The sequence below is a fragment of the Achromobacter insolitus genome, assembly GCF_002209555.1.
GTDB lineage: Bacteria > Pseudomonadota > Gammaproteobacteria > Burkholderiales > Burkholderiaceae_B > Achromobacter > Achromobacter insolitus.
This window is the reverse complement of the sequence record NZ_NJIF01000002.1, coordinates 963,189-1,078,531: the sequence shown is the minus strand read 5'-3', so window position 1 is coordinate 1,078,531 and position 115,343 is coordinate 963,189. Positions and strand designations below refer to the sequence as shown.

Genomic DNA, 115,343 nt, shown 5'->3' with positions numbered 1-115,343 from the left:
CGCGGAATGCCTGGACCAGATCGCGCGCAACGCGGCGGTACTGGCCGAAGTCGATACCGAAGGCGTGTACCGCGCCGGCAACTCCGAACACGTGCATCAGCTGCGCGTGGGCGTACGCCGCCTGCGTTCGGCCTGGAAGCTGTTCGATGGCTGGATAGCGCCTATCCCCGATGGCCTGCTCCAAGGCGTGCGCACGCACTTCGCCGCTTTCGGCGCCAACCGCGACCAGGACGTGCTGAACGAAACAGTGGCGCCCGCGCTCATGCGCGCCGGCATGCCGGTCATTCCCATGGAAGCCCCACCGCCGGAGCAGGACGCGCGCAGCATCGCTGGTGGCAAGGCCTTCCAGGCCTGGATGCTGGACCTGCTGGAATGGAGCCTGGACGTGCCGCCGGCCCTGCCTGCCGCGGATGGCCAGGCCATCGCCAATGGCACGCCCAGCGACACCGCGCCCGAACCTGCCATCCGGTTGGAAGGCGGCGTGGCCGGCCCTAGCGTCAGGCCCACCATCATTCCCATGCTGGCGCCCGAACCCGATCCGCAGCGCCTGCACAAACAACTGGCGCGGCGCCTGCACCGCTGGCACAGCAAGGTCGCCGACCAAGGCACGCAGTTCGCAACGCTGGACATCCCTACGCGCCATGAATTGCGCAAACGTGGCAAGCGCCTGCGATACAGCCTGGCGTTCGCCGAATCGCTGCTGCCCGCGGGCAAGCTGCGCGGCTATCGCAAATTGTTGTCGCGAGTGCAGGACGTGCTGGGCGAAATCAACGATCTTGCAGTGGCCAAGGACTACTACGAGTCGTGTACCGCCACCCACCCGCAAGCCTGGTTCGCCTTGGGCTGGATCAGCGCCCGCCTGCAGGAACTGGCGGACGACGCGCAGCAGGCATTCGACGACCTGGCGGCAAGCAAACCTTTCTGGAAGTAAGGCAGGCTTGAATACAAAAGGGACGGCTGGCGCCGTCCCTTTGCTTTTGCTCCACCCGGCGCAAGCGCGCCGGACTCATGGACATCAATCCGCCAGCAAGGCCCCGGCGAATTCGTCAGCCACAAAGGGCTGCAGGTCTTCCAGGCTTTCGCCCACGCCGATCCAGTACACCGGAATCGGACGCACGCCCTGGCTGCCCGCGGCCACGGCAGCCAGCGTGCCCCCCTTGGCGGTGCCGTCCAGCTTGGTCACGACCAGGCCCGTCAGATTGATTGCGGCGTCAAAGGCGCGGATCTGCGCCAAGGCGTTCTGGCCGGTATTGCCGTCCACCACCAGCAGCACCTCGTGCGGCGCCGCGGCATCCGCCTTGCCGATGACGCGGCGGATCTTCTTGAGTTCTTCCATCAGGTGCAGTTGGGTGGGCAGGCGGCCGGCAGTGTCGACCATCACCACGCCCATGCCGCGCGCGCGGCCGGCATTGACGGCATCGAACGCTACGGCTGCGGGATCGCCGCCGTCCTGCGAGATCACCGTCACGTTGTTGCGGCTGCCCCATTCGATAAGCTGCTCGCGCGCCGCTGCGCGGAAAGTATCGCCCGCAGCCAACAGCACGCTGGCGCCCTGGCGCTGAAAGGTATGGGCCAGCTTGCCGATCGACGTGGTCTTGCCCGCGCCGTTGACGCCGGCGATCATGACGACCAGCGGCTGCGTGCGCTTCAAATCGAATGCGCGCTCCAGCGGACGCAGGTGGTCGGCCAGCAACTGGCGCAGCGCCGCCTTCACCTTGGCCGGGTCCTCGATGCGCTCTTTTTTCACGCGGGCGCGCAGCGCGGTCAAGAGCTTTTCGGTAGCCTCCAGGCCCGCATCGGCCATAATGAGCGCCGACTCGAGTTCCTCGAACAGGTTCTCGTCGACCTTCACGCCGACGAAAATACCGCCAATGCTCTGACCTGTGCGCGACAGCCCCTGTTTCAGGCGGGACAGCCACGATGCCTTCTTGGGCGCTTCCGCGGCGGCTTCGACAATGGGCGCGGGGGCAACCGCCGAAGGCGCTGCCGGCGCGGGATTCGGCGCCAAAGCCGGTGCCGGGGCAGTCGCCGGTGCAGGCACCGGCGCCACGGCGGCCGGCGCACTGGGCGCAGGAACTGCAATGGGAGCGGGCGGCGGTGGCGGCGCGAATGACGGCGCTGACGTTGCAGGCGCTGCGATTGCAGGCGCTGCCTGGGCTGAAGCGGGCGCGGCGGCAGGCGCCGCCGGCGGGGCGACAACCGGCGCGGCCGCGGGCGGGACCACGGCAGCAGGTTCTATGCTGGGTTCGCGGCGCGGTTCGGTGGCAACCGGCGCCGGCGGCGCGGGTATGGCCGGCGCGGCGGCGGGCTCGGCAGGCGCGGTTACGGCGTCTGCAGCCTCCGGCGGCGGCGCGGGCTGGGCCGGCGCGGCGGGCGGAGGGGATTTTTTCTTGAAGAAGCGGCTAAACATGGGTAACAAGTATATTCGTATCGTCGGGGGCCAATACAGACGCACCCCCATCGCCGTGCCCGACGTGGAGACGCTGCGCCCCACGCCCGACCGGGTGCGCGAAACGCTGTTCAACTGGCTCAATCACCTGTGGGGCGGCGACTTTGCCGACAAGCAGGTGCTGGATCTGTTCGCCGGCAGCGGCGCCCTGGGTTTCGAGGCGGCCTCGCGCGGCGTGGCGCATGTGCAGATGGTCGAGCGGGACAAGACCGCCGCGTCCGCGCTGCGGACACTGCGCGACAAGCTCAAAGCCGACATGATACGCATCCATGTGGGCGATGCCATGCAGGTCGCCGAACGGATGGATGCGTCGCGATTTGACCTCATCCTCCTGGATCCTCCCTTCGGCCAGGGGTGGCTACCGCGCCTGTGGCCAATTCTGCCGGGCATTCTGACCGAGCATGGGCTAGTCTACGTAGAGGCGGAAAGCCCCATTGAAGCCCCCGAAGGATTCACGATCTTGCGGCAGGACAAGGCAGGCGCGGTCCACTACCACCTGCTGGAATTTGCTGCATTGCGCAAATAGGTCAATAATCCGAGCTTCGGAGGATGGTGTACACCACTAATAACGGTACGGAGCTCGTATGATCACCGCTGTATATCCCGGCACTTTCGACCCGCTGACCAGAGGCCACGAGGATCTGGTCCGCCGTGCCGCCACGCTTTTCGACAAAGTCGTGGTCGGGATCGCCATTAGCCGCAACAAGAAGCCTTTCTTCAGCATCGACGAGCGCGTGGAAATTGCGCGCGAAGTGCTGGGGCACTATCCCAACGTGGAAGTGCAGAGTTTCGGCGGCCTGCTCAAGGACTTTGTGCGCGACCAGGGCGGCCGCGTGATCGTGCGCGGCCTGCGTGCCGTGTCCGACTTTGAATACGAATTCCAGATGGCCGGCATGAACCGCCATCTGCTGCCCGACGTCGAAACGCTGTTCATGACGCCCTCGGACCAATACCAGTTCATCTCCGGCACCATCGTGCGAGAAATCGCGCAGTTGGGCGGCGACGTGAGCAAGTTCGTGTTCCCCTCGGTGGAACGCTGGCTGCAGGAAAAGGCCAAGGAACGCCGCGAACAGTCCTGGCCGGGCTGACCCCGCCCCCAGGCGTTGCTCCACCCTCGAAGGGCGCGTAAAGCGCCCTTCTTGCGCTGCGCGGCCAAGGCGGGCCGCGGCAGTACAATGCGCCTAGCCCCATCCGCCCACACCGCTGCCCGCCATGGCCCTGACCATCACCGAAGAATGCATCAATTGCGACGTTTGCGAGCCCCAGTGCCCGAACGAAGCAATCTCCATGGGCGAGGATTATTACGTCATCGACCCCGACCGGTGCACGGAATGCGTGGGCCACCACGACGAGCCGCAATGCAAAGTCGTATGTCCCGTGGAATGCATCGAACTGCACCCCCAATGGAATGAAGGCCAGGAACAACTCATGGCAAAGTACCGCCGCCTGACCGGTGCAGCATGAGCGACGCCGCGCAGTCCAGCATCAACCTCCCTCCTTCCCGCCACCACGCCCGCCGCGACCTGTCCGCATCGGCCATCGCCGCCGGCCTGGTCGCCGTCCTGGTCAGCTTTGGCGGCACCGCCGTACTGATGGTGCAGGCCGGCCATACCGCAGGCCTGGATTCCGCTCACATCGGTTCCTGGATCGGCTCGCTCAGCCTCGCGTTCGGCCTGGGCGGAGCCTTGTACAGCCTGCGCACGGGCCTGCCCATCGTCATGGCCTGGTCCACGCCCGGAGCAGCCCTGCTGGTCACCGCGCTGGCCGGCGTTCCGTTCAACGAGGCCATCGGCGCCTTCGTCCTGGCGGCCGCGCTGACGCTGGCCTGCGGCCTGTTCGGCTGGATCGATCCCATCCTGCGCCGCATTCCCGGCGAAATCGCGGCAGCCATGTTGGCAGGGGTGCTGCTCAACTTCGGCATGGGCGTCTTCAGCAACATCAAACAACAGCCCGCGCTGGTACTGGCAATGTGCGCCGCCTATCTGCTCTGCCGGCGCTGGGCGCCGCGCTACGCCGTGCTGGTCGTCATGCTGGTGGCCATCGCAATCGCTTTCGGCCTGAACCTCATCCAGCTGGACCTGCTGGATTGGCGCCTGACCGAATTCGTCTGGACGACGCCGGCCTTCAGCGCGCAAGCCACGGTCAGCCTGGGCATTCCGTTGTTCGTCGTCGCCATGGCGTCGCAGAACCTGCCCGGCCTGGCCATCCTGCAGGCCGCGGGCTACCAGCCGCCCGCCTCGCGCCTGGTCGCTGCGACCGGCTTTCTGGGCCTCCTGGCCGCGCCATTCGGCGCACACAGCGTCACGATGGGCGCCATCAGCGCGGCCATCTGCACGGGTCCCGAAGCGCATGCGGACCCGTCCAAACGCTACATCGCCGCAGCCACCTACGGACTGGGCTATGTGGTTCTGAGCGTGGTGGCCGGCGCCGTGGCCGTTTTCTTCCAAGCCCTGCCCGCCGCCCTGCTGGCGGCGCTGGCCGGATTGGCCCTGCTGGGTACCATCATGGGCGGCATGGCCGCCGCCATGGCAAACCCGCAACGCCGCGAAGCCGCGCTCATCACGCTGCTGGCCACGGCATCGGGTTTCAGTTTCTGGGGTATCGGTTCGGCCTTCTGGGGCCTGATGGCGGGCCTGCTGGCCCACGCGGCATTCGAGTACAAGCGCTCGGGCGCCCAGGCCTGACCCAGCCCGGGGCGCCGGTTCTGGCCGGTTCAGGCCGGTTCAGGCCGGCCAGGCGGCCACGGGCGTATCCGGATGCACCTTCATGATCCGGCAGGGCACCTGGACGAAGTTCGAAATCCAGGCAGCGGCCAGTTCTCCTTCGTCGATTACGTCGACCACCTGCTCGCCCACCCTCATGCTGTAGCGCACGCTGTCGTCGTCTTCGATGACGTCCAGCGGGATGTCCATGCGCAGCATGCCCGGCGCCTTCAAGACCAGATAGCCCAGTCGCAGCTCGACCGACACGTCGGCCAATCGCGGGCACAGGGCGCGGTTCAGCCACTGGCCGGAATCATTGGCCACCAGCCATTGGCGATGGTAGCCCGCGGCCTCGGCTTGCGTCGTGGAGCCGCATTCGGCCACGGGTTGAAAGTTTCCGGCGTTCATTTACCCAGCAATCCCTTCAAGGCCTTGTCGACGGCGGCGCCGCCCTTGCCCTTGCCCGTCACGGCTTCGCGCAGCTTGTTTTCCAGGCTGCGCTGGAGGATGCCGCCGATGGCATCCTTCCAGAGCAAGGTGTAGGTAGGCTTGTCGAACGGACCCTTGACGTGCACGGGAATGGTCACGTCCTTCAGGTCGATCAGTTCCTTGCCTTCGGGGTCGGCGGCCGGATTGACGACGCGCGCGCGCGCCACCAGGTCCAGCTCGCTCTTGACGAAGTCAATGATGGCGGGATCCCCTTGCGTCACGCGCAGCAAAGGCGACACGACGTTCAGGCGCTTGACCGCGGCCACGCCCTTGGTGAAGGCCAGGTCCGCGTCCATTTCAGAGAATTCCGTCTGCTTGCTGGTATCGGACGCCACGGTTTCGTTCTGCGATTCCGGCTTGAAGGCGGCCTTCAGGTCGCGCAGCGTCTGCGTCAGATTGATGCCCTTGACCGCGCCGTCGCGCAGGCGCAATTGCATGGTGCCGCCCAAGCCGCTCTTCATGGCGTAGGCATTGGCGCCGGCCGTCTTCAGGTCCAGCGCCAGGCTGCCCGTGCCGCTCAGCACGTTCTGGCGCGCCACGTCCATCAGGAACGGTTCGATCGCGATACCGGCCAGCGACATCTTGGTGGCCAACTGATTGCCCTGCGCGGCATCCACCGACAGCGTGCCCGCCAGCTTGCCGCCGTAGAGTCCGGCCGTCAGGCTGGAAATGTCCAGCTTGCCTTTGTCCAGCTTGACCGCCGCGCCGACGTCGTCAGCCTTCAGGCCACGCACGACCAGCTTGCCGACCTTGATCGTGCCATTGACGCTGGGGCCGACCAGCGCCGACAGATCGATCGTATCGTCCGCAGGCTTGGCCGGAGCCGGGGCCGGTTGCGCCGGCTTCCCTTCTTCCTTCTTGGCATCGGCCGGTTGCTTGGCCGCAGGCTGCGCCGGCGTTGCGGCGGCAGGCGGCACCAGCTTGTCCAGATCCAGCGTATCCACCACCAACGCGAAATTCACCCGCGGCGAATCGCTCAGTTTGGTGATGTCCGCGCTCAGGTCGAACTTGCCGCCTTCCAGCACGGCGTTGATCTTGCTGGTGGCCTGATCCTTCAACAGGTCCGCCGTCACGCTGCCGATCACGGGGATCTGCAGGCTGCCCTTGGGCAGGCCCGGATCCGTGATGTTGACGTCGCCGCGCAAGCCCGACAGGCCGCCGCTACGCTGCAGGAGATTCAAGGACAGCGGCGAGGCGAAGTTCAGCTTGACGACCCGCTCGCCATTCTTGGAGGTGCTGTCCAGCTTGGCTTCCTTGATGTCCAGCTCGCCGGCGTTGCCGCTGATGCCGTTCAAGCCGAAGCTCGCATCCAGGCCGCTGATGCGCACGCGGCCCGTCAGGGCTTCTCCCGTGGCCGAGGCCGGGGAGATATTGAGCGCCGGAGCGTCCACGGCAAATTCGAAGGGGCCATCCTCCACGCCGCCCTTGGCGCGGATTGCCAGCTTTTCGATCTGCAATTGGCTCTTGTGCGGATCGATCGCCAGCTTGGGAATGGCCACGCTGGCGTCCACATTGGTGGCGCGCGCGGCGGGATCGGTAACGTCGCCCTGGAACACGACCTCCAGGCCAGCCACGTCCAGTGCCGATTTCTGGCCGTTGAAGGCCAGGTTGCCACGCATGGCCAGGCTCTTGGCCTCGGCGCCCGGCAGCTTGCCGTCCATGCGCAGGTCCAGCTTCTGCGCGGCGTAGCGCTTGGCGGACGGATCCAGGGTCAGCAGGGCCTGGCCGGTCAGGTTGGCATCCACGCGCGGATTGCCGCCCTCGACGCGCGCGGTCAGACGCACGTCGAACGGCTGGTTGAAGGTGACGCGGCCGGTATTGGCGTTGATCTTGGTGACCGCCACCGCCATGCCCGTGATGGCGTCCTGCAGTTGCACCTGGCCGTCCTTCAGGTCGAGGCCGGCGATGTCGATCTGCATGTTGTTGCGCGGCTGCGGCAAATTGCCGTTGGCCAGGGCCTGCACAGCGCTCTGGGCCGCGCCCGCCAGCGCTTCGGCGGGATTGGCCGGCGCCGCCGTGACCGGCGCCGTGCCGCCCACGAGATTGCTGAAATTGAAATGGCCCTGCTTGTCCCGCACCACCCGAGCCTTCAGTCCGCTGATGGCCACGTGGTCCACGACAAAACTGTTGGACAACAACGGCCACACCGCGACCGCCAGACGGGTGCTGTCGATGGAAGCGAAGATTTCCGGGCTGTCAGGCTCGGACAGCGATACGCCCTGCACCGACAAGCCGATGCGCGGGAAGAGCGACAGCTCGATCTCGCCGTCGATCGTCAACGTGCGTTGATAGCGTTGCTGGACAAGCTCTTCCAGCTTGTACTTGTACGCGTTGGGGTCGAATGTCAGCAAGAAGATGGCCAGGCCAACGACGGCCACGACAACCAACACTACCAGGCCTATCAAAATGCGCTTGAACCACGTTTTCATTGCTGCCCCGTCGGTACCTCGACTGGATATCCTTGAATGCCGTCCGCAGCGCCAGGCGCGCGGAAGGTGCTTTATCGGCGGAACCCGCCCGGCCTGTGTAGCCATGGCCTTTCAGGGCGTGCCCGCTCTTATGCCGAGCCTGGGGCTGCGGCGCAAAAAATGGGGATCTGCCAAGGAAAGCCTGATGAAGACGCCAGCTAGGCCAGCGTACAGATAGCGCTATCGTAACAAATCGGGCCGGCTTCGCGAGAATCGCCGCGCGAGCCGGGACAAAATCATCCATTTGGCCGCCGGCTCGCCTCCGGAAAACCGGTGCCGAAGCTGACAACTTTCTGTCTCGCGGATTGTAGGGCTAGAATGATTGATACATCAATCATTGATAGATCCAGCAATGTCCGCCCCCGCTCCCAGCACGCCGCATTCGCCCGGCCAGGTGCTTCCTTTCCGCCAAACACTGCTCGCCATGCTGGGCATGTGCTTCGTCATGATGATGGTCGCGATCGACCAGACCGTGGTCGGCACCGCCCTCCCGACCATTGTGGCCGAACTCAAAGGCTTCGAACTGTATGCATGGGTAGCGACGTCTTACCTGCTGACCTCCGTCATCACCGTTCCCATCTTCGGCCGGCTGGGCGATTACTACGGGCGCAAGCCCTTCGTGGTCGCGGCGATCGTGCTGTTCACCTTTGCCTCGGTGCTGTGCGGCGCGGCCGACAGCATGTTCACGCTGGTCCTGGCCCGGGCATTGCAAGGCATAGGCGGCGGCATGCTGGTGGGCACCGCCTTCGCGTCCATTCCCGACCTGTTTCCCGACCCCCACGTGCGGCTGCGCTGGCAGGTCATGCTCAGTTCCGCCTTCGGCATCGCCAACGCGGTGGGCCCCACCCTGGGCGGCGCGCTGACGGAACACTACGGCTGGCGTTCGGTGTTCTACGTCAACCTGCCCATCGGCATACTCGGCCTCTGGTTCGTCGGGCGCTACCTGCCGCACTTGCGCAACCATGCAACAGGCCGCGTGCGGCTGGATTGGCAAGGCGCCCTGCTTATCGCGCTGGCGCTGGGCAGCCTGCAGTTGCTGGTCGAGCTGCTGCCCAAGGAAGGGCTGAGCGGATCCCTGATGCTGCTGGGCGCGGGCAGCGTGATCGCGTTCGCGGTATTGATCTGGTGGGAACGGCGCTGTCCTCACCCGCTGCTGCCGCTGGACATGTTCCGCAATCGCGGCCTGGCGATGCTTTTCACGCTTGCCCTGCTGGTGGGCGTGACCATGTATTCGCTGCTGTTCTATGCCCCGCTGCTGCTGCAGGGCGGTTTCGGGCTGTCGCCCCAGGACGCGGGCCTGCTCATCACCCCCATGGTGGTCTTCATCACCGTGGGCAGCATCGTCAACGGCCGCATCATCACGCGCATCCGCAATCCCAACTGCATGCTGTACGCGGGCTTCATCCTGATGGCGTTTTCATGCCTGGGCATTGTTACCACCCATAGCTATACGTCACATGCCCTGATCGCCGTCTACATGCTCATGGCCGGCCTGGGCATGGGTTTCATCATGCCCAACCTGACCGTGTTTGCGCAGCAGACCGCGGGACGCAGCCACCTCGGCATCGCCACGGCGCTGCTGCAATCGCTGCGCATGATCGGCGGCATGCTGGGCACGGCTATCGTTGGCACCATGGTCAGCCACAGCTACTTCAGCGGCGTGGAATCCACACTGCGCGGCGCTTCCGCCCGCTGGCTGCCCGAGCTGAACGATCCTCAGATGCTGGTCAATCCCGAGGCCCAGACGCAGTTCCTGGCACAATTGGCGCATCAAGGCCAGGACGGCACGTCGTTGATCGAAATCGCGCGCGTCGCGCTCGTTGGCGCCATCCATGAAGGACAGCTCATCGCCCTGGCGGTCGCCGTGTTTGCGCTCTGGTGCGTGCGGCGCGTGCCGCCAGTCCAATTGATCCGTCCTTCCAAACCAGAGCCGGCCGGCGTCGGAGAATAGCTTTTGCCCAAACAACAACAAGGCTTGCAAGTCATTCAGCACATGGGACAGGCCTACCGTGGCATGCAAAGCGCCTTCAGCAGCACGGTCGGCCACGCTTTGCCCCGCTGGCGCATTCTGCTGGCCCTGCATGAATGCGGCCAGTGTTCACAAAAGCATCTGGCTGAACGGTGCCGGCTCGATCCCGCCTCGCTCACGCGCCAGCTACAAGCCATGCAGAAACTGGGCTGGATCGCGCGCGAAGTGGATCCGCAAGACAACCGCCTGACCAACGCCCGCCTCACGCCCGCCGGACAGGTGGTGGTGGACGAAGCCCTGCCAAGGCGCGCCGCATTCTTCGAAGAATCGCTCAAAGGACTGTCGGCGGCCGATATCGACACGTTGAACCGCGTGCTCAGCGTGCTGGAAGCGAACTTCCTGCGAGCGGCGGACAAGGCGCCTCAAGCCTGAGGCCGCGCAGTGCCTGCCGCGCCCCTCCCGGCGGGCACCTTCAGCGCTGGTCCGACTGCGCGGAAATGATCGCCATGAAGTCATCCGCCAGCCGATGCGTGGCGCCTTTGGCGCGCACCGCATACACCTGCGCCGTCGCCGTCAGGCCCTGGACCGGCAGGTACAGGATGTCGCTGCGGCTGTCATCCGCCACGGATTTTCCGACCAGCGCATACCCCAGGCCGGCCGCCACAAGGCCCAGCGCGGTGTGGATTTCCTTCGCCTCGTATCCCACGCGCACCTTTGCGCCCGCCTGCTCCAGCGCCTGCATGGTGGACCGGGCAAAGCTGCTTTCCGGATCTTTTGGATAGCTGATGAAGGCCATGCCGGCCAGATCACCGGGCGTGAGGCGCTTGCGCTTGGCCAGCGACCCCGAAAACGGCACCGCGGCGACCAGCGCATCGTCGAACAACGGAAAGTAATCCAGGTCGTCCTCTTCAATGCGTGGCCCCATCGCGCGCGACAGGCCCACATGGATAAGACCGCTACGCAAGGCCTCTGCCTGGTGCTCGCTGAGGATCTCTGTCAGGTCGATGCGCACCTTGGGGAGATCGGCCTTCATCTTGCGCACCGCATCGGGCAGCACCGAAAAAATGGTCGAGCGCGTGAAACCGATACTCAGCCAGCCGAAATGGCCGGCGGCCATGTCCTGCGCCTCGTCGAACAAGCGCGCTGCATCGGCCAGCAAGGCCTTGGCCTTGGGATAAATGAAGCGCCCCAGCGGCGTCAGCGTCATGGGCCGAGTGGAACGATCGAACACCTTGGCGCCCAGCATGGCTTCCAGTTGTCCCAGCTGCATGCTGACCGCCGTGGGGACCACGTGCAGACGCTGCGCCGCCACGTTGGCATTGCGGGTCTCGACTACTTCGCAAAAGAACTGCAAGGATTTCAAGTTCATGGAAATTGATCTTACGCTCAAAAACGCTTGATTGCTTTCCACTTTTCGTTAGCTGAACATGGAATCACAGGCACGTATCGCCGCGCCCACACCTGGAGCTTCCGTTGATTCCCGATTTGAACGAACCCGAATGGCTGCGTCTGGCCCGCGGTCTTTCCACCGCCGAGGTTTCCGATGCCCTCGATTACTACGAGCTGCCCGGCAGCGCGCTGGGCATCCGGCCTGTCGCCGGTCCGGCCCGCATTTTCGGCCTGGCCTACACCGTCCGCTTCGGGCCCATAGACCACGCCCAGCCCGGCACGGTCGGCGACTTCATCGACCGCCTGCAACCCGGCACGGTTGCCGTCCTGGACAACGGCGGCCGCATGGACTGCACCGTGTGGGGCGGCATCCTCAGCCGACTGGCCGCGCACAAGCACATTGCCGGCACCGTCGTGCATGGCGTATGCCGCGATACGGCCGAGGCCGACGAGGCCGGCTATCCGCTTTACGCCCGCGGCGCCTTCATGCGCACGGGCAAGGATCGCGTGCAGGTCCAGGCTTATGAAGAGGCCGTCACGCTGGGCGACGTGCGCGTCAGTCCGGGAGATCTGCTGATCGGCGACGCGGACGGCCTCGTAGTGGTGCCACGCGACCGCATGCAGCAAGTGCTGTCCAAAGCCCTGGAAACACGGGCGCTGGAAGGCCGGATATTGGAAGCAGCCCTGAACGGCATGCCGCTAGCCGAAGCGCGCAGGCAGTTCGGCTACCACACACTGCAACGCTCGCCGGACCGGCTGACGGCCCCGTCCTGACATCGACGCCAACAACAACACCATAATCCAAGGAGACAAAATGTCGATCAACCGCAAGCTGAGCGCAGGCATTCTCTGCGTGGCGACGGCCGCCGCCGCCGCGCCCGCCATGGCGCAAGACCCGTATCCCTGCCAACTCGTCAAGATCATCTCGCCCTATCCGCCGGGCGGCACCACCGACATCCTGGCGCGCCTGGTCGCGCCCGGCCTGGCCGATGAACTCGGCACCAACGTCATTGTCGAAAACAAGGGCGGCGCCAGCAGCAATATCGGAACCCAGTACGTCACCACCGCCGCGCCCGACGGCTGCACGCTGCTCCTGGGCAACAACACCGGCGTCGTCATCAACCGCAACCTGTACAAGCTGCGCAACGACCCCGTCAGCGCACTGGCGCCGGTCGCGGAAGTGGCGGCGGTTCCGTTGGTGCTCTATGTCAACGCCTCGGTGCCGGCCAAGACCGCCGACGAGCTTTTCACGCTGATCCGTAGCAAGCCGGGCGAGTTCAATTTCGCATCCGGCGGCAGCGGCAGTCCGCAGCACCTGATGGGCGAGATGCTGAAGCTCGACCTGAAACTTGAGATGACCCACATTCCCTACCGCGGCCAGGGCCCGGCGCTGGCCGACGTGATCGCGGGCCAGGTGCCCGTGGCCTTCGAAACCACTACCGCCATCGCGCCGCAGCTTGGTTCCGGCCGTATCCGCGCCCTGGCCACCACCGGCGAAGCCCGCTCCAAGAGCCTGCCCGACGTGCCGACCATGAAGGAACTCGGCCACGCCAATTTCGTGATCGAGAACTGGTATGGCATCTTCGCGCCCGCGCAGACGCCCGCTGCGCTGATCCAGCGCCTCAACCAAGGGATATTGAAGACCCTGCAAAGCCCGGCGCTGGCCAAGAACCTGGATGAAATGGGCTCCGACAACGTTGCCGGCACGCCCCAACAATTCGCCAGCTTCATCGCCCGCGAACTGCCTTACTGGGAATCGCTGGTCAAGCGCACCGGCGCAAAGGTGGACTGACATGACCGATTCGCTTGCCACCCTGCGCCAGCTGGGCGCGGCCACCATCTACGAAGCCCAGGGCGCCAAGGGCGCTCTGGATCACGGCATCAAGCCCATCGATCCCACGGTGCGTCTCGCCGGCCCTGCCCTTACGGTGGACTGCCGCCCCGCCGACAATCTCATGTTGCACTATGCGGTCCAGAAGGCGCGCCCCGGCGATGTGCTCGTGGTCGACGCCAAGGCCTTCATGGAAGCCGGCCCCTGGGGCGATGTGCTCACGCTGCAAGCCATGCAGGTCGGCATCGCCGGACTCGTGATCAACGGCTGCGTGCGCGACGCGAACTTGATCATCGAACTGGGTTTTCCCGTGTTTTGCCGAGGCCTGTCGATCAAGGGCACCGGCAAATTCCAGCCCGGTCGGATCAATGTGCCGATCACCATCGGCGACACGCTCATCCATCCCGGCGACTACATCGTGGGCGACCGCGACGGCATCGCCGTCATCCCCGCGGGCGAACTCGAGCAAACCTTGTCGCGCAGCCTTGCCCGCGAGGAAAAAGAAGCTGGGCAACGCAAGGCGATAGAGCAAGGCGTCTACGCCACCGAGCTGCTGGGATTGACGGACACGCTGCGCAGGCTGGGCCTGGAGTGAGCGTGAAGCCATAAGCCTCGCGGTATCGGCCCATAGCAAAAGCCGATTTTCGAAGGACGAGGATCGCCCAGAATACAGAACCCCTTCCGCAGCAGGCATGAAGAGAACGGCAATGGATTCTGTGTATCTGGTGGTCACCCTGGGCGCGGTCACGGCGGGCTTCGTCCAGGGCCTGTCGGGCTTCGCGTTCGGCCTGGTGGCGATGTCGTTCTGGGCCTGGGTGCTGGACCCGCGCATGGCAGCGACGCTTGCTGTCTTTGGCGCCCTGGTCGGACAGATACTCGCCGCCATTACCGTGCGGCGCGGATTCGACCTGCGGCGCCTGCTGCCTTTCGCCCTGGGTGGACTGCTGGGCATTCCGCTAGGCGTCGCGCTGCTGCCGCGGCTGGACATGGACTGGTTCAAGGCCATACTCGGCGCCCTGCTCGTGGTCTGGTGCCCCGCCATGCTGTGCGCGAAAAGCCTGCCACGCATATCCGTCGGCGGCCGGGCCGCCGACGCGGCCGTGGGCATGGCCGGCGGCGTACTGGGTGGAATCGGCGGATTCACGGGCACCTTGCCCACGCTCTGGTGCACCTTGCGTGGTTTTGAAAAGGACGCGCAGCGCGCCATCATCCAGAACTTCAATCTGTCCATGCTGTTGGCAACCATGGGCACATATCTGGCAAGCGGCATCGTCACACGCGCCATGCTGCCCCTCTTCGCCATCGTGGCCGCCGCCATGCTGGTTCCCACGCTGCTGGGCGCCAGGCTTTACATCGGCATCAGCGAAGCGCGCTTCCGGCAAATCGTGCTGGGGCTGCTGACGGCATCGGGACTGGCACTGCTCGCTTCGGCGCTACCGCGCCTGCTGGAACGCCTGGCATAGTTGCGCGCATGCCGCGAGCATGAGGGGAAGGGCCAGCTTCGATCGATGCAATGAAAAACACCCCAAGATTGGACCGGGATCCAATCTTGGGGTGTCTGCCGAAATACAGTGACGAGAGTCGTCAGACGTTGATCACACGTTTAAACGTTGATCGGTCGGCAAAGGCTTGTGAACACTAGGTTTCGCGGGGAAATCGAGCCACGGCCTTTGCGGGAATCGCTGGAAGTACCCCCAGTTGTACCCCCATAGGGGTATCGGGATGATAAATCAGTCTGGATGCCGGTGCCAACGCTGCACCTGCCGGATAAAACGGGTATGGCGCAGACCGCATTTTTGGCTGACGCATGGAGCGGTACGCGATGAGATGCAGGGGAACGGGCCGCTGTGGCCCAGACCCTGGAGAACTCTCATGGCAGACCATCACACCCGCCACAACCCACTGGGGCAAGACGCCCTGTTCGCCACGCCGGCATCGCTCATGCTCGATGCTCGCCTCACGCCGCTGGAGCGCAATGGCTGGCAGGTGCTGCGGATGCTGCGCTCTGCGGAGGGTATCAGCCCGCTGGCGAATCTGGGGCAGTTGCGCCGCTATCTCACCTCTACCCCGCTAGGCCAGCGGGCCGGGTACGAGACGGCCTGGCGTGTTCTCGTCGTGCTTCGACTGACGGGGTGGATCAGTCTGGTGGGCCAGCAACGCGATCCTCTCACCGGCCATGTGCTCAGCGAGCTGTATCAGGTTCACGAAAGCGCCCTGCACTTCCAACAGGCCTGCGACCTCGATGCCAGCCTGTCCGAGCTTCTGCAAGCCTCCATCGGCCACGAAAACAACCAGGTGGATCGGGTGGCCGTCCACATTCAGGCAACGCTGGTGCAGGCACCTGAAGCCGCCTCCATTGCGCCCCACGATCAGCGCCACGATGACGATGATTTGCCCCCTACGCCGCCGTCGCAGGCGAGCAAGGCAGCCGACCCACTGCCATTGTCTGGCAATTCCGCTGGCAGCACGCTTGTTCCGCAACAGACCGGACACGCTCGCCACATGACGGCTGAGCAGGGCAGTACGTATAAGACGTATATGTATAAAAAAGAACGTACGTACCGCGCGCGCGAAAGCGACGGCGATCCGGCATCGCCGTCGGTGAGCTTGCCGCTTTGCCTAAGCAATGCCCAGGCAGATCAGCAAAAGGACGTACGGGCCGCCTTGCGGCGGCTGCCGCCGCAGCATCGCCAGGAAGTACTCGACGAGTTGCAGGCACGCAGCCAGAGCGGCACCGTGCGCAATGTCGTGGCCTACTTCTTCGCCTTGGTGAAGCGCGTATTTGCGGGCGAGTTCCGCTTGTGGGCAGGTCGCAAGGTGATGTCTGCCACCCCACGGCCTGCCGAGAATCGGCCTACTGGTGCTCCACGCACCGAAGACCGCCCAAAACCGACTGCGCAACCGGCATCGCGTGAAACCGCCCTGGCGCACATCGCCAATATCCGCAAGATGCTGAACGCCTCGACGAACGCTGGGGACCTTGCAGCGCAGGCAATGCAGACCAGGGGATGGCAGCCGCACTCTGCGTAGCAAATGCTGCCGCAAAACGCGGGTCGTCACTGCACGCCGCAGTGACGACCCGCGCAACACCGCCAACAATGCGGGCGAAAGCCAGTTCCTATTGCGTGCGGCATACATGATGATGGCCGCCCTAAACTGACCGGGCAGCTGCCAAGACCGATGGGCTTCGTACATCGGCAACCCCAACAGCGCAGGTTCCTGCAAGCGCTGGCCCGACAGGGTAGAACCACCCCAGGTATGCCCAGGCTCCGACCGCATACCGGCCCTCCCCAGGGCAGAGCCTTCTTCGTCTGTCTTAACTCATCCCTACCGCGCCGCCTGGCGCACTGTCCTTTGCGGCAATTGCCCCTGTGCAACGCACAGGGCTCCCGCTGCATTTCTCATCTCACTCACTTCATAGGAGGACTCGTCCACATTCACATCACTCTCGTCTTGTAGTACCTCCGTCCGAGCTTCCAGCAGGGAGCAAGACGGACGCCTCATTCGAGGCTCTGGTGTCTCCTGAACACCATGCCCTTGCCCTCACGGGATCTCGCCTTGGCGAGCTGGCACCAACACTAACCACTGAATTTCAGGACAAAGCAACACGACGCTTTGCTTGGAGGCCGGACGATGGACGACTTGACCTACACCCTGCGACAGCTCTGCCAGCGCAACCGTGACGGCAGCTACACCACGCAGGCCGACCGGATTCGTTCGCTGTCGCTGGCCGCGCGGCAACTGCGCGATGCCGGTTTCCGGCAGATGAAGGCCTCGTCGCTCAAGGGCAAGCATGTCCAGGCGCTGCTGGAACGCTGGCAGGGAGAAGACTTGTCGTCCGGCACCATCAAGAATCGGCTCTCTCACCTGCGATGGTGGGCCGAGAAGATCGGCAAGGCCGGCATCTTGCCGGCGGACAACACGCAACTCGGCGTGGCCGAGCGCCGCTATGTGACCAACATCAGCAAGGCCCAAGAGCTGGGCACAGGTCTTGAACAGGTCACCGACGCGCACGTACGCATGAGCCTTCAGCTACAGGCCGCCTTCGGATTGCGTCGGGAGGAAGCGATCAAGTTCCAGCCCAGTTACGCGGATCGAGGCGACCACATCGCCCTCAAGGGATCGTGGACCAAGGGCGGTCGGGAGCGAACTGTGCCCATCACCACGACAGAGCAACGCGACGCGCTCCACGCAGCACACCGCCTGGCGGGCACAGGATCACTGATCCCGGCAAACAAGACCTACATCCGGCAACGGCACATCTACGATGGTCAGTGCAAGGCAGCGGGGTTGAGCAATATGCATGGACTACGTCATCAGTATGCTCAAAGTCGCTATGAAGCCTTGACGGGTTGGAAAGCTCCAGCGGCAGGCGGACCTCAACGCCAATCGCTGACAATGTCACAACGCTTGTGCGACACCGAAGCTCGCGAGCGAATCAGCAAGGAGCTTGGCCACAATCGTACCGGGATCGTATCGGTCTACTGTGGGCGCTAGTACTTCACATAAACAACCGGTATGCATAAGCATTTCCTGGCAGTGTTGGGACATTCGCAATGGTTCTTGCCAGCCGTTGTGAATACCGAATCGTGACCGGAACTGGGTCGTAAAGCGCATCGTTGTTCCAGTCCATCTTTGTCAGAGCAAGCGCTTCGAATGCAGTCAGTTCAATCGGCCCGATGCCCGCGTATCGCACGATATTGATTGGGCGCGGAATGCTTTTCCCACCCTGGTAATAATCGCCACGAGATGCTGCACGAGGTGCATTGCCAGCAACCCAAACTAGTGCTGACTTCCCCGAACGCTGCATCACTGCGCCTCGCGGCACAGGGTAACCATCAGGCTCACTTTTCCTCTGCGGCGTGGGATTACGGCTTTCTTGTAACCAAACGCCTCGCCATCCCGCGTTGCTGGCCACTTCGACACACTCAACCTCCTGAATAGCGGAGAGCGCATCCAACGCACCTTCCAGCTCCTCTGGCTTGAACGATGTGGTTTTATGGACGACCAGACGGCGTGGCAGCATGCCTCCGTTACGACTTTGATAAAGGGTCAGGCTCCGCGCAAGCACCGCGCGCATGTCACTTCGACTAAGAAAGGGATTTCGGCGCGCCTCATCAACGTTTTTGACCGGATCACGCGCCTCGAAGGCGACGAACTGCATACCTCCACCATCAGCATCAAAAACCTGCGAGCAGCAGGTCACGTAATGCGCTTTTTGCGGATCTCCCCTCAGTGCATAGGCTAACCCGATATATGCCGTATTCTCGGGTACGCCCTTCAATGGAGCTAACTTCCAAGGAATGCCGCCAGCCTTTACATAGAGTGCAATGGACAGACGCCACGCCAATGAAGCCTTATAACCAAATGTGAAAACGCGATCGTTGATGACTTGGGTGGGAATACCGTGCCCCGCACCTATTGCCTTGAGTGCATCGTGCGCATCAAAGCCAGGTGCACGAAATGCAATCTGCCAAGCATCCGGTAGATGTACCAGTACGACATCGAAGTGATCACGTACCAATGCCAGGCGTTGCATCGCCGTACGCAACGCGTGCAGTAAACGGACATCTGGCGGGCCTTCAGGCCCCAAAGACCCAACATCATCCGGCAGCTTGATATGCGCCTCTCCGGTTTTGGCAGCGACCAGAGGAACATTGAACGTATTTTCGAAGCCACGAAACGCAGGTACATACTGTTTTCGATCTGAAGGCGCGTGGCTGGATCGCAGCATATTGACCAATGTGCGAAGGTTGTTCCAGCCACCGACCGGGCCTACCGTCGCAATACGAAGTTCAGGTGTGTAAGTTGGAAAGATCGAACTACTGTAGGCACCATGCTGAACGATTCCCCGCAAAGGGTTCACATCTAGCGAAGTGTCTTCCGTATTGAAGGTCAGCAGCGGCTCTTCCAGCAGAGAGAAGGGCGGCAACTTCGACGCGCTATAGTCTGCACTCATCGCCCGCTCCGTTGAAAGTAGTCATGGTCGTGGCTTGGTCGGCTCCACGCAGTCACTGGCGATAGTCGAAACTCCGCATCCTGCCCTGGCCCTGAGTCCTCCCTGAGGCCAATGGCTTTGACGACACCATCGTGACTGCCCGGCAAGAGCCTCGCCCATCCCGCAATGAGTCGTGCCCATTCCTTGTTTCGTCGTCCTGCCCATCGTTCACGCTGCCAATCCATGATGGGATTTGCACGGCGCACGAAAGATGCGACGTTGTCATCGCCTTCGTCGTGACTCGTCCCATCACCAGCCTCCGTGCGAGGCAGTTCAACGTAAGTAAAAGGCTCGAATGCACACCACCAGCGATCCGCCACGCAATCCAGTCGAATTTGCACCCCTTCGCTGAAGGGATAGCCGTACCTCTCCACCGTTCCCGACAACGGTGTTGAATACGCTTGCCGGAGGTGTGACAACTTCTCTTTGCGCGCTGCCACCCGTTCCGGGCTATCCGTTGGCAGGCCGCTTGCCACGATGATCGCATGCCCTTTTCGTCTCAAGCGCGGCAACAAGGGCCTACCTCTGCTAATCGCCCAGGTCAAGGCGTCGTAGAGCAATCCCAGCGCCCAACTATCGGTATCGGGATGAAGGTCAATGGTTCCGGCGATCTTTCCGCCGACAGGTGCGAACGCCCTAAGCAATTCCGCGTCGGCACCAAAAGCGGCGATGTCACGACCAACACTGGCTACCACAGCCCTCGCTTTCGCATCACGAACCAGTTCCCGGGCACGAACCGTCGTGATTACGGTATCGATCTCAATACAACGCGCCTTTTTGGGCATAGAGAGGATCGGGATCGCCGAACACTGCAGCACTGGAAAGCTGCGCTGCTCCCGAGCAGGTAGTGGCAGCTCTGCCAGTATCTGGGTCGGTCTCGACTCCTGAACATGCTGCAACAAAACCGGCGGCAGGCTTATTCCGTCGATGATGTCTCCGGCCAATTCATCGAACGTGGGGGATTCGACAATCGCTGTTGTCACACCCGCCTGGGCAGCCTTCACAAGCAACTCACTGACAGCAGGCAGAACGGAGCTTGCCGAACGCGTTACCCAATAAATCCCGCCTGGAAAGGCATTCGGCTGCGTCAATACTTCGGTTAGTGCAGCCATGACCGATTCGTCGCGGCCGCTGTAGCCGACTACCACAAGCCCGAAACGTGCGCAGGCGGCGCCGAGAGCACGTCGCATCCGAACGTCCTGCTCCCTCAACTCGTCGGTCGTATTCTTCAATTCAACTGACTGGAAGTCGCCATGCAGCTTGGCTAGAAATGGCCAACTCGACTCCCGCAGGCAGCGTTCGGCACGCTCCGCATTGTCAATGGCGGCGGTCGTCATGTTTGCGCGCTCATTGGCTGACACCAACTGGTCAGTCAGAGTAGCGGCTGTCTCGACCAACTGGTCGAAATTGGTTGTAAATACGCATGGAATACGGCGGGTCGTCAAAAGAGCCGCAAGTACACGGTGGGCAAAGGACGGCGTACCCATCGTGACCGCCTTCTCTATGTAGATACGGCGATCTTCTGCTGTCGGATATATCGCTTCAAAGGCCCTCGCGTACTCAGTGGGATCATCAGGTGCTGGCAACTCCGAGCGCGTGCTGAAGAACAAGTCGATACGCTGTTGCCATAGCGGATCGTTGGCATCTACTTCACGGAGACTAATTCTGGACAGTTGGCAGAACAAGCGCTTCTTGAAGTCGAGGATCATTGAATAGCCGGTCGGAATACCGGCTGCGGCCGAAGCCCCGGCACCGAGGAACCAGGCAAACTGCTCAGGCCTCAAGCAAAAGGTGCTGGCAAACTGTGGTCCCGTCAGTGTCTTGATCATTCAAGTGTCCTTATTGACGCTACTTCTAGATTTTCATCAGCCTGCTGTAGCTGCTCGCAACATCGTTACGCCAAGTACCCGTCGTGCCGCGCAGCCATAGAATTAGTGCAGATTTATTCATTTCTTCGCTGCCAGCTTCAAGAAGTCATCCACAGCAGCGATTGCCTGTTCGACCTCTTGCTTGGGTATGTTGGGGGCGCTCGGGTGCGAGTAGGGGTTCATGACCACGTTCTTCAGCATTTCCAGGCGCGCGAGCGCTGCATCCCAATCCGCTTTAGGTACGGTTGCGGAACCAGGCCAGTGCTTCAGCTTGTCCAGAAGGTCCTGCGCCTGATGTGCCTTGGGGTCGGTGCAGTAGCGCATCTCGATCTTCTTCAGTTCACAGGCCGCACGAACACCCAGCTCGAATGCTTGACGGGCATAGTTGGCGGCGGCCTCCACATACGGCGTCTGAACCAGTTCCTTGGCCTTGTCCAGCAGGGCGCGTGCCGGTCTGTTCTGTGTGGGGCGAACGATGGGGATGGGGGCTGTTGCAGCGCCATCGCCTTCATACACTTCCACGCACTTCCAGTTGGCATCGGGCAGGTGCGAACGCGCAAGGTCGAACCAGTTGCGGTCGTGGGTGAGCAGCACGATCTGCCAATCGGCGAACTTCGTGTTGAGCACATCCAGCATCGGCAGACGGTTGGAATGGTCGAGGCCAATTAGCACATCGTCCAGCACCAGCAGCTTCAAGGCCGTGGCGTTGGCCGTAGGCGTGCAAGCCAACCGACCGGCGAGGTAGATAGCCAGACCAAGCGCAGAGAGGCGTGCTTCGTTCAAAAAGTGCTGAGGTATAGAAAGCGCATGGTTACGATAGCTCACGCTCAATGTGAGTGAGCGACCAGCAATTTCACGATCACGCTTGTAGTAGGCTGCGGTATACGTCACGCCGCCGAACGCAAACGGAGCAACGGCGACATCCGTGCCGATCAAGTCGCCAAGCAAAGCGCCAACCAGCGGATGCAGCTCGACCAAGGCTTGATTGAAACCACTGTTGAAATCAGCGCAAGCCTGATTCACCTTGGTCAACGCGGTCTTGGTACGTTTGGCTGGCTTTGCTTGTTCCACTGCCCTCCACAACTCGCCAATGGTTTGCGTTGTTCCGCCAGCCACCGTCACTGGAAAGTCGGCCAGCAATTTTTCCAAGGCGATGTCGAATAGATTGATTGCGCCATCGCCCTGCTTGTAGTTGGTATCAAGCAAGGCGCGATAGTCCAGTGCAGCCCTGCGCAGAGCAGCCTGCGTCACACGTATGTCGTTACCCCCGGCAACTGTGGTGGGGTGTCGCTCACGGGCCGGCGTTGCGCCGCCGATGGCGTGGCTACCGAACGGAGCGGCTCCGATTGTGCCTGAACCTGCCTGCATGAACCACTTTGCACTTGGCGCACCATCGTTGAACTCAACCTCAACCGCGCAGCTCGTTTCCGGTTCTCCTGAAAATACATTCTTGTAGACACGGAGGTTTCTGCTTCGCTTGAGCGAGAAGAAGTCGGAAAGCGCATGAAAGACCGACGACTTGCCCGCCCCGTTCTCGCCATACACCAGCAGGTTCTTACCATCCAGATCGAAGTGCGCAGGCGCTGGACCGGGGAAGGCACGAAAGTCAGTGAGCGTCAGGCGCTTGATGCGCAAGGGCGCAGGCGCGGCTGCCCGTGTGACGGGTGGTGGCGCAATGTCGGTGGCCTCTGCACTCATTCCTTGCCCTCGATGATGCGTACCACTTCCAAGGCTTGCAGGTCGAAGAGCATGGCGTAGATGGGGTGGTCGTTGGCAAAGATGCGTCCGACCAGCTCCGTGGCGGCGGTGACAAGCGCCTTGTCCTTGAGGTTTGCCAGTTTGCCGACGTCGGCTTTCTCGCAGGCATCGAACAGGCGAATATTCGCGGCGTGCAGTTCATCCGGGAAAAACAGCTCGAAGACGAGGCCGTTGATGATTTGCTCGAAATGTGCAGCATGCGCGTTTGCAAGCACGGCCCTTACCAAACTCACGACCACTTGCCGTTGGTTAACAGAGGCTTCGGGGATGACTACCGCTTCCTGATTGTTGTTGTGGACTTGAATAAATCCGTTTTGCAGATCGGTGCAGGTGGCGGTCAGGAACCACCATGTCACCGAACTATTGAGAATCCCAACGAGATACTCATCAGCCCCGGCGACGATGGATAGGGCATTGTTCGCATAGTAGCCACTATCGTCATAGGCGTAGGTCGGCTTATCCATGAACCGGCCAAGAATGACTTTTGGCTTTTCGAACTCCTGCCAGTAAGCGATATTGTCCTGAATCTCATGCCACTCATAGCTTCCTGCTTTGCGTCCTTTCCATTTACCATCGCGCTTGTCGTCCCAGCCGTCCGGTTTTGGCATAAGTTGTTTCTTAAATCCGGAAAGATGCTTTTTGATGGCTGGGTATTTGTCGATGGGAAACGGTCGCCGCGTGAAAATGAGCCATAAATCTGCTGATTCCGCCTTCCATCGCTTCACATCCCGCCCACGCAGGAACGGCCTGATGACCTCCGCCGATTTCGGGTCTTCGGCAATCAGCCGCGCTCGCGTGGAACCATCTATGACAAAGGCTTCATTCAGCCCTGTCTTGATGCCGTAATAAAACCGCCCATTCACATACTTGCCCAAGGGCGTGCCCGCTCTGCGAATGCGCGCCAGCAGGTCGCGCTTGCCGGGTGGTTCCAGTTGCCAGCCTTCTTTCTTGAGTTCGGTCTGCGGAATTGAAAAAGCCTCCGCCTGAAACACCGCCGGAAACTGCTCGACGGGATGTGTCTGCGCCCAGTTGAGGGCGCGCACGGTGTTTTCCGCATTTCTCAACGACACAGCCTGCTCGCGCCGCATGGCGATGACGATGGTCGGGTAGGCAATAGCGGTGAACACCGCTTCGTCGCCGAAATCAATGATGCTCTTCAATCGCGTGTGCGTGGCCATGAACAACCGCAGGTTCTCTCCATACTTGGCGCGATACCACTTGTTGGAAGTGATGAAGGACAGCATTCCCTGCGGCTTGAGCAGCTTGACCGAACGCTCGTAGAAATAGACGAACAAGTCCGCCGTGCCGGTGTAGCACTCGTATTTGTATTCATCCTTCAACAGCGGCTTGAGTTCCTTGATTTCCTCTTGCCGCACATAGGGCGGGTTGGCAATCACGATGTCGAACACGGCTTCGGAGTTGTCCTGCGCGCGCGGCAGGCCGAACATCCATTCCACATCGAAGAAGTCGGCAAAGCGGTTCTGGTCAAACGGATCCCAGCGAGCCATGCGCTCGGCATCGTTGGCGGTGACGAAACCATCGCGCTTGAGCAGAGTTACCAGTTCCTCATGCAGCTTCTGCACCTTTTCCTTGCGACGCTTCTTGGTGGCACGGGTACGCGAGGTGAAGTAGGCGGCGTTGGCATCACGCAGTTCGGCCTCCTTTTCCGCAATGGCGGGGTCATCCAGCAGCGAGCCTTGCGCGCCGTGACGCGGCACGCCGAACAGGGTGTTGGCAGCGACGATCTTGGTTTCCAGATTGGGCAGCGGGGTGATATTCCAGTTGGGCTTGCTGCGGTCTATGGGCTGGCTGACGATGAGGGCGATGAAAAAGCGCAGTTTGGCAATCTGTACCGCTATGGGCTGGATGTCCGAGCCGAAGATGCACTTCTCGATCAGATAGAGCTTGCGGGTGTAGTCGGCATAGGCCGGGTCGGCAAAGTCCTTCTTGTGCTTTTCCAGCGCGGCTTCGGCATCTTCGATTTCGGCATCGCGCTGCACGGGGTCGGGCGTTTTCTTCGCCAAGGCGAGGCGCTGTTGCAGCGGAGCCAGGTTCTGGTCGCGCCAGCGGCGGTTGTCGGGATCGAGTTTTTTCAAGGCCACGAAGAGCTTGGCCAAGACGCCCATGGGGAAGGCGCCGGAGCCGCAAGCCGGATCGAGCACTTTCAGTTGTTCGATGGCGAGCACCAGCGCGTCGGCCTCTGCTTCGCTGAAAGCGTGCTCCGTGTCGGCGTGCGAGAGCAACTGGCGCAAATCCTGTTCGCGCTGTTCCCCGTTGGGTGTATGACGGGTGAAGTAGGCAATAAGCGCCTCGTCCACCATGTAGTCCACCACTTCTCGCGGTGTGTAGAAGCTGCCGGACTGTTTTCGGGCGGTGCTGCGGGTATCCGGGTTGTAGCTGGCCAGCAGGTTCTCGAATACCTTGCCCAGCAGTTCGGGGTCAAGCGCTACTTCCTCGTCCAGCGGCGTGTTCTCGTCCACGGTGAATTTGTAGCTGTCGAGCAGGTCTATCAGGCCCTTGACCGGATAACGCTTGCCCTTGGTCTCGAACTCGGTGTTCAGCGTCGCATCATCCGTGCCGCCGAAAAAGAGTTTGTTCGGTACCTTGGCCTGGGCATCGGGGCGGCGTGAGAAACCGTCGATGCGCAGTACCGACCCGTTGCCCTCCTGCACCACCAATTTTTTAAGTTCCGGGCGGCGGGCCAGATCCTCATCCGTAAGTTGCTCGTCCAGGCACTCGAATAGGCCGCCGTTGAGGAAGGGCACGTGGGCGAAGTAGTCTTGCAGTACTGTTTCCGGGTGCTTGAAGGCGTCCTGGTGACGATAAACCAGCGAGATGAGGTAATCGGCCTTCATACCGCTACCGGTTTTGGCCCAGCGGCGGTCATTGCCCATCTCCTGATTCAGGGTGGCAAAGAACAGGTTTTGCAGAATGGCGTGGTAGTAATTGCTTTCATCCGGCGCGGCATCCGGCGCCTGCTTCAGCAGGCCGCACAATGCTTCCCGCTCGAACAGAGTATTGGGAACCAAGCCGCGCTCTTTGATGAACCAGACGAAGATTAGGCGCGTAAGCAGGCGGATGACACCAATGGCATTGCGATCCGGCCCGCCGCCCTTCGGAAATTCCACCTCCTTGGTGGCCCACATGTACCACCAAGCCAACTGCTGATAGAAATCCTTGTTGAGCTTCTGCGTGGAGAGCGTGTCGATCCAGGCGTCATACAGTTCGCGGAAGTTGCCGGGGCGGCGCTTGTCGCCCAGATTCACCAAGGCGAGGCTTGCCAGGATGTCTGTGTGCGCACGGTGAGGTGCGGTAAGGCGCACATCCTTGATGACGGTGATGCGGCTGTCGATGACGTCGCGACTGGCATCGCGCAGGTTCTGCCGCCGGTCGATAACCGCGAGAGAAAACAGCTCTTCCTGGCGGAACAGGAAGATGGCCGGCATGGGGAATCGCTTGTTCAACTCGCGTGCGATGGTTGCCAGTTGGCTGCGCGACCAACCCTCGCCTTGCAGGTCGATGGCAAGAAAGACGAAGGACTCGATCTGGCCTTGTGTCAGCTTGCCATCCGCGCCTATAGGTGCTTGCCCCAGAGCCAGTGAAGGAATCTCGTCGTTGGTGAGCTGGAACAGGAAAGCACAGGACTTCCAGCGATTGGCATGCACCTTGGCACGGTTGATGCTGCCAAGTTCGGGACGAAACTGTTCGATGCTGCCCAGCAGCGCTTCTGCGGTGTTACCCAGTTCTGCCGTTTTATCGCTGCTGTAGCCCAAGGTATGGAGCAGAGCGATGGCACCTGTTGCCAATGACTGGGTGGAGAAGCTTTGCAGCGCATCCTGAATGGATTGGCGAAGGGCGGAGTTGTCAGCCATTGTTAACGTCCTTGATCACCAGCCAAGTAATGAGATCGAAATCGTTGGATTTCTTGATTTGCTTCGCCGCATCGGCAAGCTTGCCACCACGCCCTGAAAAGAGATTTCCTGCGTTCTTGCGGCCAAACTGAGCGGCAATAGCAGCAATTGCTTTGTCGAGAAGGCCGCTGTACCTGCTCATGTCCTGGCCGTGTGCGGTCTCTTCATCGAATAGCTTGCACAGCTTGGCGTGCGGCTCGGTCTGGCCCTGGCAGACGGTGCGGAAAATTTCCAGAATCTGCTTGGGTGCGGTGAAGTTGTAGCGCACCTCGCCATCGTCGCGGATATAGACGAGGAAGTACGGTTGCAACGGGTTGACTGCCTCGTTTCCGGCGGCGTCAATGCGCTGCTTCAGGCAATAGATGATGCCGGGCTTGATGGCGCTGAACTCCGCATGCGGAGGCACTACGGCGTAAAGGCCGAATGGAGCTTCTTCCAGCTTCTCTCGGTTGGCTTCGATGTAGGTGGCCAATTCCATACGGAAGTCATCCAGCGTGAATTCCCCCAGCGCGACGGATTCGTTGAAGTCTTCCAGATCCAGCACTTCGTCCTTGAGCCGCAGCAATTGCTTGTCGCGGTAGCGCATGTCCTGCTTGATGAGGTCTTCCAGGTCTTCGGCTTGCAGGATGTTGTCTTCCGCCGTGGCGGCGATATCGACCAGCGCCATGCGCGCCTCGACACGGTTCTTGAGATTGATGTACTTGTTCAAGTCCGGCGTGGGCCAGAAGTTGACGAGTTGGATGGCGTTGTTGGGGCTACCGATGCGGTCGATACGACCAAAGCGCTGGATGATGCGCACCGGGTTCCAGTGGATGTCGTAGTTGATGAGATAGTCGCAGTCTTGCAGGTTCTGGCCTTCGGAAATGCAGTCGGTGGCGATGAGGAGGTCTATTTCGCCATCCTGCGGCATGGACTTCATCTTGCCCCGTTGTTTGGCGCGTGGAGCGAAGTTGGTGAGGATGTGGGTGAAGTCAGCCTGGCCGAAGGTGCTGCGGTTGGGGCGTGCGCCGCCAGACACCAGGGCGATGTGAACGCCCAGCGTGTTGCGTGACCAGTCTTCCAGTTCTTCGTACAAATAGGCAGCGGTATCGGCGAAGGCGCAGAATACGATGACCTTGCGGTTTTCCTCACCCAGCGTGTTGGTGCTGGGGTGACGCACCTTGTGTTCGATCAGGCGCTTGAGTTCGGCGAGCTTGGCATCGCGTGATGCATCGACGGCTTGGGCCGCATCGGCCAGCAGCGAAAGCTGTTGCTTGTCGGTGGCCAGATCGGCCAGCCAGGCGGCCACGTCCATATGCTCCATGCGGTACTTGAGCTTGGTGCCCGCCTGGAAGGCCTGGGCCAGTTCTTCGTCTTCTTCGGCTGGTTCCGCGAAAAAGTCAGGCTGGATGTCTTCCGCCGTCTCGGCTTGATGCTGCAGGAACTGCTTGAGCCGTTCTTCCAGATCTTCGATCTTGCTGACGGTGCGCTCCATAGTGATGGCAAAGGCGCGCACGGAGCTTTCCAGGCGCTTGAGGAAGTTCACCTTCATCATGCCGATCAGGAACTTCTCGCGGTTCTCCTGGCTGAAGTTCTTGACGCGATGGTCTTCGTACTGCGCCTTGAACGCTTCCAGCACGTACTTGGACGGCTTGAAGATGGAAAGCTGGTAGTTGTCGATTTCGTCGTTCAGCTTGTCATAGGAAAGGAAGCGGCCCTTGAGATCGATCTCGGAGAATACGGATTCCGGCTTCCTGCGCTTCGGAAATTGCCCGATCTGTGCCATAGAGGCTTTGTAATACTTCTGGAGGTGCTTGCGCGAACGGGCGATGGTGAGTTCGTCCAGCAGGGTGAAGAACCCGGCGGAGAGCCTTTCCATCAGATCACGGGCATCCCGCTCGCCAGAGCGCCTGGCCCACTCCATGAAGGTCTTTTGGGCGACGGTGAGCGTGTCCTTGATGCTGTTGATGCCGAAGCTCTGCGAAAAGGCGGTATCCCGCCCTTCGGTGACGAAGTAGATTTGGTTTCGCAGGTCTTTGAGGTCGTTGTTGACCGGGGTTGCGGACAGCAGCAACACCTTGGTCTTGACCCCAGTCTTGATGATGTCATCCATCAGCCGCTCATAGCGGCTCTTCTTGATGAGGTTGCCTTCTTCGTCGCGCTTGCCCTTGGTGTTGTTGCGGAAGTTGTGCGATTCGTCGATGACGATCAGGTCGTAGTTGCCCCAGTTGAGCGTTGCCAGGTCGATGCCATCTACGCGGCCGCTGTCACGTGACAGGTCGGTGTGCGAGAGCACGGTGTAGGCAAAGCGATCCTTGAGGAAGGGGTTGAGTTCGCTGTTGTTCTGGGCGAGATAGACCGTCCAGTTGTCGCGCAGCTTCTTGGGGCATAGCACCAGCACGCGGTGATTGCGCAGCTCGTAGTACTTGATGACCGCCAATGCCGAGTAGGTTTTACCCAGGCCCACACTGTCGGCCAGGATGCAGCCGTTGTGCTGGTTGATCTTGTGGATGGCGCCTTTGACGCCGTCCTTCTGGAAGTCGAACAAGGCCTTCCAGATGTCGGTGTCGATGATGGCGGTTTGGTCGAACAATGCGGCGTCGGCCTCCTGCCCGGACAGGAAGCGTTCGAAGACGTGATAGAGCGTCTTGAAGTAGACGAACTCCGGCGCGTGATCGAAGTAAAGCTGTTCCAGGTAGCGCAGGACATCGGCCTTGACGTCGGCAACCAGTTTTTCATCGCCCCAGATTTCATCGAACCATTGTTTGAGGTCTGCCCTGTCGCGGTCGCCATCGACAATGAGGTTCAGTTCGATGTTGGGCGTGTCGGACAAGCCGAGGCCGCGCCGGGTGAAGTTTGAGCTGCCCAATAGCGCATGTTCACGTCGGCCATCGTCAATGTGATAGAGCTTGCCGTGCAGGAGGTTGGCCTGGCGGACTGAGCGGATATCGACCTTGTCGCGCAACCATGCAGCGCAGCGACGAGCAACTTCCTTCTGTTGCAGGCGGTTGGCCAACTCCATGCCTTCGTCTTCGATCTTGAAAGCTTTCTTGTCGGTCTTGTCCGGGTCGAGCGAAGCGATGAAGCGGGGTTCGCCGAACAGGAAGTTCAGATGATCGATCTGGTCAAGCTGACTGGACAGCGCATCGTAGGCGTAGATGGTGAAGTAGGCAGACACCACGGAAAGTTGGCTGCCCGCGGCCATTTTCTCGGCCAGGAAGTCGGCGACCTTGCCGCGAGTATGGTTGTCGCGGATGCCATGACTGATGATGTTTCGTTGAGTACTCATTTCTCACCCAATTGATTGGTGCGAAGCCACTTCGCCCCTCGCCCCTTGCCAGTCGATTCGATCAACCCCTCTGATTTCATCGCCCGCAGCACTAGTCGAACCATGTCCCGGCTCACGCCCGGGCAGGCTTCTTCAATCTCGGAAATCGAGAACGGCAGGGTGCGCCCCAGAACTTCCGTCCGCACCCGGTCGCCTTTGCTACCACGTCCCCGTTCGATGGTGCCGACACGCTCCTCAAACTCACGGTAGGCCCGTAGCAAGGCACCCCAGAAGTAGTCGAGCCAGGGTTTGACGTCGTGCTGCCCCTGGTGCCAGCCCTGCGAGCTGGCTTCCAGCGTCTCGTAATAACTTTCCTTGGTTTCCTCGAAGATGCGTTCCAAACTGATGTAGCGTCCCACTTCGTAATCGAAGTGGTAGAGCAGCAGCAAGGTCAGCAAGCGGGACATGCGGCCGTTGCCATCCGGGAAAGGGTGGATGCACAAGAAGTCGAGCATCGCCAGCGGCACCAGTACAAGGGGGTCGGCCAGGTGCTGATCCAGCGCGGTGGCGAAGCGCCCGGCCAGATCGGTCATAGCCATGGGCGTGAGGTGCGCAGCGACCGGCTGGAAGCGTAGACGTGACGTGCCGTCCGGGTGGCGTTCGATGATGTCGTTATTGGTAGCCTTCCAGCGCCCGCCCGCCTGCGGCATATAGCGGTACAGCAGGGTGTGGAGTTGCAGCACTACGCCCTCGCTGAAGGGCATGTGCGCGGCCGATTCGTGGATCAGCGCCAGGGCATCACGGTAGCCGGCGATCTCCTGTTCGGAGCGGCTCTTTGGAGTTGCGTTGCGGATGACCAGGGACTTCAACCGCGAGGGTGCGACGACAACGCCTTCCAGCCGGTTGGACGATTCGGTGGACTCCACCACCGCGATCTGGCGTAGCCCTTTGAGGGCTTCGGGCGACTGCGCTGCGTAGAGCTGCTGCTTGCCCTGGTACTCGCCCAGTGTGCGCAACGTGGCGGCTTGGGTACCATCAAAGCGAAGCGCGGCGAGGTACTCGGGTGTGAGCGAGTGCATGGAAATGTAAGCCCGGGCTATCTAAATGGGGTAATCATAGCCGTTAAATGGGGTATTGTCTCGAAAAATGCCTCATTACCTGTGTTTGACTACCCCATTTCCTGAACGTTGGACCGGTCGCGAGGGGCTGGCATGGCTGCCCGAGGATGAAATGGGCGATATGAATCCAAAAAATGGGGGAATTAATGAACAACTGCCCCATTTATTTCATTGCTTACCCCATTGCCTGCGCCCAGCCTTCGGCAAAGAGAAATGGCAAGGGAACGGCACTCAAGGGACAACGGCCCTATCCAGAAAAGGAAAAGGCCACTCCTGTCCATTCGTTCTGCAACACCTGGCCAACTCTTCCCTATGCCGCGCAACTGTCTTCCGCAGCACTCAGATAGTCCGCCCAGTCCTGCAACAGCGTCCTTCTCTGATCCAGCAGCAACGCCTTGTTGTACGTCGCCCGCACCTTGTTGCTCTCCACGTGGGCAAGCTGCCGTTCAATTGCATCAGGCCGGTATCCGTTCTCATTGGCCCAGGTAGAAAAGGTCGTCCGCCAGCAATGCGGCGTCGTACCCCGCCCCAGGTTCATGTCGCGCATGGCGTAGGTGAGCCGATTGGGCGTAGTAAAGCCCTTGCCGCTCCGGTGCGGGAACAGATAGCGTCCACCACCCGTGATGCACTGCAAATCCTTCAGCACGGCAATGGCCTGCACAGACAACGGGCTGACATGGTCGCGCCGCGCTTTCATCTTCGCCGCGGGCCGACGCCACAGTGCATCCTCAAAATCGAACTCGTCCCACTCAGCATCCGCCGCTTCCCCTGGACGGCAGGCGGTCAGCGCAATCAGCCGCAGGCACAACGAGGTTTCCGGATAGCCCCGGTAGCCGCGCAACTCCTGATAGAACCTCTGGATTTGCTCTCGCGTCAGCGCCGCCTTGCTCTCGCTGAACGGCACGCGCAGCAGCCCACGAAGACTGGGAATAGGATTGGCCTCGACCAGACCTCGCACCACCGCGAATTCGAAGATGGCCGAAAGATCGCCCTTGACATGGATGGCCGCCCACGCGCCATGAGCTTTGCATTCCTCCAGCAGCGGGCGAATCTGCTTGACGCCAATGTCGCTCATCGGCATCCCATCGAACTTGGGCGACAGGTACTTCCTGATGCGGGATTCTTTCGTGCGGTAGGAACTGAGCGCAAAGACTGGCTTGATCTCGGCCAGGTACGCTTTCGCTACCTTGGCGAACGAGCTTTCACGGGCGCGCTTGCGTTCTTCCAGCGCTTCGAGGTTGCGCTGCTTGGCCTGCTGCCGCTCATGGGCAGGATGGATGCCTTGCTTGACCAACGCGCGCGCCTTCTCTCGGGCCGCACGTGCCTCCGCAAGACTTACTTGAGGAAAGCCGCCAATGGCAAAGAGGTTCTCCTTGCCTTGCAAGCGGTACTTCCACCGCCAGAGCTTGCCGCCGGTGGGCTTGACCAGCAGGAACAAGCCCCCGCCGTCTGATAGTTTCCAGTCTCGATCAGTCGGTTTGGCCGACCTGACCTTGGCGTCAGTGAGTAGATTCTCGGGCATCGTTGGACTCCACTGCGGGGAGATGTACCCCCACGGTTGAACACGAGTACCCCCAACGCTACCCCCGAATTTTCTGGACCTCGATGAACAATAGGAACGCTCAGTAGACCGTATTGTTTACGCAACCCATTGATTTAAAACGGGTCAACCTATCCACCAAGCGCTGCTGAGCGCCACCGAGATCCAGCAAAAATCGTCAGACGTTGAACAAGAAGTTCATCACGTCGCCGTCCTGCACGATGTATTCCTTGCCTTCGGCGCGCATCTTGCCGGCTTCCTTGGCGCCTTGCTCACCCTTGTAGGTGATGTAATCGTCATAGGAAATGGTCTGCGCGCGGATGAAGCCGCGTTCGAAGTCGGTGTGGATGACGCCGGCGGCCTGGGGCGCGGTGGCGCCGATCGGCACGGTCCAGGCGCGCACTTCCTTCACGCCCGCGGTGAAGTAGGTCTGCAGGCCCAGCAGCTTGAAAGCGGCGCGGATCAGGCGGTTCAGGCCGGGTTCTTCCATGCCCATGTCCGACAGGAAAGCCTGGCGATCGGCGTCGTCGAGGTCGACGATTTCGGATTCGATGGCGGCGCAGATAGCGACCACGGGCGCGTTGCGCGCCGCGGCGAATTCGGTCAGGCGGTCGAGCAGCGGATTATTGGTGAAGCCGTCGTCGGCCACGTTGCCCACGTACATCGCGCGCTTGGCGGTGATGAAGCAGAGTTGCGCGATGTCGGCCTTTTCCTCGGGCGAGAGGTCCAGGGCGCGAATGGGCTTGGCTTCGTTCAGCTGGGCCACGCACTTTTCCAGCACGGCCACGATGCGCTGCGATTCCTTGTCGCCCGAGCGGGCCGTCTTCTGGTGGCGCTGCAAGGCCTTTTCGGCGGTCTGCAGGTCGGCCAGGGCCAGTTCCGTTTCGATGACTTCGATGTCGGCGATGGGGTCGACCTTGCCGGCCACATGGATCACGTTGGGATCTTCGAAGCAGCGCACCACGTTGACGATGGCGTCGGTTTCGCGGATGTGCGAGAGGAACTGGTTGCCCAGTCCTTCGCCCTTGCTCGCACCGGCGACGAGGCCCGCGATGTCGACGAATTCGACGGTGGCGGACAGGATGCGTTCGGGCTTGACGATTTCAGCCAGCTTCTGCAGGCGCGGATCCGGCACTTCGACCACACCGACGTTGGGTTCGATGGTGCAGAACGGATAGTTCTCGGCGGCGATGCCGGCGCGGGTCAGAGCGTTGAAGAGTGTCGATTTGCCAACGTTGGGCAGGCCGACGATGCCGCATTGCAGAGCCATGGGAATCCTGTGTAAGTACGGTATTGATCGTTAACGTTCTAGTTTACCCCGGCCGGGCGACGGGGCTGCGCCCGGCCCGCGGGGTTGCGGCCCCGCTAAGCGGCCGCGGCGGGCACCCAGCGCATGATGATCCAGATCATCAAAATGGGGCCGGCATTGAAAACGGAGTGCAGCAGAATGGCGGCGCCGATGCCGCGCCGCACGCGCATCCAGCCCAGCACCAGGCCTGTCAGCCACTGGGGCAGCACCAGCAGGGGCAATAGCCAGAACGGCGTCTTGGCATAGACGAAATTGGTCAGGTGCACGGCGGCGAAGGTCAGCGCGACCAAGTGAAACACCAGGCCGAAATGCTTCAGGTAGTAGCGCCGCCAGGTCGTGTCCCAGCCTTGCAGCGGCTCGGGCCGTTGCCGCGCGCCCCAGCAGGCCAGGATCACGAACGCGGCCAGCAGCAGACCGGTCCAGACTTTGGGGCCCCACAGCACGACAGGTACCATCGCCGGAATCAGCCATAGCGCCTGCTTCGGACGGCGCAGGCCGTAGCGGAACAGTGTCTCTTCAACCAGCGGCGCCCAGATCACCGCCGTCAACCAAGGAATATTGGCAGGATCCAGCCGGTGCGTGACGCCGCCCAGTCCGGCGGCGGCCACCGCCACCGGCCCCAGCGCAAACAGGTTCACAGCCCACAGCAGCGCGGCCCAGGCCAGCAGACGGCCGGGCCCCAAGCCCGGCCACCAGTCGGCCACCAAGCCGCTGGCGGACGCGCGGCCCGGTAAACGCGATGCCGGATGCGGATGGCGAATGAAACGCCAGAAATCCACGATCTCGCTGCGAAAGCGCAATTTCCCGCGGGGCGCGGCCTGCCGCAAGTCTGTCATCAGGCTTCGTTGCCGCTATGAAGTTGGCGCGTCGCCAAGGGGAAATCGCCGGCCAGCATTGCCGGCACCACGGCGCGACAACGGTCGATGACCGATTCGATCTGCTTCTGCTCTTCCCGGCGCGGCGGGTGTAGGACGAAGTCCGCCACCTGCTGCGCCAGTCCCAACGTACGCGGATGACCGATGCCGATGCGCAGGCGCCAGAAGTTCGGGCTGCCCAGGGCCGCCTGGATGTCCTTCAAGCCATTGTGGCCTGCGTGGCCGCCACCCTGCTTCAGTTTTACCTGCCCCGGCAACAGGTCCAACTCGTCGTGCAGCACCAGCACCTGCTCCGGCGTCAGTTTGTAGAAGCGCGCCAGCGCGCCCACCGCCTGTCCGGATCGGTTCATGTAGGTGTTGGGCTTTAACAGCAGCACGTTGTCCGCGCCCAGGCGGGACTTGGCCACCATCCCGAAAAAGGACTTCTCCAGCGCAAAAGAAGTGCGCAAGTCGTCCGCCAGGTGGTCGGCCAGCCAGAAGCCGGCGTTGTGCCGGGTGGTTTCGTAGTCGGGGCCGGGATTACCCAGTCCCACAATGAGACGTATAGGAGTAGACATGATGGGGGGTGTTTAAACCAAAAAACCCTGCGCATGCAAATGCACACGCAGGGTTTCGGGCACCAGCCGTGGAAAGCCCGAAGGCTTTCCGGCAGGACTTAGGCGGCCGGAGCTTCGGCAGCGCCTTCGTCGGCGGCAGCGCCGCCCTTGACCACGGCCGTCGCGGCCAGCAGCGGGTTGGCGTCGCCGCCATGGGGGACGTAGGTCACGCCCTTGGGCAGCTTGATGTCGGCCAGGTGCACCGAAGCGCCAGGCAGCAGGTCCTTCAGGTCCACTTCGATGAACTGGGGCAGCGCTGCCGGCAGGCAGGTGATTTCCAGTTCGGTCAGGACGTGGCTGATGATGGCGCCGCCCAGCTTCACGGCCGGCGAGACTTCAGCGTTGATGAAGTGGAACGGGACCTTGGTGTGCAGGGCCTGGTTGGCGTCCACGCGCTGGAAGTCCACGTGCAGGACTTGCGGCTTGTAGGCGTGCCATTGAACCGAACGCAGCAGGACTTGCTCTTCCTTGGCTGCGCCTTCCAGCGCCATTTGCAGGATCGACGCGTGGAATTCTTCCTTGCGCAGGGCGTGGTAGATCTCGTTGTGGTCGAGTTCGATGTTCAGGGGGGCAGCCGTACCGCCATAGACAATGGCGGGAACGCGGCCCGCGCGGCGCAGGCGGCGGCTCGCACTCGAACCCTGGACGCTACGCGCAGTGGCATTGAATTTCATGGAAAACTCCAAAAACAATAAATGGCGAAGAGACTCCGCCGGTTGGTGCACGGCACGCAAAATGCGCGCCGTGTTTGTTGCGCCTTGCCGCGACCAGCAAGGCGCAGAACTCAGTATCCGGACTGCTCGTCCGAGGGACGCTGCGTCTTAATCGACGAACAGCGAGCTGACCGATTCCGCGTTCGAGATACGCAGGATGGTCTCGCCCAACAGCGCGGCGCACGACAGCTGGCGAATCTTGCCGCTGGCCTGGCCTTGCTCGGAGAGCGGAATGGTGTCGGTGACGACCAGTTCGTCCAGTTCCGACGCTTCGATGCGGTCGATGGCGCCGCCCGACAGCACGGGGTGCGTGCAATAGGCGTAAACGGCGCCGGCGCCGCGGTCCTTCAGGGCCTGGGCCGCCTTGCACAGCGTGCCGGCGGTGTCGACCATGTCGTCCATGATGATGCAGGTGCGGCCGTCGACTTCACCAATGATGTTCATCACTTCCGACACGTTGGCGCGCGGACGGCGCTTGTCGATGATGGCCAGATCGGCTTCCAGTTGCTTGGCCAGCGCGCGGGCCCGCACCACGCCGCCGATGTCCGGGGACACGACGACCAGGTTCGAGAAATTGCGGCGCCAGATGTCGCCCAACAGGATCGGACCCGCGTAGATGTTGTCCACGGGGATATCGAAGAAGCCCTGGATCTGGTCGGCGTGCAGGTCCATCGTCAGGACGCGATCAACACCGGCCACTTGCAGCATGTTGGCCACGACCTTCGCCGAGATGGCCACGCGCGCCGAACGCGGGCGGCGGTCCTGGCGGGCATAGCCGAAGTACGGAATGGCGGCGGTGATGCGGCCAGCGGAAGCGCGGCGCAAGGCATCGACCATCACCATGATTTCCATCAGGTTGTCGTTGGTGGGAGCACAGGTGGGCTGGAGGACGAAGACGTCCTTGCCGCGCACATTCTCGTTGATCTCGACCATCACTTCGCCGTCCGAGAAGCGACCGACGGTCATCTTGCCCAGGGACATATCGAGGTGGTTGACTACGTCCACGGCCAGCCGAGTGTTGGCTGTGCCCGTGAAAATCATGAAGCTATCGTTTGCCATGATGGATGATGCGATGGTCGTTTCAAGACACTAACGAGGTGATGCGAGATGATGCACCAGCGGACCCGGAAAATAAAAAAGCTGCTGAACCCGGGCCAGTGTCTTACAGGCGTGTTCAACAGCTTTTTTATGTATTCGGTTGGCTGGGGAGGAAGGATTCGAACCTTCGCATGCCGGAATCAAAATCCGGTGCCTTAACCAGCTTGGCGACTCCCCAACTATCTTGCAATCCAATTCCGCAACGGATGTTCAGCTAATCCGGCACATGCCTGCACTAACCGAAACCGTGGATGCGTTTGGCTGAATGTTTTATCAGCGCCGCGCATTATAGCGGATATTTCTGCTTCTGCCAAAACGGCTTCGGAAAGTTCGGAAAATTCGGCGAATAAACACGCACCCGATCCCGACATGCGAACTGGGGTTCCACGAAGGATTCCCTGTTCAGCAAGCCACCGCGATGCCCCAAGCACTTCAGGGTAAAGGCGGAAGACCACCGGCTCCAAATCATTTCTGCCGAAGCAGAAAGTAGGCGAAGCAAGAAAGTCCGCTATTGTGATGTAAGAAGAATCTCTTGTCAAATCGGGCGCGGAAAATATTTTTGGCGTGGGCACGCTGGCGTCCGGCTGCGCCACCAGATAAGCGCGTTCCGGCAGCGTCACCGCGCTCAGGTCCTCGCCCACGCCCTGCGCAAACGCCGACTGCCCGAAGACGAACACCGGCACATCGGCGCCCAGCGGCAATGCAAGCGCCATCAGCTCGCGCCGCGACAGTCCTGTCCCCCACAGCTTGTTGAGCGCGATCAGCACCGAGGCTGCGTCGCTGGAGCCGCCTCCCAGGCCGCCCCCCTGAGGAATGCGTTTTTCCAGCCCGATCTGCACGCCCTGCCTCACGCCCGTGGCCCGCTGCAGCGCATGCGCGGCCCGCAAGGTCAGGTCCTGGTCCTCCGGCACGCCCGCCAGCTCCGTCGCACGGCTGATGACGCCGTCTGAGCGCAGGTCGAAATGCAGCGTGTCGCAGAGATCGATGAAGCGGAAGACAGTCTGCAGCAGGTGGTAGCCGTCGGCGCGCCGCCCCACGACATGCAGGAACAGGTTCAGCTTGGCGGGAGCAGGTACGTCGTACAGAGTCACGGCGGGGCCCGTCGTTCAGGGCTGATTGACGACCAGCCGCAGCATGATGCGACGGCCCGGCTCCAGACGCTCGAGCACGAGCAATTGAGGGCCCAACGTGTCATAGCGCGAAAGCCGAGCACGCCAGCCGCCCTGCTCGAATGACGCCGGGCGGCCCAGCTCATCGCGGGACACCTCGGTCGCCTCGGGCGTGGCAGCCAGCTTGCCGCGCAACCAATCGCGCAGGCCGGACACCGGCATGCTGCTGCCCAGCGCTTCCGCGGCCAGGGCGTCGGGATTGTCCGCGACCAGGCGCGTGCCGTCGGCCTTGGTCAGGCTGGCCGCGCCGGGACGCCCTTCAACGCGCGCCTCGGTCGAGCCCAGCGGATTCGTCAGGTCCAGCACATAGTGGCGGCCATCGTCCGACCACGAGAAGCCGCCCTGCACAGCGTTCTGCTTGCCGCTTTCCTCGTTGACGGTGATGGCGAAGCGGCCGATGCGCGAAAACGCGTCCGCGCTGGCGCCTTCAATGGGTTTGGGCGTGGTGCAGGCAGCCAGCGTAGCCGCCAGCGCCGCCATCAGAAACCAGCGCAGCGCAACTGCGACGCCCTGCATGCGTTGAACAACTGCCGTCACAGGTTGATCCCCAGGCGCTTGGCCACGTCTTGGACGGTCTTGTTCTTGGGGTCTTTCGTCAGAGCGGCGCGCAACAGCTCGATGGCCTGGTCGCGCTTGCCCTGGGTCCAGAGGACTTCGGCAAGGTGGGCCGCGATATCGGCTTCCGGACGCACGCTGTAGGCACGCCGCAGATAATCGGCGGCCGCAGCGGAATCGCCCATGCGGTATTTGACCCAGCCCATGCTGTCCAGGATGAACGGATCGTTGGGAGCCAGTTCGAGCGCCTGCGTGATCAGGTCCAGGGCCTCGGGCAGGCGCTGGTTATGGTCGGCCAGCGTGTAGCCCAGCGCGTTATAGGCATGCGCATGATCCGGATCCAGCGCGATGACCTGGCGCAGCATGCGCTCCAGGTCCGCCAGGCGGTTCTGGCGTTCATACAGCATGGCCAGCTCGTATTTGATCTCGACCGTATCGGGCAGCGCCTGATCGGCGGCCTCCAGCACGGACACTGCCTGCGCCACGCGATCCGCGTCGCGCAGGATCTGCGCCTTGGTCAAGACGCCCAGCGTGCGTTCTTCTTCGTCCTGGGGACCTGCGGCGTCGATCAAGGCCAGCGCGTCGTCCACGCGGCCGCTCTTGGCGCGCAAGGCGGCCTGACGCATACGCACCGAGTAACGCAGCGTCGGATCGTCGATGCGGCCCAATTCGGCGATGGCGTCGTCGTAATGGCCCTGGTCTTCCGCGATGCGGGCCAGCAGCACGTGGGCGTCGGCCGCAGCCGCGCCGGCGTCAGTGGCGCCCGGCACGGTGGCGCGCTGCCGCTGCTGCTGCACGTCCAGGTATTGCTGCAACAACGTCTTGGCCTGCGGCAGCTGCCCGGCCTTATAGGCCAATTGCGCCTGCATGAACAGCAGGTCGAAATCTTCCGGCGAACGGCGCGACATCGCTTGCAGTTCAGCCAGCGCGCCGTTGTAGTCGCCGCTGTCGGCCAATTGGCCGGCCAGCATCAGGCGCACCTTGCGGGCGTTGGGATTGCGGGCGATGTAGGCGCGCGCCTCGGTCTGCGCGCGCTGCGGATCTACCTTGTAGCCATATTCGAGTACGCGCAGGGCAGCGGCTTCCGACTTGGGCTCCGCCGCCAGGGCGGCGCGCGACTCCTGCGCGGCGCGGGGGTAGTCGCCTGCGGCGGACGCCACGTCCGCCAACGCCAGGTGTGCGGCAGGCAATTTGCGCACGCTGTCGCTGAAGGATTCGTCGAGGATGCGCAGGGCCAGACGCCGGTCATTCAGCCGGCTCAGCACAGCCAAAGCCTGGCCGATGGCCGCCGGCTTGTCGCGCGAGGAATCGATACGGTTGCGCAGGGCCTGGGACAGCCCCTTGGTCTGACCGTTGGCCGCGGCCAGCGCGAGCTCGGTGGAACTGGCCTCGACGTCGTTGGGAGACAGGCGCGCCCAGACCCGCGCGGCGTCCAAGGCGCCGGGGAGATTGCCGCCGGCCAACTGGAACTCCAGGGCGCGACGGGCCAGGCGTGGATCACCGGTATCCCGCGCCAGGCCCAGCATGGTGGTCGCCGCCGAGCCGTACATGCCGCGCTGCGCGGCGATCTCCGACGCAAGCACGCGATAAAAGATATCGGCGGTCAGCGAGACATAGGGCAACTGCCCGGGGCGCAGCCGTATGACTTCGGTTTCAGGTTGGCGGCTCTGGGGCGCCATCCTGGGCCCGGTCGCATCGCGCGTCCGGCTGTCGGCGGCCTGGGCCGGCGGGGTCAGTATTGCTGCCAGCGCAAGCGCTAGCGCGGCGATCCCGATGTTTATAGGTTTGAAAGACGACTTCACGCGGCCCGTCCGGTTGATGGCACAATCTTCGTACACGCAATTAATGATCTTACACTGGCTCATGCCGGAACTGCCTGAAGTCGAAACCACGCGTCGGGGAATCGACGCCGTCATCACCGGCCGGACACTGACGCGGCTGGTCGTCCATGAATCCCGCATGCGCTGGCCGATCCCGCCGGATCTGCCGGCCACGATCGCCGGCCGCGCCGTGCTGGAGTGCGCCCGCCGGGGCAAGTATCTGCTGCTGCGGTTCGAACACGGCACCCAGATAGTGCATCTGGGCATGTCGGGGTCGCTGCGCAGCGTCGCGCCCGGTGAATTCCTGCGCAAACATGATCACGTCGAATGGATATTCGACGAGGCCGTGCTGCGCCTGCATGACCCGCGGCGTTTCGGTGCGGTGCTTTGGCATCCCGCTGGCGACGGCCCCATAGACGCCCATCCCTTGCTGGCCAAGCTGGGCATCGAGCCCTTCGACCCGCGCTTTGACGGCGCATGGCTGCATCGCCACTTCAAGAATCATGGCGCTGCCGTCAAGCAGGTGCTGCTGGCTGGCATGGCGGTGGTGGGCGTGGGCAATATCTATGCGTCGGAAAGCCTGTTCCGCGCCCGCATCAATCCCAAGACGCCAGCCAACAAGCTATCGCCCGCTCGCTGCGAGCGCCTGGCCGACATGGTGCGCGCCACCCTGGCCGACGCCCTGACCTCGGGCGGCAGCACGCTGCGCGACTATGTAGGCGCCACCGGCGAGCCGGGCGCCTACTTCGAGATCCACGCCGCCGTCTACGAACGCGAAGGCCTGCCGTGCCGGGTCTGCGCCACCCCGATACGCCGCATCGTCCAGGGACAGCGCGCCACCTATTACTGTCCGAAATGCCAAAGAAACTGACCGTAACGCCCCCGGAAATCCGCGGGAAATCCCTGTAAAAACAAGGGCATTTGTTTATAGCAAACGTATTGCACAAACACTAACGTCGGGCTATATTCCTTCCACACACCCTATTCCTATAAAAGTGGAAGGAGCCTCCATGAGCAAGCAATTCGCCTCGCACGCCGATCTGGACGACAAGGTCGTCTCGTTTGAAAAACTGTCCGACAACGCCTATGCCTACACGGCCGAAGGCGACCCCAACACGGGCGTGATCATCGGCGACGAGGCCGTCATGGTGGTCGACACCCAGGCCACCCCGGTCATGGCGCAAGACGTGATCCGCCGCATCCGCGAAGTCACGGACAAGCCGATCAAGTACATCCTGCTGTCGCACTATCACGCCGTGCGCGTGTTCGGCGCGTCCGCCTACAACGCCCAGGAAATCCTGGCCAGCCGCGATACCTATGACCTGATCGCCGAGCGCGGCGAACAGGACAAGGCCAGCGAAATCGGCCGCTTCCCCCGCCTGTTCCGCAACGCCGAATCGATCCCGCCGGGCCTGGTCTGGCCGACGATGACGTTCAAGGGCGAAATGACGGTCAACCTGGGCAACCTGGAAGTCAAGCTGCTGCAAGTCGGCCGCGGCCACACCAAGGGCGACACCATTGCCTGGCTGCCCGAGCAGAAAATCCTGTTCGCCGGCGACCTGGTCGAATACCAGTCCACCCCCTATTGCGGCGACGCCTATTTCCGCGATTGGCCCACCACGCTGGACGCGCTGTCCGGCTTTGAAGCCGAAAAGATGGTCCCCGGTCGTGGCCCGGCGCTGAAAAACGCCACCGAAGTCCGCCAGGGCCTGGCTGGCACGCGCGCCTTCCTGACGGACCTGTACGGCGCAGTGAACCGCGGCGTGGCCGAAGGCAAGGACCTGAAGACCATCTACCGCGAGGTCTACGACTTCATGAAGCCGCGTTACAGCGACTGGGTGATCTTCGATCACTGCATGCCGTTCGACGTGTCGCGCGCCTATGACGAGGCCACCGGCCATACCCACCCGCGCATCTGGACCGATAAGCGCGACCTGGAAATGTGGGCGCAGCTGGAAGGCTGATTCCAAATGGGGCCGCGCCACGCGGCCCTAGCCAGCAGGAACCGGAATCGCGCGCCGCAAGGCAGCGCGCGGTGACGTGACATAAAAACAATATGACCCACACAGGAGACAACCGTGGGAGACATCGACTTTCAGGCGATGGAGTTCGCCTATGAAAAGCATGCGGACCAGGCCGCCAGCGAGCTTGCGCGCCATCAGGTAGTGGTTGTGGGAGCGGGCCCGGTGGGCCTGACCACCGCGCTGGATCTCGCCCGCCAGGGCGTGCGCGTGGTGGTGCTGGACGACGATTTCCGCCTGTCCACGGGCTCCCGCGCCATCTGTTTTTCCAAGCGCACGCTGGAAATCTGGGACCGTCTGGGCGTGGGCCAACGCATGATAGACAAGGGCGTCTCGTGGAACGTGGGCAAGGTTTTCTTCCGCGAACAGGAAGTCTGGCGTTTCGACCTGCTGCCCGAGCCCGGCCATCGCCGCCCCGCCTTCATCAACCTGCAGCAGTATTACGCCGAAGGCTATCTGTACGAGCAGGCGCGCCAGGAACCCAACATCGATCTGCGCTGGAAGAACAAGGTCGTCGGCGTGGAGCAGCGCGATGACGGCGTGATCTTGAACGTGGAAACGCCCGACGGCGCGTACGCCCTGCATGCCGACTGGCTCGTCGCCTGTGACGGCGCGCGCTCGCCGGTGCGCAAGCTGATCGGCCAGGAAAGCCATGGCCGCATTTTCCGCGACCGCTTCCTGATCGCCGACGTCAAGATGCAGGCGGACTTTCCGACCGAACGCTGGTTCTGGTTCGACCCGCCATTCCATCCCAACCAGTCGGTGCTGCTGCACCGCCAGCCGGACAACGTCTGGCGCATTGACTTCCAGCTGGGCTGGAACGCCGACCCCGTCGAAGCCGTCAAGCCCGAAAACGTGCTGCCGCGCATCCGCGCCCTGCTGGGCCCCGACGCGCGCTTCGAGCTGGAATGGGTCAGCGTCTATACCTTTGCGTGCGAACGCATGGACAAGTTCCGCCATGGCCGCGTGGTCTTCGCGGGCGACTCCGCGCATCGCGTGTCGCCATTCGGCGCCCGCGGCGCCAATAGCGGCGTGCAGGACGCCGAGAATCTGGCGTGGAAATTGAAGCTGGTGCTGGCCGGCCAGGCACCCGAAGCGCTGATCGACAGCTACAGCGTCGAACGCGAATTTGCCGCCGACGAGAACATCCTCAACTCTTCGCGCGCCACCGATTTCATCACGCCCAAGAGCGACATCAGCCGCAGCTTCCGCAATGCGGTGCTGAACCTCGCGAAGACTCATCCCTTCGCGCGCTCGCTGGTCAACAGCGGCCGCCTGTCGCTGCCCGCGACCTACGCAGGTTCCCCGTTGAACACGCCGGACACCGACGCCTTCACTGGCCGCATGGTGCCGGGCGCGGTGGCGCTGGACGCGCCTGTGGATACGCAAGGCGTGCAGGACTGGTGGCTGGCGCAGCTGAATGGCGAATTCGTGCTGGCCCTGTTCTGCGGCGATACCCTGCCCGAGCGCGACACGCTGCTCGCCCTGCAGGCGCTGCGCCTGGCGCCCGTGCCGGTCAAGGCCGTGCTGGTGGCCAGCCCGCTGTGCGACCTGTCGGCGCTGCCGAAGGAGCTGGCTGCGGTCACCGACCGCGAGGGTTGCCTGGGCAAGCGCTACGACGCGCAAGCCGGCACCGCCTACCTGATCCGCCCCGACCAGCACGTCTGCGGCCGCTGGCGCACCTTCGACACCGCTGCCGTCACTGCCGCCGTCGGCCGCGCCACGGGCCGCGCCTGAACTTCGAGATCACTTCATCATGCTGATTACCGAAACCAACCTGAGCTCGCCGGACGACTTCTACGAAGCGCTGATCGAGACCCATCGCGATCTCACCAACGAGCAAAGCCAGGAACTCAACGCGGCACTGATTCTGCTGCTGGCCAACCACCTGGGCGACATGGACGTGCTGCGCGAGGCCCTGAGCCAGGCGCGCGCTTCCGTGGCGCCGTAAACGCCAGTCAGGCTCCCACCGCAAAGGTGTTCACGATCAGCGTCCGCAGCCACTGGTTGCCGCTGTCCCGATCCACCCGGCGCTGCCAGTACATATTGGTCTGCAGCGCCGGTACCCTTATCGGCGGCGTCATGTAGCGCAGGCCGAATGGCGGCGCGGCGCTGGCGGCGAGTTTCTCGGGCACCGTGGCCAGCAAATCGGTAGCGCTGACGATATACGGCACGGCCGAAAAGTGCGGCACGCTGAAGTGCTCGGCCAGGTCGACGCCCGCGCGCTCCATGGACTGATTGACCTGCCCATAGGGCGCCGCGCGCGAGACGATCAAGTGGCGCTCGGCTCGGAAGGCCTTGAGGCCCATACCGGCATGGGCCGTCGGATGAGCCTGCCGGAACAAGGTTGCGTAGCCCTGGCGGAACAGCATGCGCTGCAGCGTCCCCGCCCCCATTTCATCGAACGCCCCGATCGCCAGGTCCACGCGCCCCGTCTCCATTTCCCGCGGCAGGTCCGGCCCCTGCACGCGCACGGAATCGATACGCACCAATGGCGCCACCTGCACGCAGACTTCCATCAGCCGCGGCATGAAGTGGATTTCGCCCACGTCGGTCATCGCCACGCGGAAGCGGCGCGTGCTGGTGGCGGCGTCGAAGACGTCCTGGTCTTTCAGCGCCTGCGACAGCATTGTCAGCGCCTCGCTGACAGGGCCCGCCAGGCGCTGCGCGCGCGGTGTGGGCAGCATGCCCTGCGCCGTGCGTACGAACAGGTCGTCGCCGAATGCCTCGCGCAGCCGCCGCAGCGCATTGCTGACAGCGGGTTGCGACAGGTCCATCCGCCGCGCCACGGCCGACAGGTTGCGATCCTCCAGCAGATGCTGGAAGAGCAGCAGCAGATTCAGATCGACATTGCGCAGTTCCGCCATGCGCCCCCCTACTATTCACAAAATTTATAGTCTCTATTTTTGCATTCCCGTAGCCGCAGCGGGGATTTTTTCCGACAATGGCATATCGGTCACCGGAAGCCTTCCGGACCGGCCACCCGCATCAGGCCGCGCGGCCAAGCACCGCGCCGCCGCTCAGGAGGATTCCATGGAACTGCAATACCAGACCGGCTTTGGCAACAATTGCGCCACCGAGGCCCTGCCCGGCGCGTTGCCGGTGGGCCGCAACTCGCCGCAGCAATGCCCTTACGGCCTGTACGCCGAGCAATTGTCCGGCACCGCGTTCACCGCGCCGCGCAATGAAAACCGCCGCTCCTGGCTCTATCGCATCCGTCCGGGCGTGCAGCACAAGCCCTTCGAAGCCTTCGGCGGCGCCACGGGCTGGCTGAGCACGTTTGGCCATGGGCCCGTCACGCCCAATCAGTTGCGCTGGAGCCCGATGCCCATTCCCTCCGCCCCCACCGACTTCCTGGAAGGCGTGAAGACCTGGGGCGGCAACGGCGGCCCTGACGAACAAAGCGGCGTGGGTATCCACCTGTACGCGGCCAACCGTTCGATGCAGGGACGCTTTTTCTACAACGCGGACGGCGAGCTGTTGCTGGTGCCGCAGGAAGGCCGCCTGCGCCTGGCCACCGAACTCGGCCTGATCGACCTGGAACCGCTGGAAATCGCCGTCATCCCGCGTGGCGTGCGTTTCCGCGTGGAACTCCTGGACGGCGCCGCGCGCGGCTATATGCTGGAGAACTTCGGCGCGGCCATGCGCCTGCCCGAGCTGGGCCCCATCGGCTCGAACTGCCTGGCAAACGCCCGCGACTTCAAGACGCCCGTGGCGTGGTACGAAGACATCGAAGGCGACTTCGAACTGATCGCCAAGTTCACGGGCGGCTTCTGGCGCGCTTCCATCGGCCATTCGCCGCTGAACGTCGTGGCCTGGCACGGCACGCACGCGCCGTACAAGTATGACCTGCGCAACTTCAATACCGTCGGCTCCATCAGCTACGACCATCCGGACCCCTCGATCTTCACCGTGCTGACCGCGCCGTCGGACACCCCGGGAACGGCCAACATGGACTTCGCGATCTTCCCCCCGCGCATCCTGGCCATGGAAAACACCTTCCGTCCGCCCTGGTTCCACCGCAACATCGCCAGTGAATTCATGGGGCTGATCCAGGGCGTCTACGACGCCAAGGCCGACGGCTTCGCCCCTGGCGGCGCCAGCCTGCACAATTGCATGAGCGGCCACGGGCCCGACGCCGAGACCTTCGAAAAGGCTTCTCACGCCGACACCAGCACCGCCCACTACATCCGCGACACCATGGCGTTCATGTTCGAGACGCGGCGCGTCATCCGCCCGACGGAACAGGCCTTGGCCTCGGTAGAATTGCAGGGCGACTACTACCGGTGCTGGCAGGGCATAGCCAAGCATTTCGACCCCAGCAAGGCGTGATACGCAGAACCTCTGCTTTCCGCGCCCGCGGCGATGAGCGCAAGCTCATCGCCGTTTGGCATTTGGATTTTCCGGCGCCTGACGCCCGGCCACCGCATAACCACACTGAAAGAGACACGCAGCCATGACCACCACCATCAATGAAACCCACGACCCGTCGCTCAAGAGCTGGGTCGCCAGCGCCAACACCGGCGAGTCGGATTTCCCGGTGCAGAACCTGCCCTACGCCGCGTTCCGCCGCAAGGGCACAAACGAATCGTTCCGCCCCGGCGTGGCCATCGGCGACCAGATCCTTGACCTCGCCGCGCTGGCTGCCAAGCAGCCCTTCGAAGGCCTGGCGGCCGAAGCCCTGGCCGCTTGCGCCACGGACAGCCTGAACGCCCTGATGGCCTTGGGTCAGGCCCACTGGAGCGCCCTGCGCCTCGCCCTGTCTCGCGCGCTGCGTGAAGGCGCGGCCCTGCGCGGCACCGTCGAGCCGCTGCTGATCAGCCAGGCCGACGCCGAGTACACCACCCCCGCCCGCATCGGCGACTACACCGACTTCTACATCTCTGTGCACCACGCCACCGCCGTGGGCAAGCAGTTCCGTCCCGACAACCCCCTGCTGCCGAACTACAAGTGGGTGCCCATCGGCTACCACGGCCGAGCCTCGAGCATCGGCGTGGATCAGAAGTTCCCCCGTCCCGTCGGCCAGACCCGCCCCGCCAACGAAGGCGAAACGCCCCAATTCGGTCCTTGCGCCCGCCTGGACTACGAACTGGAACTGGGCATCTTCGTCGGCACGGGCAATGCCCAAGGCGATCGCATCAGCCTGGCTGACGCCGAATCCCATGTTTTCGGCCTGTGCATCCTGAACGATTGGTCGGCGCGCGACATCCAGGGCTGGGAATACCAGCCCCTGGGTCCCTTCCTGTCCAAGAACTTCGCCTCCACGATCTCGCCCTGGATCGTCACCATGGAAGCGCTCGAGCCGTTCCGCACGCAATGGAACCGCGGCCCGTCCGAACCGCAACCCATGCCCTACCTGGCGTCCGACGCCAACCGCGCCAAGGGCGCCTTCGACGTGCAGATGGAAGTCCTGCTGACCACCGAGAAATCGCGTGCCGACAAGCAACCGCCCGCCTTCCTGTCGCGCAGCAACTTCCGCGACGCCTACTGGAACGTGGCTCAACTGATCACGCACCACACGGTCAACGGCTGCAACCTGCAACCGGGCGACATGCTGGGCACCGGCACCCTGTCCGGTCCCCAGCCTTCCGAAGCCGGCTCGCTGCTTGAACTTTCCAACGGCGGCAAAAATCCGATCGAACTGCCCTGGGGCGAAAAACGCACCTTCCTGCAGGACGGCGATCAGATCATCATGCGCGCCGAATGCGTGAAGGCCGGCTATCCGCGCATAGGCTTTGGCGAAAGCTCGGGCCAGGTACTGCCGGCCCGCGCCTGATCCGCGCCTAGTCCGCGCCGGCGCCCGCTCTTGCGGGCGCCATCAACGCCTCGATCTCTTCGTCCTTGGCCTGCCATTGCTGGCCCAGCCAATGATGGAAGGTCGAGCGGAAAGTCTTGTCACCGGTGTAGTCGGCGTCACAGAACTCCGGCGGCACCGGCAACTGCCGCATACGCACCAGCACCTGGCCCGCACGGCCGCAAGCCAGGTCCCAAAAGCTGGGAGCGCCCCCCGGATAGACGATCGTCACGTCTATCATCGAGCGAAAACGCTTGCCCATCGCGTTCAGCGCCACCGCCAGTCCGCCCGCCTTGGGCTTGAGCAGATGCCGATACGGCGATCCCTGCGCATCGCGCTTGGCCGCACTGAAACGCGTTCCTTCAGCAAATACCATCACGCTGGTCGGCACCAACGAGAACTTCGCGCACGCGCGCCGCGCGGCTTCCTGATCCTGCCGCCCCAGATCCGGATTGCGCCGTAACGCCGCCTTGCCGTGGCGCTTCATGAACGGAAAATCCAGCGCCCACCACGCCAGCCCGATCACGGGCACATAGATCAACTGCTGCTTCAGGAAGAACTTCAGCAGCGGAATACGCCGGTTGAGCGAATGCTGCAGCACGAAGATGTCCACCCAGGACTGGTGGTTGCAGTTGACCAGGTACCAGTCGGCGTAGCGCAACCCGTCATGGCCCCGCACATCCCAGGACATATCCTGGATCCGCGCCAACCATCCGGCGTTGCAGGACACCCAGGCCGTGGCGATGCCATTGAGCACGGGATCGACGCTCCGCCTGACCGCCGCGAACGGCAGCAGCAACTTCAACAAGGCCAGTGGAAACAGCAGCAGGCACCAGAACACCGTGTTGAGCGCCAGCCAGACGGTACTGACGCCCCCCGTCACCCATGCGAACCGCCCACGCGGCAACGGCAATACGCGGCGCCGCTCGGACGCGCGGGCATCGGATTTGTTTGATTGGGCCGCAGCGGCGCGGCCAGCCCCGGAAGACGATTCAGGAAAAGTCATGCGCCAGTTTCCTACCTTCACCAAAAATCCGACTTGCGCAGAATCAAGCCCACCATCACGCGCAGCGTCAGCACCCACCGCAAGACAGAACGTATGCTGGATGAGGCCGCCCGCGTGCGCCAGGCTCCCGACACCCCAAGCGTCTTAAAAAACCAGCAGCATCCCGCAGAGGCCAGCCGCCATCAAGGCAGGCGGTACCGCTCTTCCCGATAAGCCCAACTGGCCCACAAAGCATGCGCCAATGCCTCTTCCGAGAGCTGAGGATCCAAAGGCTCCACCGGCGCATACACCTCATCCCGCCCCACAGGCGCAGCCTCGTATCGGAACTGCCGCGGCGGCTTCGAAGGCTCCAGCACCAGCAACTGATCCCCCCGCAGATAGCCGAAATTATCCGCGTACTGCATCATCGCCCGGTTCGGATCCCGCTGCGTCAGATCCACGCCGAGCATAGGATTCACGTTGTCCAGGCCCATCAAGGACAGCATGGTAGGCGCCATGTCGATCTGGCTGACCAGCCGGTCGTCCTGCCGCGGCGCGATGCCCGAGCCCAGGATCAGCGCGGGAATCTGGAAATGCCGCACCGGAACGGGAATGGAGCCGTAGACGCGCGAATCGTGATCCGCGATCACCAGGAACACCGTGTTGTCCCAGTACGGAGCCTTGCGCGCCTTGTCGAAAAACTGGCCCAGTGCCCAGTCCGCATAGCGCACCGTGTTGTCCACGGTGGCCGGATCCCCCTGAGGCTGGATGCGCCCTTCCGGATACTCCCACGGTGAGTGATTGGACACCGAGAACGCCAGCGTGAACACCGGCTTATCGCCATCGGCGCGCAGCAGCCGGTCCACCTGGTTGAACATGTCTTCGTCCGAGGCTCCCCATGACCCCTCGAATACGGGATTCACGAACTTCGGACGGTCGACGATCTCATCGAAGCCGTTGCCCAGGAAAAAGGCCCGCATATTGTCGAAATGCGATTCGCCGCCATATACGAAGCGCGAATGGTAGCCATGTTTGCCCAGCACCTGCGCCAGCGTGAAAAACCCGGTCTGCGAACGCGGCAGCTTCACCACCGCGTCAGCCACGCTGGGCAGGAAACCCGCGGTAACGGCCTCGATGCCCCGCACCGACCGCGTGCCCGTCGCATAGGCGCGGTGAAACATCCAGCCTTCCTTGCCCAGCCGGTCGATGTTGGGCGTCAGATCACGTCCGCCCAGACTGCCCACGTACTGCGCGCCCAGGCTTTCCTGCAGGATGATCACCAGGTTCAGCGGCTTGTCCCGGCGCACCGTCGCCTTCTGCTCATGCAGGCTGGGATAACGCGGATCCAGCGGCGCGCCCGTCAGGCCCGCCTTCTCGCGCACGATGGCATTCATTTCATCCACCGGCATCTTGGGATACATGGCGGCCGACGAGCGCTCATCGCGCATGCGATAGGCAGCGTCGAACACGCTGTACAACGAATTCAATGCCAGCGCATTGACCATGGCGTCTGAACTGTATGCCACCTTGGCCGGATTGATCGGACGATGCTCCAGCGTGCCGCGCGCGCCCAGGAACACCAGCGCCAGGATCAGGAACGAAGCCACCGGCCGCTTCCACCACGACATGAACGGATCGCGCACTCGCGTGGGAAACAGCCGGACCGCCAGCCAGGCAGCCAGCACCAGCACCACGAAGGCGGCCAGCAGCACGCCCTTGTAGCCCTGCCACAGCATCGACCCGACTTCCTTGGGATTGAGCAGGTAGATGAAATAGAGCCGGTTGGGCCGCGTGTCGTACTCCGCGATGAACTGCGGCGTGGAGACTTCCAGCAGCACATAGAGCATCCACCAGACACGGAACCACCAGGCAGTGATGCGGGCCGCCAACGGCCGGTGTCCGAACCAGGGGGACAGCACCGCCGGCAGCGCGATCACCATCGCCATCAGGCAGATGTCGATGCGCAGACCGCCCAGCAGCAACGGCGCCAGCCCGCCCGCGGCCTCGACGCGGTCCCACATCCAGAAAGCCAGACCCAGGCGTGACAGCGTCAGCAGGGCCAGGACGGCGAGGATGAACCGTAAAGTCAGTTGGCGCATGTAACCGCCCCGTGGCGCCGCGACGCCCGCTCAGAAGAAAAAATGCCGTCGTGTATGCCGAGCAGAGCCATGCCGCCTCGTGGTTCGAAATTTGAAAACGCGCAAAGGTTAACGCGGTTTGGGGCGAACGACCGGCCGCGCCCTATTGGGCGCGCCGCAGGCGCTCGCGGCTGTTGCTCAGGTGCGTGCGCATGGCCGCGCGCGCGGCCTCCGCATCCTGCCGCTGGATGGCGCCGTAGATATCCTCGTGCTCCAGGTTCACGCGCGCCAGATAGGAAGCGCGGTCTTCGTGCGCGAACTTCGCGGAATTGATCCGGGTGCGCGGAATGATGGCCGACCCCAGGTGCGACATGAGATCCGCGAAATAACGGTTGCTCGTGGCTTGCGCGATCAGGAGGTGAAACTGGAAATCCGGCGTGACCGTGTCGCCGCCGCCGTCCAAAGCGCTCTTGAAGGCGTCCAGCGCGCGCCGCATCTCATGCAACTGCGCCTGGCTGCGACGGGCAGCGGCCAAGCCGGCCGCCTCGCTTTCCAGGCAGATGCGCAGTTCCAGCAACACCAGCACATCGCGCACCGTGGCGATATCGGCGGGGTCCACGCGAAAATCGCCGCTGCCGCTGGGTTCCAGCGCATACGTGCCCACGCCATGATGCGTCTCGACCAGGCCGGACGCCTGCAACCGGGACAGCGCCTCGCGCACTACGGTCCGGCTGACGCCGAACTGGCGCATGATCTCGGATTCCGTCGGCAACTTGTCGCCAGGCCGGATATCGCCATTGCGGATACGTTCCGTGATGTTCTCGACCAGCCCTTGGGCCAGGTTCCGGGGACGACGCCGCGGCAAAGCGGGGGTATCGGCGGGAGCGTTCATCAAGAAAGGTCCGAAAGCGGTTGAGCAGGGCCCGGAGGCCGAGCATCGACGCCCATTGTACTTTGGGCGGACGACGCGATCCGGCCCCGATAAGGCGTGTCCGATGAACCGCGCGCCAGCGCTTCAACCGTCTTGCCAGGCTTGCGTCTCAAAGATCCCGCGCTTCGCGCTCGGAACCGGAGGCGCCGGTGCCCGCCGCGATCATGGGGTAAAAAAAGACGGCAGCCAGGAACCACAGCAAGGCGGCGGACCAGAGCGTCTGGCTCAGGAAATGGGCGCCTTGCAGGATACGCACGATGGAAAAGCCGACGCCCGCCGCGACACCCACGGCCAGGCCCCACCAGCGCCAGGCCGGCCGCCCCAACGCCCATCCCGCGAAATACAGGGTCAGCATGGAATAGCCCGCCCCGGCATGGCCACTGGGCAAGGCTCCGCCGGCTTCCGACCTCACCCAGGTCCACCAGTGTTGCGGATAGGGCGTGTACCCGCCCAATGAATCCAGGTCATAGGGACGCGGCAAGGTTGTGTAGTGCTTCAGCTGGTTCACCAGCAATTGTCCGGCCAGACAGGTCGCCGCCACCGCCAGCGCCGGCCCTCGCCACGGCCGCCAGGCGGGGATACGGTAGCTTGCCGCGACCACGCCCGCGGCGGCCAGCGCCACCCCGATCGGCAAGGCCAGCACCATGCGGTGGCCGACGAGGTCCAGCCACCGGTTCAGGTGCAGGGGAAAATCATCCAGCGCCGGATCGAACAACGACCGCGCGATGCGCAGGTCCAGCCCGGAAGCATTGGCCCACCAGGCCAGACAGGCCAGCGCGAGCGTGACTGCAACGACGTGGCTGAGCAGGTACGAGGCCGGCGTTGGCTTGCGCATCGCGGGCGGCGATAGAGGCGGCATGAAAGATGACAGGAGACCGTCGGGCAAACGAAAAGCTTAGGCCGCCCGCAGTCGAAATTTCGTCAAATTTCGGCCTGACCGCGGCCTTCAATCGCCTCTGTCTTGCCTTCGTCGGCACCGAAATGCAATGTGAAGCAGGTGCCGCGCTGCGTGCCCTCGCGCGACGAGTCGACCGACAGCGACCACCCCTGCATGTCGCAAACGCGCTTGGCGATCGCCAGGCCCAGGCCGCGCGGCGTTTCGTCGGGACTGCCCGTCCCCGAATCCCGCATGCGGCCGCTGTAATAGCGGCGAAACAGGAACGGCAGGTCGTCGGCGGCGATGCCCTTGCCGTCGTCGCGGAGTTCCAGCCCGCCGTCGGCCGCCATGCTGGCCGTCAGCGTAGCCGGCGCAGCGTGCTCCACCGCGTTGCGGACCAGATTGCGCAAAACGGTCAACAAGGCGTAGCGGTCCAGGGTGCGGACCTGGCCCGCGGCAATCCGGTTTTCGAAGCCGAGCCCGGCCAGCCCGGCCTGGGCTTCGTACCCGCGCCAGGCGTTGTCCATGCATTCGGCAAGATTGACGGGCTCTGCGGGCCGCAGTTCGTCCCGTGCCATGGAACGCGCGCTCTCCAGCGAGACGATCACGTCGTCCACGTTGTCCACCACGCGCGCCAGACGCTGGCGCTGGTCTGGAGTGAGGTCCTGCGTCAGCAACATCAGCTCGCTATCCGAGCGGATCGCCGCCAAGGGCGTGCGCACCTCATGGCTGAGGTTGCCGGCGAATTCGCGTTCGCGCGTGATAGACCGATCCACCTGGTTCTGCACGCGGTTGAAGGCCTCGATGAGGCGGCCCGCCTCATCGTCGCGCGTCACCGCCATGTCCGGGGATCCGGGCGCCCAGGTGGCCAGCCGGTCGGTCAGGTCCAGCAACGGGCCGACGGCGATGGCGGCCACGCGCCGCGACAGCGCATAGGCTCCAACCACGCAAATGGCGCCCACGCCCAGCACGATCAGGCCGAAATCATGCACCCGGCCCTCGTTCTCAGTGGCGTCGTACAGCAGATACACCTTGCTGCGGCCCGTGTCGGCCACCATGACATGCCAGGTGTACGCGCCGGGTTCGACCAGGTGCAGGCCGCTTTCGAGGGCGGCGATCTCCTGGGGCATGCCTAAGGGCGGCTTGCCGTCCACGCTGAACCAGGCTCGCATGGAACCGCCCAGTTCGCGAACGCCGTCGCGCGGCAGGAAGCCGTCGCTGACGCGCGCATGCTGCACCAGCCGGTCCATTTCGGTATTCAGAATGTCATTGACCAGATCGTCTTCCATCTGGTCGAAGGTCAGATAGGCCAGCAGAGCCAGCGCCGTCACGAATAGCGCGACGGTGCCGGTCAGCGCCCACACCACCCGTTGGGTCAGGGTGCCTCCGGCCGCCGCCGACGAGACGCCCGTCATCTTGACGCTCCGCCTTCCATCGTCAGGCGCCAACCGGTCCCATGTATGGTCTCGATGCCATCAAACCCCGCATCGGCCAGCGCGCGGCGCAACAGATGAACCTGGCTGCGCAACGCATCCGAAGAAGGTGGCTCGTTGCCCCACAGCGTGGACTCCAGCTCTTCACGCGACACCACCCTTCCGGGCTCGCGCAACAGCGCCTCGATGATGAGGCCCGCCTTGCGCGTGAGGTGCACAGGGTTGCCGTTGACGGACACCTCGCGGTTGCGGGTGTCGAATGACAACGGGCCAAAGGCCCGAACCGAATCCACGGTCACACCCTTGGCGCGTTGGATCAGCGCGATCAGGCGCGCCTCGACCTCCAGCAACGCGAAGGGCTTGGTCAAGTAGTCATCCGCGCCATGCGAGAAACCCGCCAGCTTGTCTTCGAGGCTGTCGCGGGCGGTCAGCATCAGCACGGGCACGTCCGCCCGCATGTCATTGCGCAGCGTGTGCAGCACCGCATTGCCGTCCATGCCCGGCAGGCCGATGTCCAGGATAAGCGCGTCGAAGCGCTGCTCTTTCAGGCGCGCCAACGCGGCCGGACCGGAATAGGCGGCATCCGGCAGGAAGCCGCGCGCTTCCAGGAAGGTATACAGGTTGCCGGCGATGACGGGGTCGTCCTCGACGACCAACACCCGGTAATTCGCGCCTGCCGCGGGACTGGTTGCCATGGTTGCGTTCCCTGTGCGCGGTCAGGTGCGCAGCACCTTGCCCGGATTCATCAGCCCTTGCGGGTCCAGCGCGCGCTTGATCCGCCGCATCAGATCCAGTTCTACCGCGCTCTTGTAGCGAGGCAATTCGTCGAGCTTGAGCTGGCCCACGCCGTGCTCCGCGCTGATCGAGCCCTGATGCGCATGCACGCTGTCGTGCACTACGCCGTAGATGTCGCCTTGCAGCGCCAGCAGTTCGGCCTCGGTCTGCCCCGGCGCATGGGCCACGTTGTAGTGCAGGTTGCCGTCGCCAAGATGGCCGAAGATCACATGGCGCACGCCTGGAAAACGCGCCTGCAGCAAGGCGTTCGTCTTGTGCACAAAACCGGCGATCGCGGAGATCGGGATGGACACGTCATGCTTGACGGACTTGCCCAGTTCCGCCTCGGCCAGCGGGATGCTTTCGCGCAGATGCCAGAGCGCCTTGCTTTGCGCCACATTCGCGGCGATGGCCGCGTCGTTGACCAGTCCACTTTCGATGGCCTCGCCAAGCACGGTTTCGAAACGTTCGCGCGCGTGGGCCTCGCTTTCGCTGTCGGACAGTTCCAAAAGGGCAAACCACGGAGACGCGGCGGAGTCCCCATCAAAGGGCAGCCGCTGCTGCGGAAACAGACGCACCACCGCCTGCAGGCATGCGCCGCTCATGAGTTCGAATCCGGTCAGCGCGGAGCCAAAGCCAGCACGGGCGCGCGACAGCAGTTCGACGGCCTGGTCGATGCCGTCCAGCGTCAGCAATGCCGTGCACGAAGCCACCGGCCTGGGAAACAGCTTCAATGTGGCGGCGGTAATAATGCCCAGCGTGCCTTCGCTGCCGATGTACAAGTCGCGCAGATCGTAGCCGGTGTTGTCCTTGCGCAAGCCGCGCAGGCCGTTCCAGATCTCGCCTTCGGCGGTCACGACCTCCAGGCCCAGCGTCAGGTCGCGCGTGTTGCCATAGCGCAGCACCTGCGTGCCGCCTGCGTTGGTCGCGAGATTGCCGCCGATGGTGCAGCTGCCTTCGGCAGCCAGACTCAGCGGGAACAGCCTGCCGGCGGCGGCTGCGGCCTCCTGCACCGCCTGCAGCACGCAGCCCGCTTCCACGGTAATCGTGTCGTTGTCGGTATCCAGGGCGCGCACGGCCGTCAGCCGTGTGGTGGACAGGATCACCGAAGTGCCGGACAGGTTGGGCGTGGCGCCGCCGCAAAGGCCGGTATTGCCGCCCTGCGGCACCACCGGCACGCCGTGCCGGGCGCACAGTTTCACTGCTGCCGCCACTTCCTCGGTGGAGCCTGGACGGATCACGGCCAGCGCGGCCCCTCGATAGCGGCGACGCCAATCCAGCACATAAGTATCGGCATCCGTGCCCGTCAGCACGTGGGAAGCGCCCAGAAGGGACTGTAGATCGCTCAGCAAGGTCATATGCGCCGCACAAGTAAGGCCTGGACGCGCCCAGGCTTGGGATGTGCGGTCTATTGTAGGGGCTGAAAGCCCGCCTTGGCCGCAGCGCGGCGGACTGTCGGAGTCCGCCGGCGAACCGGGGTCAACCGACAGCCTGATCCAGTCGCGTGCCCGTCAGGCCCGAGCAATAGGCCCGCGAGGCGATGCGGTTCATGAGAAAGGCGCGGTCGACGCCGGCGGGCCCGGGCATTTCCGACAAGGCGCGATAGGCGCGGCGCAGGACCTCGCCCCGGGTCGCGCCGCAGACCAGCAGCCGAGTGCAGGGCAGACGGCGGTCCACGCAGCCGTCGATGCGCACTTCCAGCGCATGGGCCGCAACGGGTTCGCAGTCGTCCACCGCCGCACCCGAATGGGCCTGCGCCTGCGCGCTGATCACGCGAAACACGCCGCTGCGGTCGTCCAGCGCGAAGGCAACGGTACCCATGCCCTGCCAGCCGCGGTCCCGTGCCACGTCGGCGGCCACGGTGCGCAATGCGCTTTCCACGGAAACCGGCAACTGGGGGGCCGGGCATTCGGCAATCAGGACGCGAGCATCGCGCCATACGCAGCGCTCCCAGGCACGGCCTGTCACCAGCCCGCCCGATTCGGAAACGACTACATGGATATCCAGCCGGCGTTCGCGGCCCGCGGCCGGCCCGGCATGGTCCGTGGGCGGGCCTCGCCGGTTTGAGGCGCCCCTGGATGACATGACTGTAGAAACTTTGGCGCCCATGGCCCCTCCCGGTCTTTCTGCTTGCATAGCAAGCGTATCACCTTCGGAGGACGAGCAAGTTTTATGCCATGCGCTACACCCAGCGCAAGACCTGCAAACGCCGGCTCGCGCCGCACCGAAACAAGGCGCGCGCCCCTGCCTGCGCACCAGATCAGGGCGCATGCGTGCCAAGGCGCGAGCCCGAAAATGCCCTACACCGTCTGCCGGATGAAGGCGCAGCGCCAATGGGGGATAATTCCGGTTTAATCCTTTGCCAGGCGCCTTTTGATATGCGGGTTTACCAGAACCCCCAGAATGCGCCCGCAACCCTCTCAAGGAATCGCCGTGGGCAACAACACGCAATTTCCGGGCTCGGTGTTCAAGGCCTATGACATCCGCGGCACCGTGCCCGACCTGATCGACGCCCGTTTTGCCCGTGCCCTGGGCTCGGCGCTGGCCGCCCGCGCACGCGAACAAGGCGTGCAGACGCTGGTCGTCGGGCGCGACGGCCGCCTGAGCAGCGAAATGCTGTCGGTGGCGCTGCAGGAGGGCATGCTGGAGGGCGGCGTGGACACCCTGGACATCGGAATGGTGCCCACCCCCCTGGTCTATTTCGCCGCCAACGTCATGCAGACGGGCTCGGGCGTCGCCATCACGGGCAGCCACAACCCGCCGAAGTACAACGGCTTCAAGATGATGATGGGCGGCCGCGCGCTCTACGGCGAAGACGTGCAGGCGCTCGCGGCGAGCATGAATGGCGCGGCCAGCGCCCCGGCGGCGCAACCCGGCGTGCGCCGCCAACTGGACCTGGTGGCCGCCTACATCGCGCGCGTGGCCTCGGGCATCAAGCTGGCGCGGCCCATGAAGATCGCCATCGACTGCGGCAACGGCGTCGCGGGCGCGGTCGCCCCCGCCCTGTTCCGCGCCCTGGGTTGCGAAGTCACCGAGCTCTTCTGCGAAGTGGACGGCACCTTCCCCAACCACCATCCCGACCCTGCCGAACCCAAGAACCTGCAGGACCTGATCAAGTGCGTGGCCGAGACCGACTGCGAACTGGGGCTGGCGTTCGACGGCGACGGCGATCGCCTCGGCGTGGTCACCAAATCGGGGCAGATCGTCTGGCCAGACCGCCAACTGGTGCTGTTCGCCCGCGATGTGCTGGATCGCAATCCGGGCGCCACCATCATCTACGACGTGAAGTGCAGCCGCCACGTGGGCCTTTCCATCGAGGCGGCCGGCGGCGTTCCGCTGATGTGGAAAACGGGGCATTCCCTGGTCAAGGCCAAGCTTGCCGAGACCGGCGCGCCGCTGGCGGGCGAAATGAGCGGCCACATATTCTTCAAGGAACGCTGGTACGGCTTCGATGATGGCCTCTATACCGGCGCCCGCCTGCTGGAGATCGTGTCGCGCTTCGCCGACCCCTGCGCCGCCCTGGAAGCGCTGCCGCAAGACGTCTCCACGCCCGAGCTGAAGCTGGAAATGGAAGAAGGCCAGCCCTTCACCCTGGTACAGGCCCTGCAAGAGCGGGGACAATTTCCCGGCGCCCACCGCGTGCTCACCATCGACGGCGTGCGCGCGGAGTATCCGGACGGTTTCGGCCTGGCGCGCCCGTCCAACACCACGCCCGTCGTCGTGCTGCGATTCGAAGCACAAACGCCCGAGGCATTGGAACGCATACAGGCCGACTTCCGGCGTGAACTGCACAAGCTCGCGCCGCAAGCCAAACTGCCTTTCTAGATTTCCCTATGTCCCTATCGAACAGCCCAGCCTGGAAACAGTTCACCGCGGCCACGCTTGCCGCGCCCTGCCGCGGCGAACAATTGCGCCTCATCAATGCCCCCGGATTGCGCCTGGACCTGAGCGCGCAAGCGTATTCACCGGACTTGCGAGCCGCAGAGGCAGCCCTGCTGGAACAACAGGGCTTTGAGGCCGCCCGAGCCTGCCTGTTCGATGGCGGCAATGCCAACTGGACCGAGGAACGCCCTGCCTGGCATACGGCCCTGCGCGCGGCCCAGCCGCCCGCCCGGGTAGCCAAGGCCGTGCTGGCCGAGCGCGAACGCATACGCGAATTCGTACGCCAGGCCGACGCTGCCGGGCGGTATGGCAGCGTATTGCACCTGGGCATCGGTGGCAGCGATTGGGGGCCCCGGCTGGTCACGCGCGCGCTGCGCCATGGCGGCGCCCGGCGCGAAGTGCGCTTCGCGTCCAATGTGGACTCGCATTCGGTGGCGGACGCGATGAGCCGGCTGGACCCGCACGATACCCTGGTCATCGTCGCCTCCAAGTCGTTCACCACCACCGAGCCGCTGGCCAACGCCGAAGTCGCCATGAATTGGTTGCGCGACGCCGGCGTGGCCGATCCGATCAAGCAGGTCGTGGCCGTCACCGCCAACGTCGAGGCGGCGTTGAATCTGGGCATCCTGCCGGACCATATCTTCCAGATCTGGGATTGGGTGGGCGGGCGCTATTCGCTGTGGTCCGCCATCAGCCTGCCGGTCGCGCTTGCCTTGGGCATTGAGGTGTTCGACCAGTTGCTGGCCGGCGCCGCGGCCATGGACGAGCACTTCCGCACCGCGCCCATCGAGGAAAACGCCCCGGTCCAGCTGGCGCTGGCAGGCGTCGTGAACCGCAGCGTGCTGGGCTACGACTCCCTGGTGATCGCGCCCTACGATTCGCGGCTGTATCACATCGTGCCTTGGGCACAGCAGCTGGAAATGGAATCGCTGGGCAAGGTCGCCACGGCGGACGGCAGCCCCGCCGGGGTACCTACGGGACCCGCCGTCTGGGGCATGTCCGGCACGGATTGCCAGCACACCTTCTTCCAGTGGCTGCACCAGGACACCCGGGGCGCCCCCGTCGACTTCATCCTGTGTGAACAGCCGGATCATGCCTATGCCCGGCACCATGAGCTGCTGATCGCCAATTGCCTGGCGCAGCGTTCCGCACTGCTGCGCGGCAAATCCTTTGAAGAAGCGCTGGCGGAAACCTCCGCCATCGAAAGCGACCCGGACCGCGCGCGGCTGCTGGCGCAGCATCGCGTCCACCCGGGCGGACGGCCATCATCGCTGATAGTGCTGCCGCATCTGGAGGCCTACACCCTGGGCGCGCTACTGGCGCTTTACGAACACAAGGTGTTCACGCAGGGCGTGGTGTGGGGCATCAACCCCTTTGACCAATGGGGCGTGGAGTTCGGCAAGGCGCTGGCCAAGGGCATCATGCATGAGCTGAATTCGCCCCAGGCCAGCCAGCAGGATCCTTCCACCCGCTTCTGGATCGACGCCATCTCGCGCCGCCCTTGATTCCTGGCCCATGCCGGCCAGGCACCGGCCCTTCGCCGTCAAGCGCTGAGCTGGTCGTAGATTTCCACGTGAATGCGCGCGACGCGCTCGATGTTGAACTCGCGCTCGGCCAGCGCCCTGCCGGCCGCGCCCATGGACTGGCGCAAGGCTGGATCCTCGGCCAGGCGGGCGATGGCGTCCGCCAGTGCCTGCGCATCGCGCACCGGCACGAGCAGTCCGGTCTCGCCGGGCTCGATCGCATCCCGGCAACCAGGAACATCGGTCGTCACGACCGCCCGGCCACAAGCCGCGGCCTCGATCAGTGACTTGGGCAATCCTTCCCGATAGGACGGCAGCACCGCGATATGCGAAGCCGCGTACAGCGCGGCCACGTCGGAACGTTCCCCCAGCGCGCGCACGCAGCCTTCACGCTGCCAGGCGTCCACGTCCTCTTGTGTCGCCGAAGCCGGATTGCCTGCGTCCACGCCGCCAACCATCTGCATGGTCACGGGCAGGCCGCGCTCCTTCAGCAGCCTTGCCGCCTGCACGAATTCCTGCACGCCTTTGTCGCGCAGCAAGCGCGCCACCATGGTCACCACGACAGGCGGCGCCGCCTGCTCGGGCAGGGCACGATACTCGTCGAGGTCCACGCCCGCGCCCCGGATGATGACAACCTGGGCATCGCGCACCGCACCGAGCGACTTGAGCATGTCGCGGTCGCTGGCATTCTGGAAAATCACGCGGCTGTTGGGATGGCCCAGCGCCAGCCGGTACAGGCGCGCAACCACGGCGCGCACCAGCTTCATCTTCAGCGAATTGGACAGGAACACGAAGCCCAGCCCGGAAATCGCCGCGACCATGCCCGGCACGCGCGCCACCCGCGCTGCGATGCCGCCATAAAGCACGGGCTTGATCGTGACCAGATGCACGATTTGCGGCCGCAGACGGCGGAATAGCCGTATCAAGGCCAGCAACGTGCTCAGCTCCTGCAACGGATGCTTGCCGCTGCGCGTCATCGGAATCACGTGATGCGTCATGCCCAGCGCCTGGATGTCGGCTACGGCCGGGCCGTCCATCGTCGCAACATGGACGTCGTACCCAGCCTGTTGCGCGGCCAAGGCCACCGGCACGCGGTGCGACATGAAGAAGGCGGGGTTGTTGACGACAAACAGCAGGCGGCGCCCGGTGCTCATGCTTGCACTCCTGAGATGCGGCGCCATACCGCGATGTAGCTTTGCACCATGCGCGCTATGTCGAAATTTTCCAGCACGCGGGCGCGGCCCGCTTCGCCTGCGCGCTCGCGGCCGCGCGCAGCCACCTCGCGCAAGGCCGTTTCAATGCCGCGGGCCAGTGCCTCGGGCTGCTCGGGTGGCACCACCACCCCAGCATCGCCAACGATGTAGGCGGCGTCACCCACGTCTGTCACGACGCAATAGACACCGCAGGCCATGGCTTCCGCGACCACATTGGGAAACCCTTCCGCGCAACTGGACAGGACGTGCAGGTCCAGCCCGTTCATCGCGGCGGGCACGTCGTCGCTAGGCCCGGCCAGCACCAGCCGATCACGCAGACCCAGCTTGTCTACCAGAGCGCCCAGTTCTGCGTTATCCGTATCCATGCCTCGGCCTATCAGCACGCAGCGCAAGCCCGCATCGCGGCCGTCGCGCACCAGCGCGGCGATGGCCCGCAACAGGTTGGCATGGTCTTTGAGGGGATCCCAGCGGGCCACGCAGCCAATGGCTGGCACGTCCTGCGGCACGCCCCATTGCGCGCGCACCCGCGAACGGGCCTCGGCATTGGGCGCATAGCGCGACAGGTCGTAGCCGTTGGCAATCACCACCATGCGTGCGCGGTCGTAGCCCTTATCGGCATGCCGTTCCGCCGATTTCTGGGCTGCGCACACGATCGCCTTGGGTATGCGTCCGGACAGCAACGCGCACGCCCGCAACACTATGCGCGCTGAGCGGCTGCTGCGCTCCAGGTGTTCGCCGGAATTGCGTATGCCCCAGGCAATGGCGCGCACGCCCGCCAGGCGCGCAGCCAAGCCGCCGATCAGGTCGGCGTGATACATCCAGGTCTGCACCGCGTCGGGACGTTCCGCGGCGACAAGCGCGCGCAGGGCCAGGAAGCCGCCCAGGCTGACGCGTCCGCGTTTCATGCCCAGCACGTGCACGGCCACGCCGGCCGCTCGCAGGCGTTCGCCATAAATGCCCTCGTCGGTCAGCGACACGACGACATGTTCCACGTTTGCTTCGGGATAGGTCGCCAGGCGGAACAGCACCGACTCCGCGCCTCCCTGTCCCAGCCCGGTAATGATGTGCAGAACGCGCAACGGGCGAGCGCTCATCGCCCCTCCCGCACGGCATCGAACAATTCATCCCACTCTGCCAGCACGCTGGCCAGCGCATAGCGCTGCCGCACCGCGGCGGCTCCGCGCATGCCCAGTTGTTGCCGCAGGGATATGTCTTCAAGCAGGCGGCGCAAGGCATCGCGCAGGGCGTCGCGATTGCCGGCGGGCACCAGCAGGGCGTCTTCGCCGTCGCGCGTCATCTCGCGCGGCCCGCTGGGACAATCGAACGCCACGCAAGGCAGTCCCAGCGACATCGCCTCCAGCAAGACATTCGGAAAGCCCTCCACCAGCGAACTCAGCACGAAAGCCTGCCCGCGCGCCAGCTCTTCCCAAGGCTCCTCGGTGCGGCCGGGCAGGCTGATGCGCGACTGCAGGCCCAGGCGCGCGACCTGCTGTTCCAGCGCGCCGCGTTCAGGCCCTTCGCCCCAGATGCGCAGGTTCCAATCCGGAAAATCCGGCGCCAACTGCGCGAAAACGTCGATCAGCAGGTCGAATTGCTTGTCGGGGACCAGCCGGCCCATCGCCAGCAGTTCGCGGGGACCGCCGTCTTCGCGCTGCCGCACGAACGGCCCGTCAAGCAAAGGCGCCGGCAAGGGATTGGGAATGACGGCCAGACGCTTGATGCCGGGCACCTGCCGCCCGAACGGGCCGGCAGTGTCTTCCGCCTGCACCGTCACCATGTCGGCGCGGGGATACAGAATGCGGCGCAGTTTGCGCCACACCGAGCCCGTGGTGGTTTCGGCCAAGGGATTGGTCCGCTCGCAGACAATCAGCGGCACGCCCAGCCCGCGGGTGGCGAGAATGGCGGCCACGTTGACGTTGGTCAGGAAAGACACCACCACATCTGGCCGGGAGTCGCGGATATGCCGGCGCAGCGCCAGCAGGCGCTTGAACGCGGCCATCGGGCCAGACACCCGCGTGCCGGCCAGGTCCGCCAGCCATGCGAGTTCGACCTTGTCCGACAGCGGGTAGAAGCAGGTGCCCTTGGACGAGTAGGTGGGCGTCAGGATGACGGAATCCCCGCGTTCGGCCCACGCATTGACCAGCGTGGCGGCAACCCGCTCCGCGCCGCCCGCATGCATGGAACTGACCAGCATCAAGATTTTCATGCGTCAAAGACTCCCAACCGATCCTCCCTGATCCTTGTTGCCGCGATAGCGGTCAAGCCAGGCTTGCATCATCAGCACACCCCACAGGTGGCTGTCCCAGTTCCGATGGCCCGAAGTGTGCTCGCGCCACTTGCGCAGGATGGGCTCGGGTTCAAACCAACCCTCCTGGCGCAGCCGCGACGGATCCAGCAGCGCATCGGCCCATTCGCGCAGCGGTCCGCGCAGCCAGGCAGCCAGCGGCACGGCGAACCCGCGCTTGGGGCGGTCCACCAGCGCCTGCGGCACGTGGCGATGGAGCACCTGGCGCAGCAGCCACTTGCCCGTATTGCCGCGCACCTTATACTGGTGCGGCAGGCTCCAGGCGAATTCATATACGCGATGATCGATCAGCGGCACGCGCGTTTCCAGGCTGACGGCCATGGCGGCGCGGTCCACCTTGACCAGGATGTCGTCGGGCAGGTAGGTCACCGTGTCCAGCTTCATCATGGCCTCGAAGGTGGACCCTTGCATTGCCCGCGCGAATTCGGACACAGGTTCCACGCCGCCCTTCACCACGCTGGAAGGATCGGACCAATAGGACACGAACAAACGATAGAACTCGCCCTTCGTGTCGGCGCGCAGCAGTTCGCCCAGTTTGCCGACCTTGCCGCGCCACGCCCCCCGGCCCGGCAGATGGGTCGAAGCGCTGAGCAGCGCGCCAGCGGGCTTGCGCAGCAAGGCAGGCACGCGCTCGCATTGCTGCCACCAGTTGTTCACGCGGAAATACCGCGAATAGCCGCCGAACAGTTCGTCCCCGCCATCGCCGGACAGCGCCACCGTGACGTGCTGGCGCGCCATGCGCGTGACGAGCGACGTGGGGATCTGCGACGAATCCGCGAACGGCTCGTCGTACATGTCGGCCAGCGAGGGCACCACGGCCAACGCGTCTTCAGCGGTCACGTAGAGCTCGGTATGGTCCGTGCCCAGGTGCGTAGCCACGGCTTTGGCGTGTTGCGCCTCGTCGTAGCCTTTCTCGTGAAAGCCGATGGCGAACGTACGCACTGGCTGCGAGCTCTGCGCCTGCATCAGGGCAACGATGGTGGAGGAATCGATCCCGCCCGACAGAAATGCGCCCAGGCTCACGTCCGACAGCATCTGGCCACCTACGGCCTTGGACAACACGCCCTCCAGCGCATCAGTGGCCTGCGCGTCGGATTCGAACGACAGCAGGGATTGGGCGGAGGTATCTGCGGCCTCGCGAGCCGACCAGTACACGCGCGGCTCGGGCATGCGGCGGCTGCGGGTATCGTCGGCGGTGAACTCGACCCAGGTCCCCGGCGGCAGCTTGGCAATGCCCTGGTAAATGGACTGCGGCGCCGGGATGTAGTTGTGCCGCATGAACGACGCCAGCGCGTTGCGATTGAGTTCGCGGCCGAAACCAGGAATCGGCATCAGGCCTTTGAGTTCGGAGGCAAACACCAACTCCGCGCCGGAATAGCCGTAATACAGCGGCTTTTCGCCCATGCGGTCGCGCGCCAGCATCAGTTTGCGCGAGGCGCGGTCCCACAACGCGATGGCGAACATGCCCACCGCGGCCTGCAAGGTGGCCTCGATGCCCAGGGCGGTAAACCCCGCCAGCAGCGTTTCCGTGTCGGAATGGCCGCGCCAGGACGGTGCCAGCGCCGATTGCTCGAGCTGCTTGCGGATGTCCAGGTGGTTGTAGATCTCGCCGTTGAACACCATGACATAGCGGCCGCAAGCCGACGTCATGGGCTGATGGCCCGCCTCGGTCAGGTCGAGGATGGCCAGGCGCACGTGCGCCAGCGCCAGCTCGGCCTCGGCATCTTCCCAGAAGCCGTTGCTGTCGGGCCCGCGGTGACGGATGCGGCGGCAGCTTTCCGCCAGCACCTGCGCCTTGTTCCCGATAGGGCCCCAAATCCCGACTATTCCGCACATGATGAAGTTCTCGTTGTCACTGTAGCAACGGCGCGATGCGCGGCCTCAGCGGCCGGATCCACGCACGCCGTCAAAAAGTTCTTGCCATTTCTGCAGCACGCGCTCGGCCGAAAAGCGGTCGCGCACGTCGGTCGCCGCCTGCGCCATGCGCCGGCGGTCCGTGTCATTTTTCATGACGGCATCCAACGCCTTGCACAGCGCCGACACATCGCCATTGGGGCGCACCAGCACCCCGTCCACGCCTTCCCGCACGATCTCGCGCGGCCCGGTGTCGCAGTCGAACGAGACGGCGGCGAGCCCGCTCGCCATGGATTCCAGCAAGGTGTTGGACAGCCCCTCGAAGCGCGAAGTCAGCACGTACAGGTCTGCGCTTTCGTACCAGTCGCCGACGTTGCCCGCGCGTCCCGGCATGAAAATGCGCGAAGCGAGGCCTGCCGCGCGTACCTGCGCCTCTAGTGCGGGCCGCTCGTCGCCCTCGCCCAGGATAACCAGATCCCAGTCCGGATGCGACGCCGCCAATGGCGCGTAGGCCTGGATGAGGAGGTCGAATCCCTTGTCGGCGTGCAGGCGGCCCACCGCGAGCAGGCGCTTGCGGCCGTCTCCCGACACGGGCGTGAGAATGGGCTCGGCGCGCGGCAAGGGAAAGTGCACCGGGTTGGGAATGACCGCCAGTCTGCTGCCCGGCACATGCTGCGCGAGCCAATCTGCCGTGCCCCGCGTCAAGGCGACCACACGAGCCGCTCGCGGGTAGGTCAGCCGGCGCAGGCGCTGCCAGAACCCCGACAGCGTCTGGGAAGGCGGATGCGTGTGTTCGGTCGCAATCACGCGGCATGGCAGGCCCGCGCAGGCCAGGACCGACAGCACCGAAGCCGTCGTCATCATGGCCAGCACGATATCCGGACGGAAGGCCTTGACCACGCGGCGCAAGGCCCGCACTCGCTGGACATTGCTCCAGATGCCGCGCAAGCCCCCGCCCTCGCCCGCCGTATGCAATACCTCGCGGCGCACCTTGGGGTGCAGGGTATAGACGTCGCCCTCGGCGCTTGCCTGCGTCACCACCATTACCTCGCGGCCCATGCCAGCCCAATGCGCGCTCAGGTCGGCGGCCACGCGTTCCGCGCCCCCGCCATGCAGAGAGTGGATGAACAGCAGGATGCGCGGCGCCGGGCCAGTATCGGTCACGGGCATTCAATCGGCCTCTTTGGGTTCAGCCTTGCGCATGGCCACCGCGAGGTAGCACGCGAAGGACAACAGATACATGAGGCTGGTCGCCAGCATGATGCCTGCGGCTCCCATCCTGGGTGCCAGCACGGTATTCAAGACCGCCTTCAGGGCAAAATTGGCGACGGCGATGGCGGCCATCACCCGGTAGCGGTTCTGGCTGGCCAGCAGTTGCACCAGGATCAGTACGCCGAAGTAGAACGGTAGTTGCAGCAGCCCCCAGCGCAATACATGCGCCACGGCCTGCGTGTTCTCGGCGGTAAAGGCGCCGCGCTGGAACAGGACCGACACGCCCCAAGGCGCCAGCACCCAGCCCACGGCCACCGCAACGCCTCCGGCGGCCACCATCAGCACCGACCATTTGAGCGCCATGGCGCGCGCGCGGCCGGTATCGCCACGCGCCTGCACATCGGCCAGCACCGGCAGGGCTGCGCGGCCCACCGACACCGCCCCTATGCCCAGCAGCAAGGACAGCAGCCGGCTGGCATAGCCCAGCGTGGCGTTGGCGTTCGCACCCAGGTTGGCAGCGGCGTACTGATCGAGCGGACCGACAAAGCTCATGGCGACCTGGCCGATCAGCATGACGCCCGCCGCGCTCAGCAGTTCGGGCCAGTGTGGCGATTGCAGCGAGAACCGGGGCGCGCCCCAGAATCCGCCATCTGCGCGCGCCGCCAGCCATGCCAGCCAGACGGTCTGGATGGCGTAGCCCACCAGCGTGCCCCACAGCAGCGGCCCGACGCCATCGGCGCTGGCGGCCAGCATCACCCAAGCCAGCGTCGCCACGGCGGGCACACTATCCAGCAAGGTATTGACGTGCCTTTCCTGCGCCCGCAGCCGGGCCGCGCTGATGCCCGCGATGAGCAACAGCGCCGACACCGGCGCAAAGGCAACAAGCAGTTGACCCGTCATGTCGCCCACGCGGGCCGACAGACCCTGCCCCAGCATGCCGAGCACGTGCGGCCAGGCAAACCAGGTCAGCAACGCCAGCGCGATACCCGCAGCGGCCACCCAGCCCTGCAATTCGCTGATGAATTGGTTTCTTTCGGCGACATCGGCGCGGCGCAGCCGCACCAGCACCGGAATCAAGACCACCGACAACACGCCCACGATGGTGACCGGCAGCCAACTGGCCATGGTCATCGTGAATTGGTAGGCGTCCACGGCGTCGCTGACGCCGTAGCGGTACGCCACCGCCATCTCCTTGATGGCGCCGGCGGCCTTGCCCAGCAGCAGGAACACCGCCACCCGGAAGGCGCCCTTGAAAATGCGCTGGTGGTCCGGGTGGATGCTGCCGAGTTTTCTGACGAGTGCTTTCAAATCAACGCAGGAATTGCGTGTACCAGGGCATGGCCACTTCCAGGCCTTGCAGCACGGTATGCGTCGGTTCGTAGCCCAGCAAGCGGCCCGCCTTGCTGACGTCCGCCTGCGAGTGACGCACGTCGCCCGCGCGGAAGTCGGCGTAGACCGGCTTCTTGCCATAAGCCACGCCCTGGGTCCCCAGCGTCTGCACCAGGAAGCCGAACAGCTGGTTCAGGGTGCTGCGACCGCTGACCGCGACGTTGTAGACCTGGTTGCGGCCTTCCGGCGCGGCCATGGCCGCGAGGATGTTGGCTTGCACCGCGTTGTCCACGAAGCAGAAATCGCGGCTGGTCTCGCCATCGCCGTTGATGGTGACGTCCTCGTTCTGGATCATCGCGGCCGTCCACTTGGGGATCACGGCCGCATAGGCGCCATTGGGATTCTGGCGCTTGCCGAACACGTTGAAGTAGCGCAGGCCGACCGTCTCGAAACCGTAGGAACGCGCGAACACATCCGCGTACAGTTCATTGACGTATTTGGTGACCGCGTACGGCGACAAGGGCTTGCCAATGTTTTCCTCGACCTTGGGCAGCGCCGGATGGTCGCCGTAGGTCGAGCTGGAAGCCGCATAGACGAAGGATTTGACTTCGGCATCACGCGCTGCGACCAGCATGTTCAGGAAGCCGCCGATATTCACCTCGTTGGTGGTGATCGGGTCCTTCAGCGAACGCGGCACCGAACCCAGCGCAGCCTGGTGCAGCACGAATTCCACGCCCTGCACCGCGCGGCGGCAGGCTTCCAGGTCGCGGATATCGCCTTCGATGAAGCTGAAGCGCGCCCACTGCTCGGGCGTAACCGAATTGCGCACTTCGTCCAGGTTGTGCTGAAAGCCCGTGGCGAAGTTGTCCAGGCCCGTCACGGTCTGGTCCAGCTTCAACAGGGTTTCCAGCAAGTTCGAACCGATGAAGCCGGCGCAGCCGGTCACCAGCCATTTGCGCGGGGCGGCGGACAGTTCCTTCTTGGTGGTCTCAAAGCGTGTAGTCATGCGCGCTCCTTACAGGCGGAGATCCGATTCTTCGGGCGACAGCACGTACTTCAGGTCATAAAGAATGTGGTCCTGCTTACCCAGTTTGCGGATGCCGGCCGCGCCCAGTTCGGCGAATTGATGGTGCGCCACGCCCAGGATGATGGCGTCGTACTTGCCTTGCTCGAGCTTGGCCACCGGGGTGATGCCGTACTCGTGCACGGCCTCTTCCGGGTCGACCCACGGGTCGTACACATCGACCGCGACGTTGTAGTCGCCCAGTTCTTTCACGATGTCGACGATGCGGGTGTTACGCAGGTCGGGGCAGTTTTCCTTGAAGGCCAGGCCCATGACCAGCACGCGGGCGCCCTGCACATGGATGCGGCGCTTGGTCATGGCCTTGACCAGCTGCGACACCACGTAGCCGCCCATCGAGTCGTTCAGGCGGCGGCCAGCCAGGATGATCTCGGGGTGGTAGCCGATGGATTGAGCCTTGTGGGTGAGGTAGTACGGGTCCACGCCAATGCAGTGGCCGCCCACCAGGCCCGGACGGAACGGCAGGAAGTTCCATTTGGTGCCGGCGGCCTGCAGCACGGCTTCCGTATCGATGCCCATCTTGTTGAAGATCAGGGCCAATTCGTTGATCAGCGCGATGTTCACGTCACGCTGCGTGTTCTCGATCACCTTGGCGGCCTCGGCCACGCGGATGCTGGAAGCCTTGTGCGTGCCGGCGGTGATGATCTGCTTGTACAGTTGGTCAACCAGCTCGGCCACTTCAGGCGTGGAACCCGAAGTGACTTTCTTGATCGTGCTGACGCGGTGCGCCTTGTCGCCCGGGTTGATGCGCTCGGGGCTGTAGCCGGCGTAGAAGTCCACGTTGAACTTCAGGCCCGACACGCGCTCCAGCACCGGCACGCAGTCTTCTTCCGTGGCGCCAGGATAGACGGTGGATTCGTAGATGACGATGTCGCCGCGCTTGAGCACGGCACCGATGGTCTCGCTGGCCTTAACCAGCGGGGTCAGGTCCGGCTGCTTGTATTCGTCGATGGGGGTCGGCACGGTCACGATGTACACGTTGGCCTGGCCCAGCACGGCGCGGTCGGCCGTGTAGCTCAGCTGGGTCGCTTCCTTCAGCTCTTCGTCGCTGACTTCCAGCGTGTGATCATGACCCGCCTTGAGCGCGTCGATGCGGCGCGTATTGATATCGAATCCGATGACCGAACGCTTCTTGCCGAACTCCACTGCCAGGGGCAGGCCGACATAGCCCAGGCCGACAACAGCGAGTTTCACATCTTGAATTCGCAACATAACTCTCCCTTCGCCGCAGAACGATTACGGCATTTCAAATATGGTCGGGTAATTAAAAAAAGAGATTACCGAGCCCCCGGCGGCAATCGCCGGGGCGCCCAAAACTAATCGGAAGTCCGCAAAACGGAGGGCAGCAGCAGCCAGCCCGGCCGGCGCCAGGACACCAGGCGCGCGTACAGCCAGATATAGACGGCGGCGAATACCGCCAGACTGGCGCACAGCGCCCATGCGTTGTCCCACCAAATGGTGGCCGGGACCAGGCCAATCAACGCCAACACCCACATGTAGGGCGAAGCCAGCGCGTTGCACAGCGCCGGCACCGCATGCCTGCGGCCTCGGCTGAACGTGACCCGGACCAGACGGCGGAACACCAACTGATGCAGGTGCAAGGCGTCCGGCTGGTCGACCGGCACTCCCCGCTTGAAGCGGCGGCGCCAGATCGAGAAACCGGTTTCGAAGACGGGGTAGAACAGCACCGCCAACGCGTAGAACGGCGACACCGAGGGATTGCGCACCACCAGCAATACCGCCAGCTCAGCCAGCATGAAGCCCAGGAAGTACGCACCGCCATCGCCCAGGAACACGCGTCCGAACGGGAAATTCCAGACCAGGAAGCCTAACGTGGCCGAAGCCAGCGCCGCCGCCACCAGGAAAATCGGCACGTCGCCCACCTGCAGCGCCACGAGGCTGATCGATACCGCCATCAGCGTGGCCACCATGCCGGCCAGGCCATTCATGCCGTCAACGATATTCAGCGCGTGTGTACAGCCGCCCACCGCGAACATGGTGAACAGCAGGGACACCGGCCAGAAGGACAGTACATAGTCCACGGGGGCCATGCCGACTCGGCTGACGCCGCCCAGCAACCACCAGGCGATCGCGGCGGACAGGAAGGCCGCCAACAGACGCTTGCTGGCCCCGATGTCCTTGGTAATGTCTTCGAGCAGGCCCGCCACGAACACAGGCAGCGCCGCGACGAACAGCGCGGGCCACAGCCAGGTCAACGTCATGTTGCTGGGCCCCAGGACCAGCAGGCCCGCCAGCGTGCCCGCAAGGACGGCCAGCCCGCCGACGCGAGGCGTGGCGCGGGAATGGTTGGCTTGGGGCTTGTTGAGGTCGCTGTCGCCGGTGAAGGCGCCATGCCAGCGCTCCGACGCCACGATGAGTCCCCCCACCATGAATGCGACCACGCAAATGTACAGCCAGGTCACCGAATCACCTCTGGTTGGTCTATCGAGACAGGCCCGCCATTATCGGAGGCAGGTGTAACGCCCATATATGGGAGGGATAAGGAAGTGCAATTCACCGGCACAGAACGTAACGCCCCGCGCCTGGCCGCCAGCCCCAAGCCGGAAGTACGGCTTTGCTGGACGGGAACGACAAAACCGCGATTGCGCGGAAATAGGGGTTTCATGGAAATGATTGTAGAACTTTCCGCTCCGGCGCACGCGAAATATCCAAGGGAAAACGCGAAGTCCTCCCTATGGAGGAAGCGCTGGCGAGCGCCGTTGGAAACGCGCAGCCCCTATTAAAATAGGGACACATTTGAACAACCAAAAAAAAAGCCCGAGATCGTGAGATCTCGGGCTAAATCCACCAAAGGAGGAGGGTGGAGGAGACAACCGTGGCATGTTGGGAGCTGGCCTTCCGCTCGCTACGCTTTCGGGGTTTTGCACCGCGCCGACTGCGTTTCAACATCCGATGAGTGAATAGTACCGAGGTTTTTTGTGCGATGCAAGAATTTTTTTAGCCCATCGCACAAGAGATTTTTTTCGTTGCGTTTTTGCCGCAAAGGCTCAGTTGCCCCTCTGGAAACCCGCGCCAATCAATGTCTTTGCCAAAAACCGGGTTTTTGCCGAATGGGTAAACCCGACCGGGGCTTACCCTAGCTCGCATCGGGTAATCCCGCTCTGGATTTTGCACCGAAACGGTGCGCGAGGCACCAAGTTGCATCGCTTTTTGCGCATTGCAACATTTTGCTTTCCAGGCGTTTCAGACCCAGTAGGCGGTCGTCGTCATGACCTTGGACATGGCCCGCATCGCAGCCTTCACGGGCGTGGGCAGCGGCACACCGCCCGCCGCTTCCGCGCTGGCGCGATGCTGCGCTTCGTCCTCTTTCATCTTTTGGACGATCTGGCGGGAGCGCTCGTCCTGCACCGGCAAGGTGCGCAGATGCTCTTCCAGATGTGCTTCGACCTGCTTCTCGGTTTCCGCCATGAAGCCCAGATTACGGGGCACGCCGGCATAGCTGGCCAGCACGCCGAGCGCGAAAGAGCCCGCATACCACAGCGGATTCAGCAGGCTGGGACGACTGCCTAGCTCGGTAAGCCGCTGGTTGCACCAGACCAGGTGATCCACTTCCTCGGACGCGGCGTTCTGCAGCAGCGCCCGGGGCGCGGGTTCCCGGCACACCGACGCCTGCCCCCGGTACAGCGCCTGGGCGCAGACCTCTCCCACATGGTTCACGCGCATCAGCCCTGCCGCATGGCGCTTTTCCTGGGCCGACAGGGCTTGCGGCGCCTCGTCGGCGGTCGCGGGATAAGGCCGGCCCGCCGTGGCGCTGCCGGACAGCACTCGCAACGCGCGGTCCGCCTCGGCCAGCAGGGCATCTACAGGACTGATGCGGCGCAGGAAAGAAACGGGGCTGGGTCGGGACAGAGCGGTGGACATAAGCAACTCCTCGGCAAGGCTGGCGCACACCCCTGTTGCGGGGCGGGGCTCTCATGCCTGGAATTGTACGCAACAGGTATCATCAGCCATTGACTGCGCTCAAGCTCAAGGACACGACAACATGGAATGCACGATCGACTGGGGCGGCCCTAACGGCATGCTCTTTACCGCCAGCACCGGCAGCGGCCACGTGGCCGTCATGGACGGCGCCGTGGACGGCGGTGGACACAACCTTGCCCCCCGGCCCATGGAAATGCTGCTGGCCGGCACCGGCGGCTGCACCGCGTACGACGTGGTGCTGATCCTCAAGCGTGGGCGCCACGCCGTCAGCGGCTGCAGCGTCAAGCTCCAGGCCGACCGCGCCGATACCGACCCCAAGGTCTTCACGCGCATCCATTTCGCCTTCACCGTGACCGGCCGCAACCTGCCGCGCGCCGCGGTCGAGCGCGCGGTGCAGTTGTCGCACGAAAAATACTGCTCGGCCTCGGCCATGCTGGAGAAAACCGCCGCGCTGACCTTTTCGGTCGAGATCGTCGACACCCAGGAAGCGCCGGCCGCCGCCTGAACCCGCGCCCGCGTGGTGTAATTCGTCTATCCCTAACTTATAAGTGCCGCCGCGATGCGTTCGCGGCGGCTGTCTGCGTCACCCGCCGGGCGAGCGTGCGCAAGGACCGCCATGAAACAATACCTGGACCTCGTTCAATCCATCCTGGACACCGGCGCGTGGCAGGAAAACCGCACGGGCATACGCACCCTGAGCATGCCGGGCGCGTCGCTGCGCTTTGACCTGCAAAAAGGCTTTCCCGCGGTCACGACCAAGAAGCTGGCGTTCAAGTCCGCCATCGGCGAAATGGTGGGCTTCCTGCGCGCCTCGCGCAGCGCCGCGGAGTTCCGCGAACTCGGCTGCAAGGTCTGGGACCAGAATGCCAACGAGAACAGCCAGTGGCTGGCCAACCCGTATCGCGAAGGTCCCGACGACCTGGGCCCGGTATATGGCGTCCAGTGGCGCCAATGGCCGGCCTACAAAATGCTGGACGCCAGCCGCCCGGCGCAGATTGCCGACGCCCTGTCGCGCGGCTACTCCAAAGTGGCGGATCTGGAGGAAGGCGGCGTTCAGAAGGTGCTGCTCTATAAGGCAGTGGACCAGTTGCGGCAATGCCTGGACACCATCCATGAACGTCCGGGCGACCGACGCATCCTGTTCCATGGCTGGAACTGGGCCCAGATCGAGGAAATGGCGCTTCCTCCTTGCCACCTGCTCTACCAGTTCCTGCCGAACGCGACGACGCGCGAAATCTCCCTGTGCCTGTACATCCGCTCCAACGATGTCGGCCTGGGAACGCCGTTCAACCTCACCGAGGGCGCGGCCCTGCTGCACCTCGTCGGCCGCCTGACGGGCTACACGCCGCGCTGGTTCACGTATTTCATCGGCGACGCGCACATCTACGAAAACCATCTGCCGATGCTGCGCGAACAGCTCACCCGCGAGCCCTACGAGGCCCCCAGGCTGGTCCTGTCCGACCGCATTCCCGATTTCGCGGTCACCGGGCGCTACGAGCCCGAATGGCTGGAAAAAGTGGAACCGAGCGATTTCTCGCTGGCCGGCTACACCCACCACGCCCCCCTCACCGCCGCTATGGCCGTCTAGGACCTAGGCGGGCAGCCGCCCCGGCGGCTGTCTCGGAAATGGCCACGGCGGCAAGCGCCCTGGGGAGGTCACCTTCCCCAAGGCGATCCTGCCAGCGCGCTCGAGGCCGCAAGTGAAGATTGGTGAGCTTCTGGAAGCGCGTTTTCGGTATAACCCATCCCTTAGCCATGGACGCGCGTCCAGAATGCCCTGCGCGCCCTTGCTTCCGACCGGCACCTGCCGCGCCGTGCCTGTCGCTCGCCGCGAAACCGGGCACCCCGCCCGGCAGCACCATCCGCCGGCCTTGCCCTGCCGCACCCCCTTCCCAGAAAAGAGAGCACGTGCATCACCAGCGTCGACCGCGGAACTCTGTTTTGCGACCGACTTGCAACCATAGACTACCAATTGAATTGATATGAAGCCCCCGCGGCGGCAGTATGCGCCCAGGCCAGGACCTCACAAATGCTCGTCGGAACTTATAACCCTTCGCTCGTCCTCGTATCTCTAGGAGTCGCCATCCTGGCGTCGTACACGGCGTTGGGCATGGCCAACCGCGTCAGGGCTTCGAATGGGCTGCCCAGCGCGCGCTATTGGCTCGCGGGCGGCGCCTTCGCGATGGGTGTCGGCATCTGGTCCATGCATTTCGTCGGCATGCTGGCCTTCAGCCTGCCCATTCCCATGGGCTATGACCTGCCCCTGACCGTCCTGTCGCTGGTCATCGCCATCGGCTGCTCGGCCTTCGCGCTCTGGACCGTGAGCAAGGACGAACTGCCGCGGCGGCGGCTGGTGATCGGCGCCCTGCTGATGGGCGCGGGCATCGCGGCGATGCACTACCTCGGCATGGCCGCCATGCTCATGGCGCCCGGCATCATCTACGACCCCAAGTGGTTCGCGCTGTCCATCGCGATTGCCGTGGCCGCTTCCGGCGCGGCGCTGTGGATCACCTATCGACTGCGCCACGGCGGGCCTCGCGTGGCCTGGTCGAGGCCGCTGGCGGCCGTGATCATGGGGATCGCCATCGTGGGCATGCACTACACCGGCATGGCCGCCGCCGGATTCCCTGCCGACAGCATCTGCATGGCGGCCAACAGCGGCATCTCGGCGGGCTGGCTGGCCATCGCCGTCACCGCGGTGACGCTGAGCGTCCTGGCCATCGCCCTGCTGGTCGCGGTGCTGGACAACCGCCTGGAGGCACGCACCTCGGCCCTGGCCTCTTCGCTGGCCGAGGCCAATGAGGAACTGGTGCAACTGGCGCTGCACGACACCCTGACCAAATTGCCCAACCGCATCCTGCTGGAAGACCGGCTGGAGCAGGCCATCGAAAGCGCCAGCCGCCGCAAGGGCTACTTCGCGGTGTTGTTCTTCGACCTGGACGGCTTCAAGGCGGTCAACGACGCCTATGGACACCATACCGGCGACGCCCTGCTGATCGATCTGGCGCAACGCATCCGCCAGACCTTGCGCACGCAGGATACGGTCGCGCGCCTGGGCGGCGACGAATTCATCGTGCTCAGTGAAGTGATCGAACCCACCGACGCCGCCAACGTGGCCGACCGCCTGATCGATGCCATCGCCCGCCCCGTCACCGTATACGGCCATGAAGTCCTGGTGACCTCCAGCGTGGGCATCGCCATCTACCCGAACGACGGCGAAGACACCCACGCCCTGCTGACCAACGCGGACGCGGCGATGTACCACGCCAAGCGCCTGGGCGGCACCGGCTACAGCTTCTTCGAGCCGTCCATGAACGCGGATGCGCACGAGCAGATCGAATTGCTGCACGACTTGCGCCTGGCGCAGGAGCGCAACCAGCTCGTCCTGCATTACCAGCCCAAGTACGAGGCGCCCGCCGGCCCCATCATCGGCGCCGAGGCGCTGCTGCGCTGGAACCACCCGACGCGCGGCCTGGTGGGTCCCGACCAGTTCATCCCCACGGCGGAAAAAACCGGACTGATCCTGTCCATCGGCGAATGGGTGATCAACGAAGCCTGCCGCCAGATGCGGGAATGGATCAACGCCGGCCAGGGCCACTGGACCATCGCCGTGAATATTTCGGCGCTGCAGTTCGCCCACGCCAGCCTGGTGGAAACGGTGCGCACGGCGCTGGAACGCCACGGCGTTCCGCCCGCCTGCCTGACGCTGGAAGTCACCGAATCCACTGCGATGCGCGACGCCGAAGCCAGCCTGGCCGTGCTCAAGCGCCTGTCGAACCTGGGCGTAACGATCTCCATCGACGATTTCGGCACCGGCTACTCCAGCCTGCTCTACCTGAAGCGGCTGCCCGCGACCGAGCTGAAGATCGACCGGGGCTTCGTCAACCAGCTGGAAAACGACAACGAGGATGCCGCCATCGTGTCGGCCATCGTCGCGCTGGCGCAGCAGCTCAACCTGCGCATCGTGGCCGAAGGCGTGGAAACGCCGGCGCAGCAGAAGTTCCTGACCGGCCTGGGTTGCGATTCGCTGCAGGGCTTCCTGCTGGGCAAACCCATGCCCGCGACCGAGTTCCTGGAGCATGCAGTGGAGTGAAGGGGCTGCGCGGCGCGGACCGCCGCGCAAATTTGCTACGCTTGCCGTAGCCAACCGGCCGAACCTTTACCGCCCCGATCCGCATGCCCGCCAGCCTTACTCTCATCGTTGCCTACTCCACCAATCGCGTCATCGGACGCGACAACGCCCTGCCCTGGAAGCTGCCGGGCGATCTGGCGCACTTCAAGCGCAGCACCCTGGGCCATCCCATCATCATGGGCCGCAAGACCTGGGACTCGCTGGGCCGGCCGCTGCCCGGCCGCAGCAATATCGTGATCAGCCGCAATCCCGGTTTCACCGCGGCGGGCGCCATCGTGGTCCCGTCGCTGGAGGCGGCAGTCCAGGCCTGCGGCGATATCGACGCGGCCTTTGTGATCGGTGGCGCGCAGATCTATGTGCAGGCCCTGCCCTTGGCCGCGCGCGTGCTGGCCACGGAAGTCCGCGCCGACGTCGAAGGCGACGCTTTTTTCCCGCTGCTGCCCGCCTTCCAATGGAAGGAAACGTCGCGAGAAGCCCAGCCGGCAGAAAACGGCTACGAATACGATTTCGTGACTTACGAGCGGCAGTGACTCAGGCCGCCGCCCCGGCATTGCGCACGAAACGCCAGAGGGCGGGAGCCTCGGAGTACGCCACGTTGAACCGGACCCAGGGAGTATCGGCCTCGTCCGCCTCGAAGTAGGAGCCGGGAGCCAGCCAGATACCGTCCTTGAGCGCCAGCTCGGCCAGGCCGTTGGCGCCGCGCTCGCGCCACTGCCCGGCCACCTTGGCCCACAGGAACAGGCCTCCCTGCGGCCGCCCATAGATCTGGAACCCATGCTGCGCCATTAGTTCAGCCACGCCCGCATGGGCTGCCGCCAGGCGCTCGCGGGTGCGCGCGATATGGGCGCGGTAGCGGCCTTCGCGGATGACCTGGTGGACGATCCGCTCCATGATTTCCGGCGAGGTCAGGCCCACCGCCATTTTGGTGCGCGCAATGTCGCGCGTCAGGTCGCGGTGCGCCACCACATAGCCCACCCGCACCGACGGACTGATGACCTTGGAGTACCCACCCAGGTAGACCACGCGCCGCGCGCCGTCCAGGGCGGCCAGCATGGGCGTGACACCGGGCGCGAGTTCACGCGAGATATCGTCTTCGATCACCCACAGGCCATGCCGCTCGGCCGCCTGCAGGATGCGAAAGGCGTTGGCCATGCTGACGCTTGCGCCAGAGGGATTCTGCAACGCCGTATTGATGAACAGCGCCCTGGGCCGGTGGCGCGCCACCGCCGTTTCTAGCGCGTCGCAGTCCAGCCCGTCCAGCGTGCGGGGCACGGGCACCGCGCGCAGCCCGGCCAGGCGCAGCATCTGCAGCAGGTTGGCATAGGCGGGCTGCTCAACCAACACGGTATCCCCCGGCCGCAGCAAAGTGCGTATCACCATGTCCAGGCCATGCGTCACGCCCTGGGTCAGCAGGACCTGCGAGGCCTCGACCTCCATGCCCTGCGTGCCCAGGCTGGCAGCAATGGTCTCGCGCAGCGGCGCGTAGCCATAGGGATGGCCGTAGTTCGCGATGCGCATGGCCGGCACCCGACCCATATGGCGCAGTGCCATGTGCAGTCCTTCTTCGTTCAACCATTCGCCCGGCAGCCACCCGCAGCCCGATTTGATGGGAATGGAATGGTCCGCGAAGATATCCGACAGCAGCCAGCCGGCATTCAGGCGCGGCGGCTCCCAGGAGGGCGGCTGGCTCGGACGCGCTGGGGCGTCCGGCGTGGCGACCCGATAGCCCGCACCCGGCCGCGCCGCCAGCCAGCCCTGCGACACCAGCCGGCTATAGGCACTGGCCACCGTAAAGGTGCTGACTTCGTATTGGCGCGCGAACTCACGCACCGAAGGTAGGGACATACCCGGACGCAGCGTCTGTTCTTCGATGGCGCGCAGGATGGCGGCGACCAGTTGCTCGACCAAGGTCTGCGCCTGTCCCCGGCCCCGGGCGCGGTTGGGCTGAAAATCGATCACGGCATTAACTGTACAGTTGTGTCGTTTACAACTATACAGTTAGCCGCATTTGCGCGGATCGTATATTTTCATTCCCCCCGGGACGCACCAGAATCGTTTCAATCCCGCTGGCTGCACAACCGTCGCCCAAGTCCAGCGCTTGTCCGTCCCCTGGAGCCGCCATGAACGCCCCCGACAAACTGCCCGACCTGTCCCATCTCTGGATGCCCTTCACTGCCAACAAGCAGTTCAAGGCCCACCCGCGCATGCTCGCGACCGCCAAGGGCATGTATTACACCTCGACCGATGGCCGCCAGATCCTGGACGGCACCGCCGGACTGTGGTGCGTCAACGCCGGCCATGGCCGCGAGGAAATCGTCGAGGCCATCTCCCGCCAGGCAGGCGTGATGGACTACGCGCCGGGCTTCCAGCTGGGCCACCCGCTGGCCTTCGAAGCCGCGACCGCCGTCGCCGGCATGATGCCCCAGGGCCTGGACCGCGTCTTCTTCACGAACTCCGGCTCCGAATCCGTAGACACCTGCCTGAAGATCGCCCTGGCCTATCACCGCGCCCGCGGCGAAGGCCAGCGTACCCGCCTGATCGGTCGCGAACGCGGCTACCACGGCGTGGGCTTCGGCGGCATCTCGGTCGGCGGCATCTCTACCAACCGCAAGACCTTCTCGGGCGCCCTGCTGCCCGCCGTGGACCACCTGCCGCATACGCACAATCTCGAGCAGAATGCCTATTCCAAGGGCCAGCCCGCCTGGGGCGCGCACCTGGCCGACGAGCTGGAGCGCATTGTCGCCCTGCACGATCCCTCCACCATTGCCGCGGTCATCGTCGAACCGATGGCGGGCTCGACCGGCGTGCTGATCCCGCCCAAGGGCTATCTGGAAAAGCTGCGCGAAATCACCTCGAAGCACGGCATCCTGCTGATCTTCGACGAAGTCATCACCGCCTACGGCCGCCTGGGCGCCGCCACCGCGTCGGACTTCTTCGGCGTCACGCCGGACATCATCGCCATGGCCAAGGGCGTGAGCAACGCCGCCGTGCCCGCAGGCGCGGTCGCGGTCAGGCGCGAAGTGCATGACGCCATCGTCAACGGCCCGGCCGGCGGCATCGAGTTCTTCCACGGCTACACCTATTCGGCGCACCCGCTGGCCGCGGCTGCCATCCTGGCCACCCTGGACATCTACCGCCGCGAAAATCTGTTCGAACGCGCCCGCAAGCTGTCCGGCGCCTTCCAGGGTGCCGCTCACAGCCTTAAGGGCGCGCCGCACGTCATCGACGTGCGCAACCTGGGCCTGGTCTGCGGCATCGAACTGTCGTCGCGCGCCGGCGCTCCTGGCGCTCGCGCCGCCGAAGTCTTCCAGAAGTGCTTCGACAGCGGCCTGATGGTGCGCTACACCGGCGACATCATCGCGATCTCGCCCCCGCTCATCATCGAAGAGGCACAGATCGGCCAGATCTTCGAACAGATCGGCCGTGTGCTGAAGGAAGTCGCCTGATTGCCCGCCGCCCCGCGAGGGGCGGCTTTTCAGCCTGGGCGGCCCTGGGCCGCCCTCCGGCATTTTTCAAAGCCCCAGATTCGAGCGTTCCCTCATGAAGAAGATCCCTCATTTCATCAACGGCCAACACTACGACGGCCGCAGCAACCGCTACGCCGACGGTTTCAACCCCGCGACCGGCGAGGTCGCCTCTTCCGTGCCGCTGGCGTCCAATGACGAAGTGGCTCTGGCCGTGGCCGCCGCCAAGGCCGCGTTTCCCGCCTGGTCGGAAACGCCCGCGCTCAAGCGCGCGCGCATCCTGTTCAATTTCAAGGCGCTGCTGGACAAACACCAGGACGAGCTGGCCGAACTGATCACCCGCGAGCATGGCAAGGTCTTCTCCGACGCCAAGGGCGAGGTCACGCGCGGAATTGAAATCGTGGAATTCGCCTGCGGCATCCCGCAACTGCTCAAGGGGCAATACTCCGACCAGATCGGAGGCGGCATCGACAACTGGAGCATGCGGCAGGCCCTGGGCGTCGTGGCCGGCATCACCCCGTTCAACTTCCCGATGATGGTGCCTTGCTGGATGTTCCCCGTGGCCATCGCCTGCGGCAACACCTTCGTGCTGAAACCCTCCGAGCGCGACCCTTCGGCCTCCGTGCGCCTGGCGGAACTGCTGACGGAAGCGGGCTTGCCCGAAGGCGTCTTCAACGTGGTCCACGGCGACAAGCAATCGGTGGACGCGCTGATCGCGCATCCGGACGTCGAGGCCCTGTCCTTCGTCGGATCTACGCCGATCGCCGAATACATCTACGCGGAAGGCACCCGCCGCGGCAAGCGCGTGCAGGCGCTGGGCGGCGCCAAGAATCACATGGTAGTCATGCCCGATGCCGACCTGGACCAGGTTACCGACGCCCTGATGGGCGCGGCCTACGGCTCCGCCGGCGAACGCTGCATGGCCATCTCGGTGGCCGTGGCCGTGGGCGACGTGGCCGACAAGGTCGTCGAACGCCTGACCCCGCGCGTCAAGGCGCTGGTGGTCAAGGACGGCATGCAGGGCGATGCCGAAATGGGCCCGCTGGTTACCTCGCAGCATCGCGGCAAGGTGGTGGGCTACATCGAGGATGGCGTCGCGGCGGGCGCCACACTGGTGGTCGACGGCCGCGGCCTGAAAGTGCCGGGCAACGAAAAGGGCTTCTTCCTGGGCGGCACGCTGTTCGACCACGTTAAGCCCACCATGAACATCTACCGAGAAGAAATCTTCGGACCCGTGCTGTGCATCGTGCGCGTGCCCGATTTCGCCTCGGCAGTGGAGCTGATCAATGCCCATGAGTTCGGCAATGGCGTCGCCTGCTTCACGTCCGATGGCGGCGTGGCGCGCGCCTTCGCCCGCCAGATCAAGGTCGGCATGGTGGGCATCAACGTGCCTATCCCCGTGCCCATGGCCTGGCACTCCTTTGGCGGCTGGAAGCGCTCGCTGTTCGGCGACCACCATGCCTACGGCGAAGAAGGCATTCGCTTCTATTCTCGCTACAAGAGCGTGATGCAGCGCTGGCCCGACAGCATTGCCAAGGGCGCGGAATTCACCATGCCTGTCGCTAAGTGAGGGTCCCCCCCCCCGAAGCGCTGCGCGCTTCCCCCCCAGGGGGGCATGCCTGCGGACCGGCAAAGCCGGATCCGCAAGGTGGGCCTCCCCCCGAAGCGCTGCGCGCTTCCCCCCCAGGGGGGCATGCCTGCGGACCGGCAAAGCCGGATCCGCGGCATCCCGATCGGAATGCGACGAACTGGTTTCGTGGCATCACGCTGGGGTGCACAGAGCCGGATCCGCGTGACTCCGCTTGGGAAGGGCTTGCTTGATTGGGGCGTTTTGCTTGTGTTTGTTGTGCCTGTTGTATGCGTGGTTGGTGGTGCGCACGCGCCACTTTAGAACTGACTCGGGCGCGGCGTAGCTGCGTCTTCCTCATATCAAAAATGACAAGGGGAATCCTGATGCGCATCGGGGTAGGCGGCTTTCAGCACGAAACCAATACGTTTGCGCCTTCGCGCGCGGCGTGGGAGGACTTTGCCGAGAAAGGCGGCGGCTGGCCCAAGCTGGTCAGCGGGCCGGCGATGTTCCAGGCGGTCGCGGGCGCCAACATACCGGTGGCGGGCTTCATTGAGGCCATGGGGCGGCACACGTTGCTGCCCACCACCTGGGCCGCGGCCAGCCCCTCCGGTCCGGTCACCAAGGATGCTTTCGAACGCATCAGCGCGATGATCCTGCAGGGCCTGTCGCAGGCGCTGCCGCTGGACGGCGTCTATCTGGACCTGCACGGCGCAATGGTCACCGAGCATCTGGACGACGGCGAGGGCGAACTGCTCCGCCGCGTGCGCGAGCTGGTGGGACCGGACGTGCCTGTCGTGGCCAGCCTGGACCTGCATGCCAACGTGACCCGCGCCATGGTGCGCCACGCGGACGCCCTGGTCTGCTATCGCACCTATCCGCACATCGACATGGCCGAAACCGGGCAACGCGCCGCCGGACTGCTGTCCGCGCGGTTGGCCGGCACGCCCCGGCCCCATGTGGCGCTGCGCTCGCTGCCCTATCTGATTTCGCTTTGCTGGCAGTCCACGGACATAGAGCCGTCGCGCAGCCTGTACCAGTTGGTCGGCGATATCGAAACGCGCGGTGCGCTGAGCGTATCGTTTGCCACGGGTTTTCCCGCAGCCGACTTCCCCGAATGCGCGCCCGCCGTGTGGGCTTACGGGAACACGCAGGCCGAAGCCGACGCGGCGGCCGACGCCATGACGCGCGCGGTGCTCAACGCGGAACGCGATTTCGGCGGCAAACTCTACACGCCCGATGAAGCCGTGCAGGAAGCCATGCGTCTGGCGCGCGACGCCAGCAAGCCCGTGGTGATCGCCGACGCGCAAGACAATCCAGGCGCTGGCGGCAGCTCGGACACCACCGGCATCTTGCGGGCCCTGATCCGGCACGACGCGCGCGACACCGCCATCGGCCTCATCGTCGACCCCGCGGCCGCGCTTGCGGCCCATCGCGCGGGCGCGGGAAACAAGGTACGCATTGCATTGGGTGGACACTCGGGTATTCCCGACGACGAACCGCTGGACACCGAGTTCATCGTCGAGAAAACTTCAGATGGACGCTTCGATACGCACGGCGCGTTCTACCGCGGCTTCCACATGGACCTGGGTCCCAGCGCCTGCCTGCGCATAGGCGGTGTACGCATCATCGTCGCGTCGAACAAGGTGCAGATGGCCGACCAGGAAATGTTCCGTTTCGCCGGCGTTGAACCGCGGCGCGCCGCTATCCTGGTGGTCAAGAGTTCGGCGCACTTCCGCGCGGATTTCACCGGCATTGCGCAAACGATCCTGGTCTGCGCGGCCCCGGGCTCCATGCTGATGGATGCGGCAAAACAACCATGGACACGGTTGCGTCCCGGCATCAGAATGGCGCCTTGCGGACCGGTCTTTTCCGGCCGGTCGGCTACCGCCTGAACCTCGCACGCCGCCCTCGCGCGGCGGATTAACGACGCAGCGGCGCGATGGCGCCGCTCATTACGCATCAAGGGGAACATTCATGCTGAAGTACGTCCGAGCGGCCGCGCTGGCCGGCGCCACCCTGATGATGGCTCATGGCGCCTACGCCGAGACCGTCATCAAATCGGTGATGCACTCGCCTCTGCGCCTGACCGATCCGCATGCCACCACCGCGTACATCACGACGTGGCACGGCTACATGATCTACGACACCTTGCTGGCCACCGACGCCGACAACAAGATCCAGCCGCAGATGCTTGAAAAGTGGGAAGTCTCGCCGGATGGCAAGACCTACACCATGACCTTGCGCGACGGCCAGAAATGGCACGACGGCAAGCCGGTGACTTCCGAGGACTGCGTCGCCTCGATCAAGCGCTGGGCCGCGGGCGACGGCATGGGCCGCACCCTGCTCAAGTTCACCGACAAGATCGAAGTCATCGACGACAAGAATTTCCGCATCGTCATGAAAGAGCCCACGGACCTGGCGCTGCGCGCCCTGTCCAAGCCCACCGGCACCGCGCCCTTCATGATGCCCAAGCGCATCGCCGAACAAGCCATCGGCCAGCCCATCACCGACATGACCGGCTCGGGTCCGTTCAAGGTCATCGAGTTCAAGCCGGGCGTGAAGACGGTCTACGCCAAGAACGCCGACTACGTGCCGCGCAAGGAACCCGCTAGCGGGCTGGCTGGCGGCAAGGTGGTCAACGTCGACAAGGTCGAATGGGACGTCATGCCCGACGCGCTGACCACCGCCAATGCCTTGCTGGGCGGCGAGATCGACTTCGTCGAACAATTCCCTTATGACCTGTTGCCGATGATCGAAGGCAACAAGGACCTGAAGGAAGAGTCGCTCAGCCCGGTCGGCTACTTCACGATGTACCGCTTCAACTTCAAGTACCCGCCCTTCAACAACAAGAAGGTGCGCCAGGCCGCGATGTACGCCATCGGCCAGGAAGACGTGATGAAGGCGCTGGTGGGCAATCCGAAGTACTGGAAGACCTGCGCCTCGCTGTGGGGTTGCGGCACGCCGCTGGAAAGCGACATCGGCAAGGACATGGTCGTGCCGTCGAACATCGAGAAGGCCAAGGCGCTCCTGAAGGAAGCCGGCTACGACAACACGCCCATCCTGGTCATGCACGCAACCGACGTCGGCACCCTGTCGGCCCAGCCGGTCGTGATGGCCCAGGCGTTGCGCAAGGCGGGCTTCAACGTCAACCTCGCCGCGATGGACTGGCAGAGCGTGGCCACGCGGCGCGCCTCGAAGGCCGCGCCTGCGGAAGGCGGCTGGAACATCCACAACACCAACTGGTACGCGACCGACGTGATGGACCCAGTCCGTTCTGCGCCGGCCGCGGCCAACGGCGACAACGCCTGGTTCGGCTGGCCCGACTTCCCGCAGATCGAAGAACTGCGCACCAAGATGGCGCTGACCTCCGACCCGGCGGAACAGAAGAAGATCGCCGAGGAAGTGCAGCGCATCGGTATCGACGAAGGCCTGTACGTGCCGCTGGGCCAGATGTCCGTGCCCACCGTCTACTCGACCAAGCTCTCGGGCCTGGTGCACGCGCCGGTGTTCGCGTTCTGGAACGTCAAGAAAGCCCCTTGACGGGCAGTAGTTAGGGGGAATTACATGCTGGCATTTGTCTCACGCCGGCTCCTCGCGACCATCCCTGTTCTGGTGATGGTCGCGGTGGTGGTCTTCGCGATATTGCGTTTCAGCCCGGGAGATCCGGCCATCATCATGGCGGGCGACGGCGCCACGCCTGAACGTATCGTCCAGATACGCCAGACGATGGGCCTGGACCAACCGGTCATCAAGCAGTTCTTCATCTGGGGCGGCAAGCTCCTGCAAGGCGACCTGGGCACTTCGCTCATGTCGGGCGTGCCGGTCACCAAGCTCATCGGACAACGCCTCGAACCGTCTCTCAGCCTGGCGGTCCTGACCCTGGTGTTCACGCTGATCGTCGCCATCCCGCTGGGCGTGCTGGCAGCCTGGCGGCAAGGCAAGCTGCTGGACCGCGCCGTGATGGGCTTTTCGGTGCTGGGTTTCTCGGTGCCGGTGTTCGTCACGGGCTACGTGCTGATCTGGCTTTTCGCCATCAAGCTGGGATGGTTCAACGTGCAGGGCTACTCCCCCCTGGACAAGGGTTTCTGGCCATACCTGCACCGCCTCATCCTGCCTTCGCTGGCCCTGTCCACGGTCTACGTGGCCCTGATCGCGCGCATCACGCGCACCAGCGTCATCGAGGTCATGGGCGAGGACTTCATCCGCACGGCGCGCTCCAAGGGCCTGGGCGAGACCGGAGTGCTGCTGGGCCATGCGCTGCGCAACGCCGCCGTGCCCATCGCCACCGTCGTGGGCCTGGGCATCGCGCTGCTGATCAGCGGCGTGGTCGTGACCGAATCGGTATTCAACATCCCCGGCCTGGGCCGGCTGGTGGTGGAAGCCGTGCTCGCGCGGGACTACCCGGTCATCCAGGGCCTGACGCTCTTCTTCGCGTTCGTCTACGTGTTCATCAACCTGGTTGTCGATTGCGCCTACACGGTGTTCGACCCGCGGATCAGATACTAGGGGCCGACCCATGCAAACGCCAACCGACGCCGCCGACCTCCCCGGCGGCGGAAATCCCCAAGTCACGGCCTGGCGGCAAGTCCGCCAGGGGCTCAAGAGCTGGCCGGTCATGCTGGCGCTGATAGTGCTGGTGGCGGTCGTCGTCATCGCGCTGTTCGCGCCGCTGCTTGGCACCGTCGACCCCACCCTCATCAACCCTGGCGCGCGCCTCAAGCCGCCCTTCTCCGACTATCTGCTGGGCACCGACGCATTCGGCCGCGACGTCTGGTCGCGCGTGGCCTACGGCGCGCGGATCTCGCTGATCGCGGGCCTGGGCGCGGCGCTTGTCAGCGTCGCCATCGGGCTGGTCATCGGCGTGATCGCAGGCTGGTTCCGCTCGCTGGACGGACTGATCATGCGCACCATGGACGCGATCATGGCCATCCCCGGCATCCTGCTGGCGATCGCCCTGGTTTCCGTCACGGGCGCCAGCATCACGACCGTGCTCGTCGCCATCACCATTCCGGAAATTCCGCGGGTGGTGCGGCTGGTGCGCGGCCAGATCCTGACCGTGCGCGGTGAACCCTATGTCGAGGCGGCGCTGGCCCTGGGCACGCCGCTGCCGCTGCTGCTCTGGCGCCACATGGTGCCCAGCACGATCGCGCCGTTGACGGTGCAGGGCACGTATGTCTTCGCATCCGCCATGCTTACCGAAGCCATCCTGAGCTTCCTGGGCGCAGGGATCCCTCCCGAGATCGCCTCCTGGGGCAACATCATGTCCGAAGGACGCATGTACTTCCGCATGCTGCCGGGACTGATCCTGTTCCCCGGCCTGTTCCTGTCGCTGACCGTGCTCAGCGTAAACATCCTGGGCGACGCCCTGCGCGACGCGCTGGACCCGAAAATGGTGCGCAGGATCTGATGCCGATGACCTATTCCCCCACTCCCCCCGCGGGCGATACCTCGTCCGCCATCCTGGCCATCCGCAACCTCTCGGTCGAAGTCGCCGGCGCGGGCAACCGCGTCGTGCGCAACCTGAGCCTGGACGTGCATGCCGGCGAGACCGTATGCGTGGTCGGCGAATCCGGTTCGGGCAAATCCGTCACTTCGCTGGCCGTCATGGGCCTGCTGCCGCCCGGCGTACTGGGCGTGAGCGCCGGCTCGATCCGCGTGGAAGGCGAAGACGTGGTCACGGCCACGCAGCGCCGCCTGCGCGAGATGCGCGCCACGCGCATGGCCATGGTGTTCCAGGAACCCATGACCGCGCTGAACCCCGTGCATACCGTGGGCAAGCAGGTCGACGAAGTGCTGCGCCTGCACCGCAAGCAGATGTCTGCCGCGCAACGCCGCGCCAAGGTGCTGGACATGTTCCGGTCCGTGCATCTGCCCGATGTGGAACGCATCTTCGAGGCCTATCCGCACCAGTTGTCGGGCGGTCAGCGGCAACGCATCGTCATTGCCATGGCGCTGATCCTCGAACCCAAGTTGCTGATCGCGGACGAACCGACGACGGCGCTGGATGTCACGACGCAGAAGCAGATCCTGGCGCTCATCAAGGAACTGCAGGTCAAGCACAAGACCGCGGTGCTGTTTATCACGCACGACTTTGGCGTCGTGGCCGAGATCTCGGACCGCATCGTGGTGATGAACCGCGGCGACCTGATCGAAAGCGGCACGCGCAACGAGATCCTGGCCGAGCCCAAGCAGTCCTATACGCGCCGCCTGGTGTCGTCCGTGCCCAGCCTGGTGCCATCGCGCCGCGAAGCCCCCGCCGGCATGCCGGTGCTGCACGTCAAGGGACTGGGCCGCACCTACGGCACCAAGAGTTCGCTGTTCTCGCGCCAGGCGGCGCGCAACGTGATCGCAGCCGCGGACGTCAACCTGACGCTGCGCAAGGGCGAAATCCTGGGCATCGTGGGCGAGTCCGGCTCCGGCAAGTCGACCGTCGCGCGCTGCATAGTGCGCCTGATCGAGCCCACCGCGGGCCACATGATGATGGGCGGCGAAGACCTCAGCACCCTGTCCGGCTCGGCGCTGCGCCCGGTGCGCCGCCGCATCCAGATCGTGTTCCAGGATCCATACCGTTCGCTGAATCCGCGCCGCACGGTCGGCGAATCCATCATCGAGGGCCTGCTGAACTTCGGCGTGGCTCGCGAGCAGGCCTTGAAGCGGGCCGGCGAAACCCTCAGCGTCGTGGGCCTGAGCCCCGACGCCATGAACCGCTACCCGCACCAGTTCTCCGGTGGCCAGCGCCAACGCATCTGCATCGCGCGCGCCCTGGTCATGGACCCCGAAGTCCTGGTGGCCGACGAGGCCGTGTCCGCGCTGGACGTATCCGTGCAGGCACAGGTACTGGAACTGCTGGAGCAAGTGCGCCAACGCACCGGCGTGGGCGTGCTGTTCATCACCCATGACCTGCGGGTGGCCGCGCAGATCTGCGACACCATCATGGTGATGCAACGCGGCAAGGTCGTGGAAACCGGCTCCGCGGAGACCGTGCTGACCGAACCGCGCCACGAGTACACACGGGCCTTGATCGACGCCGCCCCCGGGCGCGACTGGGACTTCCGCAACTTCCGGCCGGTCGCGGCCGGCCCAAGCCACACCGCCGCGCCCTGAAGCGCCCGGAGCCCGTACACACACTGGAACCGAAATGCCGCAACCGCATGAACTGACCGCCGTGGAGATGCTCCAGGCATACCGCGACAAGAGTCTCTCGCCCGTCGAAGTGACCCGTGCAGTACTGGACCACATCGGGCGCTGGGAGCCTCGGCTCAAGGCCACCTACGCGCTGGACCCGGACGGGGCGCTGGCGATGGCCCGTGCCTCCGAAGCCCGCTGGATGAAGGGCGAACCGCAGTCAACCGGCGGCTACACGCTGGATGGAGTGCCCGCCACCATCAAAGAAAACATCGCCACGCGCGGCGTCCCGGTGCCCTTGGGCACGGCAGCCACCGAGCTCAACCCGGCCGCCGCCGATGCCCCGCCCGCTGCCCGCATGCGCGAAGCCGGCGCGGTACTGCTGGGCAAGACCACCATGCCCGATTTCGGCATGCTGTCGTCGGGCCTGTCGAGCTTCCATGAGCTGACCCGCAATCCCTGGGACCTGTCCAAGAATCCGGGCGGCTCCAGCGCTGGCGCCGGTGCCGCGGCCGCCGCGGGCTACGGCCCGCTGCACATCGGCACCGATATCGGCGGCTCGGTGCGCCTGCCGGCGGCCTGGTGCGGCATTGCCACGCTCAAGCCCAGCCTGGGCCGCATCCCCATCGATCCTCCGTTCATGGGCCGCTGCGCGGGCCCCATGACGCGTACCGTCACCGACTCGGCGCTGATGATGGGGGTCCTGTCCCAGCCCGACACGCGCGATCACATGAGCCTGCCTTACCAGGACTTCGACTGGCTGGACCTGCAACGCGACCTGCGCGGCGTGCGCATAGGCCTGCTGATGGACGCGGGCTGCGGCCTGCCCCTGGATCCTGAGATACGCGAGGCGGTCGAGGCCGCGGCCCGCGCCTTCGAGGCCGCCGGCGCCATCGTGACGCCGATGCAGCCCTGGATGACACCGGCCATGCTGGAGGGCGTGGACCGCTTCTGGCGCACGCGCTCGGCCATCGACCTTGCCGCCCTGCCGCAAGAACGCCGCGACAAGATCCTGCCCTTCATCCGTACCTGGGCGGAAAGCGGCGGCGGCCAATCCGGCGAAGCCGTGTTCCGCAGTTACTACGAGACCATCAACGTGCGCGCCAAGACGGTAGCGGCCTGCGCGCCCTACGATTACGTGCTGTCGCCCGTGGCGCCGGTCGTCGCGTACAACGCCGAATGGCCGTCGCCCACCAACGAAGTCGCGACCACCATGCACCACATCGGCTTCACGCTTCCCTACAACATGAGCGAGCAGCCCGCGGCATCCGTCAACTGCGGGTACACCAAGGCGGGCCTGCCCATAGGCCTGCAGATCGCCGGCGCGCGCTTCGACGACCTGGGTGTGCTGCGCATGGCGCGCGCTTGGGAAACCATGCGGCCCGAGCAACACCCCTGGCCCCAGCCTCCCCAGGCGGCCTGACCGACTCTCCACAGCAAACCCACAGGAATCCCCATGCGTTGGCTTTTGGCAATGATCAAGCACGAGACGAACACGTTTTCGCCCGTGCCCACTCCGCTCGAACGCTTTTTCCGCGGCAATCCCGAGGTCCTGGCCGGCGAACGCGCCATCAAGGCCTACGAAAACACCGACAGCGGGCTGGGCGGCTATATAGAAGTGGCTCGCCGCGAAGGCGCCGAAATCGTGCTGCCCGTCGCGGCTGAATCCTGGCCCAGCGGCCCCGCCAGCGCCCAGACCCACGAACAGCTGTGCAAGCTGGTCCTGGATGAGGTCAAGCGCGGCGGCTACGACGCCATCCTGCTGGACCTGCACGGCGCCATGGTCGCCGAGGGCGTGGAGGATGCCGAGGGCGACCTGCTGCGCCGCCTACGCGAAATCGATCCGCACACGCCCGTGGGGGTGACGCTGGACATGCACGCCAACATCTATGAAGACATCGTCAAGCACGCGACGGTCATCAGTGGCTTTCATACCTACCCGCACGTGGACATCCGCGCCGCGGGCCTACGTGCCGCGGATGTCATTGCGCGTACCTTGAAGGGCGAGATCAAGCCCGTGATGTCCTGGGGCAACAAGCCCATGCTGCCGCACATCATGTGCCAGGGCACCCACGCGGCGCCCAACAAGCCCCTGCAGGAACGTTGCAAGGAACTGGAAGCCGGCGGCGTGCTGGCCGCCTCGGTCTTCGTCGGGTTCCCGCATGCCGACATCCGCGAGGCCGGCCTGAGCGCCGTGGTCTGTACGGACGGCAACCTGGCCGACGCGCAGCGCCATCGAGACGAATTGCTGGACCGCGCCTGGACCGGCCGCGCCGACTGGGTGTTCCACCCGGAACCGCTGGCCCCCACCATTACACGTGCCAAGGCCATCGAACAAGGCCCCGTCGTGCTGCTGGACCACTACGACAACACGGGTTCCGGCGGCACGATGGACACTACCGCCGTGCTGGCCGAGGTACTGCGCCAGGAACTCGAAAACGTGGTGTTCTATGCCATCTGCGACCCGCAGGCAGCGCAGCAAGCGGCAGCCGCCGGGGTGGGGCAGACCATTACGATCAAGCTGGGCGGCAAAGTGGCCATGCCCGCCATCAAAGAACCCAGCGAGCCGCTCGAAGTCACCGGTCGCGTCAAGCTGGTGTTCGACGGCGTCTACCTGAACCGCGGCCCCATGTACCGCGGCGTGCGCAACGACACCGGCCTGACCGTCGTGATCGACACGGGCCGCGTCGAGATCGTGGTGGTATCCCGCCACCAGGAACCCTTCGACATCAATTGCCTGCTGTCGGCCGGCATCGACCCGCTGCAAAAGCGCTATGTCGTGCTCAAGAGCCGGGTCCACTGGCGCGCGGGCTTCTCCGACATGGCGACGCACGTGATCGAATGCACTGGTGTGGGGGTCACCACCTCGGACTACGGCCAGCTTGAGTTCAAGCACGTACGCCGTCCGATCTACCCGTTGGATCCGATGTAATTCCCCGCTGCAGTCGTTTTCCCTGGAAAGCCGGCGCCAGCGCGCCGGCTTTCATTTTGAAATCTTCTGTAACTGCGAGCGAGCTCAGATGCCCATCTGCCTCGGTATACTCGCCGCGGGCCTTACAGGCCGATGAATACGCGTATTCCGATGGCGGGCGCCAGCAACGGCGTCCGGCGGCCAGAAGCAGCCGCGTATCACCGGGTATGACTCGATAATCAACGATACAAGCAGAACGATGAAAAAGAGCGTAGCGATCACCCTCGGCGTGGTCATAGTGGGAGCGGGAAGCTGGGTCGGGGCCACGTGGTACACCGGCAAGCGCATCGAGGAAAGCTCGCAGCGCCATCTGGCAGAAGCCAATGAAAAACTGGCAAAGATCACGCCTCTGTTCGGTCTGCGCATCGATCAGCTGAAGTATGAGCGCGGCCTGTTCTCGACGCAGGCGCGCTATGGCCTGTCGCTGGTCAAGGGCGACAAGGACGCCGATGATCTGCCTGCAGGCATGATCGAGTTCGATGCAACCATCGAACACGGCCCCTTCCCCAAGAGCGCCCTGGCACGCGGCGCCATCGCTCCAAAGTTGGCTTTCACGCACGCTGAACTCGCCAAGACCGACAACATCAAGGAACTGTTCGAGCTGACCAATGGCGTAGTGCCCCTGTCCGCCGACGCGCTCATCAGTTTCGGCGGCTACTCCACCTCCACCGCCAATATCGCGCCCATGAAGGTCACGCAGGACGGCAACGCCGTCGACTTCAGCGGCATGGAGATCAACGGCACCTTCGACCGCGCGCAGCAAGCCGTCACGGCGCACGCGCTGGTGGAAAAGCTCTCGGTGGATGGCGAAAAAACCCGCGACCCGGTCAAAGTGCTGATGTCCGGCCTGACGATGGACGTGAACAGCCGGATGGGCAAGTTCGGCCTGTCCATCGGCGATTCGAGCGTCAAGCTCAAGCGCCTGGACGTGGCCAAGACCGATGACGACATCAAGTTCTCGCTGGACAACCTGGGCTACGGCGTCAAGCTGGGCGAAGACGACAAGAACGTCAATGTCGAAGCCACCTACCAGACCGGCAACATCACGCTGAACGACGTGGCGCTGGGCAACGGCCAGGCCGTGATCAAGCTCGCCAAGCTGGACGGCGCCGCCATCAAGCAACTGTCGGACACCTACAACCAGATCGTGCGCCAGTACATGCTGGGCGCCACCGACGAAGGCCTGAAGGACGAGCAGTTCGACGCCGTGCTGGAAAATGCCGGCAAGCTGCTCAATGGCAACCCCACTTTCAGCATCGACCCGATCAGCTGGAAAACCGACAAGGGCGAAAGCAAGCTGACCTTTGCGCTGGACCTGACCAATCCGCCCAACGTCAAGGATCTGACGCCGCAGGAGATCATGGTCAAGGCCATCAAGCAGATCGATGCCACCCTGGTCATTTCCAAGCCCATGGTGCGCGACCTGATCGTGCAGTACGGCGTCAAAAAGCAAGGCATGACTGCTGAACAGGCCGCCACCGAAGCCGACGACCAGATGCGTTCGATGTCCGGCATGGCCGAAATGCTCAACGTCGGCAAGAACGACGGCGACAACATCATCGGCAAGTTCCACTTCGCCGACGGCATGGGCGACCTGAACGGCCAGAAGATCCCGGCCGACGAGCTGTTCGCGGGCCTGCTGGGCGCGACCGGCATGGACGACGACATGGACGGCATGGAAGAGGAAGGCGAGCCGGCAGAAGGTGCGGAATTGGCCGCCCCCACTGAAGCCGCATCCGTCGCCGGCTACATGCAGGACTTCGACCTGGACACCGTAACGGCGATGCTGGACGACATGTCCTACGCTCCCCGCAAGCAGGATGGCGACGAAGGTCCCGTGCTGGTCCTGGATCCGGGCAGCACCGGCGCCAGCGACCTGCGCGTCGAATTCCTCTGCAACGACTTCACCGAAAAGTGCCATGACCTGGTGGTGACCGCGACCTACAGCAGCAAGAAGCCGGTCTCGCTCAAGGCCATCAACGCCTGGAACCAGGAATACCGCTGGACGCGCGCCTACCTGGATGACAAGAACCGCGCCGTGCTGCAGATGGACATGAACTCGGAAGGCGGGATCGGCAAGGAAAACCTGCAGATCATGCTCAACACGTTCTTCAGCATCGCGGAAGACTTCTCCGTCACCAGCAAGGCCGCGCCGGCCAAGTAAGCGCCAAGCCCTGCGCAGGATGAAAAAAATCCCCCATCTTCCGGATGGGGGATTTTTTTTGCCGCCGGGCCGCCCCAAGGCAAAAAGCGCCCCCTCGGGGGGCAGCTAGCCAAAGGCGCAGCGTGGGGGCGTTTTTTGCCGCCGGGCCGCCCCAAGGCAAAAAGCGCCCCCTCGGGGGGCAGCTAGCCAAAGGCGCAGCGTGGGGGCATTTTTTTTTCCGCCGGGCCGCCCCAAGGCAAAAGCGCCCCCTCGGGGGGCAGCTAGCCAAAGGCGTAGCGTGGGGGCATTTTTTTTGCCGCCGGGCCGCCCCAAGGCAAAAAGCGCCCCCTCGGGGGGCAGCTAGCCAAAGGCGCAGCGTGGGGGCATTTTTTTTCCGCCGGCCTCGCTCTCCGTGCTTACGCGTAGGCTTCGATGGGCAGGCAGGCGCACACCAGGTTGCGGTCGCCATAGGCGTTGTCCACGCGGGCTACCGGCGGCCAGTACTTGGCATCGCGCAGCGACGCCACCGGATAGGCAGCCTGCTGGCGCGGATAGTCGTGCAGCCATTCTTCGGCCAGCAGCATCTGCGCGGTGTGCGGCGCGTTCTTCAGGACGTTGTCCTCGCGGTCGCGTTCGCCACGCTCGACCTGGGCGATTTCCTCGCGGATCGAAATCATCGCGTCGATGAAGCGATCCAGCTCGGCAATGCCTTCCGATTCGGTCGGCTCGACCATCAGCGTGCCGGCCACCGGGAAGCTCATGGTAGGCGCATGGAAACCGTAGTCCATCAGGCGCTTGGCGATGTCTTCGGCGCTGATGCCGCTGGTTTCCTTGAGCGGACGCACATCGAGAATGCACTCGTGCGCCACGCGGCCGTTGCGGCCCGCGTACAGGACCGGGTAATGGTCGCGCAGACGAGTGGCGATGTAGTTGGCGTTCAGGATGGCGACTTCGGTTGCGCGGCGCAGGCCGTCGGCGCCCATCAGCGAGATGTACACGAACGGAATGGGCAGGATGCCGGCGGAGCCGAACGGCGCAGCCGACACGGGGCCCACCTTGGCGTCGCCGGGCAGCTTGCCTTGCTCGTTCACCACGCCCGGCAGATACGGCGCCAGGTGCGCGCGCACCGCCACCGGGCCCACGCCGGGGCCGCCGCCGCCGTGCGGGATGCAGAAGGTCTTGTGCAGGTTCAGGTGGGACACGTCCGAACCGAACTTGCCCGGCTGGGCCACGCCCACCATCGCGTTCATGTTGGCGCCATCCAGGTACACCTGGCCGCCGGCCTTGTGCACCAGATCGCAGATCTCGGTGACGGCTTCCTCGAATACGCCGTGCGTGGACGGGTACGTGATCATCAGGGCGGCCAGCTTGTCGCCCACCTGTTCGATCTTGGCGCGCAGATCGGCCAGATCGACGTTGCCGTTGGCGTCGGACGCCACCACCACCACGTCCATGCCGGCCAATTGCGCCGATGCCGGGTTGGTGCCGTGCGCCGACGACGGGATCAGGCAGATGTTGCGCTGATGCTGGCCGTTGGCCTGGTGGTAGCCGCGAATGGCCAAGAGGCCGGCGTACTCACCCTGCGCGCCGGAGTTGGGCTGCAGGCTGATGTTGTCGTAGCCGGTGATTTCGCACAGCGCGGCCGACAGGCGATCGATCAGTTCGTTGTAACCCTGGCTTTGCGCGGCGGGCGCGAACGGGTGGATCAACGCGAACTCGGGCCACGTGATGGGAATCATCTCGGCGGTGGCGTTGAGCTTCATGGTGCACGAGCCCAGCGGAATCATGGTGCGGTCCAGCGCCAGGTCCTTGTCGGCCAGCTTGCGCAGGTAGCGCAGCATGTCGGTTTCCGACTGCACGCTGGAGAACACCGGGTGCTTCAGGATGGCGCTTTCGCGCGTCACTGCGGCTGGAATGCCGCCCGCAGCGGCCGCGTCCAGCGCGTCGATGTCGAGCTCGACGTCGTCGCGTTCCAGGCCTGCAGCGAAAACGTTGACCAGCGCCTGCAGGTCAGCCACGGTCACGGTCTCGTCCAGCGACACCGCCAGGCGGGCGCCGTCGACACGGCGCAGGTTGATGTGCGCGCAATCGGCCGCGGTCAGAATGGCCGGGGTGGCGGCGCCGGTTTCCAGCAGCAGCGTGTCGAAGAAGGTGTCATTGACGACCTTCACACCCAGCTTGACCAGTTCGGCGCGCAGGATTGCGGTACTACGCTGCACGCGCTCGGCGATGCGGCGGATGCCGACAGGGCCGTGCCACACGGCGTACATGCCGGCCATCACGGCCAGCAGCACTTGCGCGGTGCAGATATTGGAGGTGGCTTTCTCGCGGCGGATGTGCTGTTCGCGCGTTTGCAGCGCCAGGCGCATCGCCGGGTTGCCCTGCGCATCCTTGGACACGCCGACCAGGCGGCCGGCCATGTTGCGTTTGAAGGCGTCCTTGCAGGCCATGAAGCCGGCATGCGGGCCGCCAAAGCCGAAGGGCACGCCAAAACGCTGCGCCGAACCGATAGCGATGTCCGCGCCCCATTCGCCCGGCGCGGCCAGCAGGGCCAGCGCCAGCAGATCCGTGGCGACGGCCACGATGGCGCCTTGTGCATGCGCGGCGTCGGCCAGCTTGCGGTAGTCAGCCACCGAGCCGGTGCTGTGCGGATATTGCAGCAGCACGCCGAAGCACTCGGGCAGGCCTTCGGCCTCGTCGCCGACGGTGATTTCGATATCCAGGCCTTCGGCCCGCGTGCGCACGACTTCGATGGTCTGGGGATGCACGTGGCGCGAAATGAAGAACACCGGGCTCTTCGACTTGGCGCTGCGGCGCGCCAGCGTCATGGCTTCCGCGGCGGCGGTGCTTTCATCCAGCAGCGAGGCGTTGGAAATATCCAGGCCGGTCAGGTCGGCGACCATGGTCTGGTAGTTCAGCAGAGCCTCCAGGCGGCCCTGCGAGATCTCGGGCTGGTAAGGCGTGTAGGCCGTATACCAGGCGGGATTCTCAAGAATGTTGCGCAACACCACGTTCGGCGTCTGCGTACCGTAATACCCCTGGCCGATGTAGCTGCGGTAGACCTTGTTGCGGCCGGCGATCTGCTTCAGTTCGGCCAGCACGTCGGTTTCGCTGCGCGAAGCGGGCAGCGCCAGCGGAGCCTGGCTGCGGATCTTGGGCGGCACGACTTCTTCGATCAGGGCGTCCAGGCTGGCGCTGCCGATGACGGCAAGCATGGCGGCCTGGTCGGCGTCGGAAGGGCCGATATGGCGGGGGATGAAGTCGGTATGGGTGTCTAGGGCGCGCGACATGGGGAGATCTCGGGATAGCGGGTGTCGTCGGAGGACGGACGGTGTTGCATCTTGTGCAACGGGCGCGGGGCCTGTGCCTCCGCGCCCGTTGCCTACAAGCGGCTTAGCCGTTGGCGACGGCTTCGTAGCCAGCGGCGTCGAGCAACTTGTCGGCGTCCGCGGCATTGACCGGCTTGATCTTGAAGATCCAGGCGGTGAAAGCCGATTCGTTGATCAGGTTGGGGTTGTTTTCCAGCTCTTCGTTGAACGCGACGATCTCGCCGGCCACGGGAGCGTAGATGTCCGAAGCGGCCTTGACCGACTCGACCACGCCCGCGGTTTCACCGGCGTTCAGCTTCGCGCCGACCTTCACGTCGCCAACGAAGACCAGGTCACCCAATTGATCCTGGGCGGTATCGGTGATGCCGACGACGAACACATCGCCCTCGGCTTTGACCCATTCATGGGACTCGGTGTACTTGCGATCGGTGGGCAGACTCATGGGAACTCCTGAGGGAATGCGGGTAGATGAATGGTGTTGCGCGCCTCGCGCGGGCGACCGTCGCCCAGGGGGCCGGCGGCTCGCGCGAAGCTTCGAGTTTACGAGTGTTCGACCGCTTTGCCGTTACGCACGAACGGCAATTTGCAAGCCAGGGCCGGCACCCATTTGCCGCGGATGTCGACCTCGACCGTGTCACCCGGCTTCACGCCTTGCGGCAGGCGGGCGAAACCGATGGAGACGCCCAAGGTAGGCGACATGGTGCCGCTGGTGAGTTCGCCCATGCCGTCCTTGGTGCGCACGGCCATGTGCGCGCGCATGACGCCGCGCTCTTGCAGCTTCAGGCCGATTAAGGCGGCGGGGGTGGCAAATTGCTCCAGCGCATCACGGCCAATGAAGCGGCGCTCGGCGTTCTTCAGGGAGACGGTCCAGGTCAGGCCGGCCTGGTCGGGCTGGGTCAGCTCGTCCATGTCCTGGCCATAGAGATTCATGCCGGCTTCCAGGCGCAGCGTATCGCGCGCGCCCAGGCCGCAGGGACGCACGCCCTGGGCAACCAGATCGCGCCACAACTGCACGACCTCGGTAGCGGGCAGCACGATCTCAAAGCCGTCTTCACCGGTGTAGCCGGTACGGGCCACCAGGGTGTCGTCGCCAACGCGGGCGGCCACGAAGGGGGTCAGCGGCTCGCTGGCGGCCTGCCATGCCGGGCGGGCAGCCCAGACCTTGGCGCGGGCGTTCGGGCCCTGCACGGCCACCATGGCCAGATCGCGGCGCGGCGTAATGGCGACGTCGAATTGGCCAGCCTGCTTGACGCGCTGCATCCAGGCCACGTCCTTGTCGGCCGTGCCGGCGTTGACCACGACGCGCCATTCGTCGGCGGCGAAGAAGTAGATGATCAGGTCGTCGATGACGCCGCCTTGCGGATTCAGCATGCAGCTGTACAGCGCCTTGCCCGGCACGGTCAGCTTGGCCACGTCGTTGGCGACCAGGCGTTGCAGGAACGCAAAAGCGTCCGGGCCGGCCACGTCGACGTTCAGCATGTGCGACACGTCGAACATGCCGGCGTCCTGGCGCACGGCATGGTGCTCTTCCAGTTGCGAGCCGTAGGCCAGCGGCATGTCCCAGCCGCCGAAATCGACCATTCGGGCGCCAGAGGCGATGTGTTCTTCGGCCAGCGGGGTGCGTTTGAGGGTTGCGGACATGCGCGGAAACTCCGGGGCGGCAATGTTGCCAGGGTTACGGAATGCCTGTGGTGCGTAACGGCTTGCGCCGGCACTACGGCTGAATCTTCCGCCCCTCTGTCCTTTTGCCTGAGAGTTGCCCCGCGTGGCGGGTTTGCACCTTCGGCGCCTGGGCTGCTCGACATGTCCCTATTTCAGGGGCGGCGCCAGGTCTCTCCAGAGTGCTGTTTTGCCGCGTCCACATGGTGAAAACCGGGACGGAGCAAGCATGGGCGGTATGGGTTACCTGAGCGATTCCGGGCGAATTGCGCCTTCGGCGGCGGCCGGACGTACAGGCCGCTCTCTCCCGCAACATGCGTGACAGCGGCGCAAGCATACAACGAAAGCCGCAGCCAGGGAATGCCCCGCCCTGCGGCCTGCCCGCGTCTTTGCGGGCCCGGTGCTAGCCCAGCGCCGTGTCCAGCAGCATCATCAACACGAATCCCAGCATCAGCCCGCAGGTCGCGTAAACCTCATGCCCCTTGCGATGCGATTCCGGAATGATTTCGTGGCTGATCACGAACAGCATGGCCCCGGCGGCAAAGCCCAGCCCCCAGGGCAGCAGCGGTTCGGACCAACCGACCACGGCCGCGCCCAGCACGGCGCCCAGGGGTTCGACCAACCCCGACAACATGCCCAACGCCACCGCGAACGCGCGCTGGTAACCCGCGGCCAGCAGCGCCACCGCCACCACCAGCCCCTCGGGAATGTCCTGGATCGCAATTCCGGTGGCCAGCGCGGTGCCGCGCATGGCGTCGTTGCCCGCGTAACCCACGCCGATGGCCAGGCCCTCGGGCAGATTATGGAGAGTGATGGCAAAGACAAACAGCCAGGTGCGGCGCAGACGGTGGGCCTCGATGCCTTCCCTGCCCTTGATGAAGTGCTCATGCGGCAGGGTGCGGTCCATAAGCAACAGCACGGCAGCCCCCAGCAGCACGGCGGCGCCCACGGTCAAGCCGGCGCCCCAGGGACCGTAGCCCAGGTCGCGGCCTGCGGCGATGCCTGGCGCCACCAACGAAAATGCGCTGGCCGCCAGCATGACGCCGGCCCCGAAGCCGAACATGCTGTCCTGCATTTTCTGCGGAATGCTGCGGGCGAACAGAATGGGCACGGTACCCAGCGCCGTGGCCGCGGCGGCCACCAGCCCGCCCAGGAGGGCATCGGCCACGTGCGGCGCGCGCACGTCCAGATAGGCCCACAGCTGGTGCAGGCCCAGGCAGGCCACCAATACCGCCAACGTCCACACGCTAATGCTGGTGGCCGCTGGCCGCACGCGATGACGGCTGAAGGTGTTCATGTGCCGCTGCCTCCTTGCGAGAGATGCGCTCAGCGCCGAGCCGCCGCGTAGCGGCGCGCCACTTCAGGCCAGTTCACGACATTGTAGAAGGCGCCGATGTACTCCGGCCTGCGGTTCTGATACTTGAGGTAATAGGCATGCTCCCACACGTCCAGGCCCAGGATGGGCGTGTTGCCCTGCATCAGCGGACTGTCCTGGTTGGCGCTGCTTTCGACCGTCAGCTTGCCCGCGGGCGTGACGGAGAGCCAGGCCCAACCGCTGCCGAACCGCGTGAGCGCGGCCTTGGTAAAGGCGTCGCGGAAGGCCGCCAGCCCGCCCAGGTCCGCTTCGATAGCCCCAGCCAACTCGCCGTCCGGCTCGCCGCCGCCTTCGGGTGACATGACGGACCAGAACAGGCTGTGGTTCGCATGGCCGCCGCCATGGTTGCGCACGGCGCCGCGGACGGCTTCGGGCAGCTGTTCCAGCCGCGCCACCAAGGATTCGACCGGTTCATCGGTCGCAATACCCGCGCCTTCCAGCGCGGCGTTCAGGCTGTTGACGTAGGTCTGATGGTGCTTGCTGTGGTGGATCTCCATCGTCATCGCATCGATATGAGGCTCCAGGGCGTCGTAGGCGTATGGCAGGGGCGGAAGGGTGTAGGCCATGAATGTCTCCGTGGGATCCGCCCTCTCTCAGAGACCAGATCAATATCGAAAACATAAATGATAAGTATTTTTATTTGATATCACAACGGCAAGCTGCCAATGCCTGCCATAGCGCCGACCTATCGGCGCCCTGGCCTTGTCGTTACAGCGCCTTGCCGCAAGCGACCCCGGAGGCCCACGCCCACTGGAAGTTGTAGCCGCCCAGCCAGCCCGTGACGTCCACGGCTTCGCCGATGAAATACAGCCCGGCGGTGGTCTTGGCCTGCATGGACTTCTGGTCCAGTCCGCGCGTATCCACCCCGCCGCGCATCACTTCGGCCTTTTTGTAGCCAGCGGTGCCGCTGGGCACCAGAGTCCATTGATGGATATCCTGCGCCAGCGCGCGCAAGGTCTTGTCCGGTGCGTCCGCCAGCCGCAGCGATGCCAGTCCCGGTTTGCCGCCCTGCTCGGCCAGGTGCAGCCAACGGTCGGCCAGACGCTTGGGCCAGAGGCCGGCCAGCACGGTATGCAGCTGTTGCCGGTTGCCGGACTTGGACGCCAGCAGTTCTTCGGCCAGATCGCGGCCTGGCGCCAGATCGACCACGATCGGTTCGCCGGGTTTCCAGTAACTGGATATCTGCAGAATGGCCGGGCCGGACAGCCCACGGTGCGTAAAAAGCAGGTCTTCGAGGAATTCGCCGCGGGTCTTGCCTTGCCCGGTGTGCAAATTGACTTCCAGGGCTACGCCGGACAATTCCGCCAGGGGCTGCCATTGCGCGGCATCGAAGGTCAGCGGCACCAGCGCGGGCCGCGGCTCCACCACCTTCAGGCCAAACTGCCGCGCGATCTTCAGGCCGAAATCCGTGGCGCCGAGCTGGGGAATCGCCATGCCGCCGGTGGCCACCACCAGCTTGGCGGCGCGGATCGGCCCCTGGCTGGTGCGTAGTTCGAAACCTTGTTCGCCATGACCGATCTCGGCCACCGAACACCCCATCCGCCATTGCACTCCGCCCGCGTCGCATTCCGCGCGCAGCATCTCGATAATGGATTCGCTGGAGTCATTGCAGAACAGCTGACCACGATGCTTCTCGTGCCAGGGGATATGGTGGCGCTTCATCAGCGCCAGGAAATCCTGCGGCGTATAGCCCGCCAGTGCCGATCGGCAGAAATGCGGGTTCTCGGAGAGGAAATTGGCGGGGCCGGCGCCGATATTGGTGAAATTGCAGCGGCCCCCGCCAGAAATGCGGATTTTCTCCGCCAGGCGCTCGGCATGGTCGACCAGCACCACGCGCAAACCGCGCTGGCCAGCGACCGCGGCACACATCATGCCAGCGGCGCCGGCGCCGAGCACTGCTACATCGAACATCAGTCTTCGATCAGGCAGTCGACGTAGTAACGCTTTTCGCCATCCGGCCCCACTTCATCGGCAAGGCCGTGGATGTAGGTTTCAAAGCCCGGGAAGCGCTGGTTGAACTCGCGCGCGAACTGCAGGTACTGGACGATGGTGCGGTTGAAGCGTTCGCCCGGAATCAGCAGCGGGATGCCTGGAGGATACGGAGTCAGCAGCACGCCGGTAACGCGGCCTTCCAGCTTGTCGATGTCGACGCGCTCGACTTCGCGATGCGCCATGCGCGCAAACGCGTCGGACGGCTTCAGCGCCGGCACCATGTCGCTCAGGTACATCTCCGTGGTCAGGCGGGCCACGTCGCGCTCGCGGTAGGCTTCGTGGATCTGCTGGCACAGGTCGCGCAGGCCCATGCGCTCATAGCGGCGATGGTCGCGGCAGAATTCAGGCAGGATGCGCCACAGCGGCTGATTGCGGTCGTAATCGTCCTTGAACTGCTGCAGGGCGGTCAGCAGCGTGTTCCAGCGGCCCTTGGTGATGCCGATGGTGAACAGGATGAAGAACGAATACAGGCCGGTCTTCTCGACCACCACGCCGTGCTCGGTCAGGTACTTGGAGACCAGCGCGGCCGGGATGCCGGTTTCACCGAAGCTGCCCGACATGTCCAGCCCCGGAGTGATGATGGTGGCCTTGATCGGGTCCAGCATGTTGAAGCCTTCGGCCATTTCGCCGAAGCCATGCCAGTGGTCGTTGGATTCAAGTATCCATTCATCGCGATTGCCGATGCCTTCGGCGACCAGGCGGTTCGGGCCCCAGACCTTGAACCACCAGTCGTTCTTGCCGAACTCGGATTCCACCTTGCGCATGGCGCGGCGGAAGTCCAGGGCTTCGCGGATGCTTTCCTCGACCAGCGCAGTGCCCCCCGGCGGCTCCATCATGGCGGCGGCCACGTCGCAGGACGCGATGATCGCGTACTGGGGCGAGGTGGACGTGTGCATGAGATAGGCTTCGTTGAAGACGTTGCGGTCGAGCTTGCGGGTCTCGGACTCCTGCACGATGATCTGCGAGGCCTGCGAAATGCCGGCCAGCAGCTTGTGCGTGGAGTGCGTGGCGAACACCATGGCATCCTGGCTGCGCGGGCGGTCCTGGCCGATGGCGTGCATGTCCTGGTAGAACTCGTGGAACGAGGCGTGCGGCAGCCACGCTTCGTCGAAGTGCAGCGTATCGACATAACTGCCCAGTTCTTTCTTGATCATTTCCACGTTGTAGATGACGCCGTCGTACGTGCTCTGCGTCAGCGTCAGGATGCGCGGATTCTTGTTGACCGCTTCGCGCGCGAAGGGATTGGCTTCAATCTTCTTGCGGATGCTCTCAGGGCTGAACTCTTCCAGCGGAATCGGGCCGATGATGCCCAGGTGGTTGCGCGTGGGGCGCAGGAACACCGGGATCGCGCCCGTCATCGTGATGGCGTGCAGGATCGACTTGTGGCAGTTCCGGTCCACCACCACCACGTCGCCGGCCGCCACGTTGGCATGCCACACCACCTTGTTGGAGGTGGAGGTGCCGTTGGTGACGAAGAAGCAGTGGTCGGCATGGAAAATACGCGCCGCATTCAGTTCGGATTCGGCCACGGGACCGGTGTGATCCAGCAGTTGGCCCAGTTCGTCCACGGCGTTGCAGACGTCCGCGCGCAGCATGTTCTCGCCGAAGAACTGGTGGAACATCTGGCCCACGGGGCTCTTCAGGAACGCCACGCCGCCGGAGTGGCCGGGGCAGTGCCAGGAATACGAGCCGTCCTGCGCGTACTTGACCAGCTCGCGGAAGAACGGCGGCGGCAGGCTGTCGACGTAGCTGCGGGCTTCGCGGATGATGTGGCGCGCCACGAATTCGGGCGTGTCCTCGAACATGTGGATGAAGCCGTGCAGTTCGCGCAGGATGTCGTTCGGGATGTGCTCGGAGGTACGCGTCTCGCCATACAGGTAGATGGGGATGTCGGCGTTGCGGAAGCGCAGCTCGCCGATGAAGGCGCGCAGGTTCTTGATGGCGCTGGCCACGTCCTCGGGCGAATCCACGTCGAACTCTTCGTCGTCGATCGACAGGATAAAGGCGCTGGCCCGGCTCTGCTGCTGGGCGAACGAGCTCAGGTCGCCATAACTGGTCACCCCGATCACCTCGACGCCCTCGGCCTCGATCGCCGCGGACAGGGCGCGGATACCCAGACCGGACGCGTTCTCGGAACGGTAGTCTTCGTCGATGATGAAAATGGGGAAGCGGAATTTCATGCAGGCGCTCCTGGGGGCAAGGCGGGTTCGGACGCGAATCGCGGCGCGAGTGTACTTCTAGTAAAAATCCGCCTGATGACAGACGGCGCGAGCACCCGCCAGGGCGGCGGGAATGGCCGAATTGTAGGACTGTTTTTCTTACAGTCCTAAGGGAAATCCCGGAAAGGCCCCGAAAGCCCCGGACGGCCGTTGTCATCGCGCCAAAAGCGGCCGCTTTCAGCACAGAGGCGCCGGCCGCGCGGGGGAGCAAACCCGGCGCGGGAAGAGCCGGGATGCTAGCGGATGGTGCGAGCCTCGCCCGCCTGCAACGCGGTCAGGAACTGCTCGAAATAAGGCGGGATGGCCTCGGCTGACCCGTAGCGGATGCGCCGTTCGACCTTGGCGATGGCGCCGAAGCAGACTTCGGTGCCGGGATCGCCGCAGACCAGCACCACGGGGTCCTCGTCGTCACAGACTTCGTACAGGCCGCCGTGCGCGCGACGCCCCACCTCGTAGAGATAGGCGGCTGCACCGACAGTTTGCATGGGGGTGAGAGGCAAGGTGCCGACGTGGGCGGCCTCGAGCGCTTCGTCCAGCGCATGGACGCTGGACGGTGTGTAGTCCAGCACGGCGCCGGTTGGACCGGCTGCCTGGACGAAGTCCTGCGCGGCACCCGCCACGCGCGCCACGAACTCTTCCTGGACTTCGTCGCGCTTGGCGTCCTGGTTTGTCTTGAGGAAACCGAACATCATTGGCTCCTTTGTGAAAACCGCAAGCGGCGTTAAGACCATTATAGGCAGCGGGTCCCTCTATACTGCCCAAACCGCAACCGAACGTTCCCAATTCCCAACACTTGCCGCCGATGCTCCCTCCCCTGGTCCGACGCCTGATTCCCGCCGATGCCGCGGCGCTGCGCCAATTACGCCTGGACGCCCTGGTGGAAACCCCTGAATCCTTCGGATCGAGTTACGAAGAGGAACACACGCTGACATTGGAGGACATCCGCACCTGGATCCAGCCCTCGGACGACAGCGCGATGTTCGGCGTATTTCACGGCGAGGTCCTGGCCGGCATGGTCGGCGTGGGCCGGCAGCGCAAACTGAAGATGCGCCACAAGGCGCATATCTGGAGCATGTACGTGGCGCCGTCGCATCGCGGCCAAGGCCTGGCCCGGCAGTTGATGCAGGCGGCGATCACCCACGCAGCGGGCATGCGCGGCATCCGCCAGGTGCAGTTGAGCGTGACTGCCAACAACCTGGCCGCCACCGCGCTGTATCTCAGCCTGGGATTCACGGAGTATGGACGCGAGCGCGAAGCGCTGTGCGTGAACGGCGACCTCTACGATGAAGCGTTGATGGCGCTGCCGCTGGACGGCAAATAGCCCGGCGGATTCACGCCGCGCTCGGCCGCCGCCGCGTGCTGTAGGCCCGCACCTGATTCCGGCCGCCGCCCTTGGCCTGGTAGAGCGCCTGGTCGGCCGCCTTGATCACCGACTCCGGCGCGCGCAGGGCTTCGCTGCGCTCGGCCACGCCGATGCTGACCGTCACCCGCAGCGGGCGCGCATTGCGGGCATCGCGTCCGCCGCGGCGGCGCAGGCCGATCTGGTCCGCCTTGGGACGCGCCGGCTTGTCGCGCAGCCGCATCTGGTAGGCCTCGATGGCGCGCCGGACGCTTTCAAGGTGCGGCATGCTTTCCGCCGCCGTCTTGCCCGGAAACACCAGTGTGAATTCCTCGCCGCCATAGCGATAGGCCCGGCCGCCGCCAGGCACGCGCCGCAGCTGGGCAGCCACCATGCGCAATACTTGGTCGCCCACATCGTGCCCATGGGTGTCGTTGAACGCCTTGAAGTTGTCGACGTCGGCCATCGCCAGGGTATAGACGCGGCCCATGCGCTGCAGCCTTTCGTTCAGCGCGCGCCGGCCGGGCAGGCCCGTGAGCTCGTCGCGAAACGCCATGTGGAAGCCTTCGTGCGCCAGCGAGACGCACAGCGCCGTCAAGGCCGCGGTGGACATCAGCGCCAATTCGACGGGATGCTCGGCCCCGCGCGGCAAGGCCCACGCCATGCAGACAAAGCCCAGCCACTGCCCGGCCTGCTGCGGACGCCCATAGCGCAAAAGCAGCAGCGTCAGCGTCAGGCCCGTGGCCAGCAGCGCGATCAGCCCTTCGATGGGTACGCTCAGGTGCGCCAGCCTGCCCTGCACGGACAGCATGCCGAGCAGATCGGCCATGCCGTCCTTGCCGGCGAGCGCGATGGCCGCCGCGCCGGCCGCGATGAGGCCGATGCGGGCGGCCAGGTCCAGCAACATGCTGGAGCGTTCGGACCACAGGGCGTTGATGGTGTAGGCCAATGACCACCAGGCCAGCACCGGCCCCACGGCCCAGGGCGCATCCCGGGCCAGCGCCGGCCAGGCCGCGGTGGCCGCCAGCACGCTGAGCATCAGCACCATGGTCTGCGCGCGCTGGTACATCAGGCACACGGCGACGCCGATCAGCGCCATCACCCAGGGCACGAACGGCACGATTTGCGTCAGGGCTGGCGGCCATTCCCGCCACAGCAGCAGCCCCACCGCCGCGGCCACGGGCAGCGCAGGGTAGAACAACAGAGGCAGCCAGGGGATATGGGGGTAACGCACGGATCGGGGCTTTTCTAACGCTTGCGGAAATGACGTCGCCAAATCGGCAAACACATGTACTGTCATTTACGGACGCGGCGGTGGTGTTCTTTAGCGCGTTTACACGCAACACCGGACGCGGCGGCCATGATATGTTTTCCGCCTCCACCCAGCGGACGATCCCCGAATGCGCATCCTGGTCAACATCGACGTTCCCGATCTGGAACACGCCATCGACTTCTACCACCGCGCTTTCGGCCTGACGCTGCGACGCAGGCTGGGACCGAAGGCGGCCGAAATGCTGGGCGCCGAGGCGCCCATCTACCTACTGGAAAAAGCGGCGGGCACGCCAGCCGCCGGCGCGACACGCCAACCTCGCGACTACGCGCGCCACTGGACGCCGGTGCACCTGGACGTGGTGGTGGAGGACGCGGACCGCGCAGTGCAACAGGCCGTGGCTGCCGGCGCGCGCCTGGAGGATCCCGCCGTCTCGCACGCCTGGGGCCGCATCGCGCATCTGAGCGACCCCTACGGACACGGCATCTGCATCCTGCAGTTCCTGGGCCGGGGCTACGACGAGGTGGCAACGCCGCAACTGCGGTACTCGCCCGTCTCGGAGGCCGACTTCGAGGATCTGCTGGCGCTGCGCATCGAAGCCATGCGCGAGAGCCTGGAACGCCTGGGACGCTTCGATCCGCAACGCGCGCGCTCGCGCCTGCGCAGCACATTCCGGCCGGAACATACCTGGTCCATCGAGCGGGATGACCAACGGATAGGCTTCTACGCCCTGCGTCCGGATGGCGACGGTTTACGCCTGGACCACCTGTACATCCGCCCTGCCGCGCAAGGCCTCGGACTGGGCGGGCAGGTCTTGGGGCGCATCCTGCAGGAGGCCGACAGCCGAGGGCTGCCGGTAAGCCTGAGCGCGCTGCGCGACAGCGATTCGAACCGCTTCTATCGCCGTCACGGATTCGTCCAGACCGGCGAAAGCGAATGGGATATCGACTACCTGCGCCCGGCGCCCGGAAAAGCGGACTGAGGTTTCAGGTACGCGGCAGGGTCACGCCACGCTGGCCCTGGTACTTGCCGCCGCGGTCACGGTAGGACGTCTCGCAGACCTCGTCGCTTTCCAGGAACAGCATCTGCGCGCAGCCCTCGCCGGCATAGATCTTGGCCGGCAGCGGCGTGGTGTTCGAGAACTCCAGCGTGACGTGGCCTTCCCATTCGGGTTCCAGCGGCGTGACGTTGACGATGATGCCGCAGCGCGCGTAGGTGCTCTTGCCCAGGCAGACCGTCAGGACGCTGCGCGGGATGCGGAAATACTCGACCGTGCGCGCCAGCGCGAAGGAATTGGGCGGAATGATGCAGACATCGCCCTTAAAATCCACGAACGAGCCTTCGTCGAAGTTCTTGGGATCGACGATGGTGGAATTGATGTTCGTGAAGATCTTGAACTCGTCGGCGCAGCGCACGTCGTAGCCGTAGCTGCTGGTGCCGTAGCTGACGATGCGCCCGCCATTGGCTGTGCGGACCTGCCCTGCCTCGAAGGGTTCGATCATGCCGGCTTCGGCCTGGCGGCGGATCCAGCGGTCGCTTTTGATGCTCATGGTGGGAATGGTGCTAGGGAATGGAACGGACGCCATTTTATCCCGAGCGCGGGCGCGCTGCCCGAGACGGCCGGACGGAAGGCTCCCGCCCGGCTTCGTCTCAGTTGCCCCAGAAGGTCCGGTAGACCAGCGCAATCCCGTTGACCGCCCCGCCCTTCAGGTCCACCGACAGTCCGCGCGCCAGCCGGTAGCTGGCCCGGCCCACGGTATCGGTGCCAGACAGCGCCTGCTCGACGCTCAGGGTGATGCCGTTGGCGAAGGTCTTGCTGGCCACCAGGAATTGCGTGGCCAGCTGGCTGTCGCTGTCGCGGTTCACGTCGCCGGCCACCGTGCGGTCCGGCAGGATGCTGCCCGAACTGCCAATGTTGCCCGTCTTGATGCTGACGTCGTCCAGGCCGAATTGCTTATAGAACGGCTGCCCGCCCCCAAGCAGCGCCGTACCCACGGACATCAGCAGCGCGGCGTCGCCACCGCTTTCGTCCGGGCCGCGGCCCAGCAGCAGCCAGGACAGTTTTTCCACGTCGCTGACGTCCGGGTAGGACACCAGGTCGATGCGCGGCCGCTGCGCGGTGCCGACCACCTTGACGCCCGCCTCGACCTGTTCGCCCGTGCGCAGCGCCTCGATGTCGAGCAACGGATTGTCCAGGCGGCCCTGGAAGGTCAGCGTGCCGCGGCTCAACCGCAGCTTCTGGCCGTAGGCCTCGATGCCGCCGCCGCGGGTGCGCAGCGCGCCCACGCCGGTCAGCCGGCCGTCCTGCAGCAGGATCTGGATGGAGCCCAGCAGGCCGGCGTCCAGCCCCATGCCGGTGATGTAGAAGCGCGGCCCCATGTCGAACTTCAGGTTCATGCTGGTCTGTAGCGGCGTGGAGACCGTGCCGGGATCGTCGCCCGGCCGACGCACCTTGACGTCGTCGTCCAGCGACGGCACCCCCTGGAGGATCTCCAGGCTGAACCAGCCTGCGTCCGCCTTCAGGTCGCCCATGATGTCGATGCGCGGCATGGCTGCCTTCACGTCGATGACGCCGGACACCATGGCGTAACGGTCCGAGCGCTGTAACGCCGGGAAGCGGTACAGCGTCAGCCGGATGTCACCGCCGCCGTCGATGAAATTCCATTGCCCCTTGGCCTCGGCGTAGCCGCCCTTGGCCTCCGGATTGGTCGTGATCCATTCCTTGGTGCGCCATTCGGCCGGCATCACGCGCAGCGAAGCCGGGAAACGCAGGCTCTCCAGCACCACCCGGTCCCCGTCCAGGCGAGCGGACAACGTGCCGTCGATAAGCCGCACACCGTCGTCGATCCGCACCACGCGCAGCTTGTCGCCGCGGATGTTGCCGCTGGCTGCCCATTTCCCCGCCAGCGTCCCCTGGGCTTCCAGATTGGCCTTGATGGTCCCGCCAACCTCCATCGAATCCCCTACGAACAGACTGACCCAGGCCAGGTCGGCGATGTCGGCGTCCAGTTTGGCTCGCAGCGGTTGCCGCGGGTCCAGCGCCATGCCGCCCTTGGCGTCGACCACCAGCACGGCCGTGCCGGTACCGTTGATGACGCCCATCTTGTCGGTCGCCAGGTTGACCTTGGCGTCCAGGCGGCTGGCGTTGGCGGAGGTCGGCGTGGCGGTCAGGTCGAGCACCAATGTCTTCAGCCCCAGCGGAATGGGAGGGTCGCCCGGTATCAGCAGGTCGCCTTCGCGGCGCGCGATGCGTGCCTTGCCGCCGAGCCGACCGTCGAACTTCAGGTCCCACAGCACGTCCAGCGCAATGCGGCGCTGACCCTCCGGCACCATGGCGTTCACGCGGCTTGGCCGCTTGCCCAGCTTGGCGGCGGCTTCGGGGTCGATGGCGCCGATCACCTGCCGCGCCATGGCGGCAGTGATCACCAGGTTGTCGGCCTGGCCTGCGGTTTCCCAACGCTTGCCGCCTCCCCGCGACCCTCGGTGCGCCAGGACCACGCGTTCCTTGCCGGGCAAGGTCAGACTCAGCGCCGTCTGCCCGACCTGCCACTGCCATTGCGGCTCCGCGGCGGAGGGCACGTAGGCCAACGAGACCGGCCGATCCACCCCCACGGCAAAACCGGCGGTCTCCGCCGTCAAACGCGAGAACGAACCGCGCCATCCGGAGAGGGCGGCATCGGGCGTGCCGGCCTGCCCCTTGCCCCAGGCGCCAGTGAAAGCAATGTTGGCCTTGGCGGGGGCCTCCCCCAGCACGCCCGGCCGCGGCTTGGGCGGCGTATAGCCGGCCGAAAGCTCGCCGCGGTGCGCGGCCAGCGTCCCTGCCAGCTTGCCCTTCAATTCCGCGCCACCGGGAATGCCGGGCCAGAATGCGTCCAGCTGGGGCGCCTTGGCATCCAGGGTCAGCGCGCCGTCCTTGGCGTCCAGCTCACCCGTGGCCTGGATACGGTTGCGGCCCAGCTTCAGGTCCACGTCCAGGCCGTGGATGCGCAGACCGGCCAGCGGATCGGCTTCGGCAGCGGCGGCAGCGGCGGCATTGGCAGCGGCGGCGGCCGCGATGTCGACCTGGGCCTTGAGCGCGCCCGTCAAGGGCTGCTTGTTCCAGCGCGTGCCCTCTTCGAATCGCAGGTCCACCGCGGCATGGCGCAGCTGGCTCAGGTTCTCGATGTCAGCCTGCACATCGCCCCGCACGGTCAGCACGGCGGGCGGGATGTCCTTGCCGAGCCAGGGCGACAGATCCAGGCGCTGCGCGCTTATCGTGCCCGCAATACGGTCGCGGCCTGCTCCCTGCGCGGTATCCGATTGCAGGTCGAGTTGAGCGGCCAGGGTGGATTTGTCGGGCAACTGCGCCCGCGCCCGGGCGCTGCGCAGCACCAGCGGCGTGCGCGGCGCCAGATCGGCCGTCACATCCAGCAGCAGCCCGGAGCCTTCACCGTCCAGCTTGGCCTGGATGCCATCCAGCGAGCCGGCCGCATCCGCGCGCAACACGACCTGGCAGGCAGCCCGGGGCGGTTCGGCGGAGTCCGCGCGGACACCGGCCTTGGGATCGGCTTTGGCGTCCGCTTTGGCGTCCGGCTTCTTGCCGGCGCCCGCAGGACGCTCATACACGCTGCTCAGCTTGTCGGCCTCGCACAGCGGAGAATCGGGGCCGGTTCCAAGCGCCGTCACGTCCAGGCGCGCGGTAAACGGCCAGGGGTCCGCCATGCCTTGCAGGTCGGCCTGGCCGGCGATGTCCGCCTGCGCAAGCGCGTGACCCACGCGCAGGCTGGCGACGCGCAACTGCGCGCCCTGCTTGCCTGCGGCAAATGTGGCGTCCAGGTTACCCAGGCTCACCGGCAGGGGCTGGCCGTCCTGTTCGAGCTGGAAGTCACCGAGGGCCAGCCGGTCCACGGCAATGTCCACCGGCAACGAGGGCAGCGTGAACGGCTCACCGTCGTCTTGCGCCGGCGCGGTATCGGCCGTCGCGGGTAGCGAAATATGCACCGATCCCGCCGATACTTCGCGCACGTGCAGCAGGCGGTCGCCCAGGGCGCGCCAGTTCACATCCAAACGCAGATCGGTGAGGTCCACGCGGGTGCCGCCGGCATCCAGCTCCAGCTTGCCGACCGAGACGCCGCGCAGCAACGAGCCGTTCACCTCCAGCGCCTGCCCGTTCAGTTGCTGCGCTGCCGTGGTCAACAGCAGCCGCGTTCCGTTCTGCGAGCCGACCAGCCAGAACAGGAATCCTCCCGCCAGCACGGCCAGCATGGCCAGGCCCGGCAACCACCACACCAGCACATGGCGCAGGAATTTGCGCAAACCCTTCAAAACGCGATCCCCAAGGAAAAATGCAGGCGCAGGTCGCGGTCGCGCTGGCCGTATGCGACGTCCAGGAACAAGGGGCCGGCCGGCGTGCGTACCCGCGCGCCAACGCCATAGCCCACCGCCATCGACATGTCGCCGAACGATTCCGCGGCGTCGCCGGCGTCCACGAACACGCCCATGCCCCAGCGTTCATTGAAGTAGTGGTCGTACTCGATGCTGCCGACCAGCAGCGTGGGCGCGCCCACCACGGCGTCGTCTTGCTTCACGCCTATGCTTTGGTACTTGTAGCCGCGGATGGAGCGCGCGCCGCCCGTGCGAAAGCCAAAGTCGTCCGGCACCCGCACCTTGCTGTTGGACCACACCCGGCCGACTTCGCCGCGCACGGTCAGCACGTCCAGCCTGCCGACAGGCCACCATTTCTGCGCCCTCAGCCGGGCACGGGTGTAGGGTTCGCCGGTATCGAGCGTCACGCCCACGCCGCCGCCGACGGCGATCAGGTTGCCCTCGCGCGGATCGTACTTGTTGTCCACATCGCGACGCAGCCATTCGGCCGTCGCGGTCAGGGTCGGCAGCTTGTACTGGTCGCCGCCGTCGATCTTCACATGGTCTTGCGCCAGCAGCAGGCCCCAGCGGGTCTCGTATTCGACCCGGCTGTCGCCCGCGCCCTTGCGCTCCTGCAGGCGCGTCGCGCCCAGGGCGTAACGCGTGACATCCAGCCCCTGGATATCGGAATGGTCGAACAGCACGCCGAAGGAATCCTTGTAGCCTCGTTCGTTCGGGGGCAACAGGAAGTCCGTGTAGGCGCGCTGCTGCAGCCGGTCCACGCTGAAACCCGTCTCCATGGTGACAGGCTGGCCGAACACCACGTTCTGCCGGTAGAGCGACTCCACGCGCAGGCCGGCCTCGTCGTCGACCCCGATGGACCCGGTGAAGCGCTTGGGCGGCGCTTCGACCACCCGCACCTGCACGGGCAGGGTCACCTCGCCATCCGAGTCATAGGCCGGCGGCGGAGGCGGCATGGCGCCGGACACGGCGGGATCGCCCGCCGGCGTGGCCGCGGCCAGGCCGGTCGACCCTGGCGCGCGCGCGCGGTCGGCGTTGGGCTCGGGCGTCGGCTGCGCGTTGCCCGGCTGCTCCAGCGATACGAACGCGCCGCGGAAGAAGGCGGTGGATTGCAGGTCCTGTTGCCAGGTGTCCAGCTTGTTCTGGTCATAGGCGGCGCCGGGCGAATAGCGCACGTAGCGCTCGACGAGTTTCTCCGGCACCCGCTTCAGGCCTTCGGTGGTGAGCTCCCCCATGCGGACCTGGGGGCCGCTGTCTATCGTGACGCGCAGCGCGGCAGACGCC

Annotated in this window: 88 protein-coding genes, 1 tRNA gene and 2 riboswitches (2 of these 91 cut by a window edge); of the genes, 37 read left to right on the top strand and 52 right to left on the bottom strand. The window is 64.6% G+C overall.

The genetic code is table 11. From position 1 onward, the window contains the following. Positions 1 to 931 carry the 3' portion of a CYTH and CHAD domain-containing protein gene (locus CEY08_RS10295; RefSeq protein WP_063642819.1) on the top strand. The gene continues 728 nt to the left of window position 1, outside the view, so the window shows 931 of its 1,659 coding nt (coding positions 729-1,659); its start codon lies off the left edge, out of view; its stop codon occupies positions 929 to 931. An 84-nt stretch (positions 932 to 1,015) separates the two neighbouring features. On the opposite strand, the gene ftsY is transcribed toward CEY08_RS10295, so the two are convergent. Continuing rightward, the gene (gene ftsY / locus CEY08_RS10290) at positions 1,016 to 2,050 is read right to left on the bottom strand and encodes a signal recognition particle-docking protein FtsY (RefSeq protein ID WP_408609561.1); all 1,035 of its coding nucleotides are present in this window, start codon (positions 2,048 to 2,050) and stop codon (positions 1,016 to 1,018) included. Between the two features lie 358 nt (positions 2,051 to 2,408). On the opposite strand from ftsY, the gene rsmD reads away from it, so the two are divergent. The 4 genes from rsmD to CEY08_RS10270 all read left to right on the top strand — a co-directional run bounded on the left by rsmD (position 2,409) and on the right by CEY08_RS10270 (position 5,133). Continuing rightward, the gene (gene rsmD, locus CEY08_RS10285; RefSeq protein ID WP_042795126.1) at positions 2,409 to 2,975 is read left to right on the top strand and encodes a 16S rRNA (guanine(966)-N(2))-methyltransferase RsmD; all 567 of its coding nucleotides are present in this window, start codon (positions 2,409 to 2,411) and stop codon (positions 2,973 to 2,975) included. Between the two features lie 58 nt (positions 2,976 to 3,033). Next, positions 3,034 to 3,537: a pantetheine-phosphate adenylyltransferase gene (coaD, locus tag CEY08_RS10280; protein ID WP_013396175.1), complete on the top strand. Its 504-nt coding sequence runs from the start codon at positions 3,034 to 3,036 to the stop codon at positions 3,535 to 3,537. Positions 3,538 to 3,661: 124 nt separating this feature from the next. Continuing rightward, entirely contained in the window at positions 3,662 to 3,913 is a 252-nt protein-coding gene (locus CEY08_RS10275; protein ID WP_042795127.1) for a YfhL family 4Fe-4S dicluster ferredoxin, read from the top strand. Further along, positions 3,910 to 5,133 carry a benzoate/H(+) symporter BenE family transporter gene (locus CEY08_RS10270; protein WP_076815477.1) on the top strand — a complete coding sequence of 408 codons (1,224 nt, stop codon included), beginning with the start codon at positions 3,910 to 3,912 and terminating at the stop codon, positions 5,131 to 5,133. The genes CEY08_RS10275 and CEY08_RS10270 overlap by 4 nt, the downstream gene beginning before the upstream one ends. A gap of 39 nt (positions 5,134 to 5,172) precedes the next feature. Here the strand turns inward: CEY08_RS10270 and CEY08_RS10265 are convergent, their stop codons facing one another. Then, positions 5,173 to 5,559, bottom strand: a complete 387-nt coding sequence (locus CEY08_RS10265) for an MOSC N-terminal beta barrel domain-containing protein (protein WP_042795129.1) — start codon at positions 5,557 to 5,559, stop codon at positions 5,173 to 5,175. Beyond that, entirely contained in the window at positions 5,556 to 8,069 is a 2,514-nt protein-coding gene (locus CEY08_RS10260) for an AsmA family protein (RefSeq protein WP_042795130.1), read from the bottom strand. The genes CEY08_RS10265 and CEY08_RS10260 overlap by 4 nt, the downstream gene beginning before the upstream one ends. Before the next feature lie 391 nt (positions 8,070 to 8,460). On the opposite strand from CEY08_RS10260, the gene CEY08_RS10255 reads away from it, so the two are divergent. Together CEY08_RS10255 and CEY08_RS10250 are read left to right on the top strand one after the other, a co-directional pair. Beyond that, on the top strand, positions 8,461 to 10,059 hold the full coding sequence (locus tag CEY08_RS10255; protein ID WP_042795131.1) for an MDR family MFS transporter: 1,599 nt from the start codon (positions 8,461 to 8,463) through the stop codon (positions 10,057 to 10,059). A 3-nt stretch (positions 10,060 to 10,062) separates the two neighbouring features. Further along, positions 10,063 to 10,509: a MarR family winged helix-turn-helix transcriptional regulator gene (locus tag CEY08_RS10250; protein WP_042795132.1), complete on the top strand. Its 447-nt coding sequence runs from the start codon at positions 10,063 to 10,065 to the stop codon at positions 10,507 to 10,509. Positions 10,510 to 10,549: 40 nt separating this feature from the next. Here the strand turns inward: CEY08_RS10250 and CEY08_RS10245 are convergent, their stop codons facing one another. After that, complete coding sequence (locus tag CEY08_RS10245; protein WP_076815479.1) at positions 10,550 to 11,446, bottom strand: LysR family transcriptional regulator; 897 nt, start codon at positions 11,444 to 11,446, stop codon at positions 10,550 to 10,552. A 104-nt stretch (positions 11,447 to 11,550) separates the two neighbouring features. Between CEY08_RS10245 and CEY08_RS10240 the strand changes: the two genes are divergently transcribed. From CEY08_RS10240 to CEY08_RS10215, 6 genes are all read left to right on the top strand, one after another. Continuing rightward, positions 11,551 to 12,240, top strand: a complete 690-nt coding sequence (locus CEY08_RS10240) for an RraA family protein (protein ID WP_331866876.1) — start codon at positions 11,551 to 11,553, stop codon at positions 12,238 to 12,240. Positions 12,241 to 12,280: 40 nt separating this feature from the next. Further along, positions 12,281 to 13,258, top strand: coding sequence for a Bug family tripartite tricarboxylate transporter substrate binding protein (locus CEY08_RS10235; protein ID WP_076815480.1), 978 nt, complete (start codon positions 12,281 to 12,283; stop codon positions 13,256 to 13,258). A gap of 1 nt (position 13,259) precedes the next feature. Next, positions 13,260 to 13,892, top strand: a complete 633-nt coding sequence (locus CEY08_RS10230) for a 4-carboxy-4-hydroxy-2-oxoadipate aldolase/oxaloacetate decarboxylase (protein ID WP_076815483.1) — start codon at positions 13,260 to 13,262, stop codon at positions 13,890 to 13,892. Between the two features lie 112 nt (positions 13,893 to 14,004). Next, on the top strand, positions 14,005 to 14,760 hold the full coding sequence (locus CEY08_RS10225; RefSeq protein WP_076815485.1) for a sulfite exporter TauE/SafE family protein: 756 nt from the start codon (positions 14,005 to 14,007) through the stop codon (positions 14,758 to 14,760). Between the two features lie 409 nt (positions 14,761 to 15,169). Further along, positions 15,170 to 16,327: an STY4528 family pathogenicity island replication protein gene (locus CEY08_RS10220; protein ID WP_076815486.1), complete on the top strand. Its 1,158-nt coding sequence runs from the start codon at positions 15,170 to 15,172 to the stop codon at positions 16,325 to 16,327. A 603-nt stretch (positions 16,328 to 16,930) separates the two neighbouring features. Continuing rightward, positions 16,931 to 17,794 carry an integrase domain-containing protein gene (locus CEY08_RS10215; protein WP_076815488.1) on the top strand — a complete coding sequence of 288 codons (864 nt, stop codon included), beginning with the start codon at positions 16,931 to 16,933 and terminating at the stop codon, positions 17,792 to 17,794. Positions 17,795 to 17,798: 4 nt separating this feature from the next. Here CEY08_RS10215 and CEY08_RS10210 read toward each other — a convergent pair whose 3' ends face one another. The 16 genes from CEY08_RS10210 to CEY08_RS10135 form a co-directional block, all read right to left on the bottom strand. Further along, positions 17,799 to 19,256: an argonaute/piwi family protein gene (locus tag CEY08_RS10210; protein WP_076815490.1), complete on the bottom strand. Its 1,458-nt coding sequence runs from the start codon at positions 19,254 to 19,256 to the stop codon at positions 17,799 to 17,801. Next, positions 19,253 to 21,124 carry an SIR2 family protein gene (locus CEY08_RS10205; protein ID WP_076815492.1) on the bottom strand — a complete coding sequence of 624 codons (1,872 nt, stop codon included), beginning with the start codon at positions 21,122 to 21,124 and terminating at the stop codon, positions 19,253 to 19,255. Before CEY08_RS10205 ends, CEY08_RS10210 begins: the two co-directional genes overlap by 4 nt. Positions 21,125 to 21,241: 117 nt before the next feature. After that, complete coding sequence (locus CEY08_RS10200; RefSeq protein ID WP_126389551.1) at positions 21,242 to 22,861, bottom strand: AAA family ATPase; 1,620 nt, start codon at positions 22,859 to 22,861, stop codon at positions 21,242 to 21,244. After that, on the bottom strand, positions 22,858 to 26,793 hold the full coding sequence (locus CEY08_RS10195) for an Eco57I restriction-modification methylase domain-containing protein (RefSeq protein WP_076815496.1): 3,936 nt from the start codon (positions 26,791 to 26,793) through the stop codon (positions 22,858 to 22,860). The genes CEY08_RS10200 and CEY08_RS10195 overlap by 4 nt, the downstream gene beginning before the upstream one ends. Beyond that, the gene (locus CEY08_RS10190; protein ID WP_088607643.1) at positions 26,786 to 30,100 is read right to left on the bottom strand and encodes a helicase-related protein; all 3,315 of its coding nucleotides are present in this window, start codon (positions 30,098 to 30,100) and stop codon (positions 26,786 to 26,788) included. Before CEY08_RS10190 ends, CEY08_RS10195 begins: the two co-directional genes overlap by 8 nt. After that, on the bottom strand, positions 30,097 to 31,158 hold the full coding sequence (locus tag CEY08_RS10185) for a Fic family protein (RefSeq protein WP_076815498.1): 1,062 nt from the start codon (positions 31,156 to 31,158) through the stop codon (positions 30,097 to 30,099). The genes CEY08_RS10190 and CEY08_RS10185 overlap by 4 nt, the downstream gene beginning before the upstream one ends. 349 nt (positions 31,159 to 31,507) lie before the next feature. Beyond that, the gene (locus CEY08_RS10180; RefSeq protein WP_076815500.1) at positions 31,508 to 32,719 is read right to left on the bottom strand and encodes a tyrosine-type recombinase/integrase; all 1,212 of its coding nucleotides are present in this window, start codon (positions 32,717 to 32,719) and stop codon (positions 31,508 to 31,510) included. A 196-nt stretch (positions 32,720 to 32,915) separates the two neighbouring features. Further along, positions 32,916 to 34,007 (bottom strand): redox-regulated ATPase YchF, encoded by a 1,092-nt coding sequence (gene ychF / locus CEY08_RS10175; protein WP_042795135.1) that lies wholly within the window; start codon positions 34,005 to 34,007, stop codon positions 32,916 to 32,918. 95 nt (positions 34,008 to 34,102) lie between these two features. After that, complete coding sequence (locus tag CEY08_RS10170; protein ID WP_042795136.1) at positions 34,103 to 34,882, bottom strand: CPBP family glutamic-type intramembrane protease; 780 nt, start codon at positions 34,880 to 34,882, stop codon at positions 34,103 to 34,105. Then, positions 34,882 to 35,478 (bottom strand): aminoacyl-tRNA hydrolase, encoded by a 597-nt coding sequence (gene pth / locus CEY08_RS10165; protein WP_063959956.1) that lies wholly within the window; start codon positions 35,476 to 35,478, stop codon positions 34,882 to 34,884. Before pth ends, CEY08_RS10170 begins: the two co-directional genes overlap by 1 nt. Before the next feature lie 98 nt (positions 35,479 to 35,576). After that, the gene (locus CEY08_RS10160; RefSeq protein WP_042797362.1) at positions 35,577 to 36,191 is read right to left on the bottom strand and encodes a 50S ribosomal protein L25/general stress protein Ctc; all 615 of its coding nucleotides are present in this window, start codon (positions 36,189 to 36,191) and stop codon (positions 35,577 to 35,579) included. Between the two features lie 147 nt (positions 36,192 to 36,338). After that, complete coding sequence (locus CEY08_RS10155) at positions 36,339 to 37,289, bottom strand: ribose-phosphate pyrophosphokinase (RefSeq protein WP_006227587.1); 951 nt, start codon at positions 37,287 to 37,289, stop codon at positions 36,339 to 36,341. Between the two features lie 140 nt (positions 37,290 to 37,429). Further along, positions 37,430 to 37,506 (bottom strand) — tRNA-Gln (locus CEY08_RS10150). Between the two features lies 1 nt (position 37,507). Then, positions 37,508 to 38,419: a 4-(cytidine 5'-diphospho)-2-C-methyl-D-erythritol kinase gene (gene ispE, locus CEY08_RS10145; RefSeq protein ID WP_042795138.1), complete on the bottom strand. Its 912-nt coding sequence runs from the start codon at positions 38,417 to 38,419 to the stop codon at positions 37,508 to 37,510. A 15-nt stretch (positions 38,420 to 38,434) separates the two neighbouring features. Further along, positions 38,435 to 39,013 carry a lipoprotein insertase outer membrane protein LolB gene (gene lolB, locus CEY08_RS10140; RefSeq protein WP_042795139.1) on the bottom strand — a complete coding sequence of 193 codons (579 nt, stop codon included), beginning with the start codon at positions 39,011 to 39,013 and terminating at the stop codon, positions 38,435 to 38,437. A gap of 17 nt (positions 39,014 to 39,030) precedes the next feature. Next, positions 39,031 to 40,917, bottom strand: a complete 1,887-nt coding sequence (locus tag CEY08_RS10135) for a tetratricopeptide repeat protein (RefSeq protein ID WP_042795140.1) — start codon at positions 40,915 to 40,917, stop codon at positions 39,031 to 39,033. On the opposite strand from CEY08_RS10135, the gene mutM reads away from it, so the two are divergent. From mutM to CEY08_RS10115, 4 genes are all read left to right on the top strand, one after another. Then, positions 40,916 to 41,743 carry a bifunctional DNA-formamidopyrimidine glycosylase/DNA-(apurinic or apyrimidinic site) lyase gene (gene mutM / locus CEY08_RS10130; RefSeq protein ID WP_042795142.1) on the top strand — a complete coding sequence of 276 codons (828 nt, stop codon included), beginning with the start codon at positions 40,916 to 40,918 and terminating at the stop codon, positions 41,741 to 41,743. The two genes, CEY08_RS10135 and mutM, sit on opposite strands and share 2 nt — an antisense overlap. A 139-nt stretch (positions 41,744 to 41,882) precedes the next feature. After that, positions 41,883 to 42,836 (top strand): MBL fold metallo-hydrolase, encoded by a 954-nt coding sequence (locus CEY08_RS10125; protein ID WP_042795143.1) that lies wholly within the window; start codon positions 41,883 to 41,885, stop codon positions 42,834 to 42,836. A 114-nt stretch (positions 42,837 to 42,950) separates the two neighbouring features. Then, complete coding sequence (locus CEY08_RS10120) at positions 42,951 to 44,630, top strand: FAD-dependent oxidoreductase (protein ID WP_042795144.1); 1,680 nt, start codon at positions 42,951 to 42,953, stop codon at positions 44,628 to 44,630. A 19-nt stretch (positions 44,631 to 44,649) separates the two neighbouring features. Then, entirely contained in the window at positions 44,650 to 44,844 is a 195-nt protein-coding gene (locus tag CEY08_RS10115) for a DUF2783 domain-containing protein (RefSeq protein ID WP_042795145.1), read from the top strand. A 7-nt stretch (positions 44,845 to 44,851) separates the two neighbouring features. On the opposite strand, the gene CEY08_RS10110 is transcribed toward CEY08_RS10115, so the two are convergent. Beyond that, positions 44,852 to 45,760, bottom strand: a complete 909-nt coding sequence (locus tag CEY08_RS10110; RefSeq protein WP_063642829.1) for a LysR family transcriptional regulator — start codon at positions 45,758 to 45,760, stop codon at positions 44,852 to 44,854. A gap of 166 nt (positions 45,761 to 45,926) precedes the next feature. Here CEY08_RS10110 and hmgA point away from each other — a divergent pair, with 166 nt between their 5' ends. Both hmgA and fahA read left to right on the top strand, forming a co-directional pair. After that, complete coding sequence (gene hmgA, locus CEY08_RS10105; protein WP_063959960.1) at positions 45,927 to 47,225, top strand: homogentisate 1,2-dioxygenase; 1,299 nt, start codon at positions 45,927 to 45,929, stop codon at positions 47,223 to 47,225. Between the two features lie 124 nt (positions 47,226 to 47,349). Beyond that, a complete protein-coding gene (fahA, locus tag CEY08_RS10100) occupies positions 47,350 to 48,669 on the top strand; it encodes a fumarylacetoacetase (protein ID WP_076815502.1) in 1,320 nt (439 codons plus the stop codon). Between the two features lie 7 nt (positions 48,670 to 48,676). Here fahA and yihG read toward each other — a convergent pair whose 3' ends face one another. From yihG to CEY08_RS10060, 8 genes are all read right to left on the bottom strand, one after another. Then, positions 48,677 to 49,594: a 1-acylglycerol-3-phosphate O-acyltransferase, YihG family gene (gene yihG / locus CEY08_RS10095; RefSeq protein WP_088607658.1), complete on the bottom strand. Its 918-nt coding sequence runs from the start codon at positions 49,592 to 49,594 to the stop codon at positions 48,677 to 48,679. A gap of 281 nt (positions 49,595 to 49,875) precedes the next feature. Continuing rightward, positions 49,876 to 51,771, bottom strand: a complete 1,896-nt coding sequence (locus CEY08_RS10090) for an LTA synthase family protein (RefSeq protein WP_076815504.1) — start codon at positions 51,769 to 51,771, stop codon at positions 49,876 to 49,878. Positions 51,772 to 51,913: 142 nt separating this feature from the next. Further along, positions 51,914 to 52,642 (bottom strand): FadR/GntR family transcriptional regulator, encoded by a 729-nt coding sequence (locus tag CEY08_RS10085; RefSeq protein WP_042795148.1) that lies wholly within the window; start codon positions 52,640 to 52,642, stop codon positions 51,914 to 51,916. 148 nt (positions 52,643 to 52,790) lie between these two features. After that, positions 52,791 to 53,516, bottom strand: a complete 726-nt coding sequence (locus CEY08_RS10080; protein WP_232033794.1) for a phosphatase PAP2 family protein — start codon at positions 53,514 to 53,516, stop codon at positions 52,791 to 52,793. A gap of 86 nt (positions 53,517 to 53,602) precedes the next feature. Further along, a complete protein-coding gene (locus CEY08_RS10075; protein WP_076815508.1) occupies positions 53,603 to 54,973 on the bottom strand; it encodes a sensor histidine kinase in 1,371 nt (456 codons plus the stop codon). Then, complete coding sequence (locus CEY08_RS10070; RefSeq protein ID WP_076815510.1) at positions 54,970 to 55,686, bottom strand: response regulator transcription factor; 717 nt, start codon at positions 55,684 to 55,686, stop codon at positions 54,970 to 54,972. Before CEY08_RS10070 ends, CEY08_RS10075 begins: the two co-directional genes overlap by 4 nt. Positions 55,687 to 55,707: 21 nt before the next feature. Then, positions 55,708 to 57,123: an FAD-binding oxidoreductase gene (locus tag CEY08_RS10065; RefSeq protein WP_076815512.1), complete on the bottom strand. Its 1,416-nt coding sequence runs from the start codon at positions 57,121 to 57,123 to the stop codon at positions 55,708 to 55,710. A gap of 121 nt (positions 57,124 to 57,244) precedes the next feature. Beyond that, positions 57,245 to 57,874: a BPTD_3102 family carboxylase-like protein gene (locus tag CEY08_RS10060; RefSeq protein ID WP_042795152.1), complete on the bottom strand. Its 630-nt coding sequence runs from the start codon at positions 57,872 to 57,874 to the stop codon at positions 57,245 to 57,247. A 294-nt stretch (positions 57,875 to 58,168) separates the two neighbouring features. Here CEY08_RS10060 and CEY08_RS10055 point away from each other — a divergent pair, with 294 nt between their 5' ends. Next, positions 58,169 to 59,590, top strand: coding sequence for a phosphomannomutase/phosphoglucomutase (locus tag CEY08_RS10055; protein WP_076815514.1), 1,422 nt, complete (start codon positions 58,169 to 58,171; stop codon positions 59,588 to 59,590). An 8-nt stretch (positions 59,591 to 59,598) separates the two neighbouring features. Continuing rightward, the gene (pgi, locus tag CEY08_RS10050) at positions 59,599 to 61,152 is read left to right on the top strand and encodes a glucose-6-phosphate isomerase (protein ID WP_063642837.1); all 1,554 of its coding nucleotides are present in this window, start codon (positions 59,599 to 59,601) and stop codon (positions 61,150 to 61,152) included. 38 nt (positions 61,153 to 61,190) lie between these two features. Here pgi and CEY08_RS10045 read toward each other — a convergent pair whose 3' ends face one another. The 10 genes from CEY08_RS10045 to coq7 all read right to left on the bottom strand — a co-directional run bounded on the left by CEY08_RS10045 (position 61,191) and on the right by coq7 (position 74,047). After that, positions 61,191 to 62,324 (bottom strand): glycosyltransferase family 4 protein, encoded by a 1,134-nt coding sequence (locus tag CEY08_RS10045; RefSeq protein WP_063959967.1) that lies wholly within the window; start codon positions 62,322 to 62,324, stop codon positions 61,191 to 61,193. Next, entirely contained in the window at positions 62,321 to 63,478 is a 1,158-nt protein-coding gene (locus tag CEY08_RS10040; RefSeq protein ID WP_076815516.1) for a glycosyltransferase family 4 protein, read from the bottom strand. Before CEY08_RS10040 ends, CEY08_RS10045 begins: the two co-directional genes overlap by 4 nt. Further along, positions 63,475 to 64,590 (bottom strand): glycosyltransferase family 4 protein, encoded by a 1,116-nt coding sequence (locus CEY08_RS10035; protein ID WP_063642840.1) that lies wholly within the window; start codon positions 64,588 to 64,590, stop codon positions 63,475 to 63,477. Before CEY08_RS10035 ends, CEY08_RS10040 begins: the two co-directional genes overlap by 4 nt. A gap of 3 nt (positions 64,591 to 64,593) precedes the next feature. Further along, positions 64,594 to 66,525 (bottom strand): asparagine synthase (glutamine-hydrolyzing), encoded by a 1,932-nt coding sequence (gene asnB / locus CEY08_RS10030; RefSeq protein ID WP_063642841.1) that lies wholly within the window; start codon positions 66,523 to 66,525, stop codon positions 64,594 to 64,596. A gap of 45 nt (positions 66,526 to 66,570) precedes the next feature. Continuing rightward, positions 66,571 to 67,713, bottom strand: a complete 1,143-nt coding sequence (locus CEY08_RS10025) for a glycosyltransferase family 4 protein (RefSeq protein ID WP_042795158.1) — start codon at positions 67,711 to 67,713, stop codon at positions 66,571 to 66,573. Further along, a complete protein-coding gene (gene murJ, locus CEY08_RS10020) occupies positions 67,714 to 69,063 on the bottom strand; it encodes a murein biosynthesis integral membrane protein MurJ (protein WP_063642842.1) in 1,350 nt (449 codons plus the stop codon). It lies immediately after the preceding gene. Between the two features lies 1 nt (position 69,064). Next, a complete protein-coding gene (locus CEY08_RS10015) occupies positions 69,065 to 70,090 on the bottom strand; it encodes an SDR family oxidoreductase (protein ID WP_076815518.1) in 1,026 nt (341 codons plus the stop codon). Between the two features lie 9 nt (positions 70,091 to 70,099). After that, positions 70,100 to 71,377, bottom strand: a complete 1,278-nt coding sequence (tviB, locus tag CEY08_RS10010) for a Vi polysaccharide biosynthesis UDP-N-acetylglucosamine C-6 dehydrogenase TviB (RefSeq protein ID WP_042795161.1) — start codon at positions 71,375 to 71,377, stop codon at positions 70,100 to 70,102. Positions 71,378 to 71,481: 104 nt separating this feature from the next. Next, a complete protein-coding gene (locus CEY08_RS10005; protein ID WP_042795162.1) occupies positions 71,482 to 72,588 on the bottom strand; it encodes an MraY family glycosyltransferase in 1,107 nt (368 codons plus the stop codon). 781 nt (positions 72,589 to 73,369) lie between these two features. Further along, entirely contained in the window at positions 73,370 to 74,047 is a 678-nt protein-coding gene (gene coq7 / locus CEY08_RS10000; protein WP_042795163.1) for a 2-polyprenyl-3-methyl-6-methoxy-1,4-benzoquinone monooxygenase, read from the bottom strand. A 121-nt stretch (positions 74,048 to 74,168) separates the two neighbouring features. Between coq7 and CEY08_RS09995 the strand changes: the two genes are divergently transcribed. The 4 genes from CEY08_RS09995 to CEY08_RS09980 all read left to right on the top strand — a co-directional run bounded on the left by CEY08_RS09995 (position 74,169) and on the right by CEY08_RS09980 (position 78,769). After that, positions 74,169 to 74,612, top strand: coding sequence for an OsmC family protein (locus tag CEY08_RS09995; RefSeq protein WP_042795164.1), 444 nt, complete (start codon positions 74,169 to 74,171; stop codon positions 74,610 to 74,612). A 111-nt stretch (positions 74,613 to 74,723) separates the two neighbouring features. Continuing rightward, positions 74,724 to 75,695, top strand: a complete 972-nt coding sequence (locus CEY08_RS09990; RefSeq protein WP_063642844.1) for a thymidylate synthase — start codon at positions 74,724 to 74,726, stop codon at positions 75,693 to 75,695. Between the two features lie 441 nt (positions 75,696 to 76,136). Further along, complete coding sequence (locus CEY08_RS09985) at positions 76,137 to 78,200, top strand: putative bifunctional diguanylate cyclase/phosphodiesterase (RefSeq protein WP_063642845.1); 2,064 nt, start codon at positions 76,137 to 76,139, stop codon at positions 78,198 to 78,200. 83 nt (positions 78,201 to 78,283) lie between these two features. Next, positions 78,284 to 78,769: a dihydrofolate reductase gene (locus CEY08_RS09980; protein WP_063959971.1), complete on the top strand. Its 486-nt coding sequence runs from the start codon at positions 78,284 to 78,286 to the stop codon at positions 78,767 to 78,769. 1 nt (position 78,770) lies between these two features. Here the strand turns inward: CEY08_RS09980 and CEY08_RS09975 are convergent, their stop codons facing one another. Continuing rightward, positions 78,771 to 80,198 carry an aminotransferase-like domain-containing protein gene (locus CEY08_RS09975; RefSeq protein ID WP_076815520.1) on the bottom strand — a complete coding sequence of 476 codons (1,428 nt, stop codon included), beginning with the start codon at positions 80,196 to 80,198 and terminating at the stop codon, positions 78,771 to 78,773. Between the two features lie 161 nt (positions 80,199 to 80,359). Between CEY08_RS09975 and aptA the strand changes: the two genes are divergently transcribed. The 10 genes from aptA to CEY08_RS09925 all read left to right on the top strand — a co-directional run bounded on the left by aptA (position 80,360) and on the right by CEY08_RS09925 (position 95,533). Further along, entirely contained in the window at positions 80,360 to 81,685 is a 1,326-nt protein-coding gene (aptA, locus tag CEY08_RS09970) for an omega-aminotransferase AptA (protein ID WP_076815522.1), read from the top strand. Positions 81,686 to 81,779: 94 nt separating this feature from the next. Continuing rightward, entirely contained in the window at positions 81,780 to 83,273 is a 1,494-nt protein-coding gene (locus tag CEY08_RS09965) for a CoA-acylating methylmalonate-semialdehyde dehydrogenase (protein ID WP_076815524.1), read from the top strand. A gap of 383 nt (positions 83,274 to 83,656) precedes the next feature. Further along, on the top strand, positions 83,657 to 85,165 hold the full coding sequence (locus CEY08_RS09960; RefSeq protein ID WP_076815527.1) for a M81 family metallopeptidase: 1,509 nt from the start codon (positions 83,657 to 83,659) through the stop codon (positions 85,163 to 85,165). An 82-nt stretch (positions 85,166 to 85,247) separates the two neighbouring features. Further along, positions 85,248 to 86,813: an ABC transporter substrate-binding protein gene (locus tag CEY08_RS09955; protein ID WP_042795171.1), complete on the top strand. Its 1,566-nt coding sequence runs from the start codon at positions 85,248 to 85,250 to the stop codon at positions 86,811 to 86,813. 24 nt (positions 86,814 to 86,837) lie between these two features. After that, on the top strand, positions 86,838 to 87,779 hold the full coding sequence (locus CEY08_RS09950) for an ABC transporter permease (RefSeq protein ID WP_063642850.1): 942 nt from the start codon (positions 86,838 to 86,840) through the stop codon (positions 87,777 to 87,779). 10 nt (positions 87,780 to 87,789) lie between these two features. Beyond that, a complete protein-coding gene (locus CEY08_RS09945; protein ID WP_042795173.1) occupies positions 87,790 to 88,680 on the top strand; it encodes an ABC transporter permease in 891 nt (296 codons plus the stop codon). Between the two features lie 5 nt (positions 88,681 to 88,685). Continuing rightward, positions 88,686 to 90,377: an ABC transporter ATP-binding protein gene (locus CEY08_RS09940; protein ID WP_063642851.1), complete on the top strand. Its 1,692-nt coding sequence runs from the start codon at positions 88,686 to 88,688 to the stop codon at positions 90,375 to 90,377. A 34-nt stretch (positions 90,378 to 90,411) separates the two neighbouring features. After that, positions 90,412 to 91,821, top strand: coding sequence for an amidase (locus CEY08_RS09935; protein WP_063642852.1), 1,410 nt, complete (start codon positions 90,412 to 90,414; stop codon positions 91,819 to 91,821). 33 nt (positions 91,822 to 91,854) lie between these two features. After that, a complete protein-coding gene (locus CEY08_RS09930) occupies positions 91,855 to 93,330 on the top strand; it encodes a M81 family metallopeptidase (protein ID WP_076815529.1) in 1,476 nt (491 codons plus the stop codon). A 238-nt stretch (positions 93,331 to 93,568) separates the two neighbouring features. Further along, a complete protein-coding gene (locus CEY08_RS09925; protein WP_076815531.1) occupies positions 93,569 to 95,533 on the top strand; it encodes a DUF945 family protein in 1,965 nt (654 codons plus the stop codon). 395 nt (positions 95,534 to 95,928) lie between these two features. On the opposite strand, the gene gcvP is transcribed toward CEY08_RS09925, so the two are convergent. The 8 genes from gcvP to CEY08_RS09885 all read right to left on the bottom strand — a co-directional run bounded on the left by gcvP (position 95,929) and on the right by CEY08_RS09885 (position 106,775). Continuing rightward, on the bottom strand, positions 95,929 to 98,802 hold the full coding sequence (gcvP, locus tag CEY08_RS09920; protein ID WP_063642855.1) for an aminomethyl-transferring glycine dehydrogenase: 2,874 nt from the start codon (positions 98,800 to 98,802) through the stop codon (positions 95,929 to 95,931). A 103-nt stretch (positions 98,803 to 98,905) separates the two neighbouring features. After that, positions 98,906 to 99,283 (bottom strand): glycine cleavage system protein GcvH, encoded by a 378-nt coding sequence (gene gcvH / locus CEY08_RS09915; protein WP_042795177.1) that lies wholly within the window; start codon positions 99,281 to 99,283, stop codon positions 98,906 to 98,908. Between the two features lie 98 nt (positions 99,284 to 99,381). Continuing rightward, a complete protein-coding gene (gene gcvT / locus CEY08_RS09910; RefSeq protein WP_076815533.1) occupies positions 99,382 to 100,482 on the bottom strand; it encodes a glycine cleavage system aminomethyltransferase GcvT in 1,101 nt (366 codons plus the stop codon). 86 nt (positions 100,483 to 100,568) lie between these two features. Then, positions 100,569 to 100,691: riboswitch (glycine riboswitch) on the bottom strand. A gap of 33 nt (positions 100,692 to 100,724) precedes the next feature. Then, positions 100,725 to 100,820: riboswitch (glycine riboswitch) on the bottom strand. A gap of 83 nt (positions 100,821 to 100,903) precedes the next feature. After that, positions 100,904 to 101,797 (bottom strand): ZIP family metal transporter, encoded by an 894-nt coding sequence (locus CEY08_RS09905; protein WP_042795180.1) that lies wholly within the window; start codon positions 101,795 to 101,797, stop codon positions 100,904 to 100,906. Between the two features lie 29 nt (positions 101,798 to 101,826). After that, entirely contained in the window at positions 101,827 to 102,441 is a 615-nt protein-coding gene (locus CEY08_RS09900) for a superoxide dismutase (RefSeq protein ID WP_042795181.1), read from the bottom strand. A gap of 142 nt (positions 102,442 to 102,583) precedes the next feature. Beyond that, positions 102,584 to 103,786, bottom strand: coding sequence for a BaiN/RdsA family NAD(P)/FAD-dependent oxidoreductase (locus CEY08_RS09895; protein ID WP_042795182.1), 1,203 nt, complete (start codon positions 103,784 to 103,786; stop codon positions 102,584 to 102,586). After that, positions 103,786 to 106,047, bottom strand: a complete 2,262-nt coding sequence (locus CEY08_RS09890) for an arginine/lysine/ornithine decarboxylase (RefSeq protein WP_063642858.1) — start codon at positions 106,045 to 106,047, stop codon at positions 103,786 to 103,788. The genes CEY08_RS09895 and CEY08_RS09890 overlap by 1 nt, the downstream gene beginning before the upstream one ends. Positions 106,048 to 106,322: 275 nt before the next feature. After that, positions 106,323 to 106,775, bottom strand: coding sequence for a hypothetical protein (locus tag CEY08_RS09885; protein ID WP_042795184.1), 453 nt, complete (start codon positions 106,773 to 106,775; stop codon positions 106,323 to 106,325). Between the two features lie 113 nt (positions 106,776 to 106,888). Between CEY08_RS09885 and CEY08_RS09880 the strand changes: the two genes are divergently transcribed. Then, positions 106,889 to 107,407, top strand: coding sequence for a GNAT family N-acetyltransferase (locus tag CEY08_RS09880; RefSeq protein ID WP_063642860.1), 519 nt, complete (start codon positions 106,889 to 106,891; stop codon positions 107,405 to 107,407). Between the two features lie 10 nt (positions 107,408 to 107,417). Here the strand turns inward: CEY08_RS09880 and CEY08_RS09875 are convergent, their stop codons facing one another. Further along, a complete protein-coding gene (locus CEY08_RS09875; RefSeq protein WP_042795186.1) occupies positions 107,418 to 108,659 on the bottom strand; it encodes a GGDEF domain-containing protein in 1,242 nt (413 codons plus the stop codon). A gap of 166 nt (positions 108,660 to 108,825) precedes the next feature. Between CEY08_RS09875 and CEY08_RS09870 the strand changes: the two genes are divergently transcribed. Beyond that, entirely contained in the window at positions 108,826 to 109,677 is an 852-nt protein-coding gene (locus CEY08_RS09870) for a GNAT family N-acetyltransferase (protein WP_076815535.1), read from the top strand. Between the two features lie 4 nt (positions 109,678 to 109,681). Here the strand turns inward: CEY08_RS09870 and dcd are convergent, their stop codons facing one another. From dcd to CEY08_RS09855, 3 genes are all read right to left on the bottom strand, one after another. Further along, positions 109,682 to 110,245: a dCTP deaminase gene (gene dcd / locus CEY08_RS09865; protein WP_041654363.1), complete on the bottom strand. Its 564-nt coding sequence runs from the start codon at positions 110,243 to 110,245 to the stop codon at positions 109,682 to 109,684. 100 nt (positions 110,246 to 110,345) lie between these two features. Next, entirely contained in the window at positions 110,346 to 113,999 is a 3,654-nt protein-coding gene (locus CEY08_RS09860; protein ID WP_088607640.1) for a translocation/assembly module TamB domain-containing protein, read from the bottom strand. Then, a protein-coding gene (locus CEY08_RS09855; RefSeq protein ID WP_076815537.1) for an autotransporter assembly complex protein TamA crosses the window boundary here: on the bottom strand, positions 113,996 to 115,343 show its 3' portion. It continues 545 nt past the right edge of the window; only the last 1,348 of its 1,893 coding nucleotides appear in the window; the start codon falls outside the window, past its right edge; the stop codon is at positions 113,996 to 113,998. Before CEY08_RS09855 ends, CEY08_RS09860 begins: the two co-directional genes overlap by 4 nt.

Bases quoted from the DNA above. Each gene is read 5' to 3' on its own strand.
- rsmD (WP_042795126.1), top strand. From the start codon at position 2,409: ATGGGTAACAAGTATATTCGTATCGTCGGGGGCCAATACAGACGCACC.
- coaD (WP_013396175.1), top strand. From the start codon at position 3,034: ATGATCACCGCTGTATATCCCGGCACTTTCGACCCGCTGACCAGAGGC.
- CEY08_RS10275 (WP_042795127.1), top strand. From the start codon at position 3,662: ATGGCCCTGACCATCACCGAAGAATGCATCAATTGCGACGTTTGCGAG.
- CEY08_RS10270 (WP_076815477.1), top strand. From the start codon at position 3,910: ATGAGCGACGCCGCGCAGTCCAGCATCAACCTCCCTCCTTCCCGCCAC.
- CEY08_RS10265 (WP_042795129.1), bottom strand. From the start codon at position 5,559: ATGAACGCCGGAAACTTTCAACCCGTGGCCGAATGCGGCTCCACGACG.
- CEY08_RS10260 (WP_042795130.1), bottom strand. From the start codon at position 8,069: ATGAAAACGTGGTTCAAGCGCATTTTGATAGGCCTGGTAGTGTTGGTT.
- CEY08_RS10255 (WP_042795131.1), top strand. From the start codon at position 8,461: ATGTCCGCCCCCGCTCCCAGCACGCCGCATTCGCCCGGCCAGGTGCTT.
- CEY08_RS10245 (WP_076815479.1), bottom strand. From the start codon at position 11,446: ATGAACTTGAAATCCTTGCAGTTCTTTTGCGAAGTAGTCGAGACCCGC.
- CEY08_RS10235 (WP_076815480.1), top strand. From the start codon at position 12,281: ATGTCGATCAACCGCAAGCTGAGCGCAGGCATTCTCTGCGTGGCGACG.
- CEY08_RS10230 (WP_076815483.1), top strand. From the start codon at position 13,260: ATGACCGATTCGCTTGCCACCCTGCGCCAGCTGGGCGCGGCCACCATC.
- CEY08_RS10225 (WP_076815485.1), top strand. From the start codon at position 14,005: ATGGATTCTGTGTATCTGGTGGTCACCCTGGGCGCGGTCACGGCGGGC.
- CEY08_RS10220 (WP_076815486.1), top strand. From the start codon at position 15,170: ATGGCAGACCATCACACCCGCCACAACCCACTGGGGCAAGACGCCCTG.
- CEY08_RS10215 (WP_076815488.1), top strand. From the start codon at position 16,931: ATGGACGACTTGACCTACACCCTGCGACAGCTCTGCCAGCGCAACCGT.
- CEY08_RS10210 (WP_076815490.1), bottom strand. From the start codon at position 19,256: ATGAGTGCAGACTATAGCGCGTCGAAGTTGCCGCCCTTCTCTCTGCTG.
- CEY08_RS10205 (WP_076815492.1), bottom strand. From the start codon at position 21,124: ATGATCAAGACACTGACGGGACCACAGTTTGCCAGCACCTTTTGCTTG.
- CEY08_RS10200 (WP_126389551.1), bottom strand. From the start codon at position 22,861: ATGAGTGCAGAGGCCACCGACATTGCGCCACCACCCGTCACACGGGCA.
- CEY08_RS10195 (WP_076815496.1), bottom strand. From the start codon at position 26,793: ATGGCTGACAACTCCGCCCTTCGCCAATCCATTCAGGATGCGCTGCAA.
- CEY08_RS10190 (WP_088607643.1), bottom strand. From the start codon at position 30,100: ATGAGTACTCAACGAAACATCATCAGTCATGGCATCCGCGACAACCAT.
- CEY08_RS10185 (WP_076815498.1), bottom strand. From the start codon at position 31,158: ATGCACTCGCTCACACCCGAGTACCTCGCCGCGCTTCGCTTTGATGGT.
- CEY08_RS10180 (WP_076815500.1), bottom strand. From the start codon at position 32,719: ATGCCCGAGAATCTACTCACTGACGCCAAGGTCAGGTCGGCCAAACCG.
- ychF (WP_042795135.1), bottom strand. From the start codon at position 34,007: ATGGCTCTGCAATGCGGCATCGTCGGCCTGCCCAACGTTGGCAAATCG.
- CEY08_RS10170 (WP_042795136.1), bottom strand. From the start codon at position 34,882: ATGACAGACTTGCGGCAGGCCGCGCCCCGCGGGAAATTGCGCTTTCGC.
- pth (WP_063959956.1), bottom strand. From the start codon at position 35,478: ATGTCTACTCCTATACGTCTCATTGTGGGACTGGGTAATCCCGGCCCC.
- CEY08_RS10160 (WP_042797362.1), bottom strand. From the start codon at position 36,191: ATGAAATTCAATGCCACTGCGCGTAGCGTCCAGGGTTCGAGTGCGAGC.
- CEY08_RS10155 (WP_006227587.1), bottom strand. From the start codon at position 37,289: ATGGCAAACGATAGCTTCATGATTTTCACGGGCACAGCCAACACTCGG.
- lolB (WP_042795139.1), bottom strand. From the start codon at position 39,013: ATGCAGGGCGTCGCAGTTGCGCTGCGCTGGTTTCTGATGGCGGCGCTG.
- mutM (WP_042795142.1), top strand. From the start codon at position 40,916: ATGCCGGAACTGCCTGAAGTCGAAACCACGCGTCGGGGAATCGACGCC.
- CEY08_RS10135 (WP_042795140.1), bottom strand. From the start codon at position 40,917: ATGAGCCAGTGTAAGATCATTAATTGCGTGTACGAAGATTGTGCCATC.
- CEY08_RS10125 (WP_042795143.1), top strand. From the start codon at position 41,883: ATGAGCAAGCAATTCGCCTCGCACGCCGATCTGGACGACAAGGTCGTC.
- CEY08_RS10115 (WP_042795145.1), top strand. From the start codon at position 44,650: ATGCTGATTACCGAAACCAACCTGAGCTCGCCGGACGACTTCTACGAA.
- CEY08_RS10110 (WP_063642829.1), bottom strand. From the start codon at position 45,760: ATGGCGGAACTGCGCAATGTCGATCTGAATCTGCTGCTGCTCTTCCAG.
- hmgA (WP_063959960.1), top strand. From the start codon at position 45,927: ATGGAACTGCAATACCAGACCGGCTTTGGCAACAATTGCGCCACCGAG.
- fahA (WP_076815502.1), top strand. From the start codon at position 47,350: ATGACCACCACCATCAATGAAACCCACGACCCGTCGCTCAAGAGCTGG.
- CEY08_RS10090 (WP_076815504.1), bottom strand. From the start codon at position 51,771: ATGCGCCAACTGACTTTACGGTTCATCCTCGCCGTCCTGGCCCTGCTG.
- CEY08_RS10085 (WP_042795148.1), bottom strand. From the start codon at position 52,642: ATGAACGCTCCCGCCGATACCCCCGCTTTGCCGCGGCGTCGTCCCCGG.
- CEY08_RS10080 (WP_232033794.1), bottom strand. From the start codon at position 53,516: ATGCGCAAGCCAACGCCGGCCTCGTACCTGCTCAGCCACGTCGTTGCA.
- CEY08_RS10075 (WP_076815508.1), bottom strand. From the start codon at position 54,973: ATGACGGGCGTCTCGTCGGCGGCGGCCGGAGGCACCCTGACCCAACGG.
- CEY08_RS10070 (WP_076815510.1), bottom strand. From the start codon at position 55,686: ATGGCAACCAGTCCCGCGGCAGGCGCGAATTACCGGGTGTTGGTCGTC.
- CEY08_RS10065 (WP_076815512.1), bottom strand. From the start codon at position 57,123: ATGACCTTGCTGAGCGATCTACAGTCCCTTCTGGGCGCTTCCCACGTG.
- CEY08_RS10060 (WP_042795152.1), bottom strand. From the start codon at position 57,874: ATGGGCGCCAAAGTTTCTACAGTCATGTCATCCAGGGGCGCCTCAAAC.
- CEY08_RS10055 (WP_076815514.1), top strand. From the start codon at position 58,169: ATGCGCCCGCAACCCTCTCAAGGAATCGCCGTGGGCAACAACACGCAA.
- pgi (WP_063642837.1), top strand. From the start codon at position 59,599: ATGTCCCTATCGAACAGCCCAGCCTGGAAACAGTTCACCGCGGCCACG.
- CEY08_RS10045 (WP_063959967.1), bottom strand. From the start codon at position 62,324: ATGAGCACCGGGCGCCGCCTGCTGTTTGTCGTCAACAACCCCGCCTTC.
- CEY08_RS10040 (WP_076815516.1), bottom strand. From the start codon at position 63,478: ATGAGCGCTCGCCCGTTGCGCGTTCTGCACATCATTACCGGGCTGGGA.
- CEY08_RS10035 (WP_063642840.1), bottom strand. From the start codon at position 64,590: ATGAAAATCTTGATGCTGGTCAGTTCCATGCATGCGGGCGGCGCGGAG.
- asnB (WP_063642841.1), bottom strand. From the start codon at position 66,525: ATGTGCGGAATAGTCGGGATTTGGGGCCCTATCGGGAACAAGGCGCAG.
- CEY08_RS10025 (WP_042795158.1), bottom strand. From the start codon at position 67,713: ATGCCCGTGACCGATACTGGCCCGGCGCCGCGCATCCTGCTGTTCATC.
- CEY08_RS10015 (WP_076815518.1), bottom strand. From the start codon at position 70,090: ATGACTACACGCTTTGAGACCACCAAGAAGGAACTGTCCGCCGCCCCG.
- tviB (WP_042795161.1), bottom strand. From the start codon at position 71,377: ATGTTGCGAATTCAAGATGTGAAACTCGCTGTTGTCGGCCTGGGCTAT.
- coq7 (WP_042795163.1), bottom strand. From the start codon at position 74,047: ATGTCCACCGCTCTGTCCCGACCCAGCCCCGTTTCTTTCCTGCGCCGC.
- CEY08_RS09995 (WP_042795164.1), top strand. From the start codon at position 74,169: ATGGAATGCACGATCGACTGGGGCGGCCCTAACGGCATGCTCTTTACC.
- CEY08_RS09990 (WP_063642844.1), top strand. From the start codon at position 74,724: ATGAAACAATACCTGGACCTCGTTCAATCCATCCTGGACACCGGCGCG.
- CEY08_RS09985 (WP_063642845.1), top strand. From the start codon at position 76,137: ATGCTCGTCGGAACTTATAACCCTTCGCTCGTCCTCGTATCTCTAGGA.
- CEY08_RS09980 (WP_063959971.1), top strand. From the start codon at position 78,284: ATGCCCGCCAGCCTTACTCTCATCGTTGCCTACTCCACCAATCGCGTC.
- aptA (WP_076815522.1), top strand. From the start codon at position 80,360: ATGAACGCCCCCGACAAACTGCCCGACCTGTCCCATCTCTGGATGCCC.
- CEY08_RS09965 (WP_076815524.1), top strand. From the start codon at position 81,780: ATGAAGAAGATCCCTCATTTCATCAACGGCCAACACTACGACGGCCGC.
- CEY08_RS09960 (WP_076815527.1), top strand. From the start codon at position 83,657: ATGCGCATCGGGGTAGGCGGCTTTCAGCACGAAACCAATACGTTTGCG.
- CEY08_RS09955 (WP_042795171.1), top strand. From the start codon at position 85,248: ATGCTGAAGTACGTCCGAGCGGCCGCGCTGGCCGGCGCCACCCTGATG.
- CEY08_RS09950 (WP_063642850.1), top strand. From the start codon at position 86,838: ATGCTGGCATTTGTCTCACGCCGGCTCCTCGCGACCATCCCTGTTCTG.
- CEY08_RS09945 (WP_042795173.1), top strand. From the start codon at position 87,790: ATGCAAACGCCAACCGACGCCGCCGACCTCCCCGGCGGCGGAAATCCC.
- CEY08_RS09940 (WP_063642851.1), top strand. From the start codon at position 88,686: ATGACCTATTCCCCCACTCCCCCCGCGGGCGATACCTCGTCCGCCATC.
- CEY08_RS09935 (WP_063642852.1), top strand. From the start codon at position 90,412: ATGCCGCAACCGCATGAACTGACCGCCGTGGAGATGCTCCAGGCATAC.
- CEY08_RS09930 (WP_076815529.1), top strand. From the start codon at position 91,855: ATGCGTTGGCTTTTGGCAATGATCAAGCACGAGACGAACACGTTTTCG.
- CEY08_RS09925 (WP_076815531.1), top strand. From the start codon at position 93,569: ATGAAAAAGAGCGTAGCGATCACCCTCGGCGTGGTCATAGTGGGAGCG.
- gcvP (WP_063642855.1), bottom strand. From the start codon at position 98,802: ATGTCGCGCGCCCTAGACACCCATACCGACTTCATCCCCCGCCATATC.
- gcvH (WP_042795177.1), bottom strand. From the start codon at position 99,283: ATGAGTCTGCCCACCGATCGCAAGTACACCGAGTCCCATGAATGGGTC.
- gcvT (WP_076815533.1), bottom strand. From the start codon at position 100,482: ATGTCCGCAACCCTCAAACGCACCCCGCTGGCCGAAGAACACATCGCC.
- CEY08_RS09905 (WP_042795180.1), bottom strand. From the start codon at position 101,797: ATGAACACCTTCAGCCGTCATCGCGTGCGGCCAGCGGCCACCAGCATT.
- CEY08_RS09900 (WP_042795181.1), bottom strand. From the start codon at position 102,441: ATGGCCTACACCCTTCCGCCCCTGCCATACGCCTACGACGCCCTGGAG.
- CEY08_RS09895 (WP_042795182.1), bottom strand. From the start codon at position 103,786: ATGTTCGATGTAGCAGTGCTCGGCGCCGGCGCCGCTGGCATGATGTGT.
- CEY08_RS09890 (WP_063642858.1), bottom strand. From the start codon at position 106,047: ATGAAATTCCGCTTCCCCATTTTCATCATCGACGAAGACTACCGTTCC.
- CEY08_RS09885 (WP_042795184.1), bottom strand. From the start codon at position 106,775: ATGTTCGGTTTCCTCAAGACAAACCAGGACGCCAAGCGCGACGAAGTC.
- CEY08_RS09880 (WP_063642860.1), top strand. From the start codon at position 106,889: ATGCTCCCTCCCCTGGTCCGACGCCTGATTCCCGCCGATGCCGCGGCG.
- CEY08_RS09870 (WP_076815535.1), top strand. From the start codon at position 108,826: ATGCGCATCCTGGTCAACATCGACGTTCCCGATCTGGAACACGCCATC.
- dcd (WP_041654363.1), bottom strand. From the start codon at position 110,245: ATGAGCATCAAAAGCGACCGCTGGATCCGCCGCCAGGCCGAAGCCGGC.